Origin of the sequence: Neobacillus terrisolis (assembly GCF_051233475.1) — a bacterium.
Lineage (GTDB): Bacteria > Bacillota > Bacilli > Bacillales > Cytobacillaceae > Bacillus_BU.
Genome location: NZ_JBKFGH010000030.1, coordinates 1 through 99572 on the forward strand (window position 1 = coordinate 1; position 99572 = coordinate 99572).

General features: G+C 40.3%; 100 protein-coding genes and 1 other annotated feature. Of the genes, 6 read left to right on the forward strand and 94 right to left on the reverse strand.

Translation table 11 applies throughout. The features are described from left to right. Positions 1-101 precede the first annotated feature (101 nt). The 28 genes from ylqF to ACI48O_RS17910 all read right to left on the reverse strand — a co-directional run bounded on the left by ylqF (position 102) and on the right by ACI48O_RS17910 (position 25772). Entirely contained in the window at positions 102-1019 is a 918-nt protein-coding gene (gene ylqF, locus ACI48O_RS17775) for a ribosome biogenesis GTPase YlqF (RefSeq protein ID WP_435563198.1), read from the reverse strand. 38 nt (positions 1020-1057) lie between these two features. Continuing rightward, positions 1058-1609 carry a signal peptidase I gene (gene lepB / locus ACI48O_RS17780; RefSeq protein WP_435563199.1) on the reverse strand — a complete coding sequence of 184 codons (552 nt, stop codon included), beginning with the start codon at positions 1607-1609 and terminating at the stop codon, positions 1058-1060. Positions 1610-1791: 182 nt separating this feature from the next. Further along, the gene (gene rplS / locus ACI48O_RS17785) at positions 1792-2136 is read right to left on the reverse strand and encodes a 50S ribosomal protein L19 (protein WP_435563200.1); all 345 of its coding nucleotides are present in this window, start codon (positions 2134-2136) and stop codon (positions 1792-1794) included. A gap of 134 nt (positions 2137-2270) precedes the next feature. Then, the gene (trmD, locus tag ACI48O_RS17790; protein WP_435563286.1) at positions 2271-3011 is read right to left on the reverse strand and encodes a tRNA (guanosine(37)-N1)-methyltransferase TrmD; all 741 of its coding nucleotides are present in this window, start codon (positions 3009-3011) and stop codon (positions 2271-2273) included. Further along, positions 3011-3532: a ribosome maturation factor RimM gene (rimM, locus tag ACI48O_RS17795; protein WP_435563201.1), complete on the reverse strand. Its 522-nt coding sequence runs from the start codon at positions 3530-3532 to the stop codon at positions 3011-3013. Before rimM ends, trmD begins: the two co-directional genes overlap by 1 nt. 7 nt (positions 3533-3539) lie before the next feature. Beyond that, the gene (locus tag ACI48O_RS17800; protein ID WP_435563202.1) at positions 3540-3932 is read right to left on the reverse strand and encodes a YlqD family protein; all 393 of its coding nucleotides are present in this window, start codon (positions 3930-3932) and stop codon (positions 3540-3542) included. A 106-nt stretch (positions 3933-4038) separates the two neighbouring features. After that, positions 4039-4269 (reverse strand): KH domain-containing protein, encoded by a 231-nt coding sequence (locus tag ACI48O_RS17805; protein ID WP_435563203.1) that lies wholly within the window; start codon positions 4267-4269, stop codon positions 4039-4041. A gap of 11 nt (positions 4270-4280) precedes the next feature. Continuing rightward, positions 4281-4553 carry a 30S ribosomal protein S16 gene (gene rpsP / locus ACI48O_RS17810; RefSeq protein ID WP_435563204.1) on the reverse strand — a complete coding sequence of 91 codons (273 nt, stop codon included), beginning with the start codon at positions 4551-4553 and terminating at the stop codon, positions 4281-4283. A 122-nt stretch (positions 4554-4675) separates the two neighbouring features. After that, positions 4676-6028, reverse strand: coding sequence for a signal recognition particle protein (ffh, locus tag ACI48O_RS17815; protein ID WP_435563205.1), 1353 nt, complete (start codon positions 6026-6028; stop codon positions 4676-4678). Between the two features lie 15 nt (positions 6029-6043). Further along, the gene (locus ACI48O_RS17820) at positions 6044-6376 is read right to left on the reverse strand and encodes a putative DNA-binding protein (RefSeq protein WP_435563206.1); all 333 of its coding nucleotides are present in this window, start codon (positions 6374-6376) and stop codon (positions 6044-6046) included. 90 nt (positions 6377-6466) lie between these two features. Next, complete coding sequence (locus ACI48O_RS17825) at positions 6467-7498, reverse strand: ion channel (RefSeq protein WP_435563207.1); 1032 nt, start codon at positions 7496-7498, stop codon at positions 6467-6469. A 21-nt stretch (positions 7499-7519) separates the two neighbouring features. Continuing rightward, positions 7520-8746 carry a glutathionylspermidine synthase family protein gene (locus tag ACI48O_RS17830; protein WP_435563208.1) on the reverse strand — a complete coding sequence of 409 codons (1227 nt, stop codon included), beginning with the start codon at positions 8744-8746 and terminating at the stop codon, positions 7520-7522. Positions 8747-8758: 12 nt separating this feature from the next. Further along, complete coding sequence (locus ACI48O_RS17835; RefSeq protein ID WP_435563209.1) at positions 8759-9214, reverse strand: RNA helicase; 456 nt, start codon at positions 9212-9214, stop codon at positions 8759-8761. 23 nt (positions 9215-9237) lie between these two features. Further along, the gene (locus tag ACI48O_RS17840; protein ID WP_435563210.1) at positions 9238-9636 is read right to left on the reverse strand and encodes a DUF350 domain-containing protein; all 399 of its coding nucleotides are present in this window, start codon (positions 9634-9636) and stop codon (positions 9238-9240) included. 24 nt (positions 9637-9660) lie between these two features. Next, positions 9661-9984, reverse strand: coding sequence for an aminotransferase yhxA (locus tag ACI48O_RS17845; RefSeq protein WP_435563211.1), 324 nt, complete (start codon positions 9982-9984; stop codon positions 9661-9663). Positions 9985-10139: 155 nt separating this feature from the next. Next, positions 10140-11132: a signal recognition particle-docking protein FtsY gene (gene ftsY / locus ACI48O_RS17850; protein ID WP_435563212.1), complete on the reverse strand. Its 993-nt coding sequence runs from the start codon at positions 11130-11132 to the stop codon at positions 10140-10142. A 28-nt stretch (positions 11133-11160) separates the two neighbouring features. Beyond that, complete coding sequence (smc, locus tag ACI48O_RS17855) at positions 11161-14727, reverse strand: chromosome segregation protein SMC (RefSeq protein WP_435563213.1); 3567 nt, start codon at positions 14725-14727, stop codon at positions 11161-11163. Positions 14728-14763: 36 nt separating this feature from the next. Continuing rightward, positions 14764-15528 (reverse strand): ribonuclease III, encoded by a 765-nt coding sequence (gene rnc / locus ACI48O_RS17860; protein ID WP_435563214.1) that lies wholly within the window; start codon positions 15526-15528, stop codon positions 14764-14766. A 229-nt stretch (positions 15529-15757) separates the two neighbouring features. Beyond that, positions 15758-15991: an acyl carrier protein gene (gene acpP, locus ACI48O_RS17865; RefSeq protein ID WP_318504821.1), complete on the reverse strand. Its 234-nt coding sequence runs from the start codon at positions 15989-15991 to the stop codon at positions 15758-15760. Positions 15992-16188: 197 nt separating this feature from the next. Then, on the reverse strand, positions 16189-16932 hold the full coding sequence (gene fabG / locus ACI48O_RS17870) for a 3-oxoacyl-[acyl-carrier-protein] reductase (RefSeq protein WP_435563215.1): 744 nt from the start codon (positions 16930-16932) through the stop codon (positions 16189-16191). Next, the gene (gene fabD / locus ACI48O_RS17875; protein ID WP_435563216.1) at positions 16929-17876 is read right to left on the reverse strand and encodes an ACP S-malonyltransferase; all 948 of its coding nucleotides are present in this window, start codon (positions 17874-17876) and stop codon (positions 16929-16931) included. The genes fabG and fabD overlap by 4 nt, the downstream gene beginning before the upstream one ends. Positions 17877-17897: 21 nt before the next feature. Then, positions 17898-18899, reverse strand: a complete 1002-nt coding sequence (gene plsX / locus ACI48O_RS17880) for a phosphate acyltransferase PlsX (protein ID WP_435563217.1) — start codon at positions 18897-18899, stop codon at positions 17898-17900. A 17-nt stretch (positions 18900-18916) separates the two neighbouring features. Next, positions 18917-19480, reverse strand: coding sequence for a transcription factor FapR (gene fapR / locus ACI48O_RS17885; protein WP_435563218.1), 564 nt, complete (start codon positions 19478-19480; stop codon positions 18917-18919). A gap of 508 nt (positions 19481-19988) precedes the next feature. After that, positions 19989-22037, reverse strand: coding sequence for an ATP-dependent DNA helicase RecG (gene recG / locus ACI48O_RS17890; RefSeq protein ID WP_435563287.1), 2049 nt, complete (start codon positions 22035-22037; stop codon positions 19989-19991). After that, positions 22021-22917, reverse strand: coding sequence for an L-serine ammonia-lyase, iron-sulfur-dependent, subunit alpha (gene sdaAA, locus ACI48O_RS17895; protein ID WP_435563219.1), 897 nt, complete (start codon positions 22915-22917; stop codon positions 22021-22023). Before sdaAA ends, recG begins: the two co-directional genes overlap by 17 nt. Before the next feature lie 25 nt (positions 22918-22942). Then, entirely contained in the window at positions 22943-23605 is a 663-nt protein-coding gene (sdaAB, locus tag ACI48O_RS17900; protein ID WP_435563220.1) for an L-serine ammonia-lyase, iron-sulfur-dependent subunit beta, read from the reverse strand. A 120-nt stretch (positions 23606-23725) separates the two neighbouring features. Continuing rightward, a complete protein-coding gene (locus ACI48O_RS17905; RefSeq protein ID WP_435563221.1) occupies positions 23726-25393 on the reverse strand; it encodes a DAK2 domain-containing protein in 1668 nt (555 codons plus the stop codon). Between the two features lie 16 nt (positions 25394-25409). Next, the gene (locus tag ACI48O_RS17910; RefSeq protein WP_435563288.1) at positions 25410-25772 is read right to left on the reverse strand and encodes an Asp23/Gls24 family envelope stress response protein; all 363 of its coding nucleotides are present in this window, start codon (positions 25770-25772) and stop codon (positions 25410-25412) included. Positions 25773-26080: 308 nt separating this feature from the next. On the opposite strand from ACI48O_RS17910, the gene rpmB reads away from it, so the two are divergent. After that, a complete protein-coding gene (gene rpmB / locus ACI48O_RS17915; protein ID WP_090830093.1) occupies positions 26081-26269 on the forward strand; it encodes a 50S ribosomal protein L28 in 189 nt (62 codons plus the stop codon). 235 nt (positions 26270-26504) lie between these two features. On the opposite strand, the gene spoVM is transcribed toward rpmB, so the two are convergent. The 17 genes from spoVM to ACI48O_RS18000 form a co-directional block, all read right to left on the reverse strand. Continuing rightward, entirely contained in the window at positions 26505-26585 is an 81-nt protein-coding gene (gene spoVM, locus ACI48O_RS17920; protein ID WP_435563289.1) for a stage V sporulation protein SpoVM, read from the reverse strand. Between the two features lie 102 nt (positions 26586-26687). Next, entirely contained in the window at positions 26688-27335 is a 648-nt protein-coding gene (locus ACI48O_RS17925; protein ID WP_435563222.1) for a thiamine diphosphokinase, read from the reverse strand. 126 nt (positions 27336-27461) lie between these two features. After that, positions 27462-28106, reverse strand: a complete 645-nt coding sequence (rpe, locus tag ACI48O_RS17930) for a ribulose-phosphate 3-epimerase (protein ID WP_435563223.1) — start codon at positions 28104-28106, stop codon at positions 27462-27464. Positions 28107-28108: 2 nt separating this feature from the next. After that, positions 28109-28990: a ribosome small subunit-dependent GTPase A gene (gene rsgA / locus ACI48O_RS17935; protein WP_435563224.1), complete on the reverse strand. Its 882-nt coding sequence runs from the start codon at positions 28988-28990 to the stop codon at positions 28109-28111. 29 nt (positions 28991-29019) lie between these two features. Further along, positions 29020-30981 carry a Stk1 family PASTA domain-containing Ser/Thr kinase gene (gene pknB, locus ACI48O_RS17940; protein WP_435563225.1) on the reverse strand — a complete coding sequence of 654 codons (1962 nt, stop codon included), beginning with the start codon at positions 30979-30981 and terminating at the stop codon, positions 29020-29022. A gap of 2 nt (positions 30982-30983) precedes the next feature. Continuing rightward, the gene (locus ACI48O_RS17945) at positions 30984-31736 is read right to left on the reverse strand and encodes a Stp1/IreP family PP2C-type Ser/Thr phosphatase (RefSeq protein WP_435563226.1); all 753 of its coding nucleotides are present in this window, start codon (positions 31734-31736) and stop codon (positions 30984-30986) included. A 3-nt stretch (positions 31737-31739) separates the two neighbouring features. Next, positions 31740-32819 (reverse strand): dual-specificity RNA methyltransferase RlmN, encoded by a 1080-nt coding sequence (gene rlmN / locus ACI48O_RS17950; RefSeq protein ID WP_435563290.1) that lies wholly within the window; start codon positions 32817-32819, stop codon positions 31740-31742. 13 nt (positions 32820-32832) lie between these two features. Next, on the reverse strand, positions 32833-34182 hold the full coding sequence (gene rsmB, locus ACI48O_RS17955; protein ID WP_435563227.1) for a 16S rRNA (cytosine(967)-C(5))-methyltransferase RsmB: 1350 nt from the start codon (positions 34180-34182) through the stop codon (positions 32833-32835). Between the two features lie 8 nt (positions 34183-34190). Next, on the reverse strand, positions 34191-35132 hold the full coding sequence (gene fmt / locus ACI48O_RS17960) for a methionyl-tRNA formyltransferase (RefSeq protein WP_435563228.1): 942 nt from the start codon (positions 35130-35132) through the stop codon (positions 34191-34193). After that, the gene (gene def / locus ACI48O_RS17965) at positions 35129-35614 is read right to left on the reverse strand and encodes a peptide deformylase (protein WP_435563229.1); all 486 of its coding nucleotides are present in this window, start codon (positions 35612-35614) and stop codon (positions 35129-35131) included. Before def ends, fmt begins: the two co-directional genes overlap by 4 nt. 63 nt (positions 35615-35677) lie before the next feature. Continuing rightward, entirely contained in the window at positions 35678-38095 is a 2418-nt protein-coding gene (priA, locus tag ACI48O_RS17970; RefSeq protein WP_435563230.1) for a primosomal protein N', read from the reverse strand. Between the two features lie 11 nt (positions 38096-38106). Beyond that, the gene (gene coaBC / locus ACI48O_RS17975; protein ID WP_435563231.1) at positions 38107-39300 is read right to left on the reverse strand and encodes a bifunctional phosphopantothenoylcysteine decarboxylase/phosphopantothenate--cysteine ligase CoaBC; all 1194 of its coding nucleotides are present in this window, start codon (positions 39298-39300) and stop codon (positions 38107-38109) included. Positions 39301-39451: 151 nt separating this feature from the next. Beyond that, positions 39452-39673: a DNA-directed RNA polymerase subunit omega gene (gene rpoZ / locus ACI48O_RS17980; protein WP_435563232.1), complete on the reverse strand. Its 222-nt coding sequence runs from the start codon at positions 39671-39673 to the stop codon at positions 39452-39454. A 2-nt stretch (positions 39674-39675) separates the two neighbouring features. Continuing rightward, on the reverse strand, positions 39676-40290 hold the full coding sequence (gene gmk, locus ACI48O_RS17985) for a guanylate kinase (RefSeq protein ID WP_435563233.1): 615 nt from the start codon (positions 40288-40290) through the stop codon (positions 39676-39678). 11 nt (positions 40291-40301) lie between these two features. After that, entirely contained in the window at positions 40302-40565 is a 264-nt protein-coding gene (remA, locus tag ACI48O_RS17990) for an extracellular matrix/biofilm regulator RemA (RefSeq protein ID WP_435563234.1), read from the reverse strand. Positions 40566-40622: 57 nt separating this feature from the next. Next, a complete protein-coding gene (locus tag ACI48O_RS17995) occupies positions 40623-41498 on the reverse strand; it encodes a YicC/YloC family endoribonuclease (RefSeq protein WP_435563235.1) in 876 nt (291 codons plus the stop codon). 278 nt (positions 41499-41776) lie between these two features. Further along, positions 41777-44455 (reverse strand): calcium-translocating P-type ATPase, SERCA-type, encoded by a 2679-nt coding sequence (locus ACI48O_RS18000; protein ID WP_435563236.1) that lies wholly within the window; start codon positions 44453-44455, stop codon positions 41777-41779. A 136-nt stretch (positions 44456-44591) separates the two neighbouring features. On the opposite strand from ACI48O_RS18000, the gene ACI48O_RS18005 reads away from it, so the two are divergent. From ACI48O_RS18005 to ACI48O_RS18015, 3 genes are all read left to right on the forward strand, one after another. Beyond that, a complete protein-coding gene (locus ACI48O_RS18005; protein WP_435563237.1) occupies positions 44592-46301 on the forward strand; it encodes an Rqc2 family fibronectin-binding protein in 1710 nt (569 codons plus the stop codon). Between the two features lie 88 nt (positions 46302-46389). Beyond that, on the forward strand, positions 46390-46593 hold the full coding sequence (locus ACI48O_RS18010; protein WP_435563238.1) for a hypothetical protein: 204 nt from the start codon (positions 46390-46392) through the stop codon (positions 46591-46593). An 8-nt stretch (positions 46594-46601) separates the two neighbouring features. Then, the gene (locus ACI48O_RS18015) at positions 46602-46853 is read left to right on the forward strand and encodes a sigma-G-dependent sporulation-specific acid-soluble spore protein CsgA (protein WP_435563239.1); all 252 of its coding nucleotides are present in this window, start codon (positions 46602-46604) and stop codon (positions 46851-46853) included. Between the two features lie 226 nt (positions 46854-47079). On the opposite strand, the gene pyrE is transcribed toward ACI48O_RS18015, so the two are convergent. The 45 genes from pyrE to ACI48O_RS18240 form a co-directional block, all read right to left on the reverse strand. Next, a complete protein-coding gene (pyrE, locus tag ACI48O_RS18020; RefSeq protein WP_435563240.1) occupies positions 47080-47712 on the reverse strand; it encodes an orotate phosphoribosyltransferase in 633 nt (210 codons plus the stop codon). After that, positions 47709-48431: an orotidine-5'-phosphate decarboxylase gene (pyrF, locus tag ACI48O_RS18025; protein WP_435563241.1), complete on the reverse strand. Its 723-nt coding sequence runs from the start codon at positions 48429-48431 to the stop codon at positions 47709-47711. Before pyrF ends, pyrE begins: the two co-directional genes overlap by 4 nt. Further along, positions 48403-49347: a dihydroorotate dehydrogenase gene (locus ACI48O_RS18030; RefSeq protein ID WP_435563242.1), complete on the reverse strand. Its 945-nt coding sequence runs from the start codon at positions 49345-49347 to the stop codon at positions 48403-48405. Before ACI48O_RS18030 ends, pyrF begins: the two co-directional genes overlap by 29 nt. After that, positions 49344-50123, reverse strand: a complete 780-nt coding sequence (locus ACI48O_RS18035; protein ID WP_435563243.1) for a dihydroorotate dehydrogenase electron transfer subunit — start codon at positions 50121-50123, stop codon at positions 49344-49346. Before ACI48O_RS18035 ends, ACI48O_RS18030 begins: the two co-directional genes overlap by 4 nt. Further along, a complete protein-coding gene (gene carB, locus ACI48O_RS18040; protein ID WP_435563244.1) occupies positions 50120-53329 on the reverse strand; it encodes a carbamoyl-phosphate synthase large subunit in 3210 nt (1069 codons plus the stop codon). Before carB ends, ACI48O_RS18035 begins: the two co-directional genes overlap by 4 nt. Then, entirely contained in the window at positions 53322-54422 is a 1101-nt protein-coding gene (locus tag ACI48O_RS18045; protein ID WP_435563291.1) for a carbamoyl phosphate synthase small subunit, read from the reverse strand. Before ACI48O_RS18045 ends, carB begins: the two co-directional genes overlap by 8 nt. After that, positions 54419-55705, reverse strand: a complete 1287-nt coding sequence (locus tag ACI48O_RS18050) for a dihydroorotase (RefSeq protein ID WP_435563245.1) — start codon at positions 55703-55705, stop codon at positions 54419-54421. The genes ACI48O_RS18045 and ACI48O_RS18050 overlap by 4 nt, the downstream gene beginning before the upstream one ends. Next, the gene (locus ACI48O_RS18055) at positions 55668-56606 is read right to left on the reverse strand and encodes an aspartate carbamoyltransferase catalytic subunit (protein ID WP_435563246.1); all 939 of its coding nucleotides are present in this window, start codon (positions 56604-56606) and stop codon (positions 55668-55670) included. Before ACI48O_RS18055 ends, ACI48O_RS18050 begins: the two co-directional genes overlap by 38 nt. Positions 56607-56787: 181 nt before the next feature. Next, a complete protein-coding gene (locus ACI48O_RS18060) occupies positions 56788-58083 on the reverse strand; it encodes a solute carrier family 23 protein (RefSeq protein ID WP_435563247.1) in 1296 nt (431 codons plus the stop codon). Positions 58084-58217: 134 nt separating this feature from the next. Further along, entirely contained in the window at positions 58218-58760 is a 543-nt protein-coding gene (gene pyrR, locus ACI48O_RS18065; protein WP_435563248.1) for a bifunctional pyr operon transcriptional regulator/uracil phosphoribosyltransferase PyrR, read from the reverse strand. Positions 58761-58948: 188 nt separating this feature from the next. Then, positions 58949-59860 carry an RluA family pseudouridine synthase gene (locus tag ACI48O_RS18070; protein ID WP_435563249.1) on the reverse strand — a complete coding sequence of 304 codons (912 nt, stop codon included), beginning with the start codon at positions 59858-59860 and terminating at the stop codon, positions 58949-58951. A gap of 4 nt (positions 59861-59864) precedes the next feature. After that, positions 59865-60323, reverse strand: coding sequence for a signal peptidase II (lspA, locus tag ACI48O_RS18075; protein ID WP_435563250.1), 459 nt, complete (start codon positions 60321-60323; stop codon positions 59865-59867). A gap of 68 nt (positions 60324-60391) precedes the next feature. Further along, positions 60392-60682 (reverse strand): TraR/DksA C4-type zinc finger protein, encoded by a 291-nt coding sequence (locus ACI48O_RS18080; protein ID WP_435563251.1) that lies wholly within the window; start codon positions 60680-60682, stop codon positions 60392-60394. Between the two features lie 336 nt (positions 60683-61018). After that, entirely contained in the window at positions 61019-63784 is a 2766-nt protein-coding gene (gene ileS, locus ACI48O_RS18085; protein ID WP_435563252.1) for an isoleucine--tRNA ligase, read from the reverse strand. Positions 63785-63861: 77 nt separating this feature from the next. Further along, positions 63862-64097, reverse strand: a binding site (T-box leader). A 64-nt stretch (positions 64098-64161) separates the two neighbouring features. Next, positions 64162-64674: a DivIVA domain-containing protein gene (locus ACI48O_RS18090; protein WP_435563253.1), complete on the reverse strand. Its 513-nt coding sequence runs from the start codon at positions 64672-64674 to the stop codon at positions 64162-64164. A gap of 81 nt (positions 64675-64755) precedes the next feature. Further along, positions 64756-65529: a YlmH family RNA-binding protein gene (locus ACI48O_RS18095; protein WP_435563254.1), complete on the reverse strand. Its 774-nt coding sequence runs from the start codon at positions 65527-65529 to the stop codon at positions 64756-64758. A gap of 90 nt (positions 65530-65619) precedes the next feature. Further along, on the reverse strand, positions 65620-65880 hold the full coding sequence (locus ACI48O_RS18100) for a YggT family protein (RefSeq protein ID WP_435563255.1): 261 nt from the start codon (positions 65878-65880) through the stop codon (positions 65620-65622). A 6-nt stretch (positions 65881-65886) separates the two neighbouring features. Beyond that, on the reverse strand, positions 65887-66324 hold the full coding sequence (locus ACI48O_RS18105; protein ID WP_435563256.1) for a cell division protein SepF: 438 nt from the start codon (positions 66322-66324) through the stop codon (positions 65887-65889). A gap of 1 nt (position 66325) precedes the next feature. Continuing rightward, positions 66326-67015, reverse strand: coding sequence for a YggS family pyridoxal phosphate-dependent enzyme (locus ACI48O_RS18110; RefSeq protein WP_435563257.1), 690 nt, complete (start codon positions 67013-67015; stop codon positions 66326-66328). A gap of 8 nt (positions 67016-67023) precedes the next feature. Continuing rightward, a complete protein-coding gene (gene pgeF / locus ACI48O_RS18115) occupies positions 67024-67842 on the reverse strand; it encodes a peptidoglycan editing factor PgeF (protein WP_435563258.1) in 819 nt (272 codons plus the stop codon). 67 nt (positions 67843-67909) lie between these two features. Next, positions 67910-68182 (reverse strand): YlmC/YmxH family sporulation protein, encoded by a 273-nt coding sequence (locus ACI48O_RS18120; RefSeq protein WP_435563259.1) that lies wholly within the window; start codon positions 68180-68182, stop codon positions 67910-67912. Positions 68183-68281: 99 nt separating this feature from the next. Continuing rightward, the gene (gene sigG / locus ACI48O_RS18125; RefSeq protein ID WP_435563260.1) at positions 68282-69061 is read right to left on the reverse strand and encodes an RNA polymerase sporulation sigma factor SigG; all 780 of its coding nucleotides are present in this window, start codon (positions 69059-69061) and stop codon (positions 68282-68284) included. Between the two features lie 175 nt (positions 69062-69236). Further along, the gene (sigE, locus tag ACI48O_RS18130) at positions 69237-69956 is read right to left on the reverse strand and encodes an RNA polymerase sporulation sigma factor SigE (protein WP_435563261.1); all 720 of its coding nucleotides are present in this window, start codon (positions 69954-69956) and stop codon (positions 69237-69239) included. 47 nt (positions 69957-70003) lie between these two features. Then, the gene (gene spoIIGA / locus ACI48O_RS18135; RefSeq protein WP_435563262.1) at positions 70004-70939 is read right to left on the reverse strand and encodes a sigma-E processing peptidase SpoIIGA; all 936 of its coding nucleotides are present in this window, start codon (positions 70937-70939) and stop codon (positions 70004-70006) included. A 447-nt stretch (positions 70940-71386) separates the two neighbouring features. Beyond that, positions 71387-72526 (reverse strand): cell division protein FtsZ, encoded by a 1140-nt coding sequence (ftsZ, locus tag ACI48O_RS18140; RefSeq protein WP_435563263.1) that lies wholly within the window; start codon positions 72524-72526, stop codon positions 71387-71389. A 41-nt stretch (positions 72527-72567) separates the two neighbouring features. After that, a complete protein-coding gene (gene ftsA / locus ACI48O_RS18145) occupies positions 72568-73854 on the reverse strand; it encodes a cell division protein FtsA (RefSeq protein ID WP_435563264.1) in 1287 nt (428 codons plus the stop codon). A 112-nt stretch (positions 73855-73966) separates the two neighbouring features. Next, on the reverse strand, positions 73967-74329 hold the full coding sequence (locus tag ACI48O_RS18150; RefSeq protein ID WP_435563265.1) for a small basic family protein: 363 nt from the start codon (positions 74327-74329) through the stop codon (positions 73967-73969). Between the two features lie 2 nt (positions 74330-74331). Then, the gene (locus ACI48O_RS18155) at positions 74332-75069 is read right to left on the reverse strand and encodes a DUF881 domain-containing protein (RefSeq protein ID WP_435563292.1); all 738 of its coding nucleotides are present in this window, start codon (positions 75067-75069) and stop codon (positions 74332-74334) included. A gap of 25 nt (positions 75070-75094) precedes the next feature. Continuing rightward, positions 75095-75790 (reverse strand): DUF881 domain-containing protein, encoded by a 696-nt coding sequence (locus ACI48O_RS18160; protein WP_435563293.1) that lies wholly within the window; start codon positions 75788-75790, stop codon positions 75095-75097. Next, a complete protein-coding gene (locus ACI48O_RS18165; RefSeq protein WP_435563266.1) occupies positions 75774-76559 on the reverse strand; it encodes a cell division protein FtsQ/DivIB in 786 nt (261 codons plus the stop codon). Before ACI48O_RS18165 ends, ACI48O_RS18160 begins: the two co-directional genes overlap by 17 nt. Before the next feature lie 130 nt (positions 76560-76689). Continuing rightward, on the reverse strand, positions 76690-77607 hold the full coding sequence (gene murB, locus ACI48O_RS18170) for a UDP-N-acetylmuramate dehydrogenase (protein WP_435563267.1): 918 nt from the start codon (positions 77605-77607) through the stop codon (positions 76690-76692). A 64-nt stretch (positions 77608-77671) separates the two neighbouring features. Next, positions 77672-78778 (reverse strand): undecaprenyldiphospho-muramoylpentapeptide beta-N-acetylglucosaminyltransferase, encoded by a 1107-nt coding sequence (gene murG, locus ACI48O_RS18175; RefSeq protein WP_435563268.1) that lies wholly within the window; start codon positions 78776-78778, stop codon positions 77672-77674. 205 nt (positions 78779-78983) lie between these two features. Further along, on the reverse strand, positions 78984-80084 hold the full coding sequence (gene spoVE / locus ACI48O_RS18180) for a stage V sporulation protein E (RefSeq protein WP_435563269.1): 1101 nt from the start codon (positions 80082-80084) through the stop codon (positions 78984-78986). 66 nt (positions 80085-80150) lie between these two features. After that, the gene (gene murD, locus ACI48O_RS18185; protein WP_435563270.1) at positions 80151-81500 is read right to left on the reverse strand and encodes a UDP-N-acetylmuramoyl-L-alanine--D-glutamate ligase; all 1350 of its coding nucleotides are present in this window, start codon (positions 81498-81500) and stop codon (positions 80151-80153) included. Next, on the reverse strand, positions 81501-82475 hold the full coding sequence (gene mraY / locus ACI48O_RS18190; protein ID WP_435563271.1) for a phospho-N-acetylmuramoyl-pentapeptide-transferase: 975 nt from the start codon (positions 82473-82475) through the stop codon (positions 81501-81503). A gap of 1 nt (position 82476) precedes the next feature. Further along, positions 82477-82923 (reverse strand): hypothetical protein, encoded by a 447-nt coding sequence (locus tag ACI48O_RS18195; protein ID WP_435563272.1) that lies wholly within the window; start codon positions 82921-82923, stop codon positions 82477-82479. Further along, the gene (locus ACI48O_RS18200; protein ID WP_435563273.1) at positions 82923-84386 is read right to left on the reverse strand and encodes a UDP-N-acetylmuramoyl-L-alanyl-D-glutamate--2,6-diaminopimelate ligase; all 1464 of its coding nucleotides are present in this window, start codon (positions 84384-84386) and stop codon (positions 82923-82925) included. Before ACI48O_RS18200 ends, ACI48O_RS18195 begins: the two co-directional genes overlap by 1 nt. 188 nt (positions 84387-84574) lie before the next feature. After that, positions 84575-86509: a stage V sporulation protein D gene (locus ACI48O_RS18205; protein WP_435563274.1), complete on the reverse strand. Its 1935-nt coding sequence runs from the start codon at positions 86507-86509 to the stop codon at positions 84575-84577. A 142-nt stretch (positions 86510-86651) separates the two neighbouring features. Then, the gene (locus ACI48O_RS18210) at positions 86652-88895 is read right to left on the reverse strand and encodes a penicillin-binding protein (RefSeq protein WP_435563275.1); all 2244 of its coding nucleotides are present in this window, start codon (positions 88893-88895) and stop codon (positions 86652-86654) included. Next, positions 88896-89249 (reverse strand): cell division protein FtsL, encoded by a 354-nt coding sequence (gene ftsL / locus ACI48O_RS18215; RefSeq protein WP_435563276.1) that lies wholly within the window; start codon positions 89247-89249, stop codon positions 88896-88898. A gap of 23 nt (positions 89250-89272) precedes the next feature. After that, on the reverse strand, positions 89273-90208 hold the full coding sequence (rsmH, locus tag ACI48O_RS18220; protein ID WP_435563277.1) for a 16S rRNA (cytosine(1402)-N(4))-methyltransferase RsmH: 936 nt from the start codon (positions 90206-90208) through the stop codon (positions 89273-89275). A 43-nt stretch (positions 90209-90251) separates the two neighbouring features. After that, positions 90252-90683, reverse strand: a complete 432-nt coding sequence (mraZ, locus tag ACI48O_RS18225; protein WP_435563294.1) for a division/cell wall cluster transcriptional repressor MraZ — start codon at positions 90681-90683, stop codon at positions 90252-90254. 594 nt (positions 90684-91277) lie between these two features. Next, complete coding sequence (gene bshC / locus ACI48O_RS18230) at positions 91278-92912, reverse strand: bacillithiol biosynthesis cysteine-adding enzyme BshC (protein WP_435563278.1); 1635 nt, start codon at positions 92910-92912, stop codon at positions 91278-91280. 104 nt (positions 92913-93016) lie between these two features. Further along, entirely contained in the window at positions 93017-93400 is a 384-nt protein-coding gene (locus ACI48O_RS18235) for a DUF3397 domain-containing protein (RefSeq protein ID WP_435563279.1), read from the reverse strand. Beyond that, positions 93401-94300: a 2-dehydropantoate 2-reductase gene (locus tag ACI48O_RS18240; protein ID WP_435563280.1), complete on the reverse strand. Its 900-nt coding sequence runs from the start codon at positions 94298-94300 to the stop codon at positions 93401-93403. It lies immediately after the preceding gene. 301 nt (positions 94301-94601) lie between these two features. Here ACI48O_RS18240 and ACI48O_RS18245 point away from each other — a divergent pair, with 301 nt between their 5' ends. Beyond that, entirely contained in the window at positions 94602-95075 is a 474-nt protein-coding gene (locus tag ACI48O_RS18245; protein WP_435563281.1) for an N-acetyltransferase, read from the forward strand. 35 nt (positions 95076-95110) lie between these two features. On the opposite strand, the gene ACI48O_RS18250 is transcribed toward ACI48O_RS18245, so the two are convergent. From ACI48O_RS18250 to ACI48O_RS18265, 4 genes are all read right to left on the reverse strand, one after another. Then, entirely contained in the window at positions 95111-95737 is a 627-nt protein-coding gene (locus ACI48O_RS18250) for an RsfA family transcriptional regulator (RefSeq protein WP_435563282.1), read from the reverse strand. Between the two features lie 70 nt (positions 95738-95807). Beyond that, a complete protein-coding gene (locus tag ACI48O_RS18255) occupies positions 95808-96569 on the reverse strand; it encodes an enoyl-CoA hydratase/isomerase family protein (protein WP_435563283.1) in 762 nt (253 codons plus the stop codon). Positions 96570-97158: 589 nt separating this feature from the next. Then, on the reverse strand, positions 97159-97332 hold the full coding sequence (gene rpmF / locus ACI48O_RS18260; RefSeq protein ID WP_009791160.1) for a 50S ribosomal protein L32: 174 nt from the start codon (positions 97330-97332) through the stop codon (positions 97159-97161). Between the two features lie 84 nt (positions 97333-97416). Further along, positions 97417-97944, reverse strand: coding sequence for a YceD family protein (locus ACI48O_RS18265; RefSeq protein WP_435563284.1), 528 nt, complete (start codon positions 97942-97944; stop codon positions 97417-97419). Between the two features lie 523 nt (positions 97945-98467). Between ACI48O_RS18265 and ACI48O_RS18270 the strand changes: the two genes are divergently transcribed. Continuing rightward, the coding region (locus tag ACI48O_RS18270) for a nucleotidyltransferase (protein WP_435563285.1) at positions 98468-99572 on the forward strand (1105 nt) is incomplete at its 3' end.

Consider the following 99572-nt stretch of genomic DNA (forward strand, 5'->3'; position numbering starts at 1 on the left):
ATCATAAAAAACCAATCGCTGTATAGATAAAAAAGTTTTTTTAAAAACAAAGGAATCGTGAGAAAACATGAGTATATGTCCAAACTTAGGGGGTTGACCCGTTAACTCTCAGGATTTGGTTCTAACACGCCTGCTTTATCTTCTAAAACCACTTCATCTACGTCCACAACGAGATCGCTCGGCTTCTCAAAAGACAATGGGCCTAGCTTCTCCATCCGGATTTCGCGGATGACCAGTTCAGCGACTTTATCGTAGTCAACCTCACCGCCACTAACTAAGCAGCCGCGGGCCTTTCCAACCGTATCAAACAACTCAACCGTTTCCTCAGGTACTACTTCAAGCTTAAAGCGGTCCCTAAGGCGGTCTGGATAGGCCTTTTCCAAGTATCGCATTGCGTATGTTGCAATATCATGCATATTTAAAAGGGTATCTTTAATAGCACCGGTTACCGCTAATTTTAATCCAACCTCTTGGTCATCAAATTTTGGCCAGAGGATCCCTGGGGTATCGAGCAGCTCCAGTTCTTTGCCGACCTTAATCCATTGCTGGGCTTTGGTTACTCCCGGTGTATTTCCGGTCTTAGCAATATTTTTTTTAGCTAAACGATTAATTAACGTCGATTTGCCTGCGTTCGGTATCCCGACAATCATCGCGCGGATTGCTCGGGGCTTAATCCCCTTTGCCCGCATGCGATCAAATTTTTCACTTAATATATTTTTGGCTTCCGCGACAATTTCCTTCATACCAATACCAGCCTGAGAATTAATGGCCAGTGCAGAAATGCCTTGGTCTTTGAAATATTGAATCCACTGTTTTGTAATTTCCTTATCAGCCATGTCGGCTTTATTAAGCAATACTAATCTCGGTTTATGCTGAATGATTTCGTCTATCATCGGATTTCTAGACGAGTATGGAATCCGTGCATCAACTAGTTCAAAAATAATATCAACTAGCTTCAGTTTTTCTGTAACTTCTCGGCGTGCTTTCGCCATATGTCCGGGGAACCATTGAATTGTCATAAACGTCACCCCTCTTTTTAAAAATAATCCAATCAAGCTTATTTTACAATTTGAATATCCTTAACTGGCCAGTAAAGGATTTTTGTATTTCCGAGTACCTTTTCCATTGGAATGGTGCCGATGTGTCTGGAGTCCTTGCTGTAGCGGCGATTATCTCCCATTACAAACAGCTGCCCTTCCGGAACCTTTTTCTTGCCGATTTTTTCCTCTAAAGTGAAAGGTTCTGTTAACGGTCCATCAATGACTGCTTTTTTATATTCTTCCAAATATGGCTCTTCATATGCTTTTCCATTAACATAAAGGATATCGTCTTTGTATTCAATCTCATCGCCAGGCAATCCAATTACCCGCTTTATGTAATCCTTCCCTTCCGGTGCATGGAAAACAATTATATCAAACCGTTCAGGCTCTCCAATTTTATAACTGAATTTATTGACAATCATTCGATCCTGATTATGAAGTGTCGGCATCATAGATAAGCCGTCCACCACAATTGGAGCAAATAAAAATGTACGGATTATAGCTGCTAACACAACTGCGATTACTAGTGCTTTTGTCCATTCCCAAAGTTCATTTTTCTTTTTTGTCATTCTATTTCCCCACCATTCTTAACCTAAGAGTGTCGATATAGATTTATTTTACATAAGTTAGCAATATTTAACACGATAGGGGATTAATTTTTTAAGATTATTTAATCCTTTTGTCTTATGTTTGCAATATTTCTGCTACAAAAAAGGGGCTTGTTTCCCAAGCCCCCTTTTTTTCATACCAATTATCTGATTTCTTTGATACGAGCTTTTTTACCGCGAAGATTACGTAGGTAATAAAGTTTCGCACGGCGTACTTTACCACGGCGGATTACTTCAAGCTTCGCAATTTTCGGTGTGTGTACAGGGAATGTACGCTCAACGCCTACTCCGTAAGATACCTTACGAGCAGTAAAAGTTTCGCTAACTCCTCCACCACGACGCTTAATCACAACACCTTCGAAGATCTGGATACGTTCGCGAGTACCCTCGATAACTTTAACGTGAACACGTACAGTATCACCAGGACGGAACGAAGGAAGATCAGAACGAAGTTGTTCTTTTGTGATATCATTGATTAATTGTTGCATCGTATTCAACTCCTCCCACAGATGCTCTTGCATTCCTAGTAATGATTGCAGCGGAACATCGTTATCAAGACTTATACCTTTACAGTCCAAGTCACAAAAAATATCTTATCATAAATAATCGACATCCGCAATAGTTAATCCTGTGGTTTTTCGAATTCTGCCAGCCATTTTTTCTGTTCATCGGTTAGGTCTACATCTTGCAAAAGGTCTGGCCGGCGCAAAAAGGTGCGGCGCAACGATTCTTTTTTTCTCCATTCCTCGATCAGGCGGTGATTCCCGGAAAGTAAAACGTCCGGAACCTTCATCCCGCGGAAATCGGCTGGTCTTGTGTAGTGCGGATGTTCAAGAAAACCGGTGCTGAACGAATCCTGCTGATGGGACTCTTCATTCCCTAGCACCCCGGGCAAAAGGCGAACGACACTATCAATTATCACCATTGCACCGAGTTCGCCACCGGTTAATACATAATCTCCTATTGAGATTTCATCGGTTATAACATGTTCTCGAATTCTTTCATCATAGCCCTCATAATGACCACAAATAAAGATGAGATGCTCTTCATTAGCCAATTCCTCCGCTTTCTTCTGGTCGTAGCGACGGCCCTGCGGACATAAAAGAATAACCCGTGGTTTCTTCCCGCCCTCGCCGTTAGACAACTCGGTAACCGCATCAAAAATCGGTTGTGGCTTTAATACCATTCCGGCACCGCCACCGTACGGATAGTCATCAACCGTTTGATGCTTATTATCCGCAAACTCACGGAAATTGACGACATTGTAGCTAACTGAATTGCTTTCCGCCGCCTTTTTTAGGATCGACTGTGAAAACACTCCCGAAAACATTTCCGGAAAAAGGGTAAGAACATCGATTTTCATCATGACAGAAGCCCTTCCATCGGCTTTATCAAAATAATTTTTTCTTTTACATCGACCTTTTTGACGATTTGTTCAATGTAAGGGATTAGAATGTCCCTTCCCCCACTGATCGGTTTGACAACCCAGACGTCATTAGCGCCAGGAGTCAGAATTTCAGTGATCTTGCCAATTTCTTCACCATCAACTGTAAAAACAAGGCAGCCGACGATTTCATGAAAATAAAACTCGCCTTCATCAAGGGCACCAAGCTGACTCTCAGGAACCTTTAAAATTCCATCCCTAAATTTTTCTGCCTCATTCACATTTTCATAGCCTTCAAACGTCAATAAATCAAAATTTTTGTGCTGACGATGGCCTTTAACCGTTAATTCGATTGGTTCTTTGGCACCAGGCATAAATAAATATAAATGATTTCCTGGCTTATAACGCTCTTCAGTAAAGTCCGTCTTGGATATAATCCGAACCTCACCCTTTATTCCGTGTGTATTGACAATTTTACCGACATTAAACCATTTATCCATGCGTTTATCACCTTTCTCTTATTTCGGCGACATAACCGTCTTTAATAATAATTGTTTTTCCCGAAAGAAACTCATCCCAACGATCCCCCACATTGACATCGACAAGGGCTTGGACTTCCCGTTCCTTTAATTCACTTCCTAACGGTAGGATATGTAGTTGTTCTATTTGAAAATCAGCCAACTTTATTTTTTCTTGGCGAATTTGAATTTCTTTATCAAAATGCTCGAGTAATTGTGTGGGCTGATATTTTTTAGTTTTTTCAAGTTTTTTTAATTCAAAGCGAAGCTGGTCGCATTCTTTTTGCAATTGCAGCCTTCGTTCCTGGTACTTTTCAAACAGTTCGTCCTTGCTTTTTTCTGTTAAGATTTGTTTAACAACAACAGTTTGAAGCAGTTTCATAAAGCGCCTCCTAAAACGCTAAGTTGATCTTTCCTAGGAAAAGAAATGATGAAACTTGGCGAATAAAATAGAGTTCCATATACGAAAAGAGGAGGGATGCCCCTCCTCATTCTGAGATTTCTAAAAAAATCTTCTTCTGTTGTGTTGAACCTGCTGCATAGACTACAGTTCTGATTGCCTTTGCAACGCGCCCCTGCTTTCCAATTACCTTACCCATATCGGTCTTGTTAACTGAAAGCTTATAGGTTACGCGTTGATCCTCTTCAATAACGTCGACAATGACGTCGTCCGGAAAATCAACAAGGGGCTTGACGATGGTTTCGATCAGCTGTTTCATAGAATCTCTAATTACTTACTGTTCTTAACATTATGGAATTTTTCCATAATGCCTTGGTTAGAGAAAAGGTTACGAACTGTATCAGATGGCTTTGCACCTGTTTGTAACCATTTAAGAGCTAGCTCTTCGTTGATTTCAACGATTGCAGGATCTGCAACTGGATTATAAGTTCCAACTGTTTCAATGAAACGTCCATCACGTGGTGAACGAGAATCTGCAACTACGATACGATAAAAAGGAGATTTTTTAGCTCCCATACGTTTTAAGCGAATTTTAACTGCCATTTTAAATAAGCACCTCCGAATAGTTTCACACAAGATAATATAATAGCAATGAATAAAAAGTTTGTAAAGTGTTTTTTCTTAACACCTTAGAAACTTACTGATACCACAGGGTTTTTGTTCCATTAAAAAGGGTTAAACGGTAATTTAAAGCCGCCTTTTTTCTTCCCTTTTTGCTGCATGTTGGTCATTTGTTTCATCATTTTCTTCATGTCCTCAAATTGTTTCAGAAGACGGTTAACGTCAGGAACGGTCGTTCCACTCCCTTTAGCAATCCGTTTACGGCGATTCGCATTGATGAGTTCTGGATGGATTTTTTCTTCCTTCGTCATCGACCTGATGATGGCTTCCACGTGGGAAATTTGCTTTTCATCGATGGTAACATTGTTCAGGCCTTTGATTTTGTTCGCACCAGGCATCATCTTTAACAGCTCATCGAGCGGTCCTAAATTACGAACTTGACCAAGCTGATCAAGGAAATCGTCAAGAGTGAAGGATGCTGTCCGCATTTTCTTTTCTAACTCTTTCGCCTTCTCTTCATCAACATTCGCTTGGGCCTTCTCAATTAATGTCAGCACATCGCCCATTCCTAAAATCCGTGACGCCATGCGTTCTGGATGGAATGGCTCAAGCGCATCCATTTTCTCGCCAAGACCGACAAATTTAATCGGTGTTTGGGTAACAGACCGAATGGAAAGGGCTGCACCGCCTCGGGTATCACCATCTAATTTGGTTAACACAACACCGGTAAGTCCAAGCGTCTCATTAAAGCTGCTTGCAACATTTACTGCATCTTGACCTGTCATTGCATCAACGACAAGGAAAATTTCATCAGGCTTGGACAGCTCCTTAATTTGCTTTAGCTCGTCCATTAGTGCCTCATCAACGTGCAGACGGCCTGCTGTATCGATTAACACGTAATCATGATGTTCTTCCTTTGCCTTAGCAATTCCCTGCCTGGCGATTTCAACTGGACTTACCTTATCACCAAGTGAAAAGACAGGCATTCCCAGCTGCTTTCCAAGTGTCTCAAGCTGTTTAATAGCTGCAGGACGATAAATGTCGGCGGCAACCAGGAGAGGTTTACGATTATATTTTTTCCGGAGCAGGTTTGCGAGCTTTCCGGTTGTGGTCGTTTTACCAGCACCTTGAAGACCAACCATTAGAATAACGGTCGGCGGACGGTTGGATACGGCAATTTTGCTTTGCTCGCCGCCCATTAGCTCTGTTAATTCTTCTTTTACGACTTTGATAACCTGCTGTCCAGGAGTTAGGCTTTTCAAAACCTCTTGCCCTTGTGCGCGTTCACTCACTTTTTTAACAAAGTCCTTAACTACTTTAAAGTTAACGTCTGCTTCTAAAAGTGCTAGACGAACTTCGCGCATCATTTCCTTTACATCCGCTTCAGAAACTTTTCCTTTTCCGCGGATTTTCTGGATCGTATTTTGCAGTCGGTCGGCCAATCCTTCAAATGCCATTCTTTTTGCCGCCCCCTAATCTAATTTTTCAATATCGACAATCGCTTCAAGCAGCTCCTGTTTATAAGGAGTTTCAGCTTCCAGCAGTTCTTTTAAAACCTTAAGCAGCTTGCTGCGCTTTTGAAATTTCTCGAATAATAATAGTTTTTCCTCATATTCCTCTAGCATTGCCTCGGTCCGCTTTATGTTGTCATAAACTGCTTGCCTGCTTACATTATACTCTTCAGCAATTTCTCCAAGGGAAAAATCATCTAAGTAATAGAGGGACATGTAGCTGCGTTGCTTTGGTGTTAACAACGATTGATAAAAATCATAAAGATAATTCATGCGAGTTGTTTTTTCCAGCATCGCGTTTCCCCCTTGTTAAGTGAAAAGCCTTTACAACCTAGTTTACACAGAACAACACGCCATGTCAAGATACGCCAAGGCTTGTCGATACTATGAATCTTTTATTTTTTTGTAGGTATCCTTATCACAAATCACATACAATTTCGCCTCGGCAGCGATCGACTCCTCCGACCTTTTGGCAATATCTAAATGACTGCCGTCGGAAATGAGCGTTGCACCTAAATCGAATAACTCGCTCGCTGCTTGTTTATACGTTTTCCAATGCGGTTTTTTAGTGATTTCATACAAATTTTCTTCATCGCCATTGCTAAGCAGTTTCTTAAATAAGCGACTCGAGCCCGGATAGATAGCTGCCTGAGCCATCAAGCGGGATACCGATTCCTTCGCTAAAATAAATTCGTCCACTTTCGCATATTCGAATAACGAAATATGGTTTTCCTTCATTATTTCGACAATGGTATAAATACTTTTATGGTAGCGCTTGGAAATATACTCAACACGTGAGGCAATCAACAGTGTTTTCCCATCTGCGTATTCGGATAACTCAATGCTTTCATCAGAAAAAATGGAAACGGATTTGGATTCCAGGATATTGGCTCTCATTAACACAGCTTCGTCGGCTGGATCTCCGCTGACAAAATGAACTCTTTCGTGGTCAAGCGGGCATCTTTCTGCATTATCAATAATCACGACTTCCGCTTTTTTCTCAGCATAGAAGATTTCTTCGAGCACATTTTGCAATTTTTCCTTTGATGAACCTATTAAAATATAATGACCCGTACCCGAATATTTCAATTTCCCTTCCTCCTTTAGCTTCCGATACAAACTAAAGCTCTCAAATATCTTCCCGATTATAAGACCCATTGCCCCAATTCCAATCGTATATAGAAACAGCATTGTAAACAGACGGCCTCCAAAGCTAGTAGGAAAAAAATCACCATAACCTACCGTTACAATAGTAGTCATCGTCCACCATAGTGCATCAAAATAACTCGGAAACGTCTCTGGTTCAATTGATCTCATGATGAAACTGCAAGCGAAAATAACTAAAATCGTTATAACCACTAGTTTTCTAAGGCTAACCTTACTTAGCCTGGAAATGATTCTATGTAAAATCCACATGGGGAACCTCCCATTCTTGTGTCATCGAATTCCGATTGGTAAAAAGTATGATAGATTGTCGGTGATAGGGTTTCCGACCCGACAGCCAATTCCCCCCGGCTCCCCATTTAACAGGAAGCTTCCGATAATCATATGTCCTGTTTGAACACCCTTTTCAGATGTGAACGAGACTTCAGGCAGTTCAATATACTGCTGATAAACGGGGGTATAGCACATATAGGATTTATGGGAATCCTCGACCTTTAACATCCCTTTTCCGTCATAGATTTCCACCGTGTCACCCTCACGTCCAAATGAAGGTTTTTTAACAAAGGCGGTGCCCGTTTTCAAAAAGGGGTCCGGTTCAAGGTAGGTAGGCAGAAAATACTCATCAATCCATTCATGCTCTTGTGACGTAAAATACGGATGCCTCTGTTCATGCAAGCCCCAAATAACCGCATGTACCGTTTTATTTTGCAAAAGAAAGGCAGATGGAGGATTAAGGATGGAAAGTTTACCTAATGCAACTAGCTCAAGGAGCCATAAACCAATCGGATGATCCTGTTCATCTTTATCTAAGATTAAATTTTCGATCGGATAGGTTTGTCGGTAAAGGATATCAATTTTGTTACCTGCTTCATCATACAGGCCTTCCCCCTGCTTAATTTGCAATGACTTGAGCGGAACAAATTTTGCAGGTAGTTTAGTTAATTTTTGCAGATATAAAGCCGTATTGAGGTCTTCAAGGTGATCATGATGTGCGGTGAAAACAAGGTTTAGTTTCGACTGAGTGATAGACGCAATAATACTGCTCTGTACTGCTTCGCTCAGTTTTTCTTCCATCCCGGTATTTGGATTTTCTAATCCAAATTCACTACAGATGAATTCATTAACGGCAAAAACTTCTTTAATAAATGTGGGTGTATCAGAATTTAACTCTAAGCACTTGACGCTGCCCCCATATGGAACTAAATCAAGCCTGGCAATGACACTTTCATTTTTAAGCTGTGTTATCCGCAGAAAGGAAAGAGTTTCCCGCGGGAAACCCATTTCTAGTAATATCTCATCGTCTGCTTGCCGAAGTAGTTTGGCAGTTTTATAGAATATGGAACCAATCCGGCCTGATGCTTGATGAATCATTTTGACAAAGTCGCGGTTTGTTTGATAAACATCATAAAGCGCATATTCTTCGCCATAAAGGTCCGGCCAAAAATTTTCCACCTTCGCGAAAAATTGTTTTCTTTTTTGTTGATATGATGAGGAATTCACAAAAACTCTCCTTTATTCGCCATCTATTTCTTTGACATAAATGACATATGCACCACGATCTTCGTCAATTTCTGTGGAGGTAGTGTAATATTGGCCACGGACAGGAATATCGACGACGTCTTTGAGCAAAAAGCGAATCACTTCAAAGTGGCTGTCACATGGAATGACGTTTAAAAGCCGATAATTTTCTTCGGCTAGTGAGCTCCGAAATTCCAGATGCAGCCCATTATTGCGATAAGTCTGTTCATCCGGCACCAGCTGATTAGGCCCCATCTCTTCAAGGACGAGGATTTCTTCGCTACCCTTCATCTCATTTGATATTAATTGATATTGCATCCCTTCGATGATGAAGTAAGTGCACAATTGCCGTGCGTAGAATTCATCTTCGCCAACGTCAGGATAACTGTATTCAAAAAAGGGCTGGTAGTCTCCATTCCCACGATCAATAAAATAAGTCAGTTTATGCATCTGCTTCACCCCTGCCCTTTATGTTAGTACGTCAAGCATTTCGCCACAATCCAACCAACGGCAAGAGAAAGAGAAAATAACATTACTCCAACGGCACGATTGTCTTCTTCTATCGCCTTTTCAATACTAAAGCGAATCGTAATGACCTCTGCGACAATAAAGAAAATAATTTGCGCTACAATACCGATGACACCCCAAATCGCCATATCTAAAAGGGATACGGAATATTCTGCTGCCGAACCTAGCACAACCGCAAGACCCAAAAGTTTACCGCCCAAGGAAAGTGCTGCGGTCATATTCTTGTCTGCAATTAATTTAAATTCCTTTACCTTAGTAGTCGTAATTTCAAAAAGAAATACACCGACTAATAATAAGCCCAGTGAAACGAGCAAATATAGTGAAAAATTGATATATAAATCCATGAACATCCCTCTTTCTAATAAATTTTAGCCGCCAAAGCCTTTAGAGCCGCTTCCAAATCCGCTGCTTGCTTTTCCGCCTTTAAAGGAACTGCTTTTTTTGTACGATGAGTACGCCTTATTTTTATATAAAAGTGATTTCGTTTTATAATATTTTCCACCATAGAAATAATGGCCATAATAGCCTGAGGATATATCATCACATTCCCAAACCCCATCATCGTTATCCCATTCCCAGTCCCCGCAAGCATTATCTTCCGGAACGGGAGGGAGGTCGTTTCCGCAACCGGCTAGCCCAAAGGTCAGAGCGGTCGTGGATATTCCAGCGATTACTTTTTTCGTTTTACTCATACGCTTCCTCCTTTAATTTTCTTAGAACTTACTTCCATCCAAAGCCGGGGAATACCTGCTTTACATTATTACTAAAATATGACAAATCCTATAAAAAAAGACTGAAGAGGAACACTCAACAGTCTCTTATATCATTTTTAATCATCCGAAAGAACTTATTCCTGTTCTTCCTCTACTTGATCCGCAAATAAGCCATAAACGTATTGTTCAGCATCGAATTCTTGCAGATCGTCCATTTTTTCACCAAGCCCGACAAACTTAACCGGGATGTCCATTTCTTTACGAATTGCAAGGACAATTCCCCCTTTAGCCGTACCATCAAGCTTCGTTAAGACGATTCCACTTACATCGGTTACTTCTTTAAAGGTTTTGGCTTGAATCATGGCATTTTGACCGGTTGTGGCATCAAGAACAAGCAGAACTTCATGAGGAGCACCAGGGATTTCCCGCTCGATTACCCGCTTTACCTTCTCAAGCTCCTTCATCAAATTAACCTTATTTTGAAGACGCCCAGCTGTATCGCAAAGCAGGATATCCGCATGGCGTGCTTTAGCAGCTTGGATGGCATCATACATAACCGCAGCAGGATCGGAACCTTCTGCCTGCTTTATGACTTCAACGCCTACACGCTCGCCCCAAACCTCAAGCTGTTCAATCGCTCCTGCCCGGAACGTGTCACCGGCTGCCATTAATACTTGTTTGCCTTCTGACTTAAATTTGTGACCGAGCTTTCCAATGGTCGTTGTTTTTCCAACTCCATTTACACCAACAAATAGAATAACCGTTAATCCGTTTTCCTGAATGTTTAATTCAGATGAAGCATCACTTGAGCCGCCTTGATAAATTTCAACCAATTTTTCGGAAATAACAGCTTGAACCTCTTTTGGGTCTTGAATATTCTTCCGCTTCACTTCCATTTTCAGCTCATCAATCAGATTCATAACGGTATCAAAACCGACATCAGCTTGAATGAGAATTTCTTCAAGCTCTTCAAAAAAGTCCTCATCTACTTTTCGATATCGTGCTACTAGATCATTTACTTTTCCTGAAAAATTATCGCGTGTTTTCGTTAAGCCATGCTTAAATTTTTCTGTAACTGTATCGGCTTGCTTGGAGATTTTTTCTTTTAATTTTTTAAAAAAACTCATCGTTTCACTTCCTCATTCATATAAATCGTTAGGATTTAACTAAATCAGGTGTTTCTTCTAAGCGCACTGAGACGAGCTTAGAGACTCCAGATTCCTGCATCGTAATCCCATAAAGGACATCTGCTTCCTCCATTGTTCCTTTTCGATGGGTTATTACGATAAACTGTGTTTCACTGCTATATTGCTTTAAATAGCGACTGAATCGGTTTACGTTGGCCTCATCGAGTGCTGCTTCCACTTCATCCAAAACACAGAATGGAACAGGCCGCACCTTTAAGATTGAGAATAATAAGGCAATCGCTGTTAAGGCACGCTCTCCACCGGATAGGAGTCCAAGATTTTGCAGCTTTTTACCTGGAGGCTGAGCAACAATTTCTACCCCTGTATTAAGTAAATCATTTGGATCGGTTAAACGTAAATCAGCTCTTCCTCCGCCAAACAGGGCTTGGAAGGTTGGTTCAAAATGGAAGCGAATTCCCGAAAACGTCTGTTCAAAACGCTTTTTCATTTCTTCATCCATTTCACCAATTACTTGGAATAATGTATCCTTTGCTTCCTGAAGGTCTGTTTTTTGCTCGAGCAAGAATTCATATCGTTCTGATACCCGTTCATACTCTTCAATCGCACCAAGATTAACAGTCCCTAATTCTTCGATCGCCTTCTTAATTAATTTTACTTTTTTACGAGCCTCATCGATTGGAAGGGATAATGGGTATTGTTCTTTGGCCGCCTCAAAGGTAAGCATGTACTCTTCACGAAGATGGGCCAGACGATTTTCAAGCTCAACATCAAACCGGGTAAGCTTTACTTCTTCGTCCTTTAGAACCTCAACCAGCCCCTTATGCTGGCGTTTCAATTCCTTTGACTCAAGTTCCATATCTTCAAGTTCGAGCTGTAATGAAACGCGCTCTTCTCTTCTGGTTGAGATCAATTGGACCGTTTCATTTTTATCATAAAGCATTTGCTTTGCTGCATGCTCTAATTGTTCTTCTCCAGATGAGCTATTCGTCATTTCAGACGATAGCAGTTGTAAATCTTCACGAACCGTGGCTAGTTTTTCTTCACTTTCTGTTAACTCTACCGATAATCGTGTCAATTTTTCATTCGCATGAGACAATTGCTCATTTTTGGCTGCCATCTGAATTTTCCGCTCATTTATTTCAGTAGAAATCGCTTCCTTCGACGTCGACTCCACATTTTTCTGTTGTGATAGCTTTTGAATTTCTGCATCTAGGTCAGCAATTTCAGCAGCAAGCTTTGAAAGTTCGGCCTCTAATTCGGATTTTCTTGAATGGAGAGCTTCCTTTTCTTGAATAAATTGAAGCTTATCCATGTCATACAATGCTAATCGTTCATTCACATTCTTTTCTTCAACCTCAATTTCACGGAGGTCTCCCTTAAACGATTGTTCCAGCATTCGAAGCTCTTCGCCCGTTTTACGTAATGTCTCAAGCTTCGCTTCTTTCTCCTGAATTTCATTTTTTAATAGCTTCACTTGGTTTTCAAGCTGGGCGGTTTTTTCCTCCATATCAGCAAGCTTTTCCTTCAGCTCTTCAAGTTCACCTTTACGGCTTAACAAGGAATTGTTTTTCTGCTTAACAGCCCCACCTGTCATCGAACCGCCCGGGTTGACAACATCACCATCTAGAGTGACAAAGCGGCAGCGATATTGAAGGATTTTCGCCAGTTCATTCGCGCCTTTTAAATCTTTTGTTATCACGACATTCCCTAAAAGGTTGCCGATAATTTCTTGATACTTCTGGTCAAAACGGATCAACGAGGACGCTACTCCTATATATGAAGGGTGGTGTTTGATCGCATCAAGCTGGGAGGAAGAAAGACTTTTCCCTTTTATTACGTTTAACGGAAGAAAAGTTGCCCGGCCATAGGAGTGTTTCTTTAAAAAGGCAATCGCTGCTCTTGCATTTTGTTCCGAATCAACGACTACATGCTGCATTGCGGCACCTAAAGCAATTTCGATCGCCGTTTCATATTCCTTAGGGGCAGAAATTAACTCGGCAACGGCGCCTTCAATCCCTTGTAGACTATTATTCCGAGCCTTTAATACTTCCTTTACCCCCTGATAAAAACCAGAAAAATCTTCTTCCATTTCTTCCAGCATTTCTTTTCTTGATTTGGACTGTTGTAAAAATTGGTAGGCCTGGTAAAGGAGTTTTTCTTGCTTTTGATACTGATTTTTCAAAGACTCAAGCTTTCGCTGCTCTTGAAAATAGGTTTGAACCTGTTGTTCAAGCTTGCCATTTGCTTCTTTCAGTTGAAGAAGCGCCGTTTCTTTTCTTGCTTGAATGTCCTCGCGTTGACGCAGGAATTTTTCATTCGTATCATCGAGCTTACTATTGCGGCTAGTTTGCTGTTCCAGCTGCTGAGTAATGTTGCGAAGTTCATTTTTCGCTCCAGCTTGGCTATTTAATAATTCAATGTAATCACTCTTCAATGACTCAATCGTTTGTTCGATATTTACAGTGAATCTCTCTAGTTGGCCAAGCTTTTCATCTAAATCACGCTTTAGCTCTGCCGCTTCTTGCTTGAGCTTTAAAACCGTGCTTTCCTGTATTTCCTTATCCGCTTTCAGTTCCTCAATCTTACTTGTAAGTTCGGCCACGTTTCGTTCAAGCTGCTGTTTGTTTTGCGAAGCATTTTTCTTGCGTTCCTTTAACACTTCTTTTCGGCCTTCAAGCTTTTCAAGCTCCTCGGTTGTTCGGAGCAAAACAGCTTGCAGATCATCGATCGATTCATCTAATGCCGATATTTTATTGCGCCATTCCTCAATATTAGCTTCCTTTTTCTGAAGCTCACTTGATAGTCTTAGCTCATCCTGTTGATGTCCTTCTAACGCTTTAGAGAGATTCTCCCATTTCGCATGAAAATCTTCAATTTCATAAACGGTTAGGGAGACTTCAAAATTTTCGAGTTCTTCTTTTTTCTCTAAATAATCGCGGGCAATGGATGCTTGCATCTTCAACGGTTCAACTTGAGACTCAAGCTCATAGATGATATCGGTGACACGATTTAAATTTTCTTGAGTCTCTGCAAGTTTATACTCTGCTTTTTTCTTGCGGTTTTTATACTTTAATACTCCTGCTGCTTCTTCAAAAATCGTTCTCCTGTCCTCGGCTTTACTATTTAAAATTTCTTCAACCTTTCCTTGGCTAATAATCGAAAAGGCTTCTCTACCAAGGCCGGAGTCCATAAATAGATCAATAATATCCTTCAGTCGGCACGACTGCTTATTAATTAAAAAATCACTCTCTCCCGAGCGATAAACTCGTCTCGTTACACTCACTTCGTTATAATCCACTGGAAGGAATTGGTCTTCATTATCAAGTGTCAGCGTAACCTCAGCAAAATTTAATGCCCGTCTTGTATCGCTTCCAGCAAAAATGATATCTTCCATTTTTGAACCACGGAGGGATTTCGCCGACTGTTCTCCAAGTACCCAGCGGATTGCATCAGTAACATTGCTTTTTCCGCTTCCATTTGGGCCGACAACAGCTGTAACACCTGGAACAAAGTCGACGGTGATTCGTTCAGCAAAAGATTTAAAACCAACGACATCTAAACGCTTCAAAAACATGCTGTCTTCCTCCTATTTGTCTAAAAAAGTCCTGTTCTACTGTTCTTGATTATGTTCAGCTTGGATATAGGTTTTTAACTTTTCTAACGCCATTTGGGCAGCATGCTGTTCCGCCTCTTTTTTTGATCTGCCCGTCCCAGTACCCAATTCTTCACCATTTAATGCGACACGGGAAACAAATTCCCGATTGTGAGCAGGTCCTTTTTCAAGGAGAATCTTATATTCGATGACACCGACACCATCACGTTGTACATATTCTTGAAGCTGACTTTTAAAATCCATCACATGAGAAAAAGCACCAGCATTAATTTTCGGAAATACGATTCTTTCCAAGAAAACGATCACACTGTCAATTCCTTTATCCAAATAAAGAGCTCCGATGAAGGCCTCAAATACGTCAGCCAGCAATGCCGGTCTTTCCCTGCCGCCGGTCATTTCTTCGCCCTTCCCTAGTAAAACAAGCTGACCAAAAGAAAGTTCGTTTGCAAAATAGACTAAAGATGGTTCACAAACAACTGCTGCACGAAGCTTTGTCAGCTCTCCTTCACTCATCATAGGGTACTTCTTGTAAAGGAACTGGGAAACCGTTAATTCTAAGACGGCGTCACCCAAAAATTCAAGCCTTTCATTATCTTCATAAGGCTTTTTGCGATGCTCATTCACATAGGATGAATGAGTAAATGCTTGCTTTAATAAATTACTGTCTTTAAATTCAAAGTCAATTTGCCTTTGGAATTCTTTAAATTGATTTTCTTTTGCGCGGTTAAGTTTTATTTCTCGTTCATTTCCGTTTTTGCGCATCCTGGTCTCCACCTTGATTTTATTCTATAAAAGCGCATGTTCCCCGCCTTATCAGGCTGAAAAAGCGCTGGATATGGTCTAAAACGTATCTATTCTATCTTACAAAAAAAAGGGCTCCTTACGCAAAAGAAACTTGGAGTGCTTCTAAGCAACCCAAGTCTAAAATGCGCAGGATTTCTACAGAATAAAGCCCCGTTAAAAAAACGGAGCTTTCGTAGGCATCTAACGATTACAAAGTGCTTTTTATGTAATTCACAGCGTCACCTACTGTGGCAATTTTCTCAGCATCATCGTCAGAAATTTCCATATCAAATTCATCTTCTAATTCCATTACTAATTCAACAACATCTAAGGAATCAGCACCAAGATCTTCTTTGAAAGAAGCTTCTAAAGAAACTTGAGATTCTTCAACTCCTAAACGATCAACGATGATTTTCGTTACGCGTTCTAAAACGTCAGCCATGCATGTTCACCTCCCCTCAAGCCATTATAGAGTATTTTAACTTAATAATAAAGTGAAACTTCCATAAGATGGGGTGGTTTTCCCCAGCTTATGGTTAGTTGAACAAATCGGGCTTTTACGGGCAGTTTAACAAAATGTTTTTTTAATAAAACTGGTATACTGCCCGTTAAAGCGGGATAAAGTGAAACTTCCATTAATTACATGACCATTCCGCCATCAATATGAAGTGTTTGGCCTGTCATGTACTTGCTATCCTCAGAGGCTAAGAAAGTAACAACCTTTGCGATGTCCCCTGGTTCACCAAAACGTGCAAGCGGGATTTGTGATAGCATCGCTTGTTTTACTTCCTCTGTTAGTTTATCCGTCATATCGGTTGTTATAAACCCAGGGGCAACAGCATTAACTGTAATTCCGCGTGAAGCAAGCTCCTTCGCAGCCGTTTTGGTTAACCCAATTACTCCGGCCTTGGCCGCTACATAGTTCGCCTGACCAGGATTTCCACTTACGCCTACAATCGATGCAATATTGATGATTCGACCGCTGCGCTGCTTCATCATTTGACGAGTAACCGCTTTTGTACAAAGGAAAACACCTTTTAAATTTGTGTTGATAACAGAATCCCATTCATCATCCTTCATGCGCATGATCAGATTGTCTCTGGTGATTCCGGCATTATTTACTAAAATATCAAGTGCTCCAAAACGCTCGATGGTGCTTTTTACCATGTCGTTAACCGCTTCACTGCTAGCAACATCGCCTTGAATTGCAAATGCGTCACAGCCAAGCGCTTTGATTTCTTCCACCACTTCTTGTGCTTTAGCTTCACTGCCTGCATAATTGACGGCAACATTTGCACCTTGTTTCGCTAATTCTAGTGCGATTTCACGGCCGATTCCCCGAGATGCTCCTGTTACGAGTGCAGCTTTCCCTTGTAATTTCATCGTGTCTCCTCCTTTAAGGCTTCAACTGTCGCGAGCAAACTTTCCTCGTCAAACACAGAAAATGTTGTCACCGATCGGTTAATTTTTTTCACAAGTCCAGATAATACTTTTCCAGGACCAATTTCGATAAATGTATCTACCCCAAGCTCTATCATCCGATTCACTGAATCTTCCCATAGTACAGGTGAATATAATTGTTCGATTAATTTTTGTTTAATATCAGCAGCTGATGTCATGGTGTCGGCCGATACATTGGCGATAACCGGCACCTTAGCATCCTTAATCGAGATTTGATCAAGTACGGAACCAAGTTTTTCGGCAGCTGGCTGCATTAATGACGAATGGAAAGGTCCGCTCACTTCTAGCGGAAGAACGCGCTTCGCGCCTGCTTCTTTTGCTTTTACAGAAGCAAGTTCTACTCCTTTTCTAGAACCGGACATAACGATTTGCCCAGGACAATTCAAATTAGCCAGTTGAACCGGGTTTCCTTCTGCAGTAATGGCCTCGGTTACCTCTGTTAACGCAGCTCGGTCCATCCCAAGCACTGCTGCCATCGTCCCTTCTCCTGCGGGAACTGCCTCTTCCATAAATTCCCCACGTTTCCGAACAGCATACACACCTTCTTCAAAAGAAAAAGCCCCCGCTGCAACTAAAGCCGTGTATTCACCTAAGCTGTGCCCAGCGCAATAGTCCGGTGTAATATTAAAACGTTTGAAGTGCTCCAGAATGGCAATACTTGTTGTCATTAAGGCTGGCTGTGCATTGGTCGTTAACGTTAACTCCTCTTGCGGCCCTTCAAAAATCAGTTTTGTCAAAGAAATATGTAAAGTTTGGTCTGCTTTTTCAAATATTGCTCTTGATTCTTCATGTGAATCAGCCATAGTTTTTCCCATTCCGACCGTTTGCGAACCTTGGCCAGGAAATAAAAACGCAATTTTACCCATTAGGAATCTCCTTTTTCATGTTTATTTTTCAATCTTTTCGTTTAAGCTGGCGATTGAATTTTTTATTAAGCCAGATACATCTCCGCCAACCATTTCCCTTGTCTGGCGAATCGCATTATAAATTGCGTTCGCATCAGATGAGCCATGTGCTTTGATAACCGGAGCTTTTAGTCCAAAAAGTCCCGCACCGCCATACTCGGAATAATCCATTTTATTTTTGAGTTCATATAAGTCTGGTTTTAAAACAGCAGCAGCAATTTTCGTTTTGAGGCTGCTCATTAAAGCGGTTTTGAGCATTTTGAATACCGACAGGGCTGTTCCTTCTAGTGTTTTCAACACCATATTCCCTGTAAAGCCATCCGTCACAACGACATCAGCAGCTCCTTCTAACAAATCACGTGCCTCGACATTTCCGATAAAATGAAGGTCAGCGTCTTTTAAAAGTTCAAATGCCTTTTTTGTCAGGTCATTGCCTTTTTTCTCTTCAGAACCGATGTTTAACAGCCCCACACGCGGCTTTGCAATTCCTCTTACCTTTTCAGCATAAATGGAACCCATAATCGCGTATTGTACCAGATGCTCAGCCTTGGCATCAGCATTAGCACCTACGTCTAAGAGCAAGAATCCCTCACCACCAATTGTTGGCAGGGTCGGCGCTAAGGCAGGACGATCGATTCCTTCAATTCGTCCAACCACGAACAAGCCGGCTGCAACAAGTGCACCTGTATTTCCGGCAGAAATACAAGCATCCGCTTTTCCATCCGCTACAGCTTGAGCGGTAAGAACCATGGAAGCAGTCTTTTTCCGACGAACTGCTCTTACTGGTTCATCCGTCCCCAATATTACTTCTTCTGTATGAATGACTTCTATTCTTTCACTGTTCGTTAAATACTGATTAATTTTTGACTCATCACCGATAAGGGTTATATGTAAATCTGGAAATTGACCTATGGCCTTCATCGCTCCGAGCACAATCTCTTTCGGAGCATTGTCGCCTCCCATTGCGTCAATAGCAATTTTCACGATCACTCATCCTTTAATTATTTATTTGAACGGACCATTACGAAATCGCCTTTAAATACAAGTTCATTATTTACAAAACTAGTGACTTCTACAAATGTTCTGCCACTATCATAATCAATTTTTTCAACTTTTGCTTTAGCAATAACACGTTCATTTTCTTTTACTTGGCGGGTAAAAAGAATATTTGCTTTGGCTGTTAATGCTAATTCATCGTCAATCACGGCAACTGCCAGGGAATTTGCCTGAGCAAATAAATGGTGGCCGCGGGCAATTTGATTTCGTTTAAAAACATGCTCACTTCTCACATCAAAAATCGAAATGGCACTTTTGTCTAATTCTATATCAATAATTTCACCAATAATTTCATCAATCGGCAAGGAGCGAACCTCATCATCAAACCTTTTTTCTGCTACATGTTTGATTCGTTCGCGTAGCTCAGGAATCGATAATTCCAAGCGGTCTAGTCTAATCGTTTGAACACTTACAGAAAATTTATCCGCAAGTTCTTCATCTGTAATAAACGGATTGTCTTTAATTGTTTTTGTTAATAATTGTTGACGTTCTTTTTTATTCCGTCTCATATCATCACACCGTCCGAGATCTTATGACTAGGTACTAATAGTAGTATATAAGTTGAGGTTATAGATTGCAAGATAAATTTCTTCATCGACTTTTGGCATAAAGACTGACTTACTGGCCATTCTTTAGGTTTTCTTCCTCGGTTTTGGTCAGTAAGATCGCTTTACTGGCCATTCTTTAGGCTTTCTTTCTCGGTTTTGGTCAGTAAGACCACTTTACTGACCATTCTACAGGTTTTCTTCCTCGGTTTTGGTCAGTAAGACCACTTTACTGGCCATTCTACAGGTTTTTTTCCTCGGTTTTGGTCAGTAAGACCGCTATACTGGCCATTCTACAGGTTTTCTTCCTCGGTTTTGGCCAGTAAGACCGCTTTACTGGCCATTCTACAGGTTTTCTTCCTCGGTTTTGGCCAGTAAGACCGCTTACTGCCATTCTACAGGTTTTCTTCCTCGGTTTTGGCCAGTAAACCCACTCCACTAACTTTTTCATCCACCAAACAGATTATAAAAGTTAATCCAGCTTTTCCCCCGCCATGGCTCCAGACTCCTCCAAGTATGCTCTTAACGGAGCGTACTCTGCTGCAGTCCAAAATACAGTTGATTCGATTAATGCGGCGGCATCACTTCTAGCCGTCTCAAGGGCCCGGTAATCGTGAACCAAATCAGCTAGTTTAAACTCAGGAAGACCACTTTGTTTTCTGCCGAAAAAGTCGCCGGGACCTCTTAGCTCCAGGTCCTTTTCACTGACAACAAATCCATCATTGGTTTCGGTCATGATTTTCATTCGTTCTTTGCCTACCTCTGTTTTTGGATCGGCCAGCAAAATACAGAAGGATTGTTCCGTTCCCCGACCAACCCGGCCGCGAAGCTGGTGGAGCTGAGCTAAACCAAATCGTTCGGCATCATAAATAAGCATAAACGTCGCATTTGGAACATTCACTCCCACCTCAACCACCGTTGTGGAAACAAGAACCTGAACTTCATTTCTACTAAACTCTTTCATAATGGTATCTTTTTCATCCGCACTCAATTTGCCATGCATCAACCCTACCCGAGCACGATTTCCGAAAAAATGCGTTAATGTGCTATGAACATCGATGGCATTTTGCAAATCAAGTTTCTCTGATTCTTCTATCAGTGGACAGATTACATAAGCTTGTCTGCCCTTCACTAATTCTTTTTCCATAAATCCTAAAACACGGTCAAGCATATCGTGCTTGGCCCAATATGTCTCAATCGCTTTCCGTCCAGCTGGCATTTCATCAATAATCGATACATCCATTTCGCCGAATACCGTTATCGCCAGTGTTCTCGGAATAGGTGTTGCTGTCATAAACAGCACATCGGGATTTTCTCCCTTTTCCCTGAGAACTCTTCGTTGTTCCACTCCGAAACGATGCTGTTCGTCTGTTATAACAAAGCCTAATTTCTTGAATTGAACCTCTTCCTGAATCAAGGCATGTGTCCCGATTAACACATTGATTTCACCCTTTGACAAGCTCTCAAGTATTTCCTTACGGCGCTTCCCCTTTACTGAGCTTGTCAACAGCTCACATCTAACCCCAAAAGGCTCGAGTAACCCTCGTAACGATTCAGCATGCTGCTCAGCCAGGATTTCAGTAGGGACCATAAGCGCCCCTTGAACGCCTGCTATCACACCTGCATAAAGACCGATTGCAGCCACCACGGTTTTACCTGAACCGACATCGCCCTGGAGGAGTCGATTCATTCGATATGGGGATTTTAGGTCAGTTAAAATTTCCTTTACCACACGGATCTGGGCATTCGTTAAGGGAAAAGGGAGCCCAGCAATAAACTGTTCGAGCTTTCCCTCGTCATATTCTAGGGCTGTCCCTGCTGATTGTTCTCGCTCATACTTCCGCAAAGCTTGCATCTTCAATTGAAAATATAGAAATTCTTCGTATACAAAGCGACGCCTCGCCTGTTTTACATCATCCTGCGATAAAGGAAAATGCAAAGCCCTTAGCGCATCCTTCCTTCGCAGCAATTTGTAGCGATTTAACATAGACTCCGGTAAAGTCTCATCGAGATTGTTGTTCACATATTGAAACGCAAGCTTTATAAACTTGCGAATCCCTTTAACCGTTAGCTGCCCTTTCACTGCATATACCGGTTCAAGCTCTTTCCCCTTCGAGTATTCACCAATATGTATTTCAGTTGCGGTAATGGTTTGGCGATGCTGATCCCATTTTCCTGTAACGGTAACGATTTGATTTAAGGCAATTTTCTTTTTTAAAAACGGTTGGTTAAAGAAAACGACCTGTATTAAATAACGGTCCACTAACAATCTAATAATCAACCGGGATTTTTTGCGACCATAAAAAAGGAGAGATGGCTCACTATGAACCTTTCCCTCAACGGTTACTCGTTCATCATGCTTAACCTCTGCTAAATCGCGTAACCGGTAATCCTCATAACGGTACGGAAAATGCTCAAGTAAATCTTGAACAGTATATATATTCATTTCTGTTAAAATTTCTGCCGTTTCTTCCCCAATTCCTTTTAAGACAGTAACCGGTTCTTTAAGGTTTTGATTCACGTTTATCAAGCGGTTTTCCGAAAATCTTCGCTTCAAGCATACGACCTGTCTTCGTAACCGCCAACCCTCCTTGTCCTGTTTCTCTCAGTGTAGCCGGCATCGTTTGACCGATTTTAAACATGGCTTCAATTACTTCATCACATGGAATCCGGCTCGTAATGCCTGCAAGAGCCATATCGGCTGCAATCATGGCATTTGAAGCGCCCATAGCATTTCTTTTTACACAAGGAACTTCAACTAAACCTGCAACCGGATCACATACTAAGCCTAACATATTTTTCAGCGTTATTGCCATCGCTTCTGCAGATTGCTTTGGTGTTCCTCCAGCCATTTCCACAAGCGCGGCGGCGGCCATTCCGGAAGCTGATCCTACCTCCGCTTGACACCCGCCGGCTGCACCAGAAATAGAAGCGTTGTTCGCAACTACAAATCCAAAGGCGCCAGCGGTAAACAAATATTTGATCATTTGTTCTCGTGTTGGATTAAGTTTGGTTTTCACAGCGAATAAGGTTCCTGGAACGACACCAGCACTGCCTGCTGTCGGGGTAGCACAAATCGTACCCATCGCAGCGTTGACCTCATTGGTGGCAACAGCCTTACTAACCGCATCCAAAATGGTCTCACCAGATAAAAATTGACCTTTTTCTATATATTTTTGTAAAAGAACCGCGTCCCCTCCCGTTAGTCCTGAATGAGAGTGAACCCCTTTTATTCCACGTTCAACCGCTTGTTCCATCACCGTTAAATTCTGTTCCATTAATTGAAAAATTTCTTCTCTTGTCCGACCTGTTACCTTTAATTCCTGCTCAATCATAATTTCGGCTATTTGTTTATTTTGATCTTCTGCGAGTTTAACCAATTCAGCTACATTACGAAACAATTGGGTGTCCTCCTTCGCTAGCCTATCAATCTACGATTTTCGTTACCTTGATAACATTGGGAAGTTTTTCAATTTCATTTAGAATCGCATCATCAATGTTTTGATCAACCTCAATTGTCATAAGTGCCTGCTGCCCAACGTCCTTACGAGACACCTCCATATGTCCAATATTGATTTCGTACTTTGCCAGTGTATTTGAGACACTGGCGATCGTCCCAAACTTGTCATTATGAGAAACCAAAATAGCGGGATGATTTCCGGAGAGTTTTAATTGAAAACCGTTTAACTCAATAATCTCTATTTTTCCGCCACCAATTGAAATACCGACGAGCTCCAATTCCCCATTTTCATCGCCAATTCTCACTTTAGCGGTATTAGGATGATTAGGAATCGCATCTTCTTCATGAAAATTGATTTCCATACCAGCAGTCTTGGCGATTGTTAACGAATCAATAATTCTTTCATCAAAGGTATCAAAATCTAAGATTCCCCCAACGATAGCGACATCAGTTCCGTGTCCGCGATAGGTTTTTGCAAATGATCCATAAAGACGGATCTCGGCCCATTTGGGTTGTCTTGCAAATAAACTCCTTGCCACTCGTCCAATCCGTGCTGCCCCAGCAGTATGTGAGCTTGACGGACCAATCATGATCGGCCCTATTATGTCAAAAACACTTTTGTATTTCATACGGCTGCATCCTTTCCAGGTCTATGATTCTATTGTATGATGAACCCTTTAAATAGCTCTCTATAAAAGAAAAAAATAGAAGGGAAGTCCCTTCTATTCCATGATATATTAAAATTATTTTTACTCAATAGCAAAAATGAAAGCATATAATGGCTGTTCACCATTATGGGTTTCAATTTCGATATCTGGAAATTTAGATTCAATAAATTCTGTGAGTGCTGCAACCTCATCTTGCGTGGCATCTTCACCTTTTAAAATGGTAAGGATTTCGGCATCTTCGTCAATCATAGCTGTTAATAATTCTTGTGCAGCCTTTACCTTATCTTTATCTTTTACGACTATTTTCCCATCGAAAATGCCCATAAAGTCATCTTTTTCAATTGAAAGTCCATCAATGCTTGTATCTCTTACAGCAAAGGTAATTTGCCCTGTTTTCACATGGCTAAGTGCTTCTGTCATCGCTTCTTTATTATCAGCTAACTCCGCACTCGGATTAAAGGCGAGCATAGCGGACATACCTTGAGGAACCGTCTTCGAAGGAATCACAATGACTTCTTCATCGGCAACCTCGGCCGCCTGCTCTGCTGCCATAATAATATTTTTATTATTTGGAAGAACAATGACTTTCTTTGCGTTTACTTGTTTAATTGCGGAAACAATATCCTCTGTACTTGGATTCATCGTTTGTCCGCCTTCAATGACAGCATGAGCACCGATGCTACGGAATAACTCAGCAATTCCTGAGCCCATAGAAACAGTTACAATTCCATACTCTGCTTTTTCTTTTTTCGCAACAGGGGCCGGTGCTTCAGAATGATGATCCCCAACGATGGCGGTATGCTGTTCACGCATGTTTTCAATTTTCATATTTACAAGACTGCCATATTGCTGACCATAAGATAAAACTTCACCAGGATGTTCGGCATGAATATGAACCTTGACTAACGTTTCATCTGCAATAACAAGTAAGGAGTCACCGTGTTGACTTAAATCTTGACGGAAAGTTTCTTCAGAAAAAGGGTGCTTCTCACTATCCAACTTAACCATAAACTCTGTACAATACCCAAATTCAATATCTTCCGTTTGAATATGGCTTTGTACACTTTTATGATGCTCCGCACTTACTAGTTCTTCCATTTTCACTTGGGCGATAGGGTTTTCAGGAAGAGATTCACCTTTCAACTGCGCCAGGAAGCCTTCATAAACAAAAACTAATCCTTGACCGCCACTATCAACTACTCCTACCTCTTTTAATACAGGAAGGAGATCAGGCGTACGATTTAGGGAAGCTTTTGCTTCCTTGACGACTTCTTCCATAATGACGATGAGATCAGACTGTTTTTTTGCAACCTGAACTGCTTTTTTGGCTGAATCCTTTGCAACTGTTAAAATGGTACCTTCAACAGGTTTCATAACAGCCTTATACGCTGTTTCTACCCCTGCTTCGAGAGCGGCCGCAAAATCTTTCCCGTTTATTTCTGATTTTTGCTCAATATTCCGAGCAAAACCACGAAATAATTGTGATAATATTACTCCAGAATTACCTCTAGCACCCATTAATAGCCCTTTAGATAAAGCTGTCCCCACTTTTCCAATATGTCCCTGCGTATTATTTCTTACCTCTTTCGCCCCGGAACTCATTGACAAGTTCATATTTGTTCCTGTGTCTCCATCAGGAACGGGAAAAACGTTCAACGCATCGACATATTTTGAATTAGCAGATAAATGATTTGCACCTAAAAGAATCATTTCTGCGAAACGGTTACCATCTAAGACGTTAATCGACACAAATCTTTCCTCCTCACTACGGGTGCGTTACACGAACACCCTGAACGTAAATATTTACCGAGTCAACTGCAAGCCCCACGGTTTTGTCCAATGTGTATTTCACTTTTGATTGTACATTGTGAGCAACCTCGGAAATCTTCGTTCCGTAACTAACGATAATATACATATCGATATGTACTTCTTCATTTTCCTGGCGAACGATCACGCCGCGCGTGAAGTTTTCTTTGCGCAAGATTTCGGTCAAACCGTCTTTTAACTGCTGCTTAGAAGCCATTCCTACGATCCCATAGCAATCAGTAGCTGCACCGCCTGCAATAGTGGCGATTACTTCATTTGAAATATCAATTTGCCCGTACTGTGTTTTCAGTTCAATTGACATAAATCGTTCCCCCTTTGGAAATTGCTGCTTGACTAAAGTCATTTTACTATAAGCTGTTCGATTTTGAAAGCGGTACTTCCTCTGTCTTATTATGGACAATCGCGACTTTCCTATGTCAAGGGATTTTTCTTGAAAGCTTATGCCCATAGCTATTGCATTCCAAGAAGTTGTGTGATAAATTATTAAAGTATCTTTTTATGTCTGAAACAATTACAAATGTACTTTATTTGTCGGGCATAATCTGGCGAATGTAAATACCAGCATGAAAAAAATAGTTTCAAGCTTCGGTAGTAAGGAGGGAAAGAAACATGCCACGTAAATGTGTAATCACTGGTAAGAAAACCACTACAGGTAATGCACGTTCCCACGCGATGAATGCTAACAAGCGTACATGGGGCGCTAACCTTCAAAAAGTACGCATTCTTGTTGACGGAAAGCCTAAGCGAGTTTGGGTTTCAGCAAGAGCGTTAAAGTCCGGTAAAGTAGAACGCGTATAATGAAGCGTCAAAGACACCCCTTTGGGTGTCTTTTTATTTTCTGGCAGTGTTCATTTTTAAATTGATGTTTTTTAAAAATAATCAATTGGGAGGTTCGGGCTATTGGTTATAGTTTGGCCGATTTCACCTGCGGTTTTTGTAACCAACAAAGGACTTAAATAAAAAAACACCCAATAAATGGGTGTATATAGTATTTGTTTATCTTATATATATAAGAAACATCCCTTTTAACAAATTATCCTTTTTTAAATGCTCCTATCATTACACGGACAAGTCCACCTAAAAACTTCGGCAGTTTGATCGTATAAAATCTCATATTTGTCCCTCCTCACCATCTAAAACAATCCAGCACTGTTTTCCTTTTGTCCTTACATCATATTCAATGAATTAAGATAAGTACTCTCTATTAGGGTGTTTTTTAATCACAACTTCTTATCACCATTAATATGCCTTCTGTGAACGAAAAAGTACCACAATCAAGAGTAAGTTCATTACTAATACATAATGTAGATCCTAAGGGAATATGACAATCGGTTAATGGATATTTAAATCCTATAAGTGTTAGACTGGTTACGATCGGTGTAATCGGGATAAAAGAAATATATTTTTTTTCTGGGAGTTTTAATAAGGTATGTTCTCCGGCAGACTTTGCAAACAGAATGTTTTGGGAATCAATTATCATCACTTCGGTTTTAGATCCTTGAAGGATCGGTTTAAGTAATAATTGGACATTGGCAAAAAAATGATCCAATCTTCCACCAGTACCGCCAAAAATTCGGATCGTTTCCGCCCCTTGTTCCAATCCCCAATTAATCGCTAATTCCATATCCGTTTCATCTTTTTCCGATTTAAATTTATGAATGCCGTTTACTTTCATTTCAATTTGCTGCCATTCTTCAAATGACACAGAGTCAAAATCGCCAAAGCAAATGGCCGGTTTGATTCCATTGGCTAGTAGGATTGTGGCCCCTTTATCGACGCCAACCCAAATAGCTGTTTCTTCATTATAGGTTTGCAAATCTGGCAGATGGTCAACCGGGCCGCCGCCAACAATATTAATAATCATGATTCTCACCTGAATTTGGATTTGTTTTTGAAACACTATGTCCTTGTATATTTTTGCGAAATTCGCTCCCTTTAATTTATCCTTTTGAAAAAGAGTCAGCATTCCGCTGACTCTTTGTAAATTTGCTTATCCTCTTAATTCTGCGATGGCTTTGCCTCTGTCCTGTTGATTATAGACAGCTGAGCCGGCAACTAATACTGTTGCACCCGCTTCGATACATAGCTTTGCCGTTTCCGCATTAACGCCACCGTCTACTTCAATTTCAAGATTATGGCCCTTTGCTTCTGCCATTTCTTTTAATTGGCTGATTTTCGGTAATACGGAAGGGATGAACGCTTGACCGCCAAAGCCTGGGTTAACAGTCATAAACAGGACCATATCAAGCTCTTCGATTACGTGCTGGATCATTTCCACAGGTGTTGCTGGATTTAATACAACTCCGGCTTTTACACCGAAGGATTTAATATAAGCAAGCGTGCGATGAAGATGTCTGCATGCTTCTACATGAACGGTAATATAATCAGCTCCGGCCTTCGCGAACGCTTCAATGTATTGATCTGGATTTTCAATCATAAGATGAACATCCAACGGTAATTTGGTAACAGGGCGAATCGCTTCAACAATAAGCGGGCCGATTGTAATATTTGGGACAAAATGTCCGTCCATTATATCGACGTGAATGTAATCAGCTCCTCCTGCTTCCACATCTTTAATCTCTTCTCCCAATTTTGAAAAATCTGCAGATAATATGGATGGTGCAATTTTAACCATGATTAATACCTCGGCTTTCTCTCTTTAATTTCTTGTAGAAAATCTTTATAGTGCTCATATCGGTATTCCGGAATTTCCCCTGATTCTATGGCTGCCTTTACCGCACATTTCGGTTCGGAGAGGTGAAGACAACCTCTAAATTTGCAATTTTCACTTTGTAAAGCCATTTCTGGAAAACAGGAGGACAGTTGTTCTGCTTCAATGTCCGTGAAATCCAATGAACTAAATCCAGGTGTATCCGCAACAAGTCCATTTCCCACTTCAATAAGCTCAACGTGACGAGTTGTGTGTTTTCCCCGGCCAAGGTGGGAAGAAATATCGTTTGTTTTTAATTCTAAATCAGGACGTAATACGTTTAGTAAGGATGATTTTCCTACACCCGATTGTCCTGCAAATACCGATATTTCCCCTTCAAGAAACGGCATTAGTTCAGCGATTCCTAATTCAGTTTCCGAAGAAGTTAGGATCACGTCATACCCTGCTTTGCGATAATGGGCCACATATTGGTCAAGATTTGCTTTTTGTTTCTCATTCGCCAAATCTAATTTTGTGATGCAAATGATTGGTTTTATATGATTAAATTCAACCAGCACAAGAAAACGGTCTAGTAAGGTTGTACTAAAGTCAGGTTCTACTGCAGAAAAGACAAGAATAGCTTGATCCACATTGGAAATAGGCGGTCTGACAAGTTCGTTTTTCCGCTCTTTAACCTCTAGTATATAGCCTTCCTGATCATTTTCAGCTTGATAAACGACATGATCACCGACTAAAGGAGTCACTTTATTTTTTCGAAAAACCCCTCTGCCCCGGCATTGAACCAATCCTTCATCACCGAGTACATAATAAAAACCACTTAACGCCTTTATGATTTTGCCCTCAGGCATAGCAACACTCCTTAACTAAAATATAGACATTAATCACCCGGATATGGAATCTCTTCATCAATAATTACCGTGTTGTCACGGACGACTCTAATCCAACCGACTTTTCCTGCATGAATTCTAAATTGATATTCTTTCGTAACATTTTGAGAGATAATGAGCGTTTCATATGGCTCGGTCATACTATTATCTGCATCTTCAATATAAACTTGAACATTATTTGCCTGCCCAGGAGTAGACGGCTGGTATGGGATTATAAACTTTTTCGTAACCAATTTAGGAGGAATTTCTTCTTTCCCTTTAGACATGATTACCGCTACTTTGTCCCCTTTATTCAGCTCCGTTCCTGGTGCTGGATTTTGTGAAACCACCAAGCCTTTAGCAATCGTATCGTGATATTGTTCTTGCGTCATATCGATAGTAAGTCCGACGGATTGAGCATAATCTTGAACACTTTTTGAATTAAATTCGGTTAAGTCTTTCAACTTAATTTTTTCCGGACCTTTGCTTACTGTAAACTCAAGGATGGTATCCTCAGGAAGGACTTCAGCATCTGCTTCTGGGAATTGTTTTAATATTGTCCCTGGTTCACTTTCGTCATAAACTTCAATTTTAGTAATATCTTTAAAGTTTTTCTTTTCTACTAGACGGAGGACGTCATCATAATCACGGCCAACATAATCAGAAAGCTTTTGTTTTTCTTTCCCGATGCTTTGGTAGACATCTATTTTTTGACCCTCTTTAACAAATTTCCCCGCTTTAGGGTCCGTTCTAATCACATATCCTTCTGCAACCTCATCGCTGTTTGTCTCAATGGTATCCCCGACCTTGAAACCTGCGGAAACAAGCTCAGTAATCGCTTCTTCAAGCTCCATTCCACTGACATCCGGAACCTCAACATCCTTCGGTTCTAACAAATCTGGTAAAACGGTAACCGCGAAGATTCCAAACAAGACTAGAAAAGCGAAGATGGAAACGAGAACAATTGGCCATTTTTTCCTTTTTTTCTTCTTCGGTTCTTTCTTATCCTGTGGTGAACCCGACCCCTGCTTATCCTTACCATGAACAATCGTTTCGTCCAAATTTTGGTATGGGCGATCATTTGTAATAATCGGAATCGCTTTGGTCGCCTCATCATCAACGGGAATCACAAATTTTGGTTCATTTATCCGTTCATGAGAAAGGGCCGTCTGCAAATCTTCTTCCATTTCCTCCACACTGTCATAGCGATGGAAAGGATCCTTAGCCGTTGCCTTAAGGACAATATTTTCCACACTTTGCGGAATAAGCGGATTCCATCTTCGAACAGATGGAGTTTCAGATTGTAAATGTTTAAGAGCAATGGATACCGCAGACTCTCCGGAAAATGGCAGTCTTCCGGTAAGCAACTCAAACATAACAATTCCAAGTGAATAAATATCTGATTTTTTAGTGGCCATACCACCCCGTGCTTGTTCAGGAGACAAATAATGAACAGAGCCTAGAACAGAATTCGTTTGGGTAATACTTGTAGCACTTAGCGCCATCGCAATCCCAAAATCGGTAATTTTCACATTGCCTAAAGGATCAATGAGAATATTATGCGGTTTTATATCACGGTGAATGATATGGTTTTGATGGGCATGGGATATTGCCGATGTAAGCTGCTTCATAATATTGAGTGTTTTTTCCACCGGCAGCGATGAATTATGTTGTATGTATTGTTTTAATGTTTGGCCTTCTACGTACTCCATGACAATATAGTAGAGATCTTGTTCTTCGCCAACATCATAAATGCTGACAATATTAGGATGAACCAAGCTTGTTGCAGATTGAGCTTCACGATGAAATCTGCGAATAAATTCTTCATCATTTGCAAAATCAAGGCGGAGCATTTTCACTGCTACATCCCGGTCTAAAATCATATCATGTGCTAAATAGACGTTGGCCATACCTCCGCCGCCAATCATTTCGAGAATCTTATAGCGGCCGCTGACTCGTTTCCCTATCATCATGTTCATTCACCACTTTCGCATGAATCATAAAATTCTACAATAACAAGGGTGATGTTATCCTCGCCACCATAAAGGTTAGCGAGTTCAATCAGACGGGAAGCTTTTTGTTCTAACGGAAATTCCTGAATCAAAACTTCAACAAGTTCTTCTTCTTTTACTTTGTTGGACAATCCGTCAGAGCATAAAAGAAGCAAGTCTCCTTCTTCAAAGGTAATCGTCTTAATATCCATTTCGACATTTAATTCTGTTCCTAACGCCCGTAATAACAAGTTTTTCCGCGGATGATGCTCAGCATCTTCTTTCGAAATTTGCCCGGAACGAACCAACTCGTTAACTAAAGAATGGTCTTCAGTAATCTGCTTAAAGCCCATCTCATTGGACATATAGCAACGGCTATCCCCGATATTTGCAATGGTTGTAAATCTGTTCGTACAAATGGCTGCTACAATGGTCGTCCCCATTCCTTCACATTCCTGATGGTTTTGGGCATGCTGAAAAATTTTGCTGTTCACCATATTTATGTGATCACGGATCCAAGTTTCGGCAGCTTCAGCAGTAGCGATTACCGCTGTGTTTTCCCAATATTCCTTAAGATTTGAGATTGCCATTTCACTCGCCACATCGCCAGCTCGGTGGCCGCCCATGCCATCAGCGACAATAGCAAGGCGCTGGCCGGCCTTATTGACAAAAATTCCGCCATTGTCTTCATTATGTTGGCGAATTTTCCCTTGGTCTGTCATAAAAACAGCTTTCATTCTTTATCTCGTCTCCTCTTTCCGCTCCTTAGCACGAAGCTGGCCACATGCTGCATCGATATCATGCCCGTGCTCGCGGCGAATCGTTACATTGATTCCATGTTTTTTTAATGTATTTTCAAATTCAAATATTTGATTCCTAGGAGTTCGTACATAATCCCGCTCGGGAACATAGTTAACAGGAATTAAATTAACATGACATTTGATTCCTTTAATTAATTTTGCTAACTCTTCAGCATGTTTAACTTGATCGTTCACACCGCCAAATAATCCATATTCAAAACTGACTCGTCTTCCTGTTTTCTTAATGTAATAGCGCACTGCTTCCATTAAGTCAGGCAAATTATAGGCACGATTAATTGGCATAAGCTTGCTTCTAATCTCCGTATTCGGTGCATGAAGAGAAATTGCAAAATTAATTTGCATGTTCTCGTCTGCGAAATCATAAATCTTTGGAATGATTCCACTCGTTGAGACGGTTATATGACGTGCGCCAATATTTAAGCCATTTTCATGATTGACAATCTTGAGAAAAGAAAGCATATTGTCATAGTTATCGAATGGTTCTCCAATCCCCATGATAACAATCGAGCTTACTCTTTCTTCTGTTTCATCAAGAGCTTGTTGTACTTTTACCACTTGAGCGACAATTTCCCCAGCTTCCAAATTCCGTTTTAAACCACCGAGCGTTGATGCACAAAAAGTACAGCCAATCCGACAACCTACCTGTGTCGTTACACAAACTGAATTTCCATACTCATGACGCATTAACACTGTTTCGATGGAAAAACCATCCTTTAACTCAAATAAAAACTTAATCGTACCATCTGAAGATGTTTGTTGGATAATCGTTTTTAACGTGGTTAATACAAATTGTTCGTCGAGTTTCTCCCGTAATCCTTTCGAAAGGTTTGACATTTCCTCGAACGATGCTACTCTTTTTTTGTATAACCAATCAAAGACCTGTTCGGCACGAAATGGTTTCTCACCATTTTCTGCTAACCAAACTCTTAATTCCTCAAGCCGAAGCGAATAAATAGAACGCTTATCCTCACTTGGTGTTTCATTCTGTGATGTGACTATATTTTCCAAATTTCTACACCTTCTTCCTTAGGCAAGCTATATAAAATCCATCTGAACCAAAGTCCTGTGGCAATATTTGCAGAGAAAAACCGTTAACCAAAGCCCGTACAGCTTCCGGCATCCGGTCTGACAAAGTTATATCGCCAGAGAATTCCGGATACTCCTTTAAAAAGTTTTCAACAACCTGCTGATTCTCTTCTTTATCTATCGTACATGTACTATATACAAGAATTCCATCTTTTTTTAGTAATGGAGCAACGGATTTAAGCAAATTTGTTTGAATTTCTTGAAGCCTGCCTAGATCTTCTTCTTTTTTTGTGTATTTCATATCAGGCTTCCGCCGCATGACACCGAGTCCAGAGCATGGGGCGTCTAATAATATTTTGTCAAATGTTTCGCTTTCAAACTGCTCCTGAACCTTCCTTGAGTCAAGGGCTTTTGCATCTATATTATTCAAGCCTAACCGTGCTGCGTTTTCTTTAATCAGCTTTACTTTATGTTCATGAAGATCAAGAGAATAGACTGAACCTGTAGCATTTAGACGTTCAGCTATATGGGTTGTCTTACCTCCAGGTGCAGCACAAGCATCTAACACTTTTTCATTTGACTGGATGCCTAAAGCATAAGCCACCAGCATCGAGCTCTCATCCTGTATCGTTAACAAACCCTCTTTAAAAGCTTTGGAAGAGGCAAGATTACCCCGTAAAGCTTTGATTGCCTCTGGAATAATCGGGCTCTTTTCAACTGCAAAACCCTCTTCCTCCAAACGGGAGATACACTCTTCACGGCTAATTTTCGTTAAATTGACCCGAGCTGTTTGGAGTGGTGCAGTTAAATTCATTTCGCACATATCTGTTGCTCTAGTGAACCCTAATTGGTCAACCCATCGTTTTACTAACCAAAGCGGATGACTCGTCTCGATTGCTAATCGTTCGACTGGATCGTTTATTTCTTTAAGATCTCGTAATCCACTTCGTTGAATGTTTCGCAATACTCCGTTTACCAAACCAGAAATCCCTTTATGGCCGCGTTTTTTGGCAATCTCAACAGCTTCAAAAATCGCAGCTCGATCAGGAATCTTATCTAAATAAATCATTTGATAAAGGGTTATTCTTAATAAATTAATCACCCAGCTCTCCAGCTTTTTATTATTTTTCAAAAAGGGCTCTAAATAAAAATCCAATGTCATCTTACGCTGTAATGTCCCGTAGGTTAGTTCAGTTAACAAGCCGACATCGATTTTGTCTAGGTGATTTTTTTCAATTGTTTTATTGAGTAACAAATTGCTATATGCTTGATTTTTATCGATTGCCTCAAGCAGCTCCACTGCTGTTTCCCGAACATTTTTTTTGATTGTCTTCATGTTAATGTCTAATCCCCTATCTGATCACCGACGCTAATTGAGACTTTTCCTTGCAAAAATTGTTCAGTGGTCATTTTCTTTTTTCCAGCAGGCTGAATTTCCGTAATTTTTAGCGCCGTTTGATCTCCGGTTGCAATGACGATTCCGTCCTTGTGAATATCAATAACAGTACCTGGTTCAGCCTGTTTCTCCGTGTTCAGCTTACGTGACTGCCAAATCTTTAACGGCAAGTCATTCCAAATGGTATAGGCTACAGGCCATGGATTTAACCCTCTAATTTGGTTATAAATTTCTTCACCAGGCTTGGTCCAATCAATTTTTTCTTGCTCCCGTTTAATGTTAGGTGCAAATGTCGCTTCTTCCTCATTTTGTGGTATCGGTGTCAGTTCACCGGCAATAAGCTTTGGCAGTGTTTCTAGCAAGAGCTCCGACCCAAGTTTACTTAACTTATCATGTAATGTTCCAACATTATCGTCTTCGGTAATCTCTACCTCCGCCTGAGTCAATATATCGCCTGCATCCAATTTTTCTGCCATATACATGATCGTAATTCCCGTTTTCTTTTTACCAAGTAAAATCGAATAATGAATCGGGGCCCCGCCGCGAAGTTCAGGGAGCAATGAAGCATGGACATTAATGCAGCCATACTTCGGTGCTTCAAGTAATTCCTTTGGCAGGATTTGCCCAAAGGCAGCTGTTACCACTAAATCTGGTTGTAGTGCTAAAATTGGTGCCAATTCTTCGGGACGACGGATTTTTTCAGGTTGAAACACTGGAATCCCTTTCGTTTGAGCTTCCACTTTAACAGGAGGCGGTGTCATGATTTTTTTCCGGCCGACCGGTCTATCCGGCTGCGTAACAACTGCAATCACATCATACCCATGATCGATCAGTGATCTTAAAACGGGCACTGAAAAATCAGGAGTCCCCATAAAAACTATTTTCGTCATGCCTGCTCGCCTCCTTCAAGCTCATTTTCATCAATATATTTGGTTATTTTAGAGGTAAACAATACACCATCTAAATGATCAAGTTCATGTTGGATCGCTCTTGCTAAAAATTCCTCCGCTTCGATTACGAAGGTTTTTCCTTTACGGTCTTGAGCCTTTACCTTTACATAATTGGCCCGGGTTACTTCTCCATACACTCCTGGAAAACTCAAACAACCTTCTGGTCCTGTTTGTTCCCCTGTTGCCTCAAGGATTTCAGGATTGATTAACTCAATTGTCCCGAAATCATCGTCAATATCGACGATGGCAATTCGCTGTTTTAAGCCAATTTGGGGTGCAGCCAATCCAACTCCATCAAATTCGATCATTGTTTCATACATATCATTTAATATTTTTGCAAGCTTCTTATCGAAGACCGTTACTTGATCACAGTTTATTTCTAAAATTTCTGCGGGATAAGTTACTATTTTTCTTATTGCCAATTCCGTTCCTCCATCTTTTATCTCATATATACATTTTCTACTAAAAAAACCTTCTTCATAACCTTACATCAAAATATGTGGATTCATATCAATTGAGATTTGCAGGCCGTTTTTTCCGGTTTCTTGCAAAAATTGTGAACTAATTTTTTTCAATGAATTTCTTAGCTCTGGTTCCCGTTTGTATTTTATCAAACATTGATAGCGATATCTATCTTTGATCCTTGGGATCGGTGAGGCTACTGGACCTAAGACAGCTGCTTTGTTGGAAAGAGATTTTCGTAAAAAATGGGTGATTTTCTCTGTGACAGATACAACCTCCATTAATTCCGTATGGCTGACCGTAACGAGTGCTAAATAATAAAATGGCGGGTATTGATGAGTTTTGCGCATCATCATTTCCTTCGCATAAAACTGGTCGAAATCTTGATCACCCGCTAATTCGATGCTGTAATGATCAGGTGTATAAGTTTGAATGACGACTTCACCTGGAAGATGGTGCCTGCCTGCTCTTCCGCTCACTTGAGTCAGGAGCTGAAACGTCTTTTCGGATGATCTAAAATCCGGCAGATGCAGCATCGTATCTGCAGATAGGACCCCTACTAGCGTTATATTCGGAAAATCAAGCCCTTTTGCAATCATTTGTGTGCCTAGTAAAATATCAGCCTTGCCTTCCTGAAACTCGGTTAACAACTTTTCATGTGAGCCTTTGCGGGTAGTGGTATCCACATCCATCCGGATTACCCTTGCATCTGGCAATAGCTTACCAAGCTCTTCTTCTACCTTTTGTGTCCCTGTTCCGAAATAGCGAATATGTTCACTTTGGCATTCAGGGCAATGCTTTGGAGTTCTAGTCTCAAAACCACAATAATGACATTTCATATTGTCCTGTACACGGTGGTAGGTTAAGGAGATCTCACAATGAGGACAAAGAACAACGTATCCGCAGTCTCTGCACATAACAAATGAAGAGTGACCACGTTTATTCAAAAAGAGTACTGTTTGTTGTTTTTTTTCCAAGCGGTCCTGAAGCTTCTCAAATAATTCCCTCGAGAACATCGAGCGATTTCCGGCGCGGAGCTCCTCTCGCATATCAACAATTTGGACGGAAGGCAATGCTTGATCATTCATTCGCTTTGATAAAGTTAATTGCTGATAAACCCCTTTTTGAGCCCGGGCAAATGTTTCTAACGAAGGAGTCGCACTGCCAAGGACAACCGGACATTGGTATCGTTCAGCTCGATGAATGGCCACATCCCTAGCATGATAACGAGGATTTTCCTCCTGTTTATAACTTGTTTCATGCTCTTCATCAATGATGATAATTCCTAAATTTTCAAATGGTGCAAAGATTGCTGACCTCGCACCGACAGCGACACGGACCTCTTTACGCTGAATCTTTCGCCATTCATCATATTTTTCCCCTTGAGATAGACCACTGTGTAAAACGGCAACAAGATCTCCAAATCTCTCCTTAAAGCGGTTGACCATTTGCGGTGTTAACGAAATTTCCGGGACGAGAACAATAGCTTCTTTCCCTTTTTCAATGACTTCTTGAATGGATTGAAGATAGATTTCTGTTTTTCCGCTTCCCGTTACACCATACAATAAAAATACCTCATGTCGATCTTCCCTTATCGTAGAAAGAATCGGCTTGATAGCCGCTGCTTGTTGATCGGTTAATGATAATGGTGTGGTTTTGTTAAATTCTCGTTCAGCATATGGATCTCGATACACTTCTTTTTCCTGGATCAAAAGAATGCCTTTATCAACCAAGCCTTTAATGGTTGCCAGGCCAACTGACAAATTCACTTGAAGCTTACGAGATTCAATCGGTACCGGATGTTCGATAAAATAGTCCAGCAATACTTGCTGCTTTATGCCCTTAATATTGTTTTCTTTTTCAAACTGCATTTGCTCAGTTGAAATTTTCGGGAATATAAAGGAGAGGCGCTTTTTCTTAACTTTCTCTTTTACTTCATAAATTACTTCTATGTTCCCATTGGCCGCCTCTTTTTTTATCACATTGATGACATTCTGCTTAAGCGCATCATTCCATAATAAGGACCCTCCCTCATTGAAGAAGGGCTGTAGTAGAGGAGAGATGTCTTCTACATTTGCATGGGGAGCTAGCTGAATTTTCTTTTCATATTGTGCTTTTAAAGCGGCCGGGAGCATAGCTTGAAATGCGGAAATTTTTGTAGACAGCACTTGCTCGGTTAGCCAATCCCCCAGTTCCAACAGCTCCTTATTAAGGACAGGTGTCAAATCCATCGGTTCGATAATTTCTTTTAATTTTTCAATATCATATGTTGAAGTATCTTTAACTTCCAAGACAAACCCCTGTATGTTTCGGGGGCCAAATGGAACAACAACCCTCATTCCCGGTTCGATCAAGCCTCTCCATTGTTCGGGAATGAGGTAATCAAAGCCTTTATCGATTTGTTTTGCAGCTACATCAACGATTACACTCGCTATATTCATGTTCCCTCATCCTATAATTGCAGCGATATTTGTTCCAATATTTTTTGGGCAACCTGATTCTTTGACATGAGCGGTAATTCAATACTTGTCCCGTCCTTTTTATAAATGGTAACAATATTGGTTTCCGTTCCAAAGCCGGCACCAGCTGTTTTAACATTGTTGGCTACAATCATATCTGCATTTTTCTTCTTTAATTTTCCCATCGCATATTCCTCAACCTGCTCGGTTTCAGCCGCAAACCCCACCAAAATTTGACCAGTCTTTTTTTGACCAAGCTCAAATAAAATATCTTTTGTTCGTTCTAATTCAAGCACCTTTTCTCCGGGTTGCTTCTTCATTTTATGGTCATGACTAACCTTTGGACGGTAATCGGCTACTGCTGCGGTTTTAATCACGATATCAGCCGTTTCATATTGATCCATAACAGCTTGATACATGTCTTCAGCACTTTCTACATTTACAATTGAAACTCCATTTGGAGCAGGGATATTAACCGGGCCAGAGATTAACACAACCTGTGCGCCTTCATTTGCCGCTTCCTCAGCAATTGCATACCCCATCTTTCCAGTTGAATGATTGGTAATAAAGCGAACGGGGTCTATTTTTTCCCGGGTAGGTCCTGCAGTGACGATGACTTTTCGTCCGGCAAGCTTCGTTTTCTTTCGATTAAAAAATTCACCAACAAGCTCGATGATTTTTTCTGGTTCTTCTAATCTCCCTTTGCCAACGTAACCACAGGCTAAATAACCTTCGCTTGGTTCAATGAACCGGTACCCAAATTCGGCCAGTGTTGCGATGTTTTTCTTGACCGCTGGGTGATCATACATATGAACATTCATCGCTGGTGCAATCCAAACTGGTGCCTGTGTGGCCAGCAAGGTTGTCGAAATCATATTATCGGCGATCCCCCCGGCAATTTTCCCAATTGTATTTGCGGTTGCAGGGGCTACAATAACTAGATCAGGCCAATCGGCTAGGTCGATATGGGCGATAACCTTTGAATTTTTCTCGTCAAATGTATCTGTATAAACATCGTTCTTTGATAATGCTTGAAAAGTTAATGGTGTTACAAATTTAGCCGCAGCGTCACTGAGGATAACTTTTACATTTGCTCCCGCTTGAGTCAGCTTGCTTGTTAGTGCTGCAGCCTTAAAGACTGCGATACCACCGGTCACACATAGTAAAATCTTTTTCCCGTTTAACATATATGTACCCTCCACCTATTACTATTTCTTTCTTTCATTATGCAAGAATACCAAATTTTTTTCATTAAAATAAACCAAAAAATCGAAACTCACCATTTGAAAAGCCTCTTAAAAAAATAACAACCTTTTCAGGTTGTTATCTAAGTTACTATTATTCAGAAATAGGTTCACCTTTTTTAGGTTCGTTTGTAAATGTTAGTTTACCCGCATAGATTTCTTCTAAAGATCTGCCCACATTTTTATGAGAAACGTACTTTGTAAGCTGATAGTCATCTGTTTCTTGAAGATTTCTGGCACGCTTAGCCGCAACAGAAACTAATGAGTATTTTGAATCAATCTTAGTTAATAAAGAATCAATAGAAGGATATAGCATAATTAATCAACCTCCAGCATTTTTTTATAGCGTTTTTCAATTCGTGTTCTACGGCAATGCTCTGCAATGACAATTGCTTTAATTTTTTCAACAGCGTGATCGACTTGATCATTTTCAACAACATAATCGTAAAGAGACATCATTTCGATCTCTTCTTTGGCGACCGTCATTCGATTATTAATGATCTCCTCTGTCTCTGTTCCCCTTGTGGTAATTCGATTTTTAAGCTCACTGAGGCTTGGTGGAGCTAGGAAAATAAATAAACCGTCAGGGAATTTCTCCCTCACCTGCTGCGCCCCTTGTACCTCAATTTCAAGAAATACATCTTTTCCATTTTCCAGTGTCTCTCTTACATAATCAACCGGTGTCCCATAGTAATTCCCAACAAATTCAGCATACTCCAGGAGCTTTCCTTGCTTAATTAGCTCTTCAAATTCTTGCCTAGATTTAAAGAAATAATCCACTCCATCTACTTCGCCCTCACGTGGTGCTCTTGTCGTCATCGAAATCGAATACTCGAAAGCGGTGTCTGGCTGGGAAAAAATCGCTTTCCGCACGGTCCCTTTTCCAACTCCGGAAGGCCCGGAAAGAACGATTAACAAGCCTTTATCGCGCATATTTGTAAATCCTACCCTTCATCAATGATATCCTCACGGTTATTTAATCTATGTGCAACTGTTTCTGGTTGAACAGCAGATAAAATTACATGATCGCTATCCATAATCATCACGGCGCGTGTCCGTCTGCCGTAAGTAGCATCAATCAAAGACCCACGTTCTCTGGCATCTTGGATAATTCGCTTAATCGGTGCGGATTCGGGACTTACGATAGAAATTATTCGGTTAGCGGAAACAATATTGCCAAAACCGATATTAATTAATTTGATCCCCATGATAATCCCCCTATTATCTAAATTATTCTTACCGCGGGCATCTCTCCCTAAACCGCTCTATTCAATATTCTGAACTTGTTCTTTTATTTTCTCGATTAAGCTCTTCATTTCAACCACTTCCGCAGCTATGGATGAATCATTCGATTTGGAACCAATTGTATTTACCTCTCGGTTCATTTCTTGAACAAGAAAATCAAGCTTTCTTCCAACTGGTTCATCAAGCAACAATATTTTCTCAAATTGCTGAATGTGACTATTTAATCTTTTCAACTCTTCATTGATATCTACTTTTTCAGCAAAGATCGCTACTTCGGTTAAGATTCTCACATCATCAATTTGCCCAGCGAGAAATTCCTGCATTCGTTTTGTCAATCTTTCCTTATATTGTGAAACGACAACAGGAGTATATTCCTTGAGCTGGATTAGGCGGTTCTTCATTTGCGATATATGATCAGAAATGTCTTGTTGCAAGGCTTCTCCTTCAACCTGTCTCATTTGCTTAAGCCCTAGGACTGCATCTTCAACAGCTGAAATGACCAAGCTTTCAAGCTCATCATTTTCCTCTTCATATTCTTCAATACTAATCATTTCTTCTCGGGCTACGAGTTCCTTCAAAGAAATAGTATCAGTCAATCCGTATTTTTGTTTAATCGAGTTTATGTATTGATAATATTCATCTAGAAGAGCCCAATCAATATGGACCTTACGATTCGTTATCGCTTCACCGGACAACGTCACAAATACTTCGACTCTTCCTCTAAGTATATGTTCACTAAGTTTCTTTTTCAATTTATCTTCTATTTTTAATAGTTGTCTTGGCATTCGAAAATTAAATTCACAAAAACGGTGGTTTACCGTCTTTACTTCAACAGTAATGGAGCATCGTTCGGACTCCTTTTTACTGCGACCAAAACCTGTCATGCTTACGACCATTTACCACACATCCAATCTATGAAGAAAATCAAAAAAGCGGGAAAAGAAAAATTGTTGATACCAAACTGATATGTATGAAATAAAGAAAAGCGTAAGCGCCCGGGTAGCGCACGACAGGACTGGAGCACACCGACTGAGATAAAGGAAACACGAAGAGCGAAGCGATTCGATGTTGACTTATCGTAGGGAGGTGGGCGAAGTCCGCTGGGCGCTGAAGCTAGACACTTAAAGAAAAGGTAATAGAGACTCCCCTATTACCTTTTGGATTATATCATACTTTATTTTGTTTTTCTTGCGAAAAATGAACCTGCTAGTAAAAAAGTTGGAATCGAGGATAAAGCAGTAATTAAGAACCAATCTCTTAGCTTAATGGGAACGGTATGGAATATTGGCTGTAACGGTGGATAGTAGATGACCACAAGCATTAATACCAACGATGAAATAACCGCAAATACTAAGTACTTATTCCCAAATGGATTTCTGGATAAAACAGAACGCTCGCTTCGGCAATCAAAAACATGAATTAACTGTGCCATTACTAGGGCAGCAAAAGCAACAGTCTGGGCATAAGCAAGATTAGATGGATCCCGATAGGTTGTAATAAAGGCGACTAAGGTTACTACCCCAATTAGGAACCCTCTTGAAATAACCTTCCAGCCTAAGCCCCTTGCAAATACGCCCTCCTTTGGACTGCGGGGTTTTCGTTTCATTACATTTTCTTCAGGCTGATCTAAGCCCAGTGCCATTGCCGGCAAACCATCCGTAACGAGATTCACCCATAAAATTTGAATCGGAACTAATGGTAACGGCAAGCCCATCAACATCGCAAACAGCATGACTAATATTTCACCGACATTTGAAGCCAGCAAGTAGCGAATAAACTTACGAATATTTTCATAGATGTTACGGCCTTCCTTAATCGCTGCTTTAATCGTTGCAAAATTATCATCAAGGAGAACGAGCGATGATGCTTCCTTCGCTACATCCGTTCCGGTTATCCCCATTGCTACACCAATATCAGCTGCTTTTATTGCCGGGGCATCGTTTACTCCGTCCCCAGTCATCGCCACGACATGTCCTCGGTTTTGCAAGGCCTTAACGATCTTCAGCTTATGCTCAGGAGATACTCGTGCAAAAACAGAGACATCCTCCACCACTTCCTCAAGCTCATCGATCGACATATCTGACAAAGCTTTCCCTTCCATCACTTTGCTTTTTCCAGTAAGGATGCCAAGTTGCTTGGCAATCGCTTTCGCGGTAATGATATGATCACCTGTTATCATCACCGTTTTGATTCCAGCTTCACGACATTCCTTAACCGCCTGTTTTACTTCAGGACGAGGCGGGTCAATCATTCCCTGTAAACCAATAAAGATTAAATCCTTCTCTGCCTCTGTTTCATGTAAAATCACTGTATTTTCAGGGATTGGCTTAAAGCCGATTGCGATATTTCGCAGCGCTTGTGAAGCCAAGTCATTGATGGCAGTTTGAACGGTCAGCTTTGTTTCCGTAGAAAGATACTGGGTTCGATTATCCGAAAGGATCGATTGACATTTTCCCAACAGCACATCAGGAGCACCCTTTGTTACAATAAATTGTTTTCCGCTCTGATCTTTTACTACCACACTCATCATTTTTCTCGTTGAATCAAAAGGGAATTCATGAACGATTTCAAACTGATTTAATAATTGCTTTCGATCATAACCAGCTTTCATGGCCGCAACAAGTAATGCGCCCTCTGTTGGATCTCCATCAATAATGTAGTCATTATTTTTCTGCGCTATTTCGGCATGATTGCAGAGCATTCCAAACATCAGCATTTGTTGTAGAGCTTTTTCATTATTAAGGCTAATCGGCTGGTCCTTATGATAAAAGGTTCCCTTAGGCTCATAACCAACACCATCAACTGTCCAAAACTTGCCTCCGCTCCATAAATGGGTAACGGTCATTTTGTTTTGGGTCATCGTTCCGGTTTTATCTGAGCAAATAACCGAGGCACAGCCAAGTGTTTCCACGGCTGGCAGCTTACGAACGATGGCATTTTTCTTTATCATCCTTTGAACCCCTAAGCTCAAAGCAACGGTAACGATCGCTGGCAGTCCTTCCGGAATGGCTGCCACTGCCAGAGAAACGCCAGCTAAAAACATTGTATAAAGATCATGCCCCTGCATGACACCCAATACAACGACAAGGACTGTTAATAAAAGGGCCGCGATAATTAATATTTTTCCTAATTGTTCCAAACGGCGCTGTAAAGGGGTATCCATTGTTTCCGCATTTTGCAGAAGGTTGGCAATTTGCCCCATTGCCGTTTTCATTCCTGTTGCACATACAACCCCAATTCCACTGCCTCTCGTTACCATCGTACCCATGAATGCCATATTTTCTAAATCGCCAATTCCGATGTTTTCTTCGTGTTTTAACGAGTCTGTATGTTTTTGAACCGGCAAGGATTCTCCCGTTAAAGCCGATTCCTCAATCTCTAAACTTTTTGAGTCTATTAATCTTACATCAGCACCAATGCGATCCCCGCTTACAAATTTAATGATGTCCCCTGGTACGATTTCTTTGGAAGGAATCTTAACCCAACTTCCACCCCGCAATACGGTAACTTGAGGGGCTGATAATTCCTTTAATGCTTGCAGCGACTTTTCTGCTTTTCTTTCTTGAAAAAAGCCAAGAAATCCATTGACAATAACGATGGCAATAATCGCAATCGCATCAATATACTCACCTAATAATCCCGAAATTAATGTGGCAGCAAGAAGAACCAGTACCATGAAGTCTTTAAATTGACTTAAAAAAAGAAGCAAGGCGGATTGCTTTTCCCCTTCTTCGAGTTCATTATATCCGTACTGTTTTCTACGTTTTTTCACATCTTCTTCGGATAATCCTAAAGATAGGTCGGTGTTTAACGCTTCTTCTACATCATTTCTACTCATTTCATGGAACTTCATCCGGCCATCTCACTTCCTCCTTATATATACAAACAAACATATCTAAGTAAAGCTTATTCAGACTCGTCCAAAAAAATGATATGATAATTAGAAAAGCGGCTATGCCGCTGTACATAAAGAAAAGGATGTAATAAACATGTCTTTTGATGGATTATTTACGAGAGCGATAACGAACGAACTTACCCTTGCCCTTAAAGGGGGCAGAATTAATAAAATACATCAACCTTTTCCTAATGAACTGCTATTGGTGATCAGGGCGAACGGAAAAAACCACCGTCTTCTATTGTCCATCCACCCAAGCTACGCCAGAGTTCAATTGACAAATGAGACGTATGAAAATCCTAATGAACCACCGATGTTCTGCATGCTCATGCGCAAGCATTTGGAAGGCTTTATTTTAGAAGATATCCACCAGGTTGAACTCGATCGAATCATCGTTTTCGAGGTAAAAGGAAGAAACGAGCTTGGAGATCTTTCTTATAAACAGTTAATTGTAGAAATAATGGGACGCCACAGCAATGTAATTTTAGTAGATAAAGAACGGCAAATCATTCTAGACAGCATTAAACATGTTTCTTTTGCTGTGAATACACACCGGGCTATTTTACCTGGTCAGCCTTACATTCTTCCGCCAAAACAGGATAAGCTGAATCCGTTCCAGCTGAATGAAGAGGAAATTCTAAGAAAGCTGGATTTCAATGCAGGCAAGCTCGATCAACAGTTGGTCCACGGCTTTGCTGGGATTTCACCTCTATTTGCAAAAGAGGTGGTTTTTCAAGCTGGTTTAGCCAATCGGTTAACCTTGCCAAAAACCTTCATGACGATGATGAGCAATATCGAAAAGCATCGCTATAGCCCAGCAATTACTATGAGCGAAGGGAAAGAATCATTTTATTTATTTCCACTGGGGTACGTAAACGGGGAGTCTAAATCATTTGCTAGCTTAAGTGAAATGCTGGATCGTTTTTATTTTGGAAAAGCACAAAGAGACCGCGTTAAGCAGCAGGCAACCGACCTATTGCGTTTTATTATTAATGAAAAAGAAAAAAATGAAAAAAAGATTGGAAAATTAGAAACAACGATAAGTGAGGCTGAAAAAGCCAATGAATATCAGCTATATGGCGAATTGTTAACCGCAAATTTATTCGCTGTTAAAAAAGGAATGAAACAAATTGAGGTTATCAATTACTATGATGAAAACGGGGCAAGCTTAACGATTCCGCTTGATCCCCAAAAAAGTCCTTCGGAAAATGCGCAAAGACATTTTAGTAAATACCAAAAAGCAAAGAACGCTTTAGAGATCGTGAAACAGCAAATTGACCTGGCACAGGAAGAGGTGGCCTATTTCGACTCACTGCTCCAGCAAGTTGAAGCAGCCTCCACGAAAGATATTGAAGAAATTCGCGAGGAATTAGTAGAGGGCGGCTACATTCGTGATCGGCGTAAACGCCAGCATAAAAAGCCACAATCCACCAAACCTGTTTTGGATTTTTACGTTTCCACAGATGGGACCGAGATGATTGTTGGTAAAAATAATAAACAAAATGACTATTTGACGAATAAATTAGCAGCAAGGGATGATGTTTGGCTCCACACAAAGGATATCCCTGGATCCCATGTTGTGATTCGCAGTAAAGCCCCTTCAGAGGAGACGATTCTTGAAGCGGCAAAACTTGCGGCCTATTACAGCAAGGCACGAACTTCAAGCTCTGTCCCTGTTGACTATACTTTGGTCCGCCATGTTAAAAAACCGAGCGGAGCAAAGCCGGGCTTTGTCATTTATGACCATCAACAGACCGTTTATGTGACTCCTAGTGAAGAACTGGTGTTGAAATTAAAAAAATAACCAAAAATGCTGGCTATTAAAGTCAGCATTTTTTTTGATACATAATTTCTTTGTTTTTCTGCACCCTATTTTTTAGGAGGTGGCGGATATGACCGAACCACAGCAACCAGGAAGTAAAGATTTGCCTGATTTTAAAGAGCTAAATGATCGGGTTATCGCTAACCATTCAAACGGCCCGTTTTTAGTCATTAAAACTAATCTCGATCCAAAGGATGCAACCGAAAATAATCCATACTATCAGAACAAGGACCAAACCGATCGACAGGCTTTCTTAGATTTCTTCGAGGAGTAGATGCTTGGATGGATAAAACATTAGGATATTTACGAGAAATTTTATCAAATTATACAGATCAATATGATATAGGGAAAAGGATTTATAAAAAGCTAGTCGGTCATAATTTCCATGGTGAAGGAGCTTTTGTAAAAGCTCTAGACCAGGAGGAAATTGATTTTTTGGACCGCATTCTCCCGGATGAGATCAATTACGCCAAGGAAGAGCAGGACTCAGAACGTGCGCGGCAGTTAAATGAGGTTTATGAGCTGCTTTTTTAAGTAGTTTGAGTGGACCTTTCTGGTTTATTTGCCATTTTGGGAGTTTTATTTGCCGATTTGGGAGTTTTATTTGCCAAAAATTACTTTTTATTTGCCAGTTCTCGATTTGTATTTGCTAAAATTGAGGTTTTATTTGCCGATGACACAATCCAGACACAATATCAATTGCAAAAAAGAGGATAAACCCACCACACACACTAGGTTTATCCTCTCCTCAATTTAATTATTAAGCAAACTGCTTGCCCCATTCGGCTGGGTCGACGCGCCATGCAGCAAGTGTCGCCATATCAGCCTCACGAACATACCCTTTTGCTTCAGCCACCTCAGCCAAAGTCGTAAAATCCGTTAAGGAAAATGCCTTAACCCCGGCTTCCGCAAGCATTTCTTCACCCTTTGCCAGCTGGTATGTAAAGATGGAAACGACACCGAGCACCTCACAACCGGCTTCACGCAAAGCTTCAACAGCGGTAATCACGCTGCCGCCAGTGGAAATTAAATCTTCGACCACAACTACCTTCTGTCCTTCTGAAACCCGACCTTCAATTTGATTGCCCTTGCCATGCCCCTTCGCCTTCGAGCGAACATAGCACATTGGTAAATCAAGCAAATCGCTCACCCATGCCGCATGCGGAATCCCTGCAGTTGCAGTCCCTGCAATTACTTCGACACCAGAAAAATGTTCGACAATCAATTCCTTTAAACCATTGGCGATTTCCTTACGAACCTCAGGAAAAGATAAAGTTAATCTATTATCACAGTAGATTGGCGAACGAAGGCCTGAAGCCCATGTGAACGGGTCGTTCGGTTGCAATGCTACTGCTTCTATTTCTAATAATCTTTCAGCAATTAAACGTTTCATGTTAAACTTACCCCTTCCCATGCTCTCTTGATTTGAAAATAGCTTTCAACCGGGTCAGCTGCTTGTGTAATCGGTCGTCCCACCACAATCGCAGAAACCCCGGCCTGCTTCGCCGTTTCCGGAGTTGCAATGCGCTTTTGATCCTGCACAGCATCTGTGCTTAATCGAATACCTGGGGTTACCGTTAAAAAGTCAGGTCCTAAGCTAGAACGAATCTTTCCTGCCTCCCAAGTTGAACAGACTACTCCGTCCATTCCTGAACCTTGAGCCAAACCGGCATAATGAAGCACCGATTCCTCAATCGAAACCGGAATCAGCTGCTCGGACTGCATTTGTTGTTCAGATGTACTTGTCAACTGCGTGACCGCGATACATTTTGGCCGGACCAATCCAGAAGAAGTACCTGCTTCTAAGCCTTCAATGGCAGCCGTCATCATGGCGCTGCCGCCAGCGGCATGAACATTGACCAAATCAGCGCCAAGTCGAGCAAGACCTTTCATTGCTTTGTTAACCGTGTTTGGGATATCGTGAAGCTTTAAATCAAGAAATACTTGATGGTTTTTATCCTTTAATTCGGTGACAATTGATGGTCCTTCCTGATAAAACAATTCCATTCCTACTTTTACAAAAAGCGATTCGCTATCGTCAAACCGTTCAAGAAACTGGAATACTTGCTGCTTGGATGCAAAATCAAGCGCGATGATGAGTGAGTTGTTCATGTCGTCCCCAGCTCCTTCCGGTACATTCTGAAATATGGTCATAGCCTAATTTTTTCAATAAAGCAGGCAATTCCTCAATAATGGTTGGGCACACAAATGGGTCAACGAAATTTGCCGTTCCGACCGCTACCGCACTAGCCCCAGCGTAGAAGAATTCGATGACATCCTCAGCCGATTGAATACCGCCCATGCCGATGATTGGAATCGAGACGTTTTGGCTGACATCATGAATCATTCGGATCGCAACCGGCTTAATCGCAGGGCCTGAAAGTCCACCAGTGCGGTTCGCAAGAATTGGCTTCGCCGTTTTCAAATCAAGCTTCATTCCAAGCAGAGTATTGATCATGGTTAATCCGTCTGCTCCGCCTGCTTCAACCGCCTTCGCAATTTCAACAATATTGGTTACATTTGGAGAAAGCTTCACATAGACTGGAACACTCGAAACTTCCTTTACCAATTTTGTTAACCGTTTAGCTGTCTCAGGACAAGTCCCGAACGCGATTCCGCCTGTTTTCACATTAGGGCAAGAGATGTTCAGTTCCAAGGCATGTACGTTTGGTGCCGTGGAAATTTCCCGGGCAACTTCGACATAATCCTCTTCCTTTGAACCAGCGACATTCGCGATAATCGGCACAGAAAACCGTTCTGCAAGCCATGGCAGCTCTTGCGCCATTACTTTTTCTAAGCCGGGATTTTGTAAGCCAATCGCATTCAGCATACCTGCTTCCGTTTCAGCTACCCTTGGTGTCGGATTGCCAAAGCGAGGTTCGCTTGTTGTTGCCTTAATCATGATTGCCCCAAGTTGATCAAGATCAAATAACTGACTGTATTCTTTACCAAAGCCAAAGCATCCTGATGCCGGCATAACTGGATTTTTTAACGATATACCTGGTAATTCAATGTTTAAGGAACTCAAATGACTACCTCCCCTGCCCGAAAAACAGGCCCGTCAGTACAAACTTTCTTATAAGTATGGCCATCCGGATTGTCTCCTGTATGGCATACACAGGCAAAGCATGCGCCAATGCCGCAGCCCATTCGTTCTTCAAGCGATAAAAACACTTTTTGATTTGGAAAGCCTGTTTCTAATGCTCGTAACATTGGCGTGGGTCCACATGCATAAAGAGTATCAAACTCAATTCCTTCACTCTTAATAACATCTGTCACAAACCCGCGGTGACCATGGCTTCCATCCACAGTAGCGACAAAGGTTGCACCAAGAGCTGAGAATTTATTTTCATAAAAAACAACATTTTCATTTTGGAAGCCAAGGATGTGAATCACCTTGACTCCCTTCTTTACTAATTGCTTCGACAATTCATATAGCGGAGGGACGCCGATGCCTCCCCCAACTAATAGTGCGGTTTCGCCTGCGTTCGTTTCTTCAACTGGAAAACCATGGCCGAGCGGGCCTAACACATCAACCGAATCACCGCTTTTTTTCAGAGCCAAAAGCGACGTTCCCTTTGCCTCTTTGCGATAAATCATCGTAAATTGTTTATTCTGTTTATCAATATTAGAAATGCTAATTGGTCTTCTTAATAATGGATCAATTGCGTCTGCCACCTTCAAGTGAACAAACTGCCCAGGCTCATTCATATCGAGCACCATATCTCCTTGTAACGTTAGCTCATATATGGATTCTGCAATTTCGTGCTGTTCGATAACGATACATAGTTCTTTTTTGATCACATTAAGACCGCCTTTCGGACCTCAGGTGCACCTTCCATTGCATCTGCAGAGAAGGTCATTGATTCAATTACTCGGAGGATTGCATCTGCTGTATCCAATGATGTCAAACATGGAATTCCATTTTCAACTGATTCACGGCGAATCCGGAAGCCATCACGTTCTGGTTGTTTTCCTCTTGTAAAGGTATTGATAACTAGCTGCGCTTCTCCCTTACGAATTACATCAAGTAAATTCGAATCATTCGAATCGATTTTTTGGACAACCATAGCCGGGATACTGTTTTCTTGTAAGTAAGCGGCCGTTCCACTTGTTGCTAAAAGCTGATAGCCGATTGATGCAAAGCGTTTGGCAAGCTGCAAGGCTTCTGCCTTGTCTTTATCAGCTACGGTTAACAACACGGTTCCCGTTTTTTGAATATTCATTTTGGCAGCTACAAAGCCTTTGTATAGTGCTTTTTCAAAGGTTAAGTCTTTACCCATGACTTCCCCAGTTGATTTCATTTCAGGTCCAAGCGTGATGTCAACACGACGGAGCTTTTCAAATGAGAAGACTGGAACTTTGACATATACGCCTTTCTTTTCCGGAACTAAACCAGATTCATAACCTTGGTTTGCAAGGCTGTGACCTAGTATCACCTTTGTTGCGATGTTCGCCATCGGCACGTTTGTGATTTTACTTAGGAATGGTACAGTCCTACTAGAACGTGGGTTAACTTCAATGACGAATACATCTTCACCAGCAACCACGTACTGGATATTGAGAAGTCCAACGATCCCTAAACCTTTTGCAAGCTTCTCTGTGTACTCAATTAATTTTGCTTTGACTCCACTAGAGATTTTTTGTGGAGGATACACGGCGATTGAATCCCCTGAGTGAACTCCGGCACGCTCGATATGCTCCATAATTCCAGGGATGACAACATCCTTACCGTCACAAATCGCATCCACTTCGATTTCTTTTCCTGTTACATAGCGGTCGATTAGGATTGGATCAGAATTTTCTTTAACCGCATTTTTCATGTAATATCTTAATTCATCTTCTTTATTTACGATTTCCATTGCTCTTCCTCCTAGTACATAAGAAGGACGAACAAGAACCGGATAACCGATTTCGGTCGCAACCGCAACCGCTTCTTCTACAGTTAAAGCCGTTTTCCCTTTAGGCTGTGGAATGCCAAGCTGTGATAGAGCACTTTCGAATTGATTGCGGTCTTCAGTTCGGTCAAGATTTTCTAATGTAGTACCTAAAATCTTAACGCCTCTTTCCACTAATTGACCTGCAAGATTAATGGCTGTTTGGCCACCGAATTGGACTATAACGCCTTCAGGCTTTTCCAAATCGATAATGTGCATTACATCTTCTATCGTTAGTGGCTCAAAGTAAAGCTTATCTGAAATACTGAAGTCGGTCGAAACTGTTTCAGGGTTGTTATTAATAATAATCGCTTCATAACCTGCTTCCTTGATCGCCCATACAGCATGAACAGTGGAATAATCAAACTCAATCCCTTGACCGATGCGGATTGGCCCAGAGCCTAGGACGATTACGCTTTTACGATCCGTTACAAGTGATTCATTTTCTTCTTCATAGGTTCCATAGAAGTATGGTGTTTCCGATTCAAACTCCGCTGCACATGTATCAACCGTTTTATAAACAGGAACGATTCCAGCTTGAGTTCTCCAGTTATAAACATCTATTTCTTTCGCATTCCATTTTGCCGCTAAGGTTTTATCGGAGTAACCCATTTCTTTCGCTTTTCTGGTTACTTCTTCATCAAAGGCGTTCTGCTCGACAACCGTATCAAATTGAATGATTCCTTCAAACTTCTTTAGGAAAAATAGATCAATTTTTGACCATTCATGAATCGTTTCAATTGTAACACCGCGTTTAAGTGCCTCAGCAAGATAGAATAGGCGTTCATCTCCTGCTTTACGGATGCGTTTTTCAATTAACTCATCACTCATTTGGTCTGCTTCTTTAAGCTCAAAGTGATAGATTTTTGCCTCTAATGAACGAATCGCTTTTAATAACGATTCCTCAAAAGTACGGCCAATCGCCATAACCTCACCCGTTGCTTTCATTTGCGTGCCAAGCAAGCGGTTTGCTGATTCAAATTTATCAAATGGCCAGCGTGGAATCTTTGTTACGATATAATCCAATGCTGGTTCAAAGCAAGCATAGGTTTTACCTGTTACCGGATTCATCATTTCATCAAGCGTTAAGCCAACCGCAATTTTGGCAGCAAGCTTTGCAATTGGATAACCAGTTGCTTTAGATGCTAGTGCAGAGGAACGGCTTACCCGCGGATTTACTTCAATGATGTAGTAATTGAAGCTGTCTGGGTCAAGTGCTAATTGAACGTTACAGCCGCCTTCAATTCCTAAGGCACGAATGATTTTTAACGATACATTTCGGAGCATTTGGTATTCGCGGTCACTTAACGTTTGGCTTGGCGCTACAACGATGGAGTCGCCTGTGTGAATTCCAACTGGGTCAATGTTTTCCATGTTACAAACCACGATAGCATTGTCGTTACGATCACGCATCACTTCATATTCAATCTCTTTAAAGCCGGCAATACTTTTCTCTAATAAGCACTGATTTACCGGACTGTTTTTTAATCCGCTTGTAACGATTTCAATCAACTCGGCTTCGTTATGGCAAATCCCGCCGCCTGTTCCACCTAGGGTATAGGCAGGACGTACGATGATTGGATACCCAACTTCTCCAACAAAACGGTATGCTTCTTCTAAGCTATGAACGATATCACTTTCAGGGACAGGCTCGCTAAGTTCATTCATTAAATCTCTGAACAACTCGCGATCTTCTGCTTTCTTAATCGCTGATAATTTCGTTCCTAATATTTCGACATTTAATTCTTCTAGAATGCCGGACTCGGCCAATTGAACGGCTAAGTTTAATCCCGTTTGTCCTCCTAATGTCGGTACAAGCGCATCAGGACGTTCTTTACGGATAACTCTTGAAACAAACTCGACTGTAAGTGGCTCGATGTATACGGCATCGGCAATTTCAGTGTCTGTCATAATCGTTGCCGGGTTAGAGTTTACAAGAATAACGCGGTAGCCTTCTTCTTTAAGTGCCATACAGGCTTGAGTACCAGCATAGTCAAACTCAGCCGCTTGGCCGATGATTATCGGACCGGATCCAATCACTAAAATACTATTTATATCGGTACGTTTAGGCATTGTTTAGCACTCTCCCGTTCTCTTGTTTGTGTTGATCAATTAATTTTAAGAAACGATCAAATAATCCGTTCGTATCCTCAGGTCCAGGTGAAGCCTCAGGATGGAATTGAACTGTAAAAGCAGGGAATTCTTTGTGTTTTAAGCCCTCAACAGTTCCATCATTTAAGGCAATATGGGTTACTTCAAGGTTTGTTCCAGAAATCGATTCTTCTTCAACTGTATACCCGTGATTTTGTGAAGTTAAGGCCACTTTCCCTGTTGTTAAGTCCTTAACAGGGTGATTCGAGCCTCTGTGTCCAAACTTCATTTTTTCCGTGTTTGCACCGCATGACAGTGCAAATAATTGATGGCCTAGACAAATACCGAAGATTGGCACTTTTCCAAGTAGTCCAGCAATCATTTCTCTCGCTTCAGGGACACTTTTTGGATCCCCAGGTCCATTCGATAGCATGACGCCATCTGGGCTTAATTGCAAAATTTGCTCAGCGGTGAAGGAATAAGGAACAACAATTACGTCACAGTCGCGCTGATTTAATTCTCGTAAAATACCATGTTTCATCCCAAAGTCGACTAAAACCACTCTGTTTCCTCTACCTGGGCTCGCATAAGGTGCTAAAGTTGAAACCTGTTTAACTTGATCATTAGGAAGATCGCTTCCACGTAATTTTTCGAGCACAGCTGACGCATCTTCGTCAATGCTGCAAATTGCTCCCTTTAATGTTCCGTGATTACGGATAATTCTTGTTAATTTTCTTGTATCGATACCCGCGATTCCCGGGATATTTTTCATTTTAAAATAACCATTAAGCGTCATTTCATTGCGCCAGTTTGAAGGAAAGTCACTTGCTTCCTTAACAATAAATCCTTTAATTGCAGGTTGAATCGACTCAAAATCATCGCGATTAATCCCATAGTTCCCAATTAACGGGTATGTGAGTGTTACAATTTGACCACAATACGATGGATCCGAAAGAATTTCCTGATATCCTGTCATACCTGTGTTAAACACGACCTCGCCGATCGTATCCACTTCACTTCCAAATCCTTCCCCAATCATGATGGTTCCGTCTTCGAGTATCAATTGTCTTTTCATCTCTCCACCCTCTCCTTTTTCCATGCGATTTCACCTTCGACGATCGTTAGAACCGGCCAGCCCTTACATTCCCAGCCGTCAAACGGCGTGTTTTTCCCCTTAGAGAGGAAATTAGTTGAATCAATCGCCTCTAGATGCTGTAAATCTAGTAAAACTAAATCGGCATATGCTCCCACTTCCACTTTTCCATATGGAAGCCCGAATGCCTCAGCAGGCTTTATTGTTAAGAAATCAATTAATTCTTTGATTGTGATGATTCCTGTTTCGACAAAATGAGTGTACAAAAGCGGAAATGCTGTTTCTAGTCCAACAATTCCAAATGGAGCCAGCTGCATCCCTTCCCTTTTTTCCTCAGCAGTATGTGGAGCATGATCGGTTGCGATGAAATCGATCGTTCCATCTAACAGCCCTTCAATTAATGCTTTTTTGTCTTCAAGTCCTCGAAGTGGAGGGTTCATTTTGTAATTGGCATCCAAACCTGGGATATCCTCTTCACTTAATAGTAGATGATGAGGTGTTACTTCAGCGGTTACGTTAATTCCGGCGCGCTTGGCATCCCTTACCGTTCTTACTGATTCCTTTGTACTAATATGGCAAACATGATAGTGACATCCTGCTGCTTCAGCTAACAGTACATCACGGGCAATATGTACCGACTCACAAACCGATGGGATACCATTTAAGGAGTTGGCTTGTGAAAATTTCCCTTCATGCACACAGCCCTTATTGATTAATGAATTATCTTCACAGTGAGCAACGATGGCCATGTCTATTTTAGCTGCTTCTTTCATCGCTTCAAGCATCATTCCTGCTTCCTGAATGCCAACACCGTCATCAGTAAACGCAAACGCTCCGGCTGCTTTTAACTCTGCAAAATTAGTCAGTTCCTGTCCAAGCTCCCTAACTGAAATAGACGCATAGGGAAGAACTCGTACCGCTGCTGTTTCTTTTATTCGGTTATTTAGCCACTCCAATTGTTCCTTTGAATCCGGAACTGGTCTTGTATTCGGCATCGCTGCTAAAGTGGTAAACCCGCCCTTTGCCGCAGCAAGAGTTCCTGTTTCGATCGTTTCCTTCTTCTCTCCACCAGGTTCACGGAGATGGACATGGAGGTCGATGAATCCTGGGGCAATTAACAAACCTTCCGCATCAACGACTTCTTCAGCATTTCTAGTAATCTCTTGACTAATTTCAACAATTTTCCCATTTTCTATTAAAATATCTGCTTTGCTTACACTACCATCCTCAGTAAGCAACTGACCATTTTTGATGATGACTGACATTCTCACTACCCCCTTGTGATGTTTCAATAACTCGTTTTAAAACTGCCATCCTAACATAAACACCATTTTCCATTTGCTTAAAAATTCTTGATCGCTTGCATTCAACGAGTGAATCCGCAATCTCCACACCTCGATTTACCGGTGCAGGATGCATAATGATGCTATTTTGTTTCATCCTTTGTTCTCTTTGCTCTGTTAAACCGTATTGAAGATGATACTCTTGCAAATTTTCAGTTTCTGATCCACTATGTCGTTCGTGCTGGATTCTTAACAGCATGACGACATCGGATGTCGAAATCGCTTCATCTATCGGTTCAATTATACACCCTGGCGGGATTTCTTCATCAAACCATGCCTCTGGTCCGGAAAAAACAACCTGAGCCCCAAGCCGGACAAGGGCATCAGCATTTGATCTTGCCACGCGGCTATGTCTGATATCACCGATAATGGCTACTTTTAATCCAGCAAACTTACCAAACTCCTGCTGGATAGTTAATAAGTCCAGTAATGACTGGGTAGGATGATGACCGCAGCCATCACCGGCATTAATGACAGACAGCTTAAACTTATTTTGCAGCTGTTCAAAATAGCGATCTTGTTCATGGCGAATGACTACGGCATCAAGGCCAATCGACTCTAATGTACGAACTGTATCGTATAAAGTTTCCCCTTTTAACACACTTGACCGCCCTGCTTCAAACGGGATTACCTGTAATCCTAATTTTCTTTCTGCCATTTCAAAGCTGCTTTTTGTTCTTGTGCTTGGTTCAAAAAAAAGGTTCGCCACATATGTAGGCTTCTCCGGTGTCCATTGTTTCCCTTCTGCAAAGAGCTGTGCATCATTCAATATTTGTCTAATATCATCAGTTGAAAGCTCCGTTGTAGTTAGTAAATTACTCATTTACACCCATCTCCTCGGTTTAAAATGTCACCAGAATACTTACAAAAAAACACCCAGATTTTGAATAATCTGGGTGTCGTTAAGAAATTTCGCGAAAGAAACCAAACGAGTACCAACACTCATTTCGGATTCTCCATTTCAACACCCTTTCAAGTCTCTCTGGACCTAATTAAAAGGTAGTTTAAGCTACATCATTTTTTTCAATTTCAAACATATCTTCTTTTGCTTCTTCTCTACCAGGAAGAATCAGGTTTAATAAAACCCCGATAATCGCTGCAAGTGCCATCCCCTGAATTTGGAATTGCTCACTTACTTTTATAAATGCTCCACCAATCCCAATCACAAGGATGACAGAAGAGATCACTAAGTTTCGGTTATTTCCAAAATCCACTTTACTATCGACAAGCATTCTTAATCCTGAGGATGCGATAATTCCAAACAATAGGATCGAGACACCGCCCATAACCGGTGTTGGAATCGTCGAAATTAATGCTGTTATTTTCCCAACAAATCCGAAGATTGTTGCAATCACAGCCGCTCCGGCTAAGACGTAAACACTGTAAACTCTTGTGATGGCTAATACTCCGATATTTTCACCGTATGTTGTTTTTGGCGGTCCACCAATCAAACCGGAAATCATTGTTGCCATACCGTCTCCTAAAATCGAACGGTGTAAGCCTGGATTTTTAATATAATCGCGACCAACAACTTTACTAAGAACGAGCTGATGTCCGATATGTTCTGATAAGGTAACGATTGCTACTGGAACCATAAGAAGAATAATATCTAATGTTATTTTAACTTTATAATCGACAAAAGGGAAAATAAAATCTGGCATTTCAAACCAGTCTGCTTTTTGAACTGGTGAAAAATCAACTGCACCAACTGCAAGGGCATATATATATCCTACCACTATTCCTGCTAAAATTGGCACAAGGCTCAGCATTCCACGCATGTAGATTGTAAAAACGATGGTTGCTGCTAAAGTTACTAACGCGATTGAAAAGTGCAGTAAGCTATATTCACCTTGAGGATTATTCATTGCCATACTAACTGCTGTGCCTGATAATGCTAAACCGATTACGACAATTACTGGACCAACTACGATTGGCGGAAGTAAATTCATAATCCAGCGATAACCCGCTTTTTTTATAACAAGGGCTACTAACCCATATACGAAACCAGCTAAAAATGTTCCAATCATAGCGCCGCCAGGACCACCGGTTGCTTTTGCAGCAATGACTGGGGCGATAAACGCAAAGGATGAACCAAGGTATGCAGGCACTTGCCATTTCGTAATAATCAGAAATGCGAGTGTGCCTAAACCACTTGAAATGAGGGCAATGGCAGGGCTCAAGCCCACTAAATACGGCACAAGAATCGTTGCGCCAAACATTGCAAATAAGTGTTGGAGACTTAATGTTAACCATTTTCCAGGTGTCGGTCTTTCGTTGATGTCTAATACAGGTCTACTCATACTATCTCTCCTTTAAATAATAACCCTCTTCTGCCTTTGGCAAAAGAGGGCGTAAGCTTTGGCAAACACAATGGTAGTGTGTTTTGCCTCCCCCCCTTTCGCCAGCCTCACAGGACTGCATTAAAAGGGCTATTTTATTTGTCGTAAATACTTACTTGATCCATTTCATCCACTTCAGTTAATTCCACCACAATTTTTTCAGAGCTTGATGTCGGAATATTTTTACCAACATAATCCGCTCTAATCGGTAATTCTCGATGGCCCCGATCAACTAACACTGCAAGTTGAACTGCTGCCGGACGTCCGATATCAATGATTGCGTCAATTGCTGCACGAACCGTTCGGCCTGTAAATAAAACATCATCCACTAAGATCACAATCTGATTGTTAATATCGATGGGAATATTGTTTCCTTTTACTAGCGGCTCCTCGTCTTGTGTTATTTTTGTCAAATCATCTCGATATAATGTAATATCGATCTCCCCAACCGGGACTTTTGATCCTTCGATTTGTTCAATTCTTTCACTTAATCGATCAGCTAAATAAATTCCTCTTGTACGAATCCCAACTAAAACACAGTTTTTTATTCCTTTATTTCTTTCAATAATTTCATGGGCAATTCTTGTTAGCGCTCTGCGGATCGCTTGTTCATCTAAGACAATCGCTTTCTGGGTCATCGTGATCCCCCTTTGTGAAAGTAAAAAACCCTCTCACCGTATTGGCGAGAGGGTTTACGAACACAACAAGTTGCTCCTGTGGTTATGGTAATTTGATCCACCAGGATATCCGTTTCCTTCTCAGCCTCACGGGACTGTATTAAAGGTTCATTTAACTATTGTTATCTTAAAATAAGAGTCGAACTTTGTCAACAATTATTTCTAAGCTGTTCTAAAACCGCCTCAAAGACCGCTGGAAGCGGTGCTTCAAATTGCAAAAACTCATCAGTACGCGGGTGATTAAAGCCTAGAACACCGGCATGGAGAGCCTGCCCATCAAGGTCGATCGTTTTTTTCGGACCATATTTTGGGTCCCCAGCTAATGGATAACCAATATATTTCATATGAACACGGATTTGGTGCGTTCTTCCTGTTTCAAGCTGACATTCAATAAAAGTAAAATCTCCAAAGCGTTCTAAAACATGAAAATGAGTGACCGCATTTTTTCCATTATCCACGACAGTCATACTTTGTCTATCTCTTGGATCACGGCCAAGCGGTGCATCGATCGTACCATATTCATGAGGAATATTCCCATGGACAATCGCTTTATATTTTCGAACAACCGTTTTGTTTACTAACTGATTTACTAAGCTTTCATGAGCCAGATCATTTTTGGCAACCATTAATAATCCTGAAGTGTCCTTATCAATCCGATGAACAATTCCCGGACGGAGAACTCCGTTAATACCGGATAAATCCTTACAATGTGCCATAAGCCCATTCACTAGTGTGCCACTTAAATGCCCGGGCGCCGGATGGACAACCATCCCCCGCGGTTTATTTACAACGAGAACATCTTGATCCTCATAATAAATATCTAGATTCATTTCTTCAGGCTCAACATCTAAATTCTCAGGCTCCGGAATGTCCACGGTCAATTCATCGTGGAGACTGCATTTATAGTTCGTTTTGACCTGGGCTCCATTGACGAGGACATGCCCATCTTTAATCCACTGCTGAACTTGCGTCCGTGACCATTCCTGATTTAAACCAGAGATCACCTTATCGATTCGCGCGTTTTTCTCTTCCTCGCGAACAGTATATGTTATTGTATCCATTAAATTACCCCTTTAATTTTCGATCTTCCATTAACATTTGAATCATTAACAAAATAACACCAATGACTAAAGCAGAGTCTGCAATATTAAAGACCGGGAAGTCGTAGCCAAAAATATAGGTGTTAATAAAATCAACGACCTCTTTTCGAAATACCCTATCAATAAAATTGCCAATTGCTCCTCCGAGCATAAGTCCAAGCGAAACTCCCAATAACCATTTTCCTTTTACAGCCTTCTGAATATAGAAAACGATACCAATGATGACGATTACTGTAATGACATAGAAAAACCACATTTGTCCTTGTAAAATTCCCCATGCAGCACCGCGGTTTCGATGTGAGGTTATATAAAGGAAATTTTCAATCATCTCGATACTTTCACCAATCTCAAGATTTTTGACAATTAACCATTTAGTCATTTGGTCAAGAATAATCACAAACAAAGCTATTATGTAATAAAACACAAAGGCACCCTCCAACTCTCACAGATGTATACCTCTGCATTTTAGCATACTCCAGAAAAAAACGATATTTAATTCATTAAAATCGGTTTTCGAAAAAAATAACCTAGAACTTCCATTTCGTTAATTGTTTTGATGGTAGGGATCACTTCAAGAACTTCATATGGAATCAGTTCACCTGATATTTCGCACTTTCCGTATGTCCCAGTCATCATTTTGGACAAGGCTGTGTCTATGTCATCGATCTCTTCATTAATAAAGGACTGAACGACTGGCGAGCCTTCACTATTGTTCATTCCGGCTAATAATTCCTCTTTTGTTTTACGGAGTTCGGAATAGAGCTTTTCATAATTTGCTTCCATATCTATACCTCCGTTACGGTTAATTGTTTTTATTATGACCGGAACGTTTGATTGCACACGTTAAAACTATTGACAATTGGAACAACAAATGGTAAGAGCGGAATCTCTGCTTGTTAGTTTATTTTTAGGTCTCACGCCTGTTGTTGTGACCGCTTTGGCGTATTTCTGTTGGTTTTGGTCACATGACCACTTCATGTGACCACTTTCGCGATATTTCCTTTCGGTTTTGGTCACATGACCACTTCATGTGACCGCTTCGACCATTTTCCCCCTCCAATTTGGTTGCATAAACATAAATAAGGCTGACCCCGTCGGAGCCAGCCTCATTTTTATTTTTTATCCAGCGTAATTTTCCTTAACAACTGTGGCACAACGAGGGCAAAGTGTTGGATGCTCTGCGTCTTGACCGACTTCAGTTGTGACAATCCAACAACGCTCACAAGTTTCGCCTTCTGCTTTTGAAACAACAATCGCAGCATGATCCAATTTACTTGCATTCTCTGGTGCATCCGCAAACGTACCAGCTACTTCGAAACCAGATACGATAAAGAGCTGCATTAAATTCTCATCAATTGAATTCAGCAATTCTCTTGTCTCTTCATTAACATAAAGAGTCACTTTAGCTGTTAAAGACTTACCGATTACTTTTTCATTTCTTGCTTCTTCTAACGCTTTTAACACATCATCCCGAAGCTTCATAAATAATGACCATTTCTCCTCTAGCTTTTGAGCATTTGGAAGTTCCTTATATTCAGGAAGGTCTGTTAATTGAACACTCTCTTCTGTTGCAGAAGGGATATAACTCCAAACCTCGTCTGCAGTATGAGGGAGAATCGGTGTAACCAATTTAACAAGTGCAATCAAGCTTTCGTGTAGAACAGTTTGAATCGAACGTCGCTCTAAATTATCACTTGCTTCAATGTAAAGCACGTCTTTAGCGAAATCTAAGTAAAAAGCACTTAAATCTAAAGTACAGAAATTATTAACAGTGTGATAAATCCCTGCAAACTCATAATTTTCATAAGCTTGTCGCACAGACTTAATGACCTTGTTTAGCTTCACAAGCATAAATTGGTCAACCTCACGAAGCTGGTCATAAGGAACCGCATCCGTAGCAGGGTTAAAATCAGCAAGATTTCCTAACAAGAAACGGAACGTATTGCGGATTTTACGATATACTTCAGCAACTTGCTTTAAGATGGCATCTGATACACGAACATCTGCTTGATAATCAACAGATGCAACCCATAGTCGCAAAATGTCTGCTCCAAGCTGTTGCATTACTTTTGCTGGTACAACAACATTCCCAATCGACTTACTCATTTTTCTGCCTTCACCATCAAGGGCAAAGCCATGACTTAGCACGCCTTTATATGGCGCCTTCCCAGTAACAGCTACACCAGTAGATAAAGAAGAGTTAAACCAACCGCGATATTGGTCTGATCCTTCTAAATAAAGATCAGCCGGACGCTGCAGGTCATCACGTTCTTCCAACACAGCCTGGTGCGAAGAACCGGAATCAAACCAAACGTCCATAATATCAGTTTCCTTCGTAAATGTTCCATTTGGACTTCCTGGGTGAGTAAATCCTTCTGGAAGAAGGTCTTTTGTTTCACGCTCAAACCAAATATTGGATCCATGCTCACGGAACAATGCAGAAACATGGTTGATCGTTTCATCTGTAATAATTGGTTCACCGTTTTCTGCGTAAAACACAGGAATTGGTACACCCCAAGCACGTTGACGAGAAATACACCAATCGCCGCGGTCCCGAACCATATTAAATAGACGTGTTTCGCCCCATTCTGGAACCCATTTTGTTTCCTTAATCGCCTCTAAAAGCTCAGAACGGAAATCTTTAATAGAGGCAAACCATTGTGCAGTTGCCCGGAAAATAACCGGCTTCTTCGTTCTCCAGTCATGTGGATAGGAGTGAGTAATAAATGAAAGCTTTAATAAAGCTCCATTTTCTTCAAGCTTTTCTGTAATTGGCTTATTGGCATTCTCATAAAATAACCCTTCAAAGCCTGGTGCTTCATGTGTCATATGCCCTTTATCATCAACAGGATTTAAGACATCCAATCCGTATTTTTGACCGACATGGAAGTCATCTTCCCCGTGACCTGGAGCAGTATGAACACACCCAGTACCAGCATCGGTTGTAACATGCTCACCAAGCATAACAAGAGAATCACGGCCATAAAGCGGGTGAAGCGCAATAATATATTCCAATTCGCTACCTTTTACTTTTTTCACAACAGCAGGATTTTCCCAACCTACTTCGTTCGTAACCGATTCTAATAAAGCCTCTGCAACCAAATATTTGGCACCGCCAGCTTCAACGACTACATACGTAAGGTCAGGGTGAACTGAAATACCTAGGTTAGCTGGGATCGTCCAAGGAGTTGTTGTCCAGATGACAATTTTTGTATCAGAGTCCAACACGCCTTTTCCGTCTTTAACATTAAAGCCAACATAAATGGAAGCTGATCGCTTATCCTGGTATTCAATTTCAGCTTCAGCTAGGGCAGATTCACTTGAAGGAGACCAATAAACAGGCTTCAATCCTTTATAAATATAGCCTTTTTTAGCCATCTCACCAAAAACTTTAATTTGCTGTGCTTCATACTCAGGTTTCAATGTGATATATGGGTTTTCCCAATCACCTCGAACGCCCAGTCGTTTAAATTGAACACGCTGATTATCGATTTGCTCATAAGCGTATTGCTCACAAAGCTTCCGGAATTCAGCAACGGTCATTTCCTTACGCTTAACTCCCTTGTTTGTTAGCGCCTGTTCAATAGGTAAACCGTGTGTATCCCAGCCAGGGACATATGGTGCCTGAAAACCGCTCATCGATTTGTAACGAACGATAAAATCTTTAAGAATTTTGTTTAAGGCATGCCCCATATGGATGTCTCCGTTTGCATACGGAGGTCCGTCGTGCAATACAAACATTGGTCTGCCTTTTGTTCTTTCTTGTACTTTTTGATAGATGTCCATTTCTTCCCATTGTTGTTGCATATCTGGCTCGCGTTTGGGAAGATTCCCACGCATCGGAAATTCCGTTTGCGGCATCAATAATGTATCTTTATAATCCATTCCTTTTCCTCCTAGGAAATAATTTTTTAGTTAGTGATCAATTAAAAAAATCCAACAAAAAAAACCTTCGCATCCCAAAAAGGGACGAGAAGGTTTCCCGCGGTACCACCCTAATTGACAGATCAATTTCATGAATCTGTCCTCTAGATTTTCGTAACGTGAAAATACGCCAAGGCTTACTTCCCAATCGGATGGGGTTCAACCTGGAACTCAAGGGTGATTTTTCGTATTTTCCGCTTTCCCAGGCTTCCACCATCCCTGAGTCGCTTAAAAAGCAAATGAAAAAACGTACTGTCCCTGTCATCGTCAATTAATTATACATAAAGCTTGCGATAGCTTTTATTTTATGACATTATATGCGATTTACAATCCGTTCGTCAAGCTAACGAATCTTCTTCTGCTGCTTTTAATTCAGCTGCATCTAGTTCATATTCTAACAAATGATCCCAATCATCATTGTTTAATAGATCAAGTTGAGCTTCAATAAGCATTTTAAAACGTGTTCTGAAAACTTTTGACTGCTTCTTAAGATCCTCTATCTCTAAGGCAATTTTTCTAGCCTTTGAAAGCGATTCGTTTACAATTCGGTCAGCGTTCTTTTCCGCTTCCTTAATAATCAATTTTGCTTCCTTTTGGGCACTTCGTTTAACTTCTTCTCCAGCTTCTTGGGCAATAACAATCGATTTATTTAAGGTTTCTTCAATGCTCGAAAAATGGCCCAATCTTTCTGTTTGATCATTTAGCTTTTCTTCTAATTCCTTTTTTTCACGGATTAATAATTCGTAATCCTTAATCACCTGATCAAGGAATTCGTTTACTTCATCTTCATCATAGCCTCGAAATCCCTTGCTGAATTCTTTATTGTGTATATCTAATGGTGTTAACGGCATGACGCCACCTCCAAATCAAGACTCGTATGTATAAACAATTATTTCGACAACATCATTGATAATCCTGCTGAAAGATTAAATTTATTTTTGCAGTTTCGCTAAAATTCGCCATTTGTCCTTTTTTGTTTTACCCTCTATGGAATTGAGCTTTACACGCCCAAACCCACGAACAGAGATTGTGTCACCTTCTCCACACTCAAACGAAGAAGATTCGATTACGGTCCAATTTACTTTCGCTAGCCCTTGTCCTATTAATATTTGCGATTTCTGTCTAGAGATCGGATAGACGGATGATATGATTGCATCTAAACGAAGAGATGAGGCAGTAAGAGAAATCTCTTGCCAACTCTCTTGGAGATGAACGGCATTTTCAAAAGAGATTTCTTCAAGACGAACCTGAGCTTTACCAATACTCTTTAGCTCCATATTAAGGTAGTTACCAATTTCTGATGCCGCAAAAAATTGAACCGTTGAAGCATCAAAAAGAATATCACCAAATTTTCCTCTTTTTAATCCTATAGACATTAAACTTCCAAGTACATGACGATGTTCAATTGTAACAAACTTACTTGGATAATGAACTTCATAAAGCGAAACTTGAAAATCGGTTTCTGACTCTTGATAGAAATCTGGGAAAAGGAGAGCGCGTTTTCTTTCAGCATTCTCCACTCCACCAAAAAATGCAACCTGCACTTCCCCGTGCTCACCAATAATCGTTCGAACGATTTGCTGTTCACGAGGGTCTAAAAAATCCGTTAGTTTTGGAGTATAGGAACCTTCAACATAATCCTTCCAATCAACTATTTGATCAATGAAATCTCGCTCTTCCGGTCGAAAATGTTGATATATATCCATTAGTACTAACCTTTCTACTTTTTCAATTAAGATTATGAAAGGCTCGTTTCATCTCATAATGAACGGGCCTTATCCGGGCAATATTAATAGCTAAATTAATGTAGCCAAGTATGCTAAACCTCTAATCGCAAAGTTCAGTACAAAAATAGCCACAATTGGTGAAATATCGATCATCCCAAGTGGTGGAATGATGCGGCGGAATGGTTCTAAATAGGGCTCACAAATATTTGTGAGTAAACGACCAATTCCGGTGTCACGTGCATTTGGAAACCATGACATTAGGATGTATATAATCAAAGCCCATGAATAAATTTGAATCACTTGCATTAATACACTAAATAAAAAATCCATTTAACGTCACCTCATATTATGTAAGTCATGTCCATGAAGAAATTCTGAAATATTACCGGATACTTCTACATTATCTGGAGTACATAGGAATATATCCATACCAATTTTTTGAATTTCACCACCTAATGCATAGACGGTTCCACTTAAAAAATCAACAATTTGCCTTGCTTGGTTCGGCTCACTTCGCTGCAGGTTTACAACGACCGACCGGCGATTTTTAAGATGATCTGCAATTTCTTGTGCTTCGGGATAAACACGCGGTTCACACAAGACAAGCTTCGAAGACTTTTGAATACTTTGTAAGCTGACAACATTTTGTTTAGATAATGGCTGCGGTTGTTTGTATTCTCTCCTTGGTTCGACTTCCTCTTCATAATTTTTCTCTTCTAATTCATACTCATCATCTAAGAAAAAGAAGGTTTTAATTTTCGATTTAAGGCTCATCTCAGGTCACCTCCTCCGATTCATTTCCTACAAGTGCAGTCCCAATTCGGACCATTGTTGCTCCCTCTTCAACCGCGATTTGAAAATCGTTTGACATTCCCATTGATAGCTCACGGCATGGGGCATGCTCCAGATTTAAATGTTTTACTTCATCCCTTACCCTTCTTAATTGACGAAAACACTCTCGTAAAACGGCTTCATTTTCTGTAAATGGAGCCATCGTCATTAAGCCATCTACCAAAACATTAGGATAATCCTTAAGCTGTTTGATAAAATCAACGACTTGTTCCGGTTCTAATCCGTGCTTGGACTCCTCACCTGAAACATTAACTTGAACGAGACATTTGATCGGTTTTGTTGCCCGTTTATTAATTTCTTCTGCTAATGACAAGCGGTCTACAGAATGGATATAATCCACTTTATCGATTACATTTTTCACTTTTCGTGTTTGCAGGGATCCGATAAAATGCCAAGAAGGCTTGTCCTGTAATACATTCCATTTCTTTAATAAACCATCGTCACGATTTTCCCCTAAATGCTCGACTCCCGCAGCCAAAGCTTCTTGAGCCCGCTCTATACTAACATATTTTGTAACAGCAATAATGGTAATTTCGGAAGGATTTCGCCCAGATTTAATGCAGGCATCATTTATTTGCTGCTGGATTGTTTTTAGATTTTCTGATACATTCATTTTAGCTGTTAAGCCTCCTTCCAGCCGATAAAGCTAATCATTCTTCCAGTTTGCCCCTTATCTTTTCGGTGTGAAAAAAATAATTCGTTCTGACAGCTCGTACATAAATTTGTATTGATTATATTTTCTTCCTTAACACCTGCAGCCTTTAACATAAGTTTATTTGCCAAAGGCAGGCTAAGTTGGTATTGATTCTCTTTTATTAAATTATAAGGCTTTTCTTCGACACCTACTAGCTTATTTTGCAAAAGTGAAATGACACGTTCGTCAACGATATAACATTTTCCGCAAATAGACGGACCAATGGCCGCTAGAATTTCCTCAGGGTTAATCCCCTCTTGACGAAAATGATTAATCATTTCCACGCCGATCCCAGCTGCGGTACCTTTCCAGCCAGCGTGGGCAATGCCGATTAACCTTTGCTTTGGTGCAAAAAAATATAACGGTACACAATCTGCAAATACAAGCGAAAGAAAGATGCCATTTTCCGAAGTGTAGAAGCCATCTGTCTGCCCAAACGAATCTTCGTATAAAAAAGCCCCTCTCCCACAACTATCCTTGGCTATTTTTTGTATTTTAGTTTGGTGAATTTGTTCTGCACCAACCCATTGATTCAGTGGAAAACCAAGCTTTTTGGACAAAATAGATCGATTTTGGACTACAGTGTTTCCATCATCCCCAACATGAAACCCAAAATTCAACGATTCATAAGGGGCTTTACTAAGTCCGCCATGCTTGGTTGTAAAGCCCGCAACTAAATCAGGATACTTATTAGTCCATTCATCAATTAGAAAAAAGCTTTGATCTTTTTGAACGAAAGGCTCCATGATAATCCCTCTTCGCATTTTCCTATAGTTTACCACATCGCAACATAAGCTCACACTAAAAAAAACCTTACTTTACCTCTGTTTCAAGATAATTCCCATTCCCTGCATCCCTAAATCGAACTAAAATGACATCCTCGCCAATTTTAATGATATCCTTCCAGGGGATGACAATTTGTTCATCCCTCCCAAACAATCCAAGCACTTTTCCCGAACCGCCGATGACGACAGCATCAATTTTCCCAGTATTTAAATTAATATCAATATCCCCGATATTTCCTAGTCTTTTCCCATCGAAAACATTCACAACATCTTTTATTTGAAAATCAGAAATTTTAACCATCTCTTCACCCCTGCAAACCATTCTATTGAAGTATATGATTCATATGAAGAAAAATAATGGTTTCATTCGAAAAAATACGAAAAGCTGCCAATCGGCAGCTTAGTGTTGAATATTTTTATTCATTTGCTTAATGGCAGCTTTCTCTAAACGAGAAACTTGTGCTTGAGAAATTCCAATTTCTTCAGCCACTTCCATTTGAGTTTTACCCTGAAAGAAACGCTTTCTCAGGATTAGCTTCTCTCTTTCATTCAATCGCCGCATCCCTTCTTTTAGGGCAATTTCTTCTATCCATTGTGTATCTTTATTTCGCTCATCACTTAGCTGATCCATTACATAGATTGGATCTCCGCCATCATTATAAATCGGCTCAAATAATGAGACAGGATCTTGAATGGCATCAAGCGCAAAGACGATTTCTTCATGAGATACCTCAAGGACTTTGGCAATTTCCTCAGCTGTTGGTTCGCGGGATGTTTCGCTCATTAGCCTCTCTCTAACCTGCAGTGCCTTATAGGCAATATCTCGTAGTGAACGGGAAACCCTAATCGGATTATTATCCCGAAGGTAACGGCGAATTTCTCCAATAATCATTGGAACAGCATAAGTGGAAAATTTCACGTTTTGACTTAGATCAAAATTATCAATTGATTTCATAAGACCGATACAGCCAACCTGGAACAGGTCGTCTACAAATTCACCACGGTTATTAAAACGTTGAATGACACTAAGCACTAAGCGAAGGTTGCCATTAACAAGTTTTTCCCGAGCAGTAATATCTCCCTTATGCATTTGCCTGAAGAGCTCTCGCATTTCCTCATTTTTTAAAACTGGAAGCTTTGATGTGTCTACCCCGCAAATTTCAACCTTGTTTCGAGTCAATCCTTTTCCCTCCTCATAGGAGTTGCTGTACAAAGTACAGTATCTCCTCGAGAAGGAAAAATATGCACAAGCCCTAAACGACTAAATCAGTCCGTTTTGGGATAAAGGTGATGGTTATTAGGGAAATTCCACCAAAAAGTTATAAAAAAAAATTAGAAAATAGTGGTTTGCGCAATTAAACCATCTTATTAAATTCTTTCCTTAGCCTTTTAATAATCCTTTTTTCTAATCTTGAAATATAGGACTGTGATATTCCTAGCATATCTGCTACATCCTTTTGAGTTTTTTCCTCACCACTTCCAAGCCCAAATCTTAGCTCCATTATTTGTTTTTCGCGATCTGAGAGCTGATGTAGTGCCTTAACTAATAATTTTCTGTCTACATTAGCCTCCAAATCCTTCGTAATGATGTCATCTTCTGTTCCAAGTACATCCGAAAGAAGCAATTCGTTCCCATCCCAATCAATATTCAATGGCTCATCAAACGACACTTCTGAGCGGATTTTATTATTCCTTCTTAAATACATCAGAATTTCATTTTCTATACATCGTGAAGCATATGTAGCCAATTTGATTTTCTTTTCGGGGTTAAACGTATTAACCGCTTTTATTAATCCAATTGTCCCAATGCTAATCAAGTCTTCAATATTGATTCCCGTGTTTTCAAATTTTCTGGCAATGTAGACGACTAGGCGCAGGTTACGCTCAATCAGCATAGCTCGTGCTGTTTTATCTCCATTTGGAAGCTTTTTTAAGAGAACCTCTTCTTCCTCCTTTGTTAATGGTGGTGGTAAGGCCTCACTTCCGCCAATATAATAAACTTCATCACTTTTTAAACCCAATTTCATCAATAACTTATACCAATAATAGGAAAGGCGTAGTTTGATTCTTTTCATAATTTGTCCTCACCTTCTAAAATTTTGTGTACCTTCGTATAGTATTATTAGCTCACTTTTGTGGAAGCGCAGTCTTTTGGACCTGACAACATTTTAGGATGAACGATACATTGAAAAGAATCCTCACTGGACAGCTCCTGCATAGTGAATGAGATTAACCCTTTTTTATTGATATAGCAGTGCTGTTCTTGGTAAATGACGATTTGATCCGGTTTTAAGGCAATAATGAGCTGATGTTCCTTTCCGACTACTTTGCACGGTATAATCCTTATCTTCCCCTCTATATCACTTGGGACATTCTCATTGCCAAATAACACAGCTTCTGGATTTTGAGCTAGTAAAAGTAGTGGTGCAGGAAGTTCATCTAAACATTTTTTGACCGAGATTAGCATTACCGGTGCTTTTGAAATAGGATCATATAGTTGATTGCCACTATCAACTAATCCTTGAAAGGTAAACTTCATCTCTTCGATAAAAATCTCTACTCTTACTAAATGGTCATATTGAATTTTAGCGATTTCCACTTTTTCAATATTTGTTTTTGAGAAATGCCAAGCGATTGGAAAACCAAGCAGGACAAATAACCAACTAATCGGGTCTCCAAACCCCTTAACACTTGCCAGCATCACAGATGAAGATAATTCGAAATCAAAATTGACAAAGTAATGAGTCCCTATTAAGGCACCACCTATCAAAAAAGTCGTGAAATAAAAGGTCATTAATCCTGTAATAAAGTAACGAAATCTCTTATAACCAAAGGCGATTATCACCATAAAAACTGAAAATAGTAATTTTGTTATAGGGTGGCCAGCATAAGGCTGAAGCGGGGTAACGACTAGTAATATGATGACGGAACCGAGTAAACCACCGCTTACTATTCTCCATTTCGAAACCTGCCTTTTTAAAATAATTGCAGTTAAAAATAGAAGAAGACTATCAAATAAAACATTCAAGCCCCATATAACATCGAGGTAGACGGTCACTTTGTACCCCCCTTCCTATCGACCGTTACTATTTTTTAAATCGCTACTTCGGCATTAAAAGTTATTAAGGTTTTCTAGTATCCGTTACGAAAAAGTATAACGTATCAAGGTAACAGAAGTATGTCACTTCCTGTACACAAAAAAGGGGAAGTTTTCACTATTCGATTCGGTTTTTGTCATAATATTTAGCTTGAAAATATATTTTAAAAATAGGCTGTGTTAAACTTGACTGTTGATTTCCGCTCCAGGCGCTTGCTTTCCGCGGGGCGGGCGGTGAGCCTCCTCGGAGCTAAAGCTCCTGTGGGGTCTCACCTGTCCCACTGCTCCCGCAGGAGTCAAGCGCCTTCCGCTCCAATCAGCAGAGTGCTCAAAACTCAACATTGTTCTTTAACACAGCCTAAAAATAAAAAAACATGACTCTGAGTTGAGCCATGTTTTTTGTAGTTATTAATGTCTTCTATTACGGTTTCGTAAGAAGGTTGGTATATCTAATGTGTCTTCTGCTTGCTGAGGCGTTTGAGATGGACGAACTGGTTCTTGTTGAATCTCTTCCCGTTTAGGTTCACGCTTCATTGAATTTAAGCCTGGTTTAATTTGACCGAATGCTGGTCTAACCATTTTCGGTTGAACGACTTCCTCATTAAATCCTGTCGCAATTACCGTAACCACAATTTCATCCTTTAGGTTCTCATTGATTACGGAACCAAAAATCATATTAACCTCTTGATCGGATGCAGTTGCAACAATGTCTGCAGCTTCCTGAACTTCATAAAGACTTAAGTTCGTTCCACCGGTAATATTCATTAGGACGCCCTGTGCGCCATCGATAGATGTTTCCAAAAGAGGAGAGGAAATAGCTTTTTTAGCTGCCTCGGTTGCACGATTTTCTCCTGATGCAATACCAATCCCCATCAACGCTGAGCCTTTGCTGGACATAATCGTTTTAACATCGGCGAAATCTAGGTTAATTAATCCTGGAACGGCAATCAAATCGGAAATACCTTGAACCCCTTGGCGAAGAACATTGTCTGCCTCACGGAATGCTTCAAGCATTGGTGTGCTCTTATCAACAATTTCTAATAAACGGTCATTTGGAATGACAATTAGAGTGTCGACTGCTTCTTTCATTGCAGCGATTCCTCCAGCTGCTTGTCCAGCCCGTTTTTTTCCTTCGAATGTGAAAGGTCGTGTTACAACACCAACAGTAAGAGCCCCTAATTCTCGAGCAATTTGCGCGATAACAGGAGCTGCACCAGTTCCTGTGCCTCCACCCATACCAGCGGTTACAAAGACCATGTCAGCACCTTTTAAAGCTTCTTCTATTTGTTCACGGCTTTCCTCCGCGGCTTTTTTTCCTACCTCAGGATTGGCACCTGCACCTAAACCACGGGTTAATTTTCCGCCAATTTGCATTCTAATTTCTGCTTTAGATAAATTTAAAGCTTGGGCGTCCGTATTGACTGCAATAAAGTCTACACCTTGAACCCCATGCTCGATCATTCGATTTACTGCATTGTTTCCGCCGCCACCAACGCCGATGACTTTTATTGTAGCAAGTTGATCTAAATTTGTATCAAACTCCAACATATGACAAATCCTCCTAATTCGTCGTTATTCCTGATAGCCGGTTACTCAAAAAAGTATCCTAAGAACTTTTTCATTCTTGTTGTCATTTTTTCTTCCTGAACTGGTTTTTCTGGCTTTGCTTTTGGCTGCGGCTGTTTCTGAACACGCTTTTCCTTATACTCTTGCCCAGGGGAATATTGGTCAAGCTTTTTGCCTTTTAATCTAGCATTTTTATAGGCAAATTGGATTAATCCAACAGCTGTTGTGTATTGCGGCTCACGAACACCAATATAATCAGGAATCGCCATTCTGACACGGTTCTGGAATATAACTTGTGCCAACTCCAGTACACCCTGCATATTGGCAACCCCTCCAGTTAGAACAATTCCTCCCGGAAGATCTCTAAATCCAAGACGCTTAATCTCCGCTTGAATTAACTCATATATTTCTTCCATACGCGCTTCAATAATATCTGATAATTCAACCTGATTAAATTGTTGATGCTGATCACTGCCGATAGTCGGCACACTAAAAACTTCCTCTTCTGACGCATGATCATAAAAAGCATGTCCATACTTCATTTTGATTTTCTCAGCATCTTCTGTTGATGTTCTAAGTCCCACCGAAATATCCTTTGTAATGTGGTCTCCGCCAACTGGAATCACACTTGTAGCCTGTAGGTAACCATTTTCAAATACAGCGATAGTAGTTGAACCACCACCAATATCAACTAAAGCCACCCCAAGACTTTTTTCATCTTTGGATAATGCAAATGATCCGGCTGCTAATGGGTGTAAGGTAATGTCTAAAATATCTAATCCCGCGCGTTCTACGCATCGAAGTGTATTATGTAGGATTGTTTTGGAACCCGTGATAATTGTCCCTTCCATTTCAAGGCGGACACCTATCATACCACGCGGATCTGTAATTTCATCTAATCCGTCTACAATAAACTGCTTAGGAATGACATCAATGATTTCTCGTTCTGGAGGAATCGAAACAACTTGGGCAGCATCGATTACCCGTGCAACATCTTCATCAGAAATTTCACGGTTATCGCTGGATACTGCAACTACACCATGACAGGGCTGCAAAGATACGTGATTCCCAGTGACCCCTACAATTACCTGTCGTATTTCCATACCAATCATGCGCTCAGCTTGTTCGATCGCCCGTTTTATTGAATGAACGGTATCATCTATATCCACAATGGAGCCCTTCCGCAAACCCTCGGACTTCACATTGCCAACACCAATAATATTTAAGGAGTCGTTGACCATTTCACCAATGATTACTTTTACACTGGATGTACCGATGTCAAGACTTACATATATTTCATTGCTGTTCATTCATTGGCACCTCCTTTTCACTATTTCTGTATTCGAACAACAACTTTTAAGATAGAAACAGAATATCTTATAGAATTATTCGTCACAACCACATTATTCCCTTTTTTCTAATTCAATTTTTTTCTATTTTTTCCCGAGTTGTTGACCATTTTGTCAATAATATTCGTCTAATTACGGCAATATTCTGAAACAGTCTTACTCCGAAAGCAAAAACTGCTGCTAAATACAAGTCTACACCAAGATGTACGCCCAGAAAAGCTAAACTTGCAGCCAAAATTATATTGAAAAAAAATCCAGACACAAATACTTTTTCATCATAAATATTTTGCAAATGTGCCCGAATTCCTCCGAATAACGTATCAAGTGCTGCGAGCACAGCAATCGATAAATAATTAGAGTATTCATCAGGGATTCTTAAGTCTGTAAGCAGTCCAAGAATGACCCCGACTACTAACCCGATTAAGGGAAGCCACATGTTTAACTTCCTCCTTTGTCCGATTCAACTGGTTCCATATTTCTGACACGTATCGTATCTTGATATGCTGGTATAGTAATTTCAGCTTCAGGTTTTGACACATTCACCCTTAAATTGTCAAAACGAAATAACTCTTCAGCTGATTGTGATGCTTGCATGCGATTGTATAGTTTTTCAGCCATTTGCATATTTTCAGCAATGACCTTAATTTCAATCGGAAGATTTTTTAGGGAATACCCATCTATTTTTGTTTCGTTATTTATATCGCGAATAACGCTTGTATTAATGAGTCTTTGACCTGCAATCGAAATGTATAAAGCATCGTACATATTGAGTTCATTAATTAGCCTTTTCAATAAATCAGGAGAAATAGTTGGTGCATCTTCCCCTAGCAATATTTCTTCATAAACAGGTTCAATGGAGAGGACAATACCTGGTCCGGTGACTTCAGTAAGCCCAGCTTGCATCTTTAGTTCCTCGAGTGTCTCTCGTAATACTTGCTCTTTACTTTGCTTTCGCTCTGTTTCATATTTAGCCAGCTTTTCTTCATTTGAGCGGATCTCCTGCAGAAGCTTAGAGTAGGTTTCCTTTTCCTTTAAGTAATCTTCCCTCATCTGCCAAGTATCACGTGTATCTCTCACAATCGGTTCCCTTACTGTTTGGAATTGAATGGCAAGCATTAGACCGATGATTACGGTGACAGCCGTAAAATTTAAATATTTATTGTATTTCTTGTCCAAAATTTTCACCTGTCTTTCCTACTGCCTAGCTACCAAGTATGGGATTAATAACCACACTATCTTTCTCTTCAATTTTCACTGTGATATTATCGTTGACCAATTGGTCCTTTATTCCGCCAGTTAAGTTAATAGCCGCACTTAATACATCCGAATCTCCAATAGCTGTAATCACAAAAGGAGCTGGATGTTGATATCCGTCAACGGTAATAACGGGCCCATTACAAACAATATAGGAATTATAAGAGAGCCTTTGACCGTTAATGGCAACGGCTGATGCACCTGAAATATATAATTCATTAATGACTTTAAAGACATGTTGTTCATGAACTAAATAATTATTAATATTTTCTTCCTTCGGATCATAATCACCGTCCGCTAACGTCACAGCGATTCCTTTTCCTTTTACTTTAACCTTTCCAAGGTACATACGATATTTCTCAGTGTCTTCTGCCAAGTTAAAAAATAGTTCTTCTTCTTTCCCTAACTCTTTTTCTATTTCAAGAACCTGCTGTTGCTTTTTCGTTAACTCCTTTTGCAACTCTCGGTTAATTTCTTCTTGCTCAATCAATTGATTCCTTAAATCTAAATTTCGTTGCCATTCCTTATCCGAAATTTTCGCTTCTTCATTTTCGGCTTGAGTCCTTTGATAGGAAAAGGCAATCATAAAACCTAACACTAAACAAACTAATGAAAGAATGGCATGCTTACCTTTCACCTTCATCTTCAATTTCTTCAGTTCCTTCCTGTTCAAATGCTTTAAAATAAGAGCCTACTTCTAGGTCAATGATTCCTTTTTCATCTGGATTTAATTGACTCATAATTGAAGGATAATGAACCATTTTTTCATCAAAATTTCTTAATGTGGCAATAACCTGGAAGCCATCATTCATGTACAATACAATGCGGTATTGATCGGTTTCCTTTGGAGTATAATGAACCTCAGAAATTGAATTAACAATTCCATCAGGTAATTTTTCAAGTCCAGCAATCATTTCATTTAAGACTTTTCCTTTTTTAAAACCAATTAAGATGGGGGCTTGAACTGGGAATGTCCCCTTTTTCATTTCCGGTAATATTTCTCCATTTTCCAAGACTGCTGAAAAGGTTTCATCTTTGCCAATATAAGCGATCCGTTTGTGTTCCTTGATCTTAATCGATACAGTACTTGGTAATTTCACGTGAACCTCTGCGCTCTTAACCTCAGGAAGATTGCGTAGTTTTTCTTCTATGCTTCCTTCATTGATTTTCCAAATATTAGTTTTTTTTGACAAACTCGAAAGCTTGGTCAAATATTGAGCTGAATACGTTTCATTTCCAGTAATATTAATATACCTTACATGACTTAAAGGCGATTGAAAGTAGATAATACAGCCCATTAATAGAAAGAAAAAAAACAATAAGATAACGAGTCTCTTATTAGCTTTTCTCCTTCTTTGCTGCTTTAATTTTGGAATTCTATCCTCAAGGGAGACAATTTTCCCTTTATCCACTTTACTCACCTCTGAAGCTGCATTTTATCAAAATAAGCGAAAAACAACGGCACGAAATCATGCCGTTATTTAGTAAGAGCCTTCATTGTCCTATTGAAATATTATAGCATATCGTTACAGTCAAAAAGCATTATTTCTGTAAGTTTTTCCCGATTATTTCTACTTCCGTTTCCATTTTTACTTCATATAATTCATAAATTTTATCCTTAATATATTGAATTAAATCCATTACATCTTGCGCGGTTGCATTTCCGTCATTCACAATAAAATTCCCATGCATGTCAGAGATTTTTGCCCCCCCAATTGAGAACCCTTTTAAACCTGCCGTTTCAATAAGCTTACCAGCATAATTAGGGAGAGGATTTCGAAAAATGCTACCGGCACAAGGGAAGTTCCAAGGTTGTGTTGTTTTGCGGTAATCCTTATTTTTTTGCATTTCCGCGACAATTACATCCTTATCTCCCTCCACTAACTGGAATACAGCTTCCACAACTATTCCAGGTCGTTTCTTTTGTAAAACGGAAGTTCGGTATGAAAATTCCATCTCTTCATTTGACAACCATTCAAGCGTTCCGTCTGGAAAAAGGACATGGGCCTTCGTTAAAATTTTAGAAATATCACTGCCGTGCGCTCCAGCGTTCATATAAACCGCACCACCAACGGAGCCAGGAATCCCACCTGCAAATTCCAATCCTGATAATCCTTTTTTACAAATCACCGTTGCAAAGCTGACTAATGAATAACCACCGCCCACTTTGACTTCTGTTCCATTAATTTCTAAAGCCCCGAGTCCTGAGCCCAGTTTAATGACAACACCTTCAATTCCAAGGTCTGATACGAGCAAGTTTGACCCCCTGCCAATTGCACGCCAATTTAAATTATATTTGCGAATAAGCTCCATGGTCTTTTGAAGATTTTCAATTGATGATGGTTCTATAAAAAGATCAGCAGGGCCGCCTATTTTCATCGTTGTATGATTGGCTAATCTTTCATTTTCTTTAATCTTGCCAACCTTTAATGCTTTCAATTCAGTTAGAAATGAGTTCATATTTACCTCCCTTTCATCGTTAGGTTAGGTCTAGTATATTTTATGCCAAAGGGATATTTTTGGGCTACATTTTCGTGCTTCGTTTTGAGATTTCCTTCATAACTTGGAAAAGCCTCTGCGCAGCATCTGGTATGCCAAGCTTTTGAGCTGCTGTCTTCATTTCAGCCAATCTCTTTGGCTGTGTCAGAATTTGATCTATTTTTTCAATCAATTTAACCGAATTCATTTCGGATTCTAATAAAAGTTCCGCTGCACCATGATCGCTTAATGCTCTTGCATTTTTTTCCTGATGATTATTCGTAACATAAGGGCTTGGAATTAATATACTTGGCACCCCAAGTGAAGTAAGTTCGGCAAGGGTGGTCGCACCTGCCCGAGAAACAGTTAAGTCAATTCCAGCTAAAACTTCTGGCATATTATGAATAAATGGCCTAATGATTACATTGTTTGGATTTCCAGATAGCTCGGCCTCTTGCATGACCTTGTCATAATGAACATCACCTGTTACATACAGGACTTGATAAGGTTTTTCGCCTAACTCTGCTAAAGATTTAAGGACCGCTTCATTTATTGGTCTTGCGCCTCGACTTCCTCCGAAAATAAGGACAGCCGGCTGATCAGCCTTTAAGCCAACTGAGCTTCTCCCTTTTTCACCATCTTGCCCTAGCACTTCGGATGCCCGCGGATTTCCCGTCAAAACGACCTTATTCACCGGGAAATATTGCTTTGCTTCCTCAAAGCAGATGGCAACACGATCGACATATCGACTTAAAAATTTATTTGTTAATCCCGGAACACTGTTTTGTTCATGAATAATGGTCGGAATTCCAAGCTTTGCTGCGGCATAAACGACTGGACCGCAAACATACCCACCGGTTCCTATAACAATATCAGGCTTGAATTTTTTCAGAATGGCTTTGCTGTCCTGTACTCCTTTAACAAACCGATAAATCGTTTTGACATTATCGAGAGAAAGCTTTCGCTTAAAGCCTGTAATATCAATGGCTTGAAAAGGGATTTTTTCACGTGGTACTAATTGGCTCTCTAGCCCCTTTTCCGTCCCAATATACAAAAACTCGGCGTTTTTCGCTTCCTTATTAATTTCTCTTATTAATGCTAAGGCTGGGTAAATATGACCACCAGTTCCTCCACCACTAACAACTATTTTCATTATCTACACCTCAATTTAGAAAAGCTTCTGCGCTAAGACATGAATCAAAAGCACCTTGAGCTACACTATCAAAATTGTATACCTTGTTCGTTTACAATTTATCACTTTCCAATTTTACTATAAAACTGCCTAAAAAAAATATTTGATTTGAATAGTAATACTTTTGTAATGAAAATGAAAGAAACCCTGTTAGTACAGGGTCTAATTACAATCTTGCATATCGGCTGATATTTAATAGGACTCCGATTGCCATAAGCATCAAAGTAAGGGACGAACCTCCATAACTTAAGAAAGGTAATGTAATGCCGGTTACCGGCATCAGTCCGGTTACTACCCCTATATTAATCATAACTTGAATCGCAATCATGGCAATGATTCCGACCGCTAAAAAGCTTCCATAAAGATCGGGTGCTCCTAGAGCAATCCTAATTCCCCTCCATAGCAATAGCGCGAATAGCAATAAAACAAATGAACCGCCAATAAAACCAAGTTCCTCCGCCAAAATCGCAAAGATAAAATCAGTTTGCGGTTCGGGTAAGTAGAAAAATTTCTGCCTGCTTTGTCCTAAACCGAGTCCGAATAATCCTCCTGGACCTATGGCATATAATGATTGGATAATTTGAAATCCGCTGCCGAGCGGATCCTGCCACGGGTCAAGAAAAGAGGTAATCCTTTTCATCCGATACGGGGCGGAGATAATCAAACCTACAAAACCGGCGACACCAATCATACCTAAACCAACAAAATGGCTAACCCTGGCTCCAGCAATAAAAATCATAACTACGCAAGTACCAACCATTACTGTCCCTGTCCCTAAATCCGGCTGAAGCATAATCATAGCAAACGCCGTAAAAACGAGAGCCAAGGACGGAACAAGGCCAAGTCTAAACGAAGTAATTAATTTTTGCCTTTCAGAAAGGAATTTAGCTAAAAAAGCAATCATTGCCAGCTTCATAAATTCTGAGGGCTGAATGGAAAAGGCTCCAACTCCAATCCAGCTTCTCGAGCCGTTTCTAACATTTCCAATTCCGGGTATCAAAACAAGAACAAGGAGCACAAAACAAATAATAATCAAAACCTTTGCCCATGTTCTCCACGTCCAGTAATCAATGTTCATGATAAAAAACATTGCCAAGATACCGACACCCGCAAACAGCAATTGTCTTTTCGCAAAGAAAAAGGAATCATTAAATTTATAATCGGCCCAGACTGCACTTGCACTGTAGACCATAATGAGACCAACAGCTAGCAACGTAAATGTAATGATCATTAGCAACAAATCAGGAGTAGTCTTTTTTGACGGCAATGCAACACACCTCGACTGAGAGTTTAGAGCCTGAATCCCGATTATGTCAAGGAGGACAAACCCTTATTAAAGCTTATGCACCGCTTCGATAAAAATGTCTCCTCTTACTTCGAAAGTTTTATATTGATCCCAACTTGCACAAGCTGGCGATAACAGAATAACATCACCTTGATCAGAAAGTTCGAAAGCGACGGGAACAGCCTTTTCAACATTATCGACCCGTTTAATTTCTTTTATTCCTGCTTGTTTTGCTGCCTCTTCCAACTTTCCAGCTGTTTGTCCAAACGTAATTATTGCCTTTACATTTTGTAATGATGGAATGAGCTCATCAAAGCTATTTCCGCGATCTAATCCACCTGCTAACAAGACAATCGGCTCTTTAAAAGCAGCCAGAGCTTTTGATGTAGCCAAAATATTGGTAGCTTTTGAATCATTATAGAATCTTCGACCAGCTTTTTCACCAACATATTGCAAGCGGTGTTTTACTCCTTTAAAAGTGCTTAATACACGATGGATCGCTTCATTGGAAACACCACTCAGTTTAGCTGCCGCAACAGACGATAAAATATTTTCTAAGTTATGTACACCCGGTAAAACGATGTCAGCAAGCTGAACAACCCGTTCTTCATTGAACATAACCCAACCATCACGAATGAACGCGCCTTCTCCTAAATCTTTTGAAGTGGAGAAAAAGAGCACTTTAGCAGCTGATTTACCAGCTAAATCAATTAACTCCTGTTGATCACCATTTACAATTAAGTAATCTGTTTCTAGCTGATATTTAGTAATATTTGCCTTTGCATCCCGATATTCATCTCTTGTACCGTGGTAATCCAAATGAGCATCATAAAGGTTTGTAATAATGGCTACCTTCGGACGGAACGTATTAATCCCCATCAATTGAAAAGAGGATAACTCGATGACAATTGTATTATCACTTGTTGCCTTTTGCGCAACCCCTGAAGCGACAGTTCCAATATTCCCGGCAATTAGCGGCTGTTTATTGCCTTCGTTTAACATTTCAAAAATAAGCGTAGTTGTCGTTGTTTTTCCGTTCGTACCGGTAATCCCAATAAAAGGGGCTTCCGATATTTGATAGGCAAGTTCTACTTCAGTAATAACTGGTATTTCACGGTCTAATGCTCCAACAATCATCGGATTATGATACGGAATTCCAGGATTTTTTACAATTAGCTCAAATCCCTCATCTAAAAGCTCAATAGGATGGTCTCCACAGATAACCTTTATACCTTGTTCAAGTAGCCCTTGAGCTTCAGGATTTTCTGATAGCGGCTTCTTATCGTTCACCGTTACAAATGCACCAAGCTTATGTAGAAGGGAGGCTGCGCTTACTCCACTTTTTGCTAAGCCTAAAACTAATATTTTCTTATGACGATAATGCTCAGGTTTTCTCATTTATAACCACACCTCTATATAGATTCCTAATACAGCCAGTAATAGCCCCACTGACCAAAACGTTACAACGACACGCCATTCTGACCAGCCGACCAATTCATAATGATGGTGGAGTGGACTCATTCTAAAAATCCGTTTTCCTGTTGTTTTAAATGAAGCAACCTGTAGAATAACGGACAGTGTCTCGATAACAAATACCCCACCAATGATAATCAACAGAATTTCCAGTTTCGTTAAAATGGCCACGGTGGCGATTGCTCCCCCTAATGCTAGCGAACCGGTATCTCCCATAAATACCTTTGCCGGGTGCGCATTAAAAACTAAGAATCCTAATACCGCCCCCACAACAGCAACAGAAAAAATAGCAATTTCGAATTGGGATTGATTCCACGCCAATATGGCAAACGCACCAAAGGCGATTGCAGCAGTTCCCGAAACTAAGCCGTCCAAGCCATCTGTTAAATTCACTGCGTTGGAAAAGCCGACAAGCCAAAAAATAACAAAGAATAAATAAAACCAACCTAAATCAAATGAATAGTCGAAAAAAGGAATATTCACTTCAGTAGAAAACTCATTTTGATTAAAGACAAAATAAAAAATAGCGGAAATAATAATTTGACCTAAAAGCTTCTGCTTTGAGGTCAGACCTAGATTACGCTTCATGACGACTTTAATAAAATCATCTAAAAAACCTAATAGTCCAAAACCGAACGTAACAAATAATAAAAGATACGTTTTAACTGTCGGCTCTGCAAACTTTCCTGTCATGACTAAAGTGGTCACGATGATCGATAGAAGAATCATGAGCCCGCCCATTGTCGGAGTTCCTGTTTTCTTTTGATGTGATTTAGGGCCTTCTTCACGAATGCTTTGTCCAAATTTCAACCTTCTTAAGAAAGGAATAAAAACTGGAGAAAGGAGTACTGTGATTAAAAATCCCATAAGTATTGTAAAAAATATAACCTGTTCCAGCATTTTATTCCCCCCTTAATCCCTCTAATGTTTGAATTAGCTCAAGTATTTGTTTAATCTTATCAGAACTATCATATGTTTTTATTTTTTCATTAAGAAGTCCTGTATCAATGAATTTGGACATTTGCTTTACTTCCTTTTCCTGCTTTACCATTTCAACATGAATTTCAAGCATTTTTTTAACATCTTCCCACAGGTTATTTGTATAAAAAACGGGAAAGTGATTTGGGGTATAGGAAGGCACCTGTTGGCCCTTTTCCCATATGGCCGCAACGGCCCCATTGTTTAGAGCTTTCTTTAAATCATCCCCATTTCCCCATAAGGGAATGAATAGACCTCGTGGCTGGTCGGCATCTGCATCTGATGTCACCGTATGAAACATCAGCATAGGATCCTTTATCCCTGTGGTTTCCGGAAATATTTGAGATAATAAACCATACCCTAAATACATTATTGTCGCTCCTTTATCGCTTGTCTCGCAACAAGGCGGTCATCAAAAGAGAGAATCTGATCTCCAATTTGCTGATACGTCTCATGCCCCTTACCAGCTATAAGGATGACATCACCTGGACCGGCGGCCTTTACTGCATAAGAAATGGCCTCTTTTCGGTCAACGATGACTTGATAGCTTTCACCGACAACCCCAGCTTCCATATCCTTGAGAATTTGGAGCGGGTCCTCGCTCCGAGGATTATCAGATGTAAATATCGGATCCGTTGCGAAGTCCGTAGCAATCTTTGCCATGATTGGGCGTTTCGTTCGATCGCGATCCCCACCACAGCCAACTACTACAAAAATGCGTTTATGGGCAATTTGTTGAATCGTTTTAAGCACATTTTCAAGACTATCTGGTGTATGGGCATAGTCAACAATAACCGCATAGGATTGCCCTTCATCAACAAGCTCCATTCTGCCAGACACACCTTTTACCTCTTCAAGCGAAGCTATGATTTGCTGTAATGGCAATCCGTACACTAGGGCTGTTGCCACACTGGCGAGCACGTTGTATACATTAAATTTTCCGACTAATTGTATTGAGACTTGTTCAATTCCCATCGGGGTAATTAATTCGAATTTAGTCCCGCTGGCATCCATTGAAATATTGGTTGCCCGCACATCAGCCTGTTGGTCAATCCCATAGGTAAAAACATGAGCAGCTGTCGCTTTTTCATACGCAGCCGAAGCCTCATCATCACCATTTAAGATCGCATACTTTGGTGAATGATGATCAAAGCTATTTCCTAATTGGGAAAAAAGCAATCCTTTTGCTCGCTTGTACTCATCCATTGTTTGATGGTAATCAAGATGATCTTGCGTTAAATTTGTAAATACTGCTATATCAAAATCACAGCCATGGACACGGCCAAGGTCTAATGCATGGGATGAAACTTCCATTACTGCTGCCTCAACCTGTACATCAATCATTTTTCTAAAGGTTTTTTGTAAGGTAAGGCTTTCAGGAGTCGTATTTTTTGTTTCATACTTCTGCTCACCAATTTTGGTATACATCGTTCCAATTAAACCGGTTTTCACACCTGAATCCGCTAGAATTTTTTCAATTAAGTGACTGGTTGTTGTTTTTCCATTTGTGCCCGTTAAACCAATCAATTTCAGTTTTTGAGTGGGCTGTCCATAAAAAGTATCGGCAAGCACAGCCATTGCCCTAATCGTACTTTTTACGATGATCACTGGAACATCCAGGTTTAGTTCTCTTTCTGCTAAAACGGCCACGGCCCCGTTTTGAACAGCGGAATCGGCATATTGATGTCCATCGACGGTATAGCCTTTCACACAAATAAATAAGCTTCCTTGTTGAACCTTGCGATTATCGTTTTCAATAGAGGTAATCTCAACATCCTCACAAGTCATTGGTGTCAACAAATGTAAGCTTTGAAGTAAGGTATGTAATCTCATTCAATATCAAATCCTCTCATCAGCGGTTATATTTTACACGATTCTAGTAAATTAAGCCACGGGCATTAGATAATTTTTCGATTTTTTGAAAGGATGACGGATTGGATTTTGCCTTCCATTTAAACATAGTACCATATTCATAAAAAAGGGGCGGCGAAATTTATTTTGCCGCCCGCCCTTCTCCATTACTATTCTTCTTTTTCTTTATTACTATCAGAGAAATACAGCCTGATTGTGGAACCTTGTTTAATTTTTACACCCGGCTGAGGAGATTGCTTAACGACGGTATCTCCTTCTCCGCTTGCATCTATTTTTAAATTAACAAACACTTCTCCCAGTTCTCTCTTTGTAAAACCAACAACATCCGGTACTTCAATCATCGGAACGTCATCCCATGCTTTCTTTTTCTCTATTTGACCTTTACGTGGCTCAACACCTAAAGCAGGAAGACTATCTTTCATGATATTTCCAACAATTGGAGCTGAGACTACGCCCCCGAATTGAACCGTTCCTTTTGGATTATCGACGGCAACATAGACAACTAATTCAGGATCATCTGCCGGAGCAAAACCAATAAAGGAAACAATATGATTGTTTTCGAGGTAACGGCCATTTTGAGCCTTTTGGGCTGTACCTGTTTTTCCACCGACACGATACCCATCAATAAAGGCGCGGCCACCGGATCCTTGGGCAACAACATTCTCCAAGGCATAGCGAACTTTTTCAGATGTCTCATTTGAAATAACCTTCCGCTTTGCAACAGGTGAATTCTTCATCACAACCTCGCCTGTTAGTGGATCAATTAATTCTTTGGCTACATATGGAGTATAAAGAGTTCCGCCATTAATAGCTGCTGATAGAGCTGCCACCTGTTGGATCGGTGTTACAGAAACCCCCTGCCCAAAGGATGTTGTCGCTAATTCAACCGGGCCTATCCGATCCATTTTGAATAAAATACCCGTTCCTTCACCTTGGAGGTCAATGCCTGTTTTCGTGCCAAAACCAAAATCTTTAATATACTTGAACAACTTTTCCTTCCCTAATCGTTGACCTAACTCGACAAAGCCTGGGTTACAGGAGTTTTGGACAACCTCAAGGAAGGTTTGACCACCATGGCCGCCTTTTTTCCAGCACCGAAGTCTTGAGCCACCTACCTCCACATAGCCTGGGTCGTGAAAATGCTCTTTTTCAAGATCCACTTTACCCTCTTCAAGCGCTGCTGCTAAGGTGATAATTTTAAATGTTGAGCCCGGTTCATACGTACTCCATACAGGTAAGTTCCGGTTGTAAACTTCCTGTGGAACGTTTTTAAAATTGGCAGGGTCAAAGCTTGGTCTACTTGACATTGCCAATATTTCTCCATTATTTGGGTTCATGGCGATCGCGATGATTCCATCAGGTTGATATTGAGCTTCTGCAATATCAAGCTCCCGTTCAACAATTGTCTGGATTTTTGTTTCAATCGTTAACTTTAAATCAAGACCATCGACCGGGGGCTGATAATCGTCAGCCATGTCATTCATCCGTTTTCCTTTTGCATCAGCGTAAAATTTAACAGAGCCCTTTTCACCCTTTAACTCTTTATCATAATATAGCTCTAAGCCCATTAAACCCTGATTGTCAATTCCAGCAAATCCTAATACATGGGATAAATAAGTACCAAAAGGATAATGGCGCTTCGAATCCTCACCAATATAGACTCCTTTTAAGCCTAACGAGCGAATTTCCTTTGCTTTTTCATGGGAAATCTTTCTTCCCTCAGGTATTCTTTCACTTGAGCTTTTTTTGGTTATTATTTGATAGGCTTTTTCCTTGGACATATTTAAAACAGCAGCTAATTTTTCAGCCGTATTGGCCGGGTCAACAATTTGACGCGGAACAACATAAACAGTTGGTGAACTAATATTCGTTGCTAGTTTTACTCCATTACGATCAACAATCTCCCCACGCTTGGGCTCAAAGGGAATATTCCTGCTCCACGAATCCTTTGCCCTATCGGTTAACATTTCACCAATGAAAAACTGTACATAGCCGAGTCGTAAATCAATAATTAAAAAAATTAATAGCCCGACAATGAGGGCAATAGCCAATCTTTTTCGGACTGTAACTTGAGATACACGCATATTATGAACGAAACCCCTTTCCTGCTCTTTCGGATTGTCCTATCACCGATAAATCGATTACTTGAGCAATTCCTCGCTGGTGAGCACTCTATAAGGCTCGTTCATTTATATGCTTGTACTTATTTAATTAGAACGAAGAGCGTCAATCATGTACGACATCCAATGGATCATCTTCGCCCTCTTTTCGATCCTTTGTTTCTTGCTCCTCTTTTTCCTTTTCTTTGTCAGCCTTTTCTTTTTGTTGAGGTGTCATACATTCAACGATCAAATAGCTGCCTCCTGCCACGACCGAACCCTGTTCAATATTCTGGCTGACAACATAACCACTTCCATTGATTGTTAATTTCAAATCAGCCATTTTCGCAACCGTCATGACATCTCGACGGGACCAATCTGTTAAATCAGGCATGGTAAGCTCTCCATCCGTTCTTAGGATGACTTTTTCCCCTTCAAGCATCTTGCTATTTGCAGCCGGAGACTGTTCAAGAACAGTACCTCCATTTCCAATGATAACCGGCTCTAAGCCTTTTTCTTGTAACTTTCCAACAGCATCTTCAATTGATAATGTTGTAAGATTTGGGATTTCATTTGTTTGCGCCTTTTCCATACTTGTCGGCTTAATATTTAAATATTGCAAACTATTTTTCATGACAGGATTAAAAATCATTGAAACGGGTATGGAGCCATCGAAATAGGTTTTTATCTCAGGCTGCTGAACTGCCACATACACAATCAGCTCGGGATCATCTTTTGGAGCCATTCCCAAGAATGAAAAAATATAGTTTTCCGGCCCTGTTAGATAACCACCTTTTCCAGGAATTTGGGCCGTTCCTGTCTTACCGGCAACCGCATAACCGTCTAATTTATAGCGGCTTCCCGTCCCTTTTGGAGAGGTTACGACCGTTTCTAAAATATCCCGTACTTCTTTTGCCGTTTCAGCAGAGATTGGATTCCCCGCTATTTTTGGCTCGGTTTCACTAACTACTTCTCCGGTATTAGAATCAACGATTTTTTTTACAACATGGGGCTGCATCATTTTTCCGTCGTTTGCAACCGCTGTTGCAGCCTGGATTTGTTGAATCGGGGTAATAGCCGTTCCCTGACCAAATGCAGTAGTTATTTTATCAATAGGGTATTGATAAACAATTTTCCCTGAAGTTTCATTTGGCAAATCGATTCCGGTTGGTTGTTCAAAGCCAAATTTCGTTAAATATTCCCGATATTTATCAAATCCAAGCTTTTCATTGGCAATCCGGGCAAAGGCAACATTGGAGGAACGTTGGACACCTTCTAAAAAGGTAATCGTTCCCCATCCTTTCCCGTTATGGTCCCGGATTGGTTTTGAATTTGGTGTAACCTTGTATGAACCGGATTGATACGGTTCATTCGGATTAAATACCCCTTCCTCAATGGCTGCAGAAAGGGTAAAAATCTTCATCGTTGAGCCAGGTTCAAACGAGTTTTCAATGACTTCATTATGCCAGCCTTTTTCAATTCCCTCCCGTGTTTTTGGGTGGAAGGTTGGACGCTGTCCCATCGCCAGTATCTCACCAGTTTTAGGGTCGGCGACAACGGCAATAATTTTTTTGGGATTATATTCCGCCACTACCTTGTTCATTGCGTCCTCTAAAAAGGTTTGTATTTTTTTATCAATCGTTAAATAAACTTCATTACCATTTTTGGCAGGCGTTATGTTTTCCTTGCCATCAGGCAACAAATAGCCCCACAGATCACTTTCGTATTGTACCGTTCCATTCTTGCCGGTTAATGCTTCATTTAAGGTGGCTTCGATTCCTAATTGACCGATTGTTTTACTACTTCCATCTTCTTTTTCCTCTTTGTCTACATAACCGACTACATGGGAAGCAAACGTTCCATTTGGATAAAACCGCTTTTTATCCCTGATAAAAGTAATTCCTGGTAGCTTAAGCTTTTCAATTTCCGTTTTTGTTTTATGGGATATATCCCGCCCTGCATTTCCAAACTCAACTTGGAAACGACCTTTTTTGCTTAGTACCTCCAGAATGTCACTTTCGCTCATCTGGATATACTTTGCCAATTTCCGAGCAGTCAGTTCAGGATCCACGACATGCTTTGGCTTTTTAGGGTCGGTGGTCATTTTTTTATCAAGAATCGCGACAATTGAGTAGGAAGTAGTATCCTTTGCTACCACTTCCCCATTTCGGTCGAAGATGGTTCCACGTTCGGCATCAATGATTCTTTCTTTCGTATATTTCTGTTGTGCCTTAGCAGCCAAAACCTGGCCTTTGGCATCTCCTGAAACTTGAATAGTAACATAATGGATAATTAAGACAAAAAAGAGCAGGCTGAATATTACAAATAATATCGCTGCTCCCCGATTCATATTAGGTTGTTTTCTCATCATTTACTCCTGCACAACCTTAACATTGTCGTTTAATTGTAATCCAAGTTCTTTTGTTGCTTTTTCCCAAATACGCTCATAGGTACTTAATTCTGCAACCTGAACCTCTAGATCACCATTTATTTTTTGTTGTTCTTGGATTTTCACTTCAATATCCTGTATATCTTTATTGACGCTATAAATCGCAGCTTGGTTAGAAATAATCTGAACAGAGCCAATGCAGATAAATGCGCCAAAAAGTAGTCCTAATATTTTTTCACCAGGGGAAAACCAAGCCTTTTTAACAGTTGCAGTATTGATTTGTTGATTTGTCCGCTGCTGCGTTTCATGCTGCAGTTTCTTAGCTAAGTTGCTCATCTATTTCCCTCCCGTTTTGATGATTATTTATTTTTTTCTGCGACCCGTAATTTAGCAGATCTAGCTCGATTATTATGAAGGATTTCTTCTTCAGACGGTAAAATTGGTTTCCGGGTAATGACTTTCATTTCAGGCTCAAATTCCTTAGGAATCATTGGCAAACCAGGTGGCAGATTCGGTAGCTCACTAGCCTTTTTAAACGCTACCTTACAAATTCGATCCTCTAAGGAATGGAAGGTTATCACACTAATTCGCCCACCGGGGCTTAGCAATCCAAAAGCATCCTTTAAAGATTTCTCAAACACACCTAATTCATCATTAACTGCTATTCGAATTGCTTGGAAAATTCGCTTCGCGGGGTGACCGCCTTTTCTCCGTGCAGGTGCTGGAATAGCTTCCTTGATGAGCTCGACTAATTCAAATGTTGTCTCGACCGGTTTGTTCGCACGAGCTGCTTCAATTTTTCGAGCGATTTGCTTTGAGAATTTTTCCTCACCATATTGAAAGAAAATGCGGACTAAATCTTCATAACTCCAGGAATTAATGACATCGTAGGCAGAAATGGAGGATTGCTTGTCCATTCGCATATCTAAAGGAGCATCATGATGATAACTAAATCCCCGTTCGGGGGTGTCTAACTGGGGGGAGGATACTCCTAAATCATATAAAACCCCATCTACATGATGAACGCCATATGCTAACAATTCTTCTTTTAGGTTTGAAAAATTACTTTTTATGATCGTTATTTTATTGAGATGTTCGGCTAACTTTACCTTTGCATGGGCAATAGCTGTTTCATCTTGGTCAAAGGCATACAACCTGCCTTTATCAGATAGTTTAGAAAGGATCAGTGCACTATGACCGGCACCACCTAATGTACAATCTACATAAATGCCGTCTGGATGAATATTTAATCCGTCAACCGCTTCATGTAATAACACTGTTGTATGTTCAAACATGTAATTCTCATTCCACCTTTCTAATGAATTATTCTCGGAGCGTTTAAATATCAAACCCTATCATATTTTCTGCAATTTCTGCAAAAGATTCTTCGGACTTTAAGAAATATTCTTCCCAAAGTTCCTTGCTCCAAATTTCAATTCGATTAGAAACTCCAAGAACGACACATTCTTTATCTAAATTTGCATATTGAAGCAGTGGGGCTGATATATTGATTCTCCCTTGTTTATCCAGTTCACATTCTGTGGCACCGGAAAAGAAAAAGCGGGTGAAGGCTCTAGCGTCCTTTTTAGTCAAGGGAAGACCTTTTAGCTTTTCCTCGAGTAGTTTCCATTCATCAAGCGGGTAACCAAACAAACATTGATCCAAGCCACGCGTCAAAACAAACATCTCACCAAGGTCATCACGAAACTTAGCGGGAACAATTAAGCGGCCTTTATTATCAACGTTATGATGGTACTCACCCATGAACATATACACTACCCCCACTTTCTTTTCTAAATTTACCACATCCCCCCACTTTTCACCACTTATTTTTAGAATTCTCTAAGCGCCATGGAATTCCTTCTAAACAATCGATTTTTTCACTATGGAATTGTTGTTTTCTTCCGACAAGAAAACGGTCAATCCGACCAAAGCCCTATTATTTCAGGCTTTTTGACTTTTGAGAAGATCGTAAAAATCTCCATGAATTTCTATGTTTTTTCATTCTACTGGTAATTTTTACAATCAACTGTTGTTTACCATTTTTTCTTAGACATAAAATTGTCGAAAATTAACAAATTCCTACCCACAAAAACTAACAAAAATTAATTGGCATGGAGCATTGCCTTTTCCAAATGGCTCTGTTTAATTTGGCTGTTGATTTCCGCTCCAGGTGCTCCCTTTCCGCAGGGGAGTCCGGGAGCCTCCTCGGCGCAAGCGCCTGTGGGGTCTCCCGTGACACCTTCTCCCGCAGGAGTCTCGCACCTTCCGCTCCAATCAACTGAGTGTACAAAATCAACATTGTTATTTAACTCAGCCTTCCCCAAAAAAAGAGGCTGACTCTATTGAGTCGGCCTCAGTTATTTATAATTTGATGACTTTATGTGTTCCATCAAATTGATAATTTATCGTTACTAACTGCTTTACAAAATCAAACCCATATTTATTTATATAATAAAACGGATTTAGAATTCTCTCCTGTGGTGACCCGTTTGGTCTTAATGCATTCCCAATTCGGTCCATCTTCCGCAAGATAACACCGTGTTTTTGATAAAGAGAATCATTAATCTTGTCTTCAAGAAAACGGACTTGCTTTTGCGACAGGTCTTCATTCTTCTTTATTAACGGGCTCAAACCTTTATCAATCTCTTTTGTTTTTGCTTCTATTCGCTGATAAAAATCTGTTAGCTCGTTTCTTAATTCAATAAAGAGATGGTCTAATTCAGGGTTTTTAACAGTCTGAAGATACTCCTCTTTATAATCATTAACCCCATTTTTCAATACAGCTTCTAAACTAAAACTTAAGTCCTGAAGATCCGTCTCAATTGACCTTTCTAATAAAGTAATATTCAACCTAGGAACAATGGGCGGCATTCTTAAATTAAAGTGTTCAAATACTTGTTTTAATTCACTCCAATACGCTATCTCACCCGGACCCGCGATAAAGGCTAAAGTTGGGAACAACCATTCCTGCGTTAACGGTCTTGTCACAACATTATTGCTTAACCGATCAGGTTGCTCCTCAGCCAGTTGAATTAACTGATCGAAAGAAAACTGCACTGAACTATTTTTCCCAATAAATAACTGTTTCTCTGGGCTATATTCAAGTAATATCCGCGAATTCGTTTCAACATCATTATAAAAAATATTGGCAGCATTCTCCTTCATATCAATAGAAGGATAAAAACCAAAACGAGCTAATTCCTTTTGCTGTTGGAAAACTAATTCAGTAATCTTCTGTCCGTCTTTAATTTGTTTAAGAAAACAGTCTCTCTCTAAAAAACGAAGCTGTTTGTCACCTGAATCAATAATCAATAACCCAAATTCTTTAAACAATTCCATAATAATACACGAAAAAAAGTCAACAAGAGTTTGGGAACGTTCAATTGCCTGATGGGTAAACTTTAATAAATGGTTTGTATGTTCTGTTTCACCAAATGATTCGATAATTTGCTGAACCCACAAATAGCATTGTTCTTTATTAATTTGAATATCGGAAACCATTTTTTTCTCTAAAACTAACTGAGGATAGGTCCATTTGTCAATTTTATGATTTACTTCTGCATAAATATGGTTGACTTCCATATAATCATGATCTTCACCAGCAATCCAAAAAACCGGTACTACCGGAATGCCAAGCTCATCTTCCTGTTGTTTTGCAAAGGAAATAATTGAGATCACTTTATGGATTGTATAGAGGGGACCTGTCAGCACACCTGCCTGCTGGCCTCCAATGACAACAACACTATTCTGATCCCGAAGTTTTTCTAATGATTTTTTGACTTCTTGGGAGGTGGGGAATTTAGCCATATATTGTTCTATATGCTCGGCTAGTTCTTCCCTTTGAAACGCACGTTTTTTTAATTCCTGCGCACGTTCTGTATAATTAATTGGTTCTTGATAACGATAATGAAAAAACTGAGCTATATCAGGCGTTTGTGCCAAATAATCAGTTGCAAACCGGTTATTTGCCGGAAGCGAGAGATTTAACATCTCCATTTATTGTACTTCCTTTCTAATCAACGATAGTCATTCTTAATGAGTATAGCATTTTCATATTTGAAAAGGAAAAAACTTTGCCTAATTGAAATTTATCGGGGAAATTATAAGCTACTAAGCCTTTGAATTAAACCAACTACGAGTAAAACAAGGTAGGTAGTAAAAAAAATCAAAAAATTCATCCGCCAGAATCCTTTAATAATTGGTAGAAACACGATTTCATGCTTCGTTTTCCAATGAATAATCACAAAAATTAACGCTACAATAATCATCAGCAGAAAAATTAACCATAAATACGAAACTTCCCAAATAACCAATATTAAATGGTGGACAGCCAATACGAACAACACGGTACTAAAGTCAATCGCTAAATGGACAGCCTTGCGATGATTTTTAAGGAGTGGTTTACTAATGAAAAACACACATAGATAACCCAATATCGGGATTGTTACGAATGCAGCAATTACATGAGAAATGAATCCAGACATTTATTTAACCCCTTCATTTAATGTTAATCCTTTAATGAGGTGAAAAAAGGTTTGGATAAGCGGAGCCTGTATCCCTTTGCTATCCGCTTCTTCAAGTAAATAACCTAAAATGGCGTCAACTTCTGTTTCCCGATGATGTTCTATATCTTTGAGCATAGATGATCTATTTTGAGCAGTTTTTTCACAGACGTTCATGACATGAGAAAAAATTTGATCACGATTCTTTAACTGTAAAATCGCTGTGATTTCCGAAAAAATATCGTTCAAAATTTTATAGTAATGGGGATTATCAATAAGCTCCCCATTTTGAACACGCAAAACCGCCGTTAATGGGTTAATTACCGCATTAACGATTAATTTTTTTATTAGCATTTCGTAATAGTCGGGTTCGATAATAAACGGGAAACTGCTTGGACTCACTGAGACAAATTGTTCTAGGAAGGATGGATCTCCATTCAAAACGGCACATCTGGTAACGCCTTCCCCATTATGGTGCACCACATTAGCACTATCCCGGTAAGCACCGTGTTCAACAGAACCAATATAGATTTCCTGATTTGTCATATTCTTAAGGGACTTAATATGCCCCATTCCATTTTGTAAAAATAAAAGTCGTCCACAAGATTTCGGCTGGTTGGAGATTTTATCCAAAACATGAGTCAGCTGGTATTGCTTCACCGTAACAATGGTTATATCTTCTAGTCCTTGCCAGCTGTCAAATGGAACAGCAGAAACGAAGGTGTTCCAAATATTCTCCTTTTTCTTTAAACATATCCCTTCACGATTGATTACTTCTGCTTGTTCTAACGTCCTAGTATAAACGGTAACGGAAGCGGTTTTGTTAAGGTAATAAGCAAATAGAAGACCGAGCGAACCGCCACCAATAATTCCAATTCTCATACGCATTTACCTCATTCAACTATGATAGTTTTTATTGTAGCAACAATTTGTAGAAATGAACATTTCGAATATGAAAACTTTTTATTTACTCGGATTATCAATGTATATAAATAAAGCATGACTCTTTACCCGTTTTGCTTGATCATTCTACTATTATTATTTTTGTCCCTATCGGCAAGGTAAAAATGCAGAATTTTTTGATTTTTTATTATATAATTAAAAAGTAGACGTAAATACTAAAAACGTTTTGCTATTGAATGGCTTTCACGGGTTTTGGACTAAGGATATAGGAGGAAACTAAGTGGACGTACAAGTAGAGAAATTAAAAGTAAATTACAAGACTTTAGAGGAATTTAAAAAATTTAAAGAATACGGTCTTCAAGAATTATCGATGCTGGAGGATCTAGAGGCAAATATCATTGAAAATGACAGCGCTTCACCGTTTTATGGAATATATTTTGCTGACATGCTAGTGGCAAGAATGAGCTTATATCAAGTTGATGCAAGGTATAATAGATATTTCAGTCCTCCAAAGGATTACCTTGAACTTTGGAAGCTAGAGGTTTTATCGGATTTCCAAGGAAAGGGCTTAGGACGTGCGTTAGTAGAATTTGCACAAAGTTTTGGCTACCCAATTAAAACAAATCCCCGCGTTAAATCAAAGGAGTTTTGGGAGAAAATGGGCTTCTCACCTGTTCATTACGATACAAGCCGTGATCTCGGCGAGAATCCCCTTATCTGGTTTCCGTCTGGATTCAAAGAACAAATCTTATAAGCAGAAAAAGCGGACAGATAATCGTCCGCTTTTTCTTATTTTTCAATTCGCTCCAAATTTCCGTTTTTGTCCATTTGGAACTTCACCTTTTGTTGGCGGTCTTCCTCTTGTAAAACAACCATTTTCCTTGCTCGTTCCATTATCTCAATTAAGGCGCGATAGTCCTCTTCAATTAACTTTAATTCCTTTGTTTTTTTTTCATTTTCTGCAGTAAGATCCAGCGTTTGTTTTTCTAATTTTTTGATTTTCGCTTCATATTGCTCGAGACTTTCTGACTGGTCACTGTGCTTTTCCGCTCTCTCATATAAATCCTTTAAGAATTCAATTACCGCGGTAAACGTGAGCTCACTTGGTTGTTCGGCTCTAATAGATTGACTATTTTTCAGTTCAACAATTTGGTTTATATCATCATCGAAATCAGAAGCACTATACTTTTTTGCTTCCTTCCGTTGCTTCTTCGCTAACTCTATTCCAGATTTATATTGTTTTCTCACATAAGAATTCCAGCGAAAACCACATGCTGCTGATGTTCTCGATAATTGCCTTCCTACTTCTTCAAAGGCTTGCAGCTGAGTCCCACCATCCCTAATATGGCGAAGAACTACTTCTGCAAGTAAGAGATCCTCATCCTGCGTCCAAGCATCTTGGCGTGTTGTCGGCATGTTTATCCCTCCTAGTGTTTTTATTCATACATATGCATTCACTAGAAAAGATAGACTGCTAAACGTTAAATTAGTTTTTTGCCAAAAATTTATTGACGACATCGTGATGGGCATCAGATTCCCATAGACGGGAACAAGTACGTACCTCTTCTTCAATTCTGGCTTGTATCCCTGTTTCAGTCCATTTTCGAACTAGCATGGACTTATAAGCCTCTAAAACACCAGCCTCTATTGCTAGAACATTTTTTAAATAATGTATGCTGTTTTCAAGAAGATCCCCTTCAAAAACCGCATCAATAAACCCTAATTCTAGCAACTTCTCAGCTTCATACATTTTTGCTTCCATTAACAATTTCATTGCATTCATTGGGGCTATTTTTTCGCAAAGCATGGTGCCTCCGCCCCATCCCGTGGTAATTGCTAGTGTTCCCTGGACAAATCCAGCCTTAATACCAGCCTTAGCAATCCGGAAATCACAAGCGGATGCCAACTCACAGCCGCCCCCCATTGCTGTTCCATTGATAAGAGCAATAGTTGGTTTCGGTAGTAATAATAAATCTACAAGAATCTTTGACATTTTTGATAACATTCCATACGCTTGTTCTTCTGTTTTTAAATCATGAAAGACTGATAAATCTCCTCCAGAACAAAATGCTTTTTCACCAGTTCCTGTAATGACCAGTGCCTTCAAAGAGGAATTTTTCATTTTTTCAATGACAATTTCAAGCCCTTCCATGATGGCATAATTAATAGCATTCCGCTTTTCTGGTCTATTAATTGTAAATAATAGATATCCTTGTGGCATTTCCTCAATCTTATATGCGTTATTCATTTCCATCCTCCAAAAAATATAGCTTTACTTTAATTTTAGAAATTATCCGACAATTTTGCAATGATTTCTTCTTGGTCATGGAGAAAAATAGCAAATAAAGTCACTGGGGGACCTGTTCATGGGGACGGTTCTAGTGTATTTTTTTTCATAAAGTACTGCTGCTAGTGGTGTTTCTCTTTACTGATGGTAAACAGGCCCCTCATATTAGGATCACTTCAAACCAGTATTTGATTGCAGTTTCTCCTTTGGTGAGTGGGCATTTTGTTGCCAATAGCCCTTATTGATTGCAGTTTCACCTTGAGTTTTCGGGCATTTTGTCATCAATAACCCTCATTGGTTACAATTTCTGCTTGGGTCACACGCCATTTTAATACCAATAACCCTTATTGGTTACAATTTCTGCTTGGGTCACACGCCATTTTAATACCAATAGCCCTCATTGGTTGCAATTTCCGCTTGAGTCACCCGCCATTTTAATACCAATAACCCTATATAAATTGTTACCTAAAAAAACAACACTAATTTTACTTACAAAAATGACAAAAGCACAAGGAGCCATAGACTCCTTGTGCTTTTTATCAGAGGAAAATTAGTCGTTTACAACTTCTTTTCCTTTGTATGTTCCACAAGCTTTACATACACGGTGAGCAAGTTTCATTTCACCGCAGTTTGGGCATTCTACCATACCAGGAACTTGTAGTTTGAAATGAGTACGACGCTTTCTTTTCGCAGTTTTAGAAGTTCTTCTAAAAGGTACAGCCATTCTTCCCACCTCCTTAAAGACAATTAAGAATGATATGAAGTTCAGATATTATTCAGATCTTCACGTTTCTTTTGTTTCCTCCGATTATGTATCAGAAGAAGAATCATTTTCGTCAAAAAACTTAGCAAGCCCAGCAAGACGTGGATCAACTTTTTGTGTATGATTCTGTTCTTGGATTACTTCCCAATCCTTACCTGATTGAGGAGCACCTTCTCCAGTTTTAACGTCATCGCAAAATACTTGCATTGGAACCTCAAGCAAAAGAATTTCTTGAATGACCGGCATAAGGTCGATCACATCACCTTTTACTTGATGGACTTCCTCACCAACTTCATATTCAGAAGCATTAAGCAGGAAGGTTTCCGTTGTTTCAACATTAATTGGATAATTCACATCAACTAACGTCCGAGAACAAGGCAGGATTAAATGACCTTTTATTGCTAAATGAAAAGTCACTTCGGTCGAACCGATATCGGCTCTTCCTGATATATGCATTGGAGAAACAGCGCGTATTGATGATTCTACTTTACTCATATCATCAACTTGAATTGTTTCATCAATTATAAGACCCTTGGCTCGATATTTTTGTAACTGACTAATTGTCCATTTCAATTGAATCACCTCAAGGCAACAAAGGTAATTATAGCTTCCACATAATTATTTGTCAATATTTTTTCTTTACAGATCGAAAAGCGTAGGCGACCGGGCAGCGCCGTATGGACTGGAGCATATCGACTGAGATAAAGGAAACACGAAGAGCGTTAGCGATTCGATGTTGACTTATCGCAGGGAGATAGGCGAAGTCCACTAGGCGTTGGTCGCCGGAGCTAGACAGATCGAAAAGCGTAGGTAGCTCGCCCAGGGGCGACTGGCATAAGACGAGCCGGCCGAAAGGTCGTTCTTTGACCATTTGGACGGATTGGCTTATGTCCCGAGCCCCTAGTCGCCGGAGCTAGACAGATCGAAAAGCGTAGGCGGCTCGCCCTAGCCTTAGAAGCTTAAAAAATACAAAAAGAATGGGTACTCCCGCTATCACACTTTTACAAGTGTAACCAATCTGGGTAAAATAATCAAAAATACTTGAAAACACGAATAGTGACCGTTATGGTAGATGTTAGTTAAAGGAGGCAAAAAAATGAAAGCAGTTGGCGTCATTGTTGAATACAACCCCTTTCATAATGGACATGCCCTTCATTTAGAAGAATCAAAAAAAGCAAGCGGAGCCGAAGTGGTTATTGCTGCAATGAGCGGCAACTTTCTTCAACGCGGGGAACCTGCTTTAGTATCTAAATGGACTAGAACAAAGATGGCATTACAGGCAGGAGTTGATATTGTTTTTGAACTTCCTTATCAGTATGCTACACAGCAGGCAGAAATATTTGCATTTGGCGGTGTTTCACTTCTCCATTCTGCGGGATGTGAGTCCATTTGCTTTGGAAGTGAAGCGGGAAATATTGAAGCCTTTCAAGAAACATATGATTTCATCGGTAAGCATGATTCACTTTTTCAGCAGCAGGTTAAGCTGTATATGCAAACAGGAGTGAGTTACCCAAGAGCGTTATCGCAGGCTTTTAAAGACTTATCACCAACCGATACGATGATCGATTTATCAAAGCCAAACAATATTTTAGGGTTCCATTATTTGAAAGCAGCCGAGAAACTGCAGCAGCCGACAATCAAAGTGATCACGGTACAACGAAAAAATGCCGGCTATCACGATGAGCATTTTTCTTCTAGCACGATCGCGAGTGCCACTAGTATCCGCTCTGCGTTATTTTCAGAAGAGCAACAACTAGAAAAAATTCTAGCTTACGTGCCGGAATCGACCTTTAAGTTACTGAATGAATATAAAGCAAAATATGGAGGCTTTCATAATTGGGAGCTTTATTGGCCCTTCTTCAAATATAAGCTTCTGCAAAGCAGTCCAGAGGAATTAACAGCAATATATGAAATGGAGGAAGGGATTGAAAATAGACTTTTGTCTACTGTTGAAAAAGCAAAGTCCTTTTCTGAATTTATTCAGCTTGTAAAAACAAAACGTTATACTTGGGCCCGCTTACAAAGAGTTTGTCTTCATGTTTTAACGAATACAAAGAAAATTGACATGAATGTTCTCGATCAACCTGTACCCTATTTACGATTGCTGGGGATGACTGAAAACGGAAGAATCTATTTAAACAAGAAGAAACAACAGTTGAGCACCCCTCTTATATCAAAGCTCTCATCGTATAAAAATTCCG

Excerpts from the sequence above, each read along its gene's own strand:
- ACI48O_RS18095 (WP_435563254.1), bottom strand. The coding sequence starts at position 65,529 with ATGGATATATATCAACATTTTCGACCGGAAGAGCGAGATTTCATTGAT.
- ftsA (WP_435563264.1), bottom strand. The coding sequence starts at position 73,854 with ATGAACAGCAATGAAATATATGTAAGTCTTGACATCGGTACATCCAGT.
- ACI48O_RS17995 (WP_435563235.1), bottom strand. The coding sequence starts at position 41,498 with ATGGTCGTAAGCATGACAGGTTTTGGTCGCAGTAAAAAGGAGTCCGAA.
- ACI48O_RS18090 (WP_435563253.1), bottom strand. The coding sequence starts at position 64,674 with ATGCCGTTAACACCATTAGATATACACAATAAAGAATTCAGCAAGGGA.
- ACI48O_RS18105 (WP_435563256.1), bottom strand. The coding sequence starts at position 66,324 with ATGAGCCTTAAATCGAAAATTAAAACCTTCTTTTTCTTAGATGATGAG.
- pknB (WP_435563225.1), bottom strand. The coding sequence starts at position 30,981 with ATGATGATAGGGAAACGAGTCAGCGGCCGCTATAAGATTCTCGAAATG.
- rpe (WP_435563223.1), bottom strand. The coding sequence starts at position 28,106 with ATGGTTAAAATTGCACCATCCATATTATCTGCAGATTTTTCAAAATTG.
- ACI48O_RS18055 (WP_435563246.1), bottom strand. The coding sequence starts at position 56,606 with ATGAGTAATTTACTAACTACAACGGAGCTTTCAACTGATGATATTAGA.
- ACI48O_RS18000 (WP_435563236.1), bottom strand. The coding sequence starts at position 44,455 with ATGAAGTTCCATGAAATGAGTAGAAATGATGTAGAAGAAGCGTTAAAC.
- ACI48O_RS18160 (WP_435563293.1), bottom strand. The coding sequence starts at position 75,790 with ATGAAGGTGAAAGGTAAGCATGCCATTCTTTCATTAGTTTGTTTAGTG.
- ACI48O_RS17925 (WP_435563222.1), bottom strand. The coding sequence starts at position 27,335 with ATGATTATTAATATTGTTGGCGGCGGCCCGGTTGACCATCTGCCAGAT.
- rpmB (WP_090830093.1), top strand. The coding sequence starts at position 26,081 with ATGCCACGTAAATGTGTAATCACTGGTAAGAAAACCACTACAGGTAAT.
- coaBC (WP_435563231.1), bottom strand. The coding sequence starts at position 39,300 with ATGTTAAACGGGAAAAAGATTTTACTATGTGTGACCGGTGGTATCGCA.
- ACI48O_RS17840 (WP_435563210.1), bottom strand. The coding sequence starts at position 9,636 with ATGGATTTATATATCAATTTTTCACTATATTTGCTCGTTTCACTGGGC.
- ACI48O_RS18235 (WP_435563279.1), bottom strand. The coding sequence starts at position 93,400 with ATGTCTGGATTCATTTCTCATGTAATTGCTGCATTCGTAACAATCCCG.
- murG (WP_435563268.1), bottom strand. The coding sequence starts at position 78,778 with ATGAAAATAGTTGTTAGTGGTGGAGGAACTGGTGGTCATATTTACCCA.
- priA (WP_435563230.1), bottom strand. The coding sequence starts at position 38,095 with ATGAATATAGCGAGTGTAATCGTTGATGTAGCTGCAAAACAAATCGAT.
- ACI48O_RS18150 (WP_435563265.1), bottom strand. The coding sequence starts at position 74,329 with ATGTGGCTTCCCTTAATCGGGTTAGTAGTCGGGGTCATTCTTGGACTG.
- ffh (WP_435563205.1), bottom strand. The coding sequence starts at position 6,028 with ATGGCATTTGAAGGATTGGCCGACCGACTGCAAAATACGATCCAGAAA.
- pyrE (WP_435563240.1), bottom strand. The coding sequence starts at position 47,712 with ATGAAACGTTTAATTGCTGAAAGATTATTAGAAATAGAAGCAGTAGCA.
- murB (WP_435563267.1), bottom strand. The coding sequence starts at position 77,607 with ATGAACTCATTTCTAACTGAATTGAAAGCATTAAAGGTTGGCAAGATT.
- ACI48O_RS17845 (WP_435563211.1), bottom strand. The coding sequence starts at position 9,984 with ATGAGTAAAACGAAAAAAGTAATCGCTGGAATATCCACGACCGCTCTG.
- remA (WP_435563234.1), bottom strand. The coding sequence starts at position 40,565 with ATGGGGATCAAATTAATTAATATCGGTTTTGGCAATATTGTTTCCGCT.
- ACI48O_RS18200 (WP_435563273.1), bottom strand. The coding sequence starts at position 84,386 with ATGAGATTACATACCTTACTTCAAAGCTTACATTTGTTGACACCAATG.
- ACI48O_RS18045 (WP_435563291.1), bottom strand. The coding sequence starts at position 54,422 with ATGAAAAGACAATTGATACTCGAAGACGGAACCATCATGATTGGGGAA.
- rsmH (WP_435563277.1), bottom strand. The coding sequence starts at position 90,208 with ATGTTTGAACATACAACAGTGTTATTACATGAAGCGGTTGACGGATTA.
- ACI48O_RS17825 (WP_435563207.1), bottom strand. The coding sequence starts at position 7,498 with ATGTGGATTTTACATAGAATCATTTCCAGGCTAAGTAAGGTTAGCCTT.
- ftsZ (WP_435563263.1), bottom strand. The coding sequence starts at position 72,526 with ATGTTGGAGTTTGATACAAATTTAGATCAACTTGCTACAATAAAAGTC.
- ACI48O_RS18195 (WP_435563272.1), bottom strand. The coding sequence starts at position 82,923 with ATGTATTTAGGGTATGGTTTATTATCTCAAATATTTCCGGAAACCACA.
- ACI48O_RS18255 (WP_435563283.1), bottom strand. The coding sequence starts at position 96,569 with ATGAATAACGCATATAAGATTGAGGAAATGCCACAAGGATATCTATTA.
- pyrF (WP_435563241.1), bottom strand. The coding sequence starts at position 48,431 with ATGAACAACTCACTCATCATCGCGCTTGATTTTGCATCCAAGCAGCAA.
- pgeF (WP_435563258.1), bottom strand. The coding sequence starts at position 67,842 with ATGGAGCCTTTCGTTCAAAAAGATCAAAGCTTTTTTCTAATTGATGAA.
- trmD (WP_435563286.1), bottom strand. The coding sequence starts at position 3,011 with ATGAAAATCGATGTTCTTACCCTTTTTCCGGAAATGTTTTCGGGAGTG.
- ACI48O_RS18240 (WP_435563280.1), bottom strand. The coding sequence starts at position 94,300 with ATGAGAATTGGAATTATTGGTGGCGGTTCGCTCGGTCTTCTATTTGCT.
- rsmB (WP_435563227.1), bottom strand. The coding sequence starts at position 34,182 with ATGAAGACAATCAAAAAAAATGTTCGGGAAACAGCAGTGGAGCTGCTT.
- sdaAB (WP_435563220.1), bottom strand. The coding sequence starts at position 23,605 with ATGAAATACAAAAGTGTTTTTGACATAATAGGGCCGATCATGATTGGT.
- ACI48O_RS17910 (WP_435563288.1), bottom strand. The coding sequence starts at position 25,772 with ATGTCAATTGAACTGAAAACACAGTACGGGCAAATTGATATTTCAAAT.
- ACI48O_RS17805 (WP_435563203.1), bottom strand. The coding sequence starts at position 4,269 with ATGAAACAGCTGATCGAAACCATCGTCAAGCCCCTTGTTGATTTTCCG.
- ACI48O_RS18110 (WP_435563257.1), bottom strand. The coding sequence starts at position 67,015 with ATGAATGTATCAGAAAATCTAAAAACAATCCAGCAGCAAATAAATGAT.
- rnc (WP_435563214.1), bottom strand. The coding sequence starts at position 15,528 with ATGCGCAAAAACGGAAATGAACGAGAAATAAAACTTAACCGCGCAAAA.
- pyrR (WP_435563248.1), bottom strand. The coding sequence starts at position 58,760 with ATGACCCAGAAAGCGATTGTCTTAGATGAACAAGCGATCCGCAGAGCG.
- lepB (WP_435563199.1), bottom strand. The coding sequence starts at position 1,609 with ATGACAAAAAAGAAAAATGAACTTTGGGAATGGACAAAAGCACTAGTA.
- fabG (WP_435563215.1), bottom strand. The coding sequence starts at position 16,932 with ATGAAATTACAAGGGAAAGCTGCACTCGTAACAGGAGCATCTCGGGGA.
- bshC (WP_435563278.1), bottom strand. The coding sequence starts at position 92,912 with ATGGAGATGTTAAATCTCTCGCTTCCGGCAAATAACCGGTTTGCAACT.
- rpoZ (WP_435563232.1), bottom strand. The coding sequence starts at position 39,673 with ATGCTATATCCTTCTATTGATTCTTTATTAACTAAGATTGATTCAAAA.
- fabD (WP_435563216.1), bottom strand. The coding sequence starts at position 17,876 with ATGGGTAAAATTGCGTTTTTATTTCCTGGCCAAGGTTCGCAAACGGTC.
- fmt (WP_435563228.1), bottom strand. The coding sequence starts at position 35,132 with ATGACGAAAATAGTTTTTATGGGGACTCCTGATTTTTCAGTGCCCGTT.
- murD (WP_435563270.1), bottom strand. The coding sequence starts at position 81,500 with ATGAGAAAACCTGAGCATTATCGTCATAAGAAAATATTAGTTTTAGGC.
- rplS (WP_435563200.1), bottom strand. The coding sequence starts at position 2,136 with ATGCAACAATTAATCAATGATATCACAAAAGAACAACTTCGTTCTGAT.
- mraZ (WP_435563294.1), bottom strand. The coding sequence starts at position 90,683 with ATGTTCATGGGTGAGTACCATCATAACGTTGATAATAAAGGCCGCTTA.
- ACI48O_RS17835 (WP_435563209.1), bottom strand. The coding sequence starts at position 9,214 with ATGCATAAACTGACTTATTTTATTGATCGTGGGAATGGAGACTACCAG.
- ACI48O_RS18080 (WP_435563251.1), bottom strand. The coding sequence starts at position 60,682 with ATGGAAGCAAATTATGAAAAGCTCTATTCCGAACTCCGTAAAACAAAA.
- rpmF (WP_009791160.1), bottom strand. The coding sequence starts at position 97,332 with ATGGCTGTACCTTTTAGAAGAACTTCTAAAACTGCGAAAAGAAAGCGT.
- rpsP (WP_435563204.1), bottom strand. The coding sequence starts at position 4,553 with ATGGCAGTTAAAATTCGCTTAAAACGTATGGGAGCTAAAAAATCTCCT.
- spoVM (WP_435563289.1), bottom strand. The coding sequence starts at position 26,585 with ATGAGATTTTATACGATCAAACTGCCGAAGTTTTTAGGTGGACTTGTC.
- ACI48O_RS18070 (WP_435563249.1), bottom strand. The coding sequence starts at position 59,860 with ATGGATACAATAACATATACTGTTCGCGAGGAAGAGAAAAACGCGCGA.
- sigE (WP_435563261.1), bottom strand. The coding sequence starts at position 69,956 with ATGAAAAGAATCAAACTACGCCTTTCCTATTATTGGTATAAGTTATTG.
- rsgA (WP_435563224.1), bottom strand. The coding sequence starts at position 28,990 with ATGCCTGAGGGCAAAATCATAAAGGCGTTAAGTGGTTTTTATTATGTA.
- ACI48O_RS18005 (WP_435563237.1), top strand. The coding sequence starts at position 44,592 with ATGTCTTTTGATGGATTATTTACGAGAGCGATAACGAACGAACTTACC.
- ACI48O_RS17820 (WP_435563206.1), bottom strand. The coding sequence starts at position 6,376 with ATGCTGGAAAAAACAACTCGCATGAATTATCTTTATGATTTTTATCAA.
- acpP (WP_318504821.1), bottom strand. The coding sequence starts at position 15,991 with ATGGCTGACGTTTTAGAACGCGTAACGAAAATCATCGTTGATCGTTTA.
- ileS (WP_435563252.1), bottom strand. The coding sequence starts at position 63,784 with ATGGATTATAAAGATACATTATTGATGCCGCAAACGGAATTTCCGATG.
- mraY (WP_435563271.1), bottom strand. The coding sequence starts at position 82,475 with ATGCTGGAACAGGTTATATTTTTTACAATACTTATGGGATTTTTAATC.
- gmk (WP_435563233.1), bottom strand. The coding sequence starts at position 40,290 with ATGCGCGATAAAGGCTTGTTAATCGTTCTTTCCGGGCCTTCCGGAGTT.
- ACI48O_RS18120 (WP_435563259.1), bottom strand. The coding sequence starts at position 68,182 with ATGGTTAAAATTTCTGATTTTCAAATAAAAGATGTTGTGAATGTTTTC.
- rimM (WP_435563201.1), bottom strand. The coding sequence starts at position 3,532 with ATGGATAAATGGTTTAATGTCGGTAAAATTGTCAATACACACGGAATA.
- ACI48O_RS18050 (WP_435563245.1), bottom strand. The coding sequence starts at position 55,705 with ATGTCAGTCATCATCAAAAATGGTCAGTTGCTTACTGAGGATGGTAGT.
- ACI48O_RS18015 (WP_435563239.1), top strand. The coding sequence starts at position 46,602 with ATGGATAAAACATTAGGATATTTACGAGAAATTTTATCAAATTATACA.
- ftsL (WP_435563276.1), bottom strand. The coding sequence starts at position 89,249 with ATGAGCAACTTAGCTAAGAAACTGCAGCATGAAACGCAGCAGCGGACA.
- fapR (WP_435563218.1), bottom strand. The coding sequence starts at position 19,480 with ATGAGACGGAATAAAAAAGAACGTCAACAATTATTAACAAAAACAATT.
- ACI48O_RS18250 (WP_435563282.1), bottom strand. The coding sequence starts at position 95,737 with ATGCCGACAACACGCCAAGATGCTTGGACGCAGGATGAGGATCTCTTA.
- ACI48O_RS18060 (WP_435563247.1), bottom strand. The coding sequence starts at position 58,083 with ATGAGTAGACCTGTATTAGACATCAACGAAAGACCGACACCTGGAAAA.
- ACI48O_RS18100 (WP_435563255.1), bottom strand. The coding sequence starts at position 65,880 with ATGGATTTTTTATTTAGTGTATTAATGCAAGTGATTCAAATTTATTCA.
- ACI48O_RS18205 (WP_435563274.1), bottom strand. The coding sequence starts at position 86,509 with ATGCGTGTATCTCAAGTTACAGTCCGAAAAAGATTGGCTATTGCCCTC.
- ACI48O_RS17800 (WP_435563202.1), bottom strand. The coding sequence starts at position 3,932 with ATGAAACTGCTTCAAACTGTTGTTGTTAAACAAATCTTAACAGAAAAA.
- ftsY (WP_435563212.1), bottom strand. The coding sequence starts at position 11,132 with ATGAGTTTTTTTAAAAAATTAAAAGAAAAAATCTCCAAGCAAGCCGAT.
- ACI48O_RS17945 (WP_435563226.1), bottom strand. The coding sequence starts at position 31,736 with ATGAAAGCTGTTTTTATGACAGACCAAGGGAAAATTCGCCAACATAAT.
- ylqF (WP_435563198.1), bottom strand. The coding sequence starts at position 1,019 with ATGACAATTCAATGGTTCCCCGGACATATGGCGAAAGCACGCCGAGAA.
- ACI48O_RS18210 (WP_435563275.1), bottom strand. The coding sequence starts at position 88,895 with ATGATGAGAAAACAACCTAATATGAATCGGGGAGCAGCGATATTATTT.
- carB (WP_435563244.1), bottom strand. The coding sequence starts at position 53,329 with ATGCCTAAACGTACCGATATAAATAGTATTTTAGTGATTGGATCCGGT.
- ACI48O_RS18010 (WP_435563238.1), top strand. The coding sequence starts at position 46,390 with ATGACCGAACCACAGCAACCAGGAAGTAAAGATTTGCCTGATTTTAAA.
- smc (WP_435563213.1), bottom strand. The coding sequence starts at position 14,727 with ATGTTTTTGAAGCGTTTAGATGTCGTTGGTTTTAAATCTTTTGCTGAA.